The organism is Ktedonobacteraceae bacterium, assembly GCA_035653615.1.
Lineage (GTDB): Bacteria > Chloroflexota > Ktedonobacteria > Ktedonobacterales > Ktedonobacteraceae > DASRBN01.
In genome coordinates this window covers 57,672-173,014 of the sequence record DASRBN010000004.1, presented here as the reverse complement: position 1 = coordinate 173,014, position 115,343 = coordinate 57,672, and the positions used below count along the sequence as shown (strand labels likewise).

98 protein-coding genes, 1 tRNA gene and 1 other RNA gene (2 of these 100 cut by a window edge) are annotated in these 115,343 nt (G+C 54.1%); 59 read left to right on the top strand and 41 right to left on the bottom strand.

The features are described 5' to 3' along the window. The 11 genes from VFA09_03100 to VFA09_03050 all read left to right on the top strand — a co-directional run. Positions 1 to 540 carry the 3' portion of a sigma-70 family RNA polymerase sigma factor gene (locus VFA09_03100; GenBank protein HZU66242.1) on the top strand. It extends 294 nt beyond the left edge of the window, so the window shows 540 of its 834 coding nt (coding positions 295-834); its start codon lies beyond the left edge, outside the window; the stop codon is at positions 538 to 540. A 110-nt stretch (positions 541 to 650) separates the two neighbouring features. Then, the gene (locus VFA09_03095) at positions 651 to 956 is read left to right on the top strand and encodes a hypothetical protein (GenBank protein ID HZU66241.1); all 306 of its coding nucleotides are present in this window, start codon (positions 651 to 653) and stop codon (positions 954 to 956) included. A 191-nt stretch (positions 957 to 1,147) separates the two neighbouring features. Then, positions 1,148 to 2,227 carry a hypothetical protein gene (locus VFA09_03090; GenBank protein ID HZU66240.1) on the top strand — a complete coding sequence of 360 codons (1,080 nt, stop codon included), beginning with the start codon at positions 1,148 to 1,150 and terminating at the stop codon, positions 2,225 to 2,227. A 3-nt stretch (positions 2,228 to 2,230) separates the two neighbouring features. Next, a complete protein-coding gene (locus tag VFA09_03085; protein ID HZU66239.1) occupies positions 2,231 to 2,932 on the top strand; it encodes a hypothetical protein in 702 nt (233 codons plus the stop codon). A 98-nt stretch (positions 2,933 to 3,030) separates the two neighbouring features. Next, a complete protein-coding gene (locus tag VFA09_03080) occupies positions 3,031 to 3,540 on the top strand; it encodes a hypothetical protein (GenBank protein ID HZU66238.1) in 510 nt (169 codons plus the stop codon). Positions 3,541 to 3,560: 20 nt separating this feature from the next. Continuing rightward, a complete protein-coding gene (locus VFA09_03075; protein ID HZU66237.1) occupies positions 3,561 to 3,779 on the top strand; it encodes a helix-turn-helix domain-containing protein in 219 nt (72 codons plus the stop codon). Next, on the top strand, positions 3,769 to 6,750 hold the full coding sequence (locus VFA09_03070) for a phage/plasmid primase, P4 family (protein ID HZU66236.1): 2,982 nt from the start codon (positions 3,769 to 3,771) through the stop codon (positions 6,748 to 6,750). The genes VFA09_03075 and VFA09_03070 overlap by 11 nt, the downstream gene beginning before the upstream one ends. Next, complete coding sequence (locus VFA09_03065) at positions 6,747 to 7,610, top strand: DNA adenine methylase (GenBank protein ID HZU66235.1); 864 nt, start codon at positions 6,747 to 6,749, stop codon at positions 7,608 to 7,610. The genes VFA09_03070 and VFA09_03065 overlap by 4 nt, the downstream gene beginning before the upstream one ends. 492 nt (positions 7,611 to 8,102) lie before the next feature. After that, on the top strand, positions 8,103 to 8,234 hold the full coding sequence (locus VFA09_03060; protein ID HZU66234.1) for a hypothetical protein: 132 nt from the start codon (positions 8,103 to 8,105) through the stop codon (positions 8,232 to 8,234). 120 nt (positions 8,235 to 8,354) lie between these two features. Then, complete coding sequence (locus tag VFA09_03055) at positions 8,355 to 9,572, top strand: site-specific integrase (GenBank protein ID HZU66233.1); 1,218 nt, start codon at positions 8,355 to 8,357, stop codon at positions 9,570 to 9,572. A gap of 276 nt (positions 9,573 to 9,848) precedes the next feature. Beyond that, positions 9,849 to 10,427, top strand: coding sequence for a DNA alkylation repair protein (locus tag VFA09_03050; protein HZU66232.1), 579 nt, complete (start codon positions 9,849 to 9,851; stop codon positions 10,425 to 10,427). 18 nt (positions 10,428 to 10,445) lie between these two features. On the opposite strand, the gene VFA09_03045 is transcribed toward VFA09_03050, so the two are convergent. The 9 genes from VFA09_03045 to VFA09_03005 all read right to left on the bottom strand — a co-directional run bounded on the left by VFA09_03045 (position 10,446) and on the right by VFA09_03005 (position 19,480). After that, on the bottom strand, positions 10,446 to 10,877 hold the full coding sequence (locus tag VFA09_03045; GenBank protein ID HZU66231.1) for a PPOX class F420-dependent oxidoreductase: 432 nt from the start codon (positions 10,875 to 10,877) through the stop codon (positions 10,446 to 10,448). A gap of 504 nt (positions 10,878 to 11,381) precedes the next feature. Next, the gene (locus VFA09_03040) at positions 11,382 to 13,022 is read right to left on the bottom strand and encodes a right-handed parallel beta-helix repeat-containing protein (GenBank protein ID HZU66230.1); all 1,641 of its coding nucleotides are present in this window, start codon (positions 13,020 to 13,022) and stop codon (positions 11,382 to 11,384) included. Positions 13,023 to 13,160: 138 nt separating this feature from the next. After that, entirely contained in the window at positions 13,161 to 13,991 is an 831-nt protein-coding gene (locus VFA09_03035) for a shikimate dehydrogenase (GenBank protein ID HZU66229.1), read from the bottom strand. After that, positions 13,978 to 14,523 (bottom strand): shikimate kinase, encoded by a 546-nt coding sequence (locus VFA09_03030; protein HZU66228.1) that lies wholly within the window; start codon positions 14,521 to 14,523, stop codon positions 13,978 to 13,980. Before VFA09_03030 ends, VFA09_03035 begins: the two co-directional genes overlap by 14 nt. Next, positions 14,520 to 15,848 (bottom strand): 3-phosphoshikimate 1-carboxyvinyltransferase, encoded by a 1,329-nt coding sequence (gene aroA, locus VFA09_03025; GenBank protein ID HZU66227.1) that lies wholly within the window; start codon positions 15,846 to 15,848, stop codon positions 14,520 to 14,522. The genes VFA09_03030 and aroA overlap by 4 nt, the downstream gene beginning before the upstream one ends. Position 15,849: 1 nt before the next feature. Beyond that, a complete protein-coding gene (locus VFA09_03020; protein ID HZU66226.1) occupies positions 15,850 to 16,293 on the bottom strand; it encodes a type II 3-dehydroquinate dehydratase in 444 nt (147 codons plus the stop codon). A gap of 298 nt (positions 16,294 to 16,591) precedes the next feature. Beyond that, on the bottom strand, positions 16,592 to 17,509 hold the full coding sequence (locus VFA09_03015) for an intradiol ring-cleavage dioxygenase (protein ID HZU66225.1): 918 nt from the start codon (positions 17,507 to 17,509) through the stop codon (positions 16,592 to 16,594). A 113-nt stretch (positions 17,510 to 17,622) separates the two neighbouring features. Next, the gene (gene hisS / locus VFA09_03010) at positions 17,623 to 18,951 is read right to left on the bottom strand and encodes a histidine--tRNA ligase (protein HZU66224.1); all 1,329 of its coding nucleotides are present in this window, start codon (positions 18,949 to 18,951) and stop codon (positions 17,623 to 17,625) included. Positions 18,952 to 19,225: 274 nt separating this feature from the next. Next, a complete protein-coding gene (locus VFA09_03005) occupies positions 19,226 to 19,480 on the bottom strand; it encodes a hypothetical protein (protein ID HZU66223.1) in 255 nt (84 codons plus the stop codon). Positions 19,481 to 19,740: 260 nt separating this feature from the next. On the opposite strand from VFA09_03005, the gene VFA09_03000 reads away from it, so the two are divergent. The 5 genes from VFA09_03000 to VFA09_02980 all read left to right on the top strand — a co-directional run bounded on the left by VFA09_03000 (position 19,741) and on the right by VFA09_02980 (position 23,395). After that, a complete protein-coding gene (locus tag VFA09_03000; protein HZU66222.1) occupies positions 19,741 to 20,313 on the top strand; it encodes an ATP-binding protein in 573 nt (190 codons plus the stop codon). A 156-nt stretch (positions 20,314 to 20,469) separates the two neighbouring features. Then, a complete protein-coding gene (locus VFA09_02995; GenBank protein ID HZU66221.1) occupies positions 20,470 to 20,649 on the top strand; it encodes a hypothetical protein in 180 nt (59 codons plus the stop codon). A 190-nt stretch (positions 20,650 to 20,839) separates the two neighbouring features. Beyond that, positions 20,840 to 21,691, top strand: coding sequence for an LLM class flavin-dependent oxidoreductase (locus tag VFA09_02990; GenBank protein ID HZU66220.1), 852 nt, complete (start codon positions 20,840 to 20,842; stop codon positions 21,689 to 21,691). A gap of 205 nt (positions 21,692 to 21,896) precedes the next feature. Beyond that, a complete protein-coding gene (locus VFA09_02985; GenBank protein ID HZU66219.1) occupies positions 21,897 to 22,343 on the top strand; it encodes a hypothetical protein in 447 nt (148 codons plus the stop codon). Positions 22,344 to 22,531: 188 nt separating this feature from the next. Further along, positions 22,532 to 23,395, top strand: coding sequence for a GNAT family N-acetyltransferase (locus VFA09_02980; protein ID HZU66218.1), 864 nt, complete (start codon positions 22,532 to 22,534; stop codon positions 23,393 to 23,395). Here the strand turns inward: VFA09_02980 and VFA09_02975 are convergent. Then, positions 23,368 to 23,499: a hypothetical protein gene (locus tag VFA09_02975; protein HZU66217.1), complete on the bottom strand. Its 132-nt coding sequence runs from the start codon at positions 23,497 to 23,499 to the stop codon at positions 23,368 to 23,370. The genes VFA09_02980 and VFA09_02975 overlap by 28 nt on opposite strands. A gap of 204 nt (positions 23,500 to 23,703) precedes the next feature. Here VFA09_02975 and VFA09_02970 point away from each other — a divergent pair, with 204 nt between their 5' ends. Next, entirely contained in the window at positions 23,704 to 23,901 is a 198-nt protein-coding gene (locus tag VFA09_02970; protein HZU66216.1) for a hypothetical protein, read from the top strand. A gap of 56 nt (positions 23,902 to 23,957) precedes the next feature. Here the strand turns inward: VFA09_02970 and VFA09_02965 are convergent, their stop codons facing one another. Next, positions 23,958 to 24,176 carry an SDR family oxidoreductase gene (locus VFA09_02965; GenBank protein HZU66215.1) on the bottom strand — a complete coding sequence of 73 codons (219 nt, stop codon included), beginning with the start codon at positions 24,174 to 24,176 and terminating at the stop codon, positions 23,958 to 23,960. Positions 24,177 to 24,368: 192 nt separating this feature from the next. Here VFA09_02965 and VFA09_02960 point away from each other — a divergent pair, with 192 nt between their 5' ends. The 5 genes from VFA09_02960 (at position 24,369) to VFA09_02940 (ending at position 30,673) form a co-directional block, all read left to right on the top strand. Continuing rightward, positions 24,369 to 27,398, top strand: coding sequence for a tetratricopeptide repeat protein (locus VFA09_02960; protein ID HZU66214.1), 3,030 nt, complete (start codon positions 24,369 to 24,371; stop codon positions 27,396 to 27,398). Between the two features lie 287 nt (positions 27,399 to 27,685). Beyond that, positions 27,686 to 28,114 (top strand): hypothetical protein, encoded by a 429-nt coding sequence (locus tag VFA09_02955; GenBank protein HZU66213.1) that lies wholly within the window; start codon positions 27,686 to 27,688, stop codon positions 28,112 to 28,114. Positions 28,115 to 28,214: 100 nt separating this feature from the next. Then, a complete protein-coding gene (locus tag VFA09_02950; protein HZU66212.1) occupies positions 28,215 to 28,787 on the top strand; it encodes a redoxin domain-containing protein in 573 nt (190 codons plus the stop codon). A gap of 131 nt (positions 28,788 to 28,918) precedes the next feature. Then, complete coding sequence (locus VFA09_02945; GenBank protein HZU66211.1) at positions 28,919 to 30,064, top strand: zinc ribbon domain-containing protein; 1,146 nt, start codon at positions 28,919 to 28,921, stop codon at positions 30,062 to 30,064. A gap of 84 nt (positions 30,065 to 30,148) precedes the next feature. Continuing rightward, entirely contained in the window at positions 30,149 to 30,673 is a 525-nt protein-coding gene (locus tag VFA09_02940) for a DUF4870 domain-containing protein (protein ID HZU66210.1), read from the top strand. A 23-nt stretch (positions 30,674 to 30,696) separates the two neighbouring features. Here the strand turns inward: VFA09_02940 and VFA09_02935 are convergent, their stop codons facing one another. Then, on the bottom strand, positions 30,697 to 31,458 hold the full coding sequence (locus tag VFA09_02935; GenBank protein HZU66209.1) for a glucose 1-dehydrogenase: 762 nt from the start codon (positions 31,456 to 31,458) through the stop codon (positions 30,697 to 30,699). Between the two features lie 208 nt (positions 31,459 to 31,666). On the opposite strand from VFA09_02935, the gene VFA09_02930 reads away from it, so the two are divergent. From VFA09_02930 to VFA09_02920, 3 genes are all read left to right on the top strand, one after another. Next, a complete protein-coding gene (locus VFA09_02930) occupies positions 31,667 to 33,196 on the top strand; it encodes an ATP-binding protein (GenBank protein HZU66208.1) in 1,530 nt (509 codons plus the stop codon). 121 nt (positions 33,197 to 33,317) lie between these two features. Next, positions 33,318 to 34,778: a DUF4032 domain-containing protein gene (locus VFA09_02925; GenBank protein HZU66207.1), complete on the top strand. Its 1,461-nt coding sequence runs from the start codon at positions 33,318 to 33,320 to the stop codon at positions 34,776 to 34,778. A 529-nt stretch (positions 34,779 to 35,307) separates the two neighbouring features. Next, positions 35,308 to 35,997: an acetate uptake transporter gene (locus VFA09_02920; GenBank protein ID HZU66206.1), complete on the top strand. Its 690-nt coding sequence runs from the start codon at positions 35,308 to 35,310 to the stop codon at positions 35,995 to 35,997. Positions 35,998 to 36,177: 180 nt separating this feature from the next. On the opposite strand, the gene recA is transcribed toward VFA09_02920, so the two are convergent. From recA to tyrS, 7 genes are all read right to left on the bottom strand, one after another. Further along, positions 36,178 to 37,257 carry a recombinase RecA gene (gene recA / locus VFA09_02915; protein HZU66205.1) on the bottom strand — a complete coding sequence of 360 codons (1,080 nt, stop codon included), beginning with the start codon at positions 37,255 to 37,257 and terminating at the stop codon, positions 36,178 to 36,180. Between the two features lie 462 nt (positions 37,258 to 37,719). Further along, positions 37,720 to 38,319 carry a recombination mediator RecR gene (gene recR, locus VFA09_02910; protein ID HZU66204.1) on the bottom strand — a complete coding sequence of 200 codons (600 nt, stop codon included), beginning with the start codon at positions 38,317 to 38,319 and terminating at the stop codon, positions 37,720 to 37,722. Positions 38,320 to 38,322: 3 nt separating this feature from the next. Continuing rightward, positions 38,323 to 38,619 carry a YbaB/EbfC family nucleoid-associated protein gene (locus tag VFA09_02905; GenBank protein ID HZU66203.1) on the bottom strand — a complete coding sequence of 99 codons (297 nt, stop codon included), beginning with the start codon at positions 38,617 to 38,619 and terminating at the stop codon, positions 38,323 to 38,325. Between the two features lie 15 nt (positions 38,620 to 38,634). Further along, entirely contained in the window at positions 38,635 to 40,608 is a 1,974-nt protein-coding gene (gene dnaX, locus VFA09_02900) for a DNA polymerase III subunit gamma/tau (protein HZU66202.1), read from the bottom strand. 81 nt (positions 40,609 to 40,689) lie between these two features. Continuing rightward, an RNA gene (gene ffs, locus VFA09_02895) (signal recognition particle sRNA large type) lies at positions 40,690 to 40,880 on the bottom strand. A gap of 37 nt (positions 40,881 to 40,917) precedes the next feature. Further along, the gene (gene mtnP / locus VFA09_02890; protein HZU66201.1) at positions 40,918 to 41,793 is read right to left on the bottom strand and encodes an S-methyl-5'-thioadenosine phosphorylase; all 876 of its coding nucleotides are present in this window, start codon (positions 41,791 to 41,793) and stop codon (positions 40,918 to 40,920) included. A gap of 14 nt (positions 41,794 to 41,807) precedes the next feature. Beyond that, positions 41,808 to 43,043 (bottom strand): tyrosine--tRNA ligase, encoded by a 1,236-nt coding sequence (gene tyrS / locus VFA09_02885; protein ID HZU66200.1) that lies wholly within the window; start codon positions 43,041 to 43,043, stop codon positions 41,808 to 41,810. 296 nt (positions 43,044 to 43,339) lie between these two features. Here tyrS and VFA09_02880 point away from each other — a divergent pair, with 296 nt between their 5' ends. Beyond that, entirely contained in the window at positions 43,340 to 43,777 is a 438-nt protein-coding gene (locus VFA09_02880) for an Hsp20/alpha crystallin family protein (protein ID HZU66199.1), read from the top strand. 149 nt (positions 43,778 to 43,926) lie between these two features. Here VFA09_02880 and VFA09_02875 read toward each other — a convergent pair whose 3' ends face one another. From VFA09_02875 to VFA09_02865, 3 genes are all read right to left on the bottom strand, one after another. Then, positions 43,927 to 44,217, bottom strand: coding sequence for a nucleotidyltransferase family protein (locus VFA09_02875; protein ID HZU66198.1), 291 nt, complete (start codon positions 44,215 to 44,217; stop codon positions 43,927 to 43,929). Between the two features lie 165 nt (positions 44,218 to 44,382). Then, entirely contained in the window at positions 44,383 to 45,285 is a 903-nt protein-coding gene (locus VFA09_02870; protein ID HZU66197.1) for an NAD(P)-dependent oxidoreductase, read from the bottom strand. 18 nt (positions 45,286 to 45,303) lie between these two features. After that, positions 45,304 to 47,319: an acetyl-CoA carboxylase biotin carboxylase subunit gene (locus VFA09_02865; GenBank protein HZU66196.1), complete on the bottom strand. Its 2,016-nt coding sequence runs from the start codon at positions 47,317 to 47,319 to the stop codon at positions 45,304 to 45,306. 490 nt (positions 47,320 to 47,809) lie between these two features. On the opposite strand from VFA09_02865, the gene VFA09_02860 reads away from it, so the two are divergent. After that, complete coding sequence (locus VFA09_02860) at positions 47,810 to 48,751, top strand: HAMP domain-containing sensor histidine kinase (GenBank protein ID HZU66195.1); 942 nt, start codon at positions 47,810 to 47,812, stop codon at positions 48,749 to 48,751. Between the two features lie 247 nt (positions 48,752 to 48,998). Here VFA09_02860 and VFA09_02855 read toward each other — a convergent pair whose 3' ends face one another. Further along, positions 48,999 to 49,826 carry a 3-keto-5-aminohexanoate cleavage protein gene (locus VFA09_02855; protein ID HZU66194.1) on the bottom strand — a complete coding sequence of 276 codons (828 nt, stop codon included), beginning with the start codon at positions 49,824 to 49,826 and terminating at the stop codon, positions 48,999 to 49,001. A gap of 293 nt (positions 49,827 to 50,119) precedes the next feature. Between VFA09_02855 and VFA09_02850 the strand changes: the two genes are divergently transcribed. Together VFA09_02850 and VFA09_02845 are read left to right on the top strand one after the other, a co-directional pair. Beyond that, positions 50,120 to 53,170: an ATP-binding protein gene (locus VFA09_02850; protein HZU66193.1), complete on the top strand. Its 3,051-nt coding sequence runs from the start codon at positions 50,120 to 50,122 to the stop codon at positions 53,168 to 53,170. A gap of 478 nt (positions 53,171 to 53,648) precedes the next feature. Then, entirely contained in the window at positions 53,649 to 55,646 is a 1,998-nt protein-coding gene (locus VFA09_02845; GenBank protein HZU66192.1) for a hypothetical protein, read from the top strand. Between the two features lie 97 nt (positions 55,647 to 55,743). On the opposite strand, the gene VFA09_02840 is transcribed toward VFA09_02845, so the two are convergent. The 3 genes from VFA09_02840 to VFA09_02830 all read right to left on the bottom strand — a co-directional run bounded on the left by VFA09_02840 (position 55,744) and on the right by VFA09_02830 (position 60,927). Next, positions 55,744 to 55,914: a hypothetical protein gene (locus VFA09_02840; protein HZU66191.1), complete on the bottom strand. Its 171-nt coding sequence runs from the start codon at positions 55,912 to 55,914 to the stop codon at positions 55,744 to 55,746. 681 nt (positions 55,915 to 56,595) lie between these two features. Then, positions 56,596 to 57,252: a hypothetical protein gene (locus VFA09_02835; GenBank protein ID HZU66190.1), complete on the bottom strand. Its 657-nt coding sequence runs from the start codon at positions 57,250 to 57,252 to the stop codon at positions 56,596 to 56,598. Between the two features lie 93 nt (positions 57,253 to 57,345). Further along, on the bottom strand, positions 57,346 to 60,927 hold the full coding sequence (locus VFA09_02830) for an AAA family ATPase (GenBank protein ID HZU66189.1): 3,582 nt from the start codon (positions 60,925 to 60,927) through the stop codon (positions 57,346 to 57,348). A gap of 336 nt (positions 60,928 to 61,263) precedes the next feature. Here VFA09_02830 and VFA09_02825 point away from each other — a divergent pair, with 336 nt between their 5' ends. The 7 genes from VFA09_02825 (at position 61,264) to VFA09_02795 (ending at position 71,332) form a co-directional block, all read left to right on the top strand. Further along, the gene (locus tag VFA09_02825; GenBank protein HZU66188.1) at positions 61,264 to 63,090 is read left to right on the top strand and encodes a phosphatidylglycerol lysyltransferase domain-containing protein; all 1,827 of its coding nucleotides are present in this window, start codon (positions 61,264 to 61,266) and stop codon (positions 63,088 to 63,090) included. A 314-nt stretch (positions 63,091 to 63,404) separates the two neighbouring features. Further along, a complete protein-coding gene (locus VFA09_02820; GenBank protein HZU66187.1) occupies positions 63,405 to 64,883 on the top strand; it encodes an alpha/beta hydrolase-fold protein in 1,479 nt (492 codons plus the stop codon). 223 nt (positions 64,884 to 65,106) lie between these two features. Continuing rightward, on the top strand, positions 65,107 to 65,295 hold the full coding sequence (locus VFA09_02815; GenBank protein ID HZU66186.1) for a hypothetical protein: 189 nt from the start codon (positions 65,107 to 65,109) through the stop codon (positions 65,293 to 65,295). Positions 65,296 to 65,585: 290 nt separating this feature from the next. Continuing rightward, positions 65,586 to 67,058 (top strand): sialidase family protein, encoded by a 1,473-nt coding sequence (locus VFA09_02810; GenBank protein HZU66185.1) that lies wholly within the window; start codon positions 65,586 to 65,588, stop codon positions 67,056 to 67,058. Between the two features lie 252 nt (positions 67,059 to 67,310). After that, entirely contained in the window at positions 67,311 to 68,768 is a 1,458-nt protein-coding gene (locus VFA09_02805) for a sialidase family protein (protein HZU66184.1), read from the top strand. Positions 68,769 to 68,784: 16 nt separating this feature from the next. Next, positions 68,785 to 70,242: a sialidase family protein gene (locus VFA09_02800; protein ID HZU66183.1), complete on the top strand. Its 1,458-nt coding sequence runs from the start codon at positions 68,785 to 68,787 to the stop codon at positions 70,240 to 70,242. Between the two features lie 172 nt (positions 70,243 to 70,414). Beyond that, positions 70,415 to 71,332, top strand: coding sequence for an LLM class flavin-dependent oxidoreductase (locus VFA09_02795; GenBank protein HZU66182.1), 918 nt, complete (start codon positions 70,415 to 70,417; stop codon positions 71,330 to 71,332). A gap of 85 nt (positions 71,333 to 71,417) precedes the next feature. Here the strand turns inward: VFA09_02795 and VFA09_02790 are convergent, their stop codons facing one another. Continuing rightward, complete coding sequence (locus VFA09_02790; GenBank protein HZU66181.1) at positions 71,418 to 72,455, bottom strand: P-loop NTPase; 1,038 nt, start codon at positions 72,453 to 72,455, stop codon at positions 71,418 to 71,420. Between the two features lie 430 nt (positions 72,456 to 72,885). Here VFA09_02790 and VFA09_02785 point away from each other — a divergent pair, with 430 nt between their 5' ends. The 4 genes from VFA09_02785 to VFA09_02770 all read left to right on the top strand — a co-directional run bounded on the left by VFA09_02785 (position 72,886) and on the right by VFA09_02770 (position 76,791). After that, positions 72,886 to 73,575: a Crp/Fnr family transcriptional regulator gene (locus VFA09_02785; GenBank protein HZU66180.1), complete on the top strand. Its 690-nt coding sequence runs from the start codon at positions 72,886 to 72,888 to the stop codon at positions 73,573 to 73,575. A gap of 173 nt (positions 73,576 to 73,748) precedes the next feature. Further along, positions 73,749 to 74,783: a decaprenyl-phosphate phosphoribosyltransferase gene (locus VFA09_02780; protein ID HZU66179.1), complete on the top strand. Its 1,035-nt coding sequence runs from the start codon at positions 73,749 to 73,751 to the stop codon at positions 74,781 to 74,783. 14 nt (positions 74,784 to 74,797) lie between these two features. Then, the gene (locus VFA09_02775; GenBank protein ID HZU66178.1) at positions 74,798 to 75,940 is read left to right on the top strand and encodes a lysylphosphatidylglycerol synthase transmembrane domain-containing protein; all 1,143 of its coding nucleotides are present in this window, start codon (positions 74,798 to 74,800) and stop codon (positions 75,938 to 75,940) included. After that, positions 75,937 to 76,791: a polyprenol monophosphomannose synthase gene (locus VFA09_02770; GenBank protein ID HZU66177.1), complete on the top strand. Its 855-nt coding sequence runs from the start codon at positions 75,937 to 75,939 to the stop codon at positions 76,789 to 76,791. The genes VFA09_02775 and VFA09_02770 overlap by 4 nt, the downstream gene beginning before the upstream one ends. A 130-nt stretch (positions 76,792 to 76,921) precedes the next feature. On the opposite strand, the gene VFA09_02765 is transcribed toward VFA09_02770, so the two are convergent. After that, entirely contained in the window at positions 76,922 to 77,461 is a 540-nt protein-coding gene (locus VFA09_02765) for an NYN domain-containing protein (GenBank protein ID HZU66176.1), read from the bottom strand. 235 nt (positions 77,462 to 77,696) lie between these two features. On the opposite strand from VFA09_02765, the gene VFA09_02760 reads away from it, so the two are divergent. The 13 genes from VFA09_02760 to VFA09_02700 all read left to right on the top strand — a co-directional run bounded on the left by VFA09_02760 (position 77,697) and on the right by VFA09_02700 (position 91,701). After that, positions 77,697 to 77,770: transfer RNA gene (locus tag VFA09_02760), tRNA-Asp, on the top strand. A gap of 570 nt (positions 77,771 to 78,340) precedes the next feature. After that, positions 78,341 to 78,658 carry a hypothetical protein gene (locus tag VFA09_02755; protein ID HZU66175.1) on the top strand — a complete coding sequence of 106 codons (318 nt, stop codon included), beginning with the start codon at positions 78,341 to 78,343 and terminating at the stop codon, positions 78,656 to 78,658. Continuing rightward, positions 78,658 to 79,122, top strand: coding sequence for a type II toxin-antitoxin system VapC family toxin (locus VFA09_02750; protein HZU66174.1), 465 nt, complete (start codon positions 78,658 to 78,660; stop codon positions 79,120 to 79,122). Before VFA09_02755 ends, VFA09_02750 begins: the two co-directional genes overlap by 1 nt. Before the next feature lie 464 nt (positions 79,123 to 79,586). Further along, on the top strand, positions 79,587 to 79,784 hold the full coding sequence (locus VFA09_02745) for a hypothetical protein (protein HZU66173.1): 198 nt from the start codon (positions 79,587 to 79,589) through the stop codon (positions 79,782 to 79,784). Next, a complete protein-coding gene (locus tag VFA09_02740; protein HZU66172.1) occupies positions 79,739 to 79,999 on the top strand; it encodes a hypothetical protein in 261 nt (86 codons plus the stop codon). The genes VFA09_02745 and VFA09_02740 overlap by 46 nt, the downstream gene beginning before the upstream one ends. Positions 80,000 to 80,367: 368 nt before the next feature. Next, positions 80,368 to 83,169 (top strand): LuxR C-terminal-related transcriptional regulator, encoded by a 2,802-nt coding sequence (locus tag VFA09_02735; GenBank protein ID HZU66171.1) that lies wholly within the window; start codon positions 80,368 to 80,370, stop codon positions 83,167 to 83,169. 147 nt (positions 83,170 to 83,316) lie between these two features. Further along, on the top strand, positions 83,317 to 84,150 hold the full coding sequence (locus tag VFA09_02730) for a response regulator (protein HZU66170.1): 834 nt from the start codon (positions 83,317 to 83,319) through the stop codon (positions 84,148 to 84,150). 225 nt (positions 84,151 to 84,375) lie between these two features. Beyond that, a complete protein-coding gene (locus tag VFA09_02725; protein ID HZU66169.1) occupies positions 84,376 to 87,153 on the top strand; it encodes a LuxR C-terminal-related transcriptional regulator in 2,778 nt (925 codons plus the stop codon). Between the two features lie 359 nt (positions 87,154 to 87,512). Next, on the top strand, positions 87,513 to 88,046 hold the full coding sequence (locus VFA09_02720) for a hypothetical protein (GenBank protein ID HZU66168.1): 534 nt from the start codon (positions 87,513 to 87,515) through the stop codon (positions 88,044 to 88,046). Between the two features lie 226 nt (positions 88,047 to 88,272). Next, positions 88,273 to 89,388, top strand: a complete 1,116-nt coding sequence (locus VFA09_02715) for a monodechloroaminopyrrolnitrin synthase PrnB family protein (protein ID HZU66167.1) — start codon at positions 88,273 to 88,275, stop codon at positions 89,386 to 89,388. Positions 89,389 to 89,639: 251 nt separating this feature from the next. Continuing rightward, positions 89,640 to 89,852 (top strand): hypothetical protein, encoded by a 213-nt coding sequence (locus tag VFA09_02710; GenBank protein HZU66166.1) that lies wholly within the window; start codon positions 89,640 to 89,642, stop codon positions 89,850 to 89,852. Between the two features lie 96 nt (positions 89,853 to 89,948). After that, positions 89,949 to 90,416 (top strand): S-adenosylmethionine decarboxylase, encoded by a 468-nt coding sequence (locus tag VFA09_02705; protein ID HZU66165.1) that lies wholly within the window; start codon positions 89,949 to 89,951, stop codon positions 90,414 to 90,416. Positions 90,417 to 90,711: 295 nt separating this feature from the next. Continuing rightward, positions 90,712 to 91,701: an EamA family transporter gene (locus tag VFA09_02700; protein HZU66164.1), complete on the top strand. Its 990-nt coding sequence runs from the start codon at positions 90,712 to 90,714 to the stop codon at positions 91,699 to 91,701. Between the two features lie 81 nt (positions 91,702 to 91,782). On the opposite strand, the gene VFA09_02695 is transcribed toward VFA09_02700, so the two are convergent. Continuing rightward, the gene (locus VFA09_02695; protein ID HZU66163.1) at positions 91,783 to 93,147 is read right to left on the bottom strand and encodes a cytochrome P450; all 1,365 of its coding nucleotides are present in this window, start codon (positions 93,145 to 93,147) and stop codon (positions 91,783 to 91,785) included. Between the two features lie 122 nt (positions 93,148 to 93,269). Then, positions 93,270 to 94,148 (bottom strand): hypothetical protein, encoded by an 879-nt coding sequence (locus VFA09_02690; protein HZU66162.1) that lies wholly within the window; start codon positions 94,146 to 94,148, stop codon positions 93,270 to 93,272. A 373-nt stretch (positions 94,149 to 94,521) separates the two neighbouring features. On the opposite strand from VFA09_02690, the gene VFA09_02685 reads away from it, so the two are divergent. Then, positions 94,522 to 94,692, top strand: a complete 171-nt coding sequence (locus tag VFA09_02685; GenBank protein ID HZU66161.1) for a type II toxin-antitoxin system HicA family toxin — start codon at positions 94,522 to 94,524, stop codon at positions 94,690 to 94,692. A 25-nt stretch (positions 94,693 to 94,717) separates the two neighbouring features. Continuing rightward, positions 94,718 to 94,939 carry a type II toxin-antitoxin system HicB family antitoxin gene (locus tag VFA09_02680; protein ID HZU66160.1) on the top strand — a complete coding sequence of 74 codons (222 nt, stop codon included), beginning with the start codon at positions 94,718 to 94,720 and terminating at the stop codon, positions 94,937 to 94,939. 19 nt (positions 94,940 to 94,958) lie between these two features. Here VFA09_02680 and VFA09_02675 read toward each other — a convergent pair whose 3' ends face one another. Beyond that, positions 94,959 to 95,156: a hypothetical protein gene (locus VFA09_02675; protein ID HZU66159.1), complete on the bottom strand. Its 198-nt coding sequence runs from the start codon at positions 95,154 to 95,156 to the stop codon at positions 94,959 to 94,961. A gap of 463 nt (positions 95,157 to 95,619) precedes the next feature. On the opposite strand from VFA09_02675, the gene VFA09_02670 reads away from it, so the two are divergent. Further along, entirely contained in the window at positions 95,620 to 95,823 is a 204-nt protein-coding gene (locus VFA09_02670) for a hypothetical protein (GenBank protein HZU66158.1), read from the top strand. 80 nt (positions 95,824 to 95,903) lie between these two features. Here the strand turns inward: VFA09_02670 and VFA09_02665 are convergent, their stop codons facing one another. Then, the gene (locus VFA09_02665) at positions 95,904 to 98,453 is read right to left on the bottom strand and encodes a tetratricopeptide repeat protein (protein HZU66157.1); all 2,550 of its coding nucleotides are present in this window, start codon (positions 98,451 to 98,453) and stop codon (positions 95,904 to 95,906) included. Between the two features lie 178 nt (positions 98,454 to 98,631). Here VFA09_02665 and VFA09_02660 point away from each other — a divergent pair, with 178 nt between their 5' ends. Both VFA09_02660 and VFA09_02655 read left to right on the top strand, forming a co-directional pair. Further along, complete coding sequence (locus VFA09_02660) at positions 98,632 to 99,135, top strand: hypothetical protein (protein ID HZU66156.1); 504 nt, start codon at positions 98,632 to 98,634, stop codon at positions 99,133 to 99,135. Positions 99,136 to 99,611: 476 nt separating this feature from the next. Further along, positions 99,612 to 100,115, top strand: a complete 504-nt coding sequence (locus tag VFA09_02655) for a hypothetical protein (protein ID HZU66155.1) — start codon at positions 99,612 to 99,614, stop codon at positions 100,113 to 100,115. On the opposite strand, the gene VFA09_02650 is transcribed toward VFA09_02655, so the two are convergent. After that, the gene (locus tag VFA09_02650; GenBank protein ID HZU66154.1) at positions 100,070 to 101,677 is read right to left on the bottom strand and encodes a helix-turn-helix domain-containing protein; all 1,608 of its coding nucleotides are present in this window, start codon (positions 101,675 to 101,677) and stop codon (positions 100,070 to 100,072) included. The genes VFA09_02655 and VFA09_02650 overlap by 46 nt on opposite strands. 708 nt (positions 101,678 to 102,385) lie before the next feature. On the opposite strand from VFA09_02650, the gene VFA09_02645 reads away from it, so the two are divergent. Continuing rightward, positions 102,386 to 104,119 carry a hypothetical protein gene (locus tag VFA09_02645; GenBank protein HZU66153.1) on the top strand — a complete coding sequence of 578 codons (1,734 nt, stop codon included), beginning with the start codon at positions 102,386 to 102,388 and terminating at the stop codon, positions 104,117 to 104,119. On the opposite strand, the gene VFA09_02640 is transcribed toward VFA09_02645, so the two are convergent. The 8 genes from VFA09_02640 to VFA09_02605 form a co-directional block, all read right to left on the bottom strand. Beyond that, positions 104,060 to 105,592 carry a protein phosphatase 2C domain-containing protein gene (locus VFA09_02640; GenBank protein HZU66152.1) on the bottom strand — a complete coding sequence of 511 codons (1,533 nt, stop codon included), beginning with the start codon at positions 105,590 to 105,592 and terminating at the stop codon, positions 104,060 to 104,062. The two genes, VFA09_02645 and VFA09_02640, sit on opposite strands and share 60 nt — an antisense overlap. 55 nt (positions 105,593 to 105,647) lie before the next feature. Next, the gene (locus VFA09_02635) at positions 105,648 to 106,439 is read right to left on the bottom strand and encodes a hypothetical protein (protein HZU66151.1); all 792 of its coding nucleotides are present in this window, start codon (positions 106,437 to 106,439) and stop codon (positions 105,648 to 105,650) included. Further along, a complete protein-coding gene (locus tag VFA09_02630; protein ID HZU66150.1) occupies positions 106,436 to 108,349 on the bottom strand; it encodes a hypothetical protein in 1,914 nt (637 codons plus the stop codon). The genes VFA09_02635 and VFA09_02630 overlap by 4 nt, the downstream gene beginning before the upstream one ends. Next, positions 108,339 to 109,574 (bottom strand): DMT family transporter, encoded by a 1,236-nt coding sequence (locus VFA09_02625; protein ID HZU66149.1) that lies wholly within the window; start codon positions 109,572 to 109,574, stop codon positions 108,339 to 108,341. Before VFA09_02625 ends, VFA09_02630 begins: the two co-directional genes overlap by 11 nt. A 95-nt stretch (positions 109,575 to 109,669) precedes the next feature. Further along, positions 109,670 to 110,080, bottom strand: coding sequence for an S-adenosylmethionine decarboxylase (locus VFA09_02620; protein ID HZU66148.1), 411 nt, complete (start codon positions 110,078 to 110,080; stop codon positions 109,670 to 109,672). Between the two features lie 293 nt (positions 110,081 to 110,373). Then, a complete protein-coding gene (locus VFA09_02615) occupies positions 110,374 to 113,853 on the bottom strand; it encodes an AAA family ATPase (GenBank protein ID HZU66147.1) in 3,480 nt (1,159 codons plus the stop codon). Between the two features lie 387 nt (positions 113,854 to 114,240). Continuing rightward, positions 114,241 to 114,396: a hypothetical protein gene (locus VFA09_02610; GenBank protein ID HZU66146.1), complete on the bottom strand. Its 156-nt coding sequence runs from the start codon at positions 114,394 to 114,396 to the stop codon at positions 114,241 to 114,243. Between the two features lie 291 nt (positions 114,397 to 114,687). Next, a protein-coding gene (locus tag VFA09_02605; GenBank protein ID HZU66145.1) for a DUF6788 family protein crosses the window boundary here: on the bottom strand, positions 114,688 to 115,343 show its 3' end. The gene runs 3,565 nt beyond the window's last position; the window shows 656 of its 4,221 coding nt (coding positions 3,566-4,221); its start codon lies beyond the right edge, outside the window; its stop codon occupies positions 114,688 to 114,690.

Below are 115,343 nucleotides of genomic sequence, written 5' to 3'. Positions count from 1 at the left end.
TGGTGGATTCGCCAGGCCATCACTCGCGCCCTTGCCGACCAGGGGCGGACGATCCGTCTTCCGATGCATCTGCGCGAAACGATCCGCCGGCTGCATCGGAGCCGACTTCGCTTGCAGCAAGACCTGGGGCGTGAACCAACCGAAGAGGAACTTGCTGTGGACATGGACCTCAGCCCACAGCGCGTCGCCCAACTCTTGCAGGTGAGTCAGGAACCCATGAGCCTGGACCTCGCTGTTGGCGAAGAAGATCACCCCTGGAGCGACTTCGTTGAGGCTCCCAGCACACCGTCCCCATCTGATGCCGCCGATCATCTCTTGCTCAAAGAGCAGATCGCTTCCTGGCTGACCTGTCTGAGCGAACGGGAGCGGGTCGTGGTCACGCTGCGCTTTGGCCTGGCCGATAGTTGCAACCGCACGCTTGAGGAGGTGGGCAAGACGCTCCACGTCACACGGGAACGCGTTCGCCAAATTGAAGCCAAGGCACTGCACAAACTGCGCGTTCACTATGCGAGCGACGAACTGCAGGAGTATCTGAAATGAGCGTGCAAAGATGCTAACCGGCACCTCTATGCTTGAAGGACTTGACAGTCATGGTATACAGGGGGGAGCCTTTTTCTAGCTCGACCATTGTAAGAAAGGAGCAAACCGCTATGGCATTCAAACCCGAAGAAATCACCCGCTTGCAACAACTCTCTGACGAGATGGCCAGACTCATCGAGGATGTGGAGACGACTTCCAGCGAGGCCTCGGTGGTCTATGGCAAAATCGGACGTACCTGCATCCGCGCTCTGGCCAATGTCGCTGCCGCCGCTGCTCGGCAAGCCGAACGCGACAAACACGTGCAGAAGTTCCAGACGGCCCGCGAAGCGCGCCGGCAAAAGAAGAGCGGCAGCCAGCCCCAGCAGGTACAGGCAGCGCGCAGTACCGCCCGTCCGGGAGCGTCTGCAACGGCTTGACACGCGGCCCATTTGGAGTGGAAAAGCGAGCAGGATTTCAGACAAAAAACGGTGGCCAAGGTCTGGGTATCGCGTGGCCTCTTCCCTTGTCTGAAGCTCGCTTTTTTACAGGAGTATTCCCCCCAAATTAGCCGAGTAAACCGCCGGTGCCAGAGCACCTTTTGACATCGATTTTGAGGAGAAAAACAGATATGGGATTCCGCAACCCCTTTAGGGGACGCCAACCCGGGAACATCACCCCAGCGGCGAATCCGCCAACACCACCGCAGCCACCAGGACCAACTACCGGCCCGCTCATCGGAGGCAACAGTCCAGCCGCTCCAAGCGTGCAAAGCGAGTTGCTTAACCTGGTGAACTACACACCTGAGCAGTTGGTCCAGCATGTTGACCAGCGCGTTGCCCGCATCCAGTTCGGCTGGTCCTTTTCCACCCAATTGATGGAAGGGTACAGCGAGGTCTGGGCATGGATAGGACCCATCATCCTGGTGATTGGAACCATCGGCGAGGTCTTCCTGGTTCTGTGGCTCCGACAGAAGGCCCAGGAGGTCATCGCCGGCCTTTCCATCGTTGCCGTCGCGCTGGTCCTTGAGGGGACCTTCCTGGCTGTCTCCTACAAAGCGGCCACGATCCGCAATCGCTCTGAGCGGCGACCGGACGGACCAGGTGTTCTTGACAAGCGCAAGCTCCGCCGTCAGTTCTACTTCTGGTTTGCCCTCGCCACCGGTGTCTGTGCCACACAGGTCATCTTCATCGCGGCCCAGACCAAAGCTACTGACATCGGTGCCTGGGGCGTCTGGACGTTCGCGGTCCTGCGCGCCGTTTTCACCCTGGTCGCCGATGGCTATACCGCCTTCGCTCACGAAGAGAAACCCACCACGGCAGAACAGGCCCTGGAGGAAGAGGAGCAACGGACCAAAGCATCGGAACAGTTGCTCCAGCAGAAAAGGCGAGAAGTCTCCATCATCAACGACGGCATCCTTGCCGTGCGCCAAGCATCGGTCGAAGCGCAGATCAAAGACGACAAGCTGACTACCCAGCTCAGCATCGAGAAGATGCAGAATCAGGCCCAGATAGATGCTCTGCGCACGCAGCAGGAAACTGCTCAGATGACCATTCAGATGCTGACCAGGCTGCAACGCGCTATCCTCGACCCGGCCATGCCCATTGATCAGCGGCAAATGGCCATTAACCTCATGGTCGCTATGGGTCAAGGATACAACCAACTCGGACCGGTTCAGGGCAGTACCACCGTGACTGAGGAGGATGCGTAATCCATGACCGAGCGTCCGTACAGTCGCTACACGCGCGAAAAGACTTGGGCCGCGCTTTATAGCCAGCACGTCAACGCGTGCTATGCCCTGGTTCCGCTCAGTGCCACCAATAACAGCATTGCCGTGATTCGCTGTAAGGATGCCAAAGAGACCCAGGCCACGATGCGTGCTCTGTTAGCTCATGTCAGCGAGTGCGAAGCCTTCTATGCCTCCAAACAGACCCCGGAGCAGGTCCCGGCTATCCTGCAACGAGCGCGCCACGCGGTGGTGCTGGCCAAAAGCAGCGATTACTACCGCTACCACCTGGCTGATCATCCTGAGTTCAGCCTGGTCATCTGCGGGCTGCATGATAGCTACCTGCATCTGCCGGTCTGGGAGATGCGCACGAACCGCCGTTACGAGCCACGCGAGACGGCGGTCGCCATCACCTCCCCGGACTTTGCGCAGCTTCGCCGTACTTCGTTTGGACACCATATGCTGCTAGGGGCGCTCATCAACGGCGATGCCACAGCACAAGCGTTGCTGGCCAGCCTGCCACCTAGAACACAGCGACGCATTAAACGAGAGGTAGAGGACGCACAAAAAACGCGCTATCGTGGTCGTCCTCTGTCCTTTTTGACGGAGGCTGAGCGCCGGGCTATCGGTAGCAAGATCAGTACAGGCCTCCGGCGCTATCACCAACAAAGGCGATTACGCGTGAAATAACAGGCCAGACCGGATAGTCAACGAGATAAGTTTTATATACCCATGCCAGGACATCTGTCTTGGCCTTTTCTTTTGCCATCAGATAAAGGAGAACATGCATGACGCAACAAACAACCTCTACAGGAGCACTTCCGACAGGGATGGCGCTGATTGAAACTGCCGAGGGGCGCTGGTTCCCAGCGTTCGCTTCTCTGACCGATACACCCCATTGGGTCACCTTTCTCGATATCGAGACGAGTGCTATTCCGCCAGCTCTCCCAGTACAGTCCTGTGCTGATCAAGAGCAGGGTTACCCTTCCCGACAACAAGCCCTGGACGCCTGTTGTGCCTGGGATGAGGCGATTAGGTTATCGGTAGAATGGGAAAGGCTCGCCGCCTCTACCGAAGTCTACCCAGAACGCAATGCCTGGTACCGGGAAGAAATCGCACAGATGCTTGGGGGGAGTCACGTGCTGGTACTGACCACTCTCGAAGCCATGGCCGCGGTGGTGATCAAGCATCCCGGCATCCAGGTCATCTCAGCGCGAGGGATTACCCCTGATGAGGCGCTTGAATGTCTCTACGAGCAGGTCTATGCCTGCGCACTCCTCCAGGAGCAGGCCAGTTAGGATCAACGGAAAGGAAATCTATGCGTACCAACATGAAATCAACCACCACGATCAAAATACTGCCGGCAGACCCCCTGCAAAAGCTGCTGACCGTAAGTGAGGTTGCTGCTATTCTTGGCTTGAGCAAAGTCAAAGTCTATGCCCTGCTCAAAAGCGGACTGCCCTCCATCAAGATCGATGGGGCCAGGCGTGTCCAACCGGGGAAACTACAGGCCTGGATTGAGCAACATGGTGAGTAATCAGGCAACCCTTTCGTGTGGACGAAACCTGCCCGCGTTGGAAGAACTGCGCACCCGTCCACAATGGGTGTGCTGGCGCAAAGAGCGGCGGGGGGGCAAGTGGACCAAAGTGCCCTATCATCCCTTGACAGGGAAAAAGGCAGCTTCCGATAACCCACACACCTGGGCCAGTTATGCCCAGGCAGTACAAGGGCAATGCACTGGCAGGTATGATGGCATTGGCTACATGTTCCAGGGAGACTATACCGGGGTGGACCTGGATCACTGCGTCCATCTAGATGGGAGCCTTGACCCGTGGGCGCAGGGCTATCTTGACCAACTCCCAAGCTATGCGGAATATTCGCCGAGTCATACCGGTCTTCATATCCTGGTGCGTGGTATTGTTCCGCGTGGGCTCCGGCGGCACGTGCCTGGCGCTCCACAGCCGGAAGCCGCTATTGAAATGTACAGTGAGCGGCGCTACTTCACCGTGACAGGTGCGCATGTCGCAGGCACCCCTACCAGTATCGAAGCCTGCCCCGCTTTGGTTCCACTTTATATGGCGCTGGCGACAGCCAGGCAGCAGCCACAAGGCGCTCTCCCTGCTGAAGATAGTTCCTTGAGCGACGAAGCCTTACTGGAGAAAGCCTTGCACGCGCAGAATGGCGCGAACTTTCAGGCCTTATGGCACGGGAACATTACTGGCTATCCCTCGCAGTCGGAAGCAGAGCTCGCCCTGTGCCACCTGCTGGCTTTCTGGACGGGCAACGATGCTACTCGCATGGATCGGCTCTTTCGCCGCTCGGGATTATATCGCCCAGAGAAGTGGGACCGTCCAGCCAGAACCGGGGAAAGCTATGGGCATGGCACCATTGCACGGGCTATTGCCGGATGCCGTGAGACCTACCACAGGTCTCTACCAGGCAAGATCATTCGATTCCGGGGCAGGCTGGAGGGTGTCTCCCAGAAAGAAGGGGTCTCGCTGCCGGAAACGGAACTGGATTTCGTCATGGGGTGCCTGCGTGATGAAGAAGAGGGTGATGCCCGGCTCTATGCCCATTTATTCCGTGGGAAGTGTGTGTATGATCATACTGAGGGCATGTGGTACGAGTGGCAGGGGCATCATTGGGAACGCGATGAATGCAAACACGCGCTGTTGCTGGCCAGCGGACCGCTGGCCTCCGTCTATCTAGAGACCAGCGCCCAGCTGGCAGAAGAGGCAGCCTGGGCAGAAAAGCGCCTGGACGCCGACCTGTTGCAGCGCGGCAAGGGGGATGACCCGGACGCACAGCAGTATCAATGGCTCAAGGAGATGACCGGCGCACTCATCGGGCGGGCGAAGGCACTCAAAAAGCTGAAACGTGCGCAGGCCGTGTTGACCTACGCGCAGGCCTATCTGCGCATCACCTCGCGGGAATGGGACACCTCTCCCTGGTTGCTGGCATGTGCCAATGGCGTGCTGGATTTGCAAACAGGTGAACTCCACGTTGGCAAGCCAGAAGACTATCTCAGAACCGCGATTCCGACGGCGTGGACGGGATTGGACACGCCAGCCCCACGCTTTGAGCAATTCCTCCAGGAGGTTTTCCAGGATAAGCCAGAGAGCGAACGAACCGTTCTAATTGCGTTCGTGCAACGCCTGCTCGGATACAGTATTACCGGTGAGCTTTCCCACCACATCTTTACCATCTTCTATGGAGCAGAAGGACGCAATGGTAAGGATACCCTACTGGATACGCTCAAGGATGTGCTGGGATCGCTCGTGGGCGCGGTGAGTAATGACCTGTTCGTCGCCCAGGAGAAGTTCCGTGTCAGTGGTGCGCCGACTCCGCATTTGTGTGATTTGCAGGGGAAACGCCTGGTCTGGGGTAGCGAAACGCGGCAAGGAGATAAACTCAACATTGCCCAGATCAAATTGCTCACTGGCGGGGGAGAAATTTCAGCGCGGCAGTTGCATGGCAGGCAATTTAGCTTCGCTCCTACGCATAAGCTCCTGCTTATGACCAACTATAAACCTCATGCCGACGCGCGCGATCAAGCCTTCTGGTCGCGTGCTTGCCTGATCGAATTTGGTATCCGGTTCGTGGACCATCCCCAGACGCCGAACGAGCGCCAGGCTGATCCCACACTTAAGGCGAAGCTCAAAGAGGAACGCAGCGGCATTTTGGCCTGGCTTGTCCGGGGATGTCTGGCCTGGCAGCACCAGGGGCTGGCCATCCCCTCCTTCATTCGGCTGGCAACCGAAAAGTACCGCGATGAAGAGGATAAAATCCTACAATTCATTCGTGAGTGCTGCCTGGTACAAGCCGATGCCTATGTCAAAGCAAGCGCACTTTATGAAGCTTACAAGGAGTGGTGTAAAGATAACCAGTTTGGCTCCGGCATGAACGCGACCCTGTTTGGCAATGAGATGAGCAAGCGCTTTGAGAAGAGGCGAGGGAATGCCGGGATGATTTACCAGGGAATCGGGTTACTGGCTAGCGAAAGGAGTGTAGGGTTAGTGTATACCTCTCAAGAGGAGGAAGATAACGATAAACGACCATCAGAAGCCAATCTACAGGTATCTGAGGAGGATGAGAGTGTAGGGTGTGTAGGGTTTCCCCAAGTTTTTTCCCCAAACGCAAATCATGGCCTTCATGAAGGCCGAAATAGAGAAAAACCCTACACACCCTACACTAGCTCAACCACTGTGAAGAACCATAAGACACGCTCTGAAGCCAATCCAGGGCAAATCAACAACAATTCGCAACCCTACACGAACCCTACACATCCTCGTCAGTATGTCGAAACCGTTGATGGCCTCGGGTATCTGACGGGTAATCGCCAAGAGCAGGATGTGACCTTTTTCTCAGGGGAAAGAAAGGAGCAGCTGCGCTACAGAATAGGTGTGATCCTTCTCAAGGATGGAATTGAGCGGTTCTACTATCCACAAACCCTTTGGGAAGCTCGGCGAGAGGCAATACAAGCCTATGAGCAAGAGGGACACGCATGAATACTTCTCCCAAAATCGTCTCTCCGCTCATGTGGGTTGGGGGAAAGTTTGCCTCGGCAAAACGCATTGTGAAAGCGTTTCCCCCGCCAGAGTTATATGGAACCTATGTGGAGGTGTTCGGCGGTGCCGCGCATGTGTTGTTCCACAAAGCTCCGGGGAGCCACCTGGAGGTCTACAATGATTTGAATGACGACCTGGTACGCTTCTGGATGGCAGCGCGTGACCAACCAGAAGCTCTACAGCAGCGCATCGACTCGCTGCCCTATAGCCGCAGCCTCTACCATGCCTATCACGCCAGTTTACGAGCCAATGCGCCGATGGATGACCTGGAGCGCGCAGCACGCTGGTTTTATGTCCTGCGCTCGACCTTCGGTGGCGTGCCCGATTTCAGCAAGGGATGGGGCTACCTCATTGGGGAAGGCGCGAACCGGGTCTCCGCCCTTCGTACAGCAACAGCACTGCTAACAGTCGTAGCCCAGCGGTTCCGGTATGTGCAAATTGAGCATCGGGACTTTGCTGCGATCATCCAGACCTATCAAACACCACGGACGCTCTTCTATGTGGACCCGCCCTACATCGGCTGCGAGGACTACTATGATACCGTCGATGGGAGCCAGCTTTTTACTGAGGACGATCACCGGCGTCTTGCTACACTACTCAATGCCACCCCAGCGTACGTTGCGCTCTCGTACTACGCGCATTCCCTGGTGGACGAACTCTATCCGGCACAACGCTGGCGACTACTGACCTGGAGGCAGGCGAAGGCCGTTCAGAAAACAAGGGAGCATCGCCAGTACGGGCGAGAAGTCTTGCTCATGAACTACCCGGAGACCCTTGGATTGTGGCAGGGGTTGGCGTGAACCTTTAAACGGCTATTCGGCATATCGCGTGGGATTTCTCCTTTTCCCACCTGGCCAGCGAGGGAGAGCATGGAGGGCCGAATCAGCGGGACAGCAAGGGCCACCCAACGTTAACCGTCCTAGTTCGTCGCTTGCATCGCCTGTACTGGCCCACGCTCAACACCGGGGACGCGAACGGGGGCTGCTCAACGCATACCAACCAGGTGCAACTGTGTTATCTGGTAGCGCCGGAGCCGGGCGAGAACCTCAGCCCGGAATGGACCGAATGCTTCATGGGATTTCCGCCCGGTTGGACCGCGCCCGCTGGCCAGCCCCACCAGGACCACAATTCGAGTGGGAGCCGCGGCGAGTGGCGGGAAGCGTCTCAGGACGAAGAGAGCGTATAGAAGCGCTCGGTAACGCAGTTATCCCCTATCAGATTTACCCGTTGTTCGCGGGGATCGTGGAATGGGAACGAACGATGGAGGCTGTGTCGAGAGGAGAATCCGCGTCATGAGAGGCGACATCAGCAGCCAGGTAGAGTACCAGGCGCTTCGTCATAGCGTGGATTTCATTGCGGGCGATGGCAGGCTAAAGCCGTTGAGCGCACGCGAGAACGCCAGTATGGACGCGAGATGCTGCTGATGAACTATCCCCAGGCCCTCAGTCTATGGGCAGCAGTGTAGTAAACCAGTTTTATACACACGAAAGTACCCTCCCCGTCTTGCTCAGGCAGGCGGGGAATGTTCTTGTTTAGAGGTTATCATGCCACGACGAATTTCAAGTGACGATACAAACAAAAGGCAGCCAAAGGGTGTAGGTTCTGTTTTCCAACGCTCGGATGGTAGCTGGATTGCTCAAATCACGCTAGAAAACGGGAAACAGAAGCAATACCGTGCGAAGACTGAAAAAGATGCGAACGTAAAATTGAGGAAGGCCCTCGATGAGTTAGAACGCGGCTCACTTCTCACAGAGAAGGACCAAACGCTTAGGGAGTACCTGGAGCATTGGCTAGAAAATGTGAAACGCCCTTCACTCAAAGTTGGCAGCTACCTGAGATACCGTGATCTTGTTGACAAGCAAATTCTCCCAGCATTGGGACACTACCCACTACGAAAACTCAAACCAGAGCATCTGGAAGCCTTCTATGCCAGACTTCAGGTGAATGGAAGATCAGATGGGCAGAGAGGACTTGCTGCAAAAACCGTCCGGCTTGTTCACGGAGTACTCTATCAGAGCCTGGAGGCGGCTGTAAGAAGAAGGCGTATTCCCTATAACGTTTGCCGGGATGTAACTCTCCCGCGAGTGGAAAGGCAAGAGATGCTTACCCTCAGTGCTGATGAAGCGCAACGCCTCTTAGCCACAGCCAAAGGGCATCGACTGGAGGCATTGTTGACACTGGCTCTCACAACAGGAATGCGTCGGGGTGAACTTCTTGCGCTGCAATGGAAGGACATCGATTGGAAAAATGGAAGCCTTCAAGTACGTCGCTCTGTCAATCGCTACGCTGGGCAAGGGTTTAAGGTTTCGGAGCCGAAAACCAAACAGAGTCGCCGGAAGATCACTCTGCCTTCATTCGTACTGGAGGTTCTCAAAGAACATCGGACACGCCAACTTGAGGAACGCTTGCAAGTAGGGTCTCGTTGGAAAGATCTGGGACTTGTGTTCAGTAATGCCTATGGCAGCTACCTCAATCCCAGCCACCTCGGCACAGACTTTCACAAATTGCTGAAAAAGGCCAAACTCCCAATGGTGCGCTTCCACGATCTACGACACACCGCCGCGAGTCTTCTTCTCAAAATGAACGTCAGCCCCAAGATGGTACAAGAAATCCTGGGCCACAGCGATATTGAGATGACTCTCGGTATCTATTCTCATGTGTTACCAGGAATGCATGAGGAGGCGATGGAAAAGATGGACCAGCTATTCAAAAATCCTGACGATCAAAACCCGGAAGATGAGGAGGAAAGGGAAGCAAAATGACCCATTTTTGGCGTTTTTTTTGGGGGATAAACTGACAAATAAACTGCACATTCCTGCTTTCTATGTGTTAGAATACGTCATCAAGCAACGTGAGAAGCCAATGTAGAGGCGTTCGTAACTCATGGATGAGCAGGAGTCCCCCCTTCGGCACTAATGGCGTCTCAGGCCAGTCTACAAGCGGTCTGAGGCGTTTCTTTATGTTCCTGTACAGCAACAGTACAGCAACGGAATTTTTCACTCCTGAAAGGCGTCGCTCATCTTGTCCATCGCTTCCTTTTGCATCGACAGACGCCAGGGATTTCGATCCCAACGCTGCGACTCATTGCTAAAGACATTGGCAAAGATCAATCTCTGGCCCTGGAGTTGTGGCGTTCTGGCATCCATGAGGCACGCATCCTTGCCTCCATGATCGCCGACCCGCGCCTGGTTTCTCCTGAGCAGATGGAGGAGTGGGTCAACGATCTCGATTCGTGGGACGTCTGCGACCAGGTCTGTGGGAATCTCTTCGATAAGACCCCCTACGCCTATCACAAGGCGATGGAATGGCCTCACTGGGAGCAGGAGTTTGTACGGCGGGCGGGTTTTGTGCTGATGGCCCAACTGGCGGTTCACGACAAACAAGCCTCTGACGAGGCGTTTTTGCCCTTTTTCCCACTAATCAAGCAGTATGCCACAGATGAGCGCAACTTTGTGAAAAAAGCCGTCAACTGGGCCCTGCGGCAGATCGGGAAACGCAACCGCCATCTTCGCGCCGTGGCAGTGGAGTGGGCGCTGGCGATCAAACAGCTGGATGCTCGCGCCGCCAGGTGGATAGCCAGCGATGCGCTCAAAGAGTTACAGGCAGATCAGCGATGAAGTGCGCTGGAAGAGTACTCACGTTTGCTCTCCTTTCAGGTGATGAGGTGCGCTCACTACCTCGATGAAGGTTTCTTCGTCCTCACCATCCGCTTCTGAGGAATCCATCTCGTACTGCTCCCCGTATTTCTGGGCTAAGACAGCGTTGGCATGATCGTGCTCAGCCACGGGTAGTTCGCGCGCGTAGCCTTCAATCTCCGGACCAAGCACGTTGCCCATCCAATCGCAAGGAGCCAGCAGGACACGAGCGGTCGTGCGAATACGCTTGAGCTTGCCTGTCGAGCGACCGGTGACCATGTAGAGCTTCCCTTGCTCGTAGGCGAACCACATGGGGCTAGGAACGCCTACGCCACTTTTGCGAAAGGTCGTGAGAAGGACAAACTCGTAGGGAGACAGGAAGGCTAACGAATCGCCCATCTCCTCTTGTTGCTGCTGACCCCTGATAGTCATTCGTTCTTCCTTTCCTCATGCAATCTCCACTTTGTCAACTTCTGGAGCCGCTTGCGCCGGTGGCTCTTGTTCGCCGAACCTACTCTTGCTCATTGCTGAGAAACCAGGATGAGTTTGGAACAGGCTGATCTTCCCGCTGTACTCTTGTTGTTCGGCGCATGAACTCCATATCTATATTATCCTATCTTGCCCTCTTTCGGCTGGTTTCTCATAATCGACCTGTCCTGCACCGGGCAACGACCTGATCCATGTACTCCCGTTATCTATGGGAGCTCCTGGCCGTCACCCGCGTACCCGGGACGACCAGGGTCTGGGCTTTTGGATCGCATTTTGACCCTGGGACTGGTCAAGGAGGAAGCCTGGCCCTGTTTCGTTGTTAACACCTGCCGTTCTCAAGCAGACAAAAAGCAGAACGGCGGCCCATAAGCGAGTCGCCGTTCTGCTTCACTAGACTGGCATGAAAACGCGGGTAGCTTTTTAACGCGCGTTTGCTGTCCCCTGCTGCTATGGTACAAGCAGGAGCAACACGGCGGCAATAATGACATAGGCCAGTGGCGCGCCCAGAGCCAGAAACCAGCGCGTGCTGCGCTGGATCTCAGACTTGCCAAAAAGGAAGTAGGCGAGTGGGCCAAGCACCGGGACCAGGTAGATCACAGCCAGCCAGCCGATGCGCCCGCCACCCTTGAGATCGGCGCGACGAATCAGATCCCAGGTACTCACACCAAACCAGGCCGCGTACAGCGCGATGGGCAGCAGGTAGAAGTAGAAACCAAGAATGAGTTCGCCAACAGGTGCGACCAGGCTAAGACCACCCAGCATCAAGCCAGGGTGGACAGAGGTGGAACTGACCGCCATATTGAGGCTATATCCCCCCAAATTCGCGAAAATGCCCTGGGGAGCGCTGGTGGGATCAGGCATACCCGGCTGTTGCAGTGTGGGATTGGGGAATGTCTGCCAGCTGCGTGGATGGAAGTGCCCTGACTGGGCGCGCAGGTAGTGGTCCAGCAGGTAGAAAGCTGCGCTGGGATCACCACCACCCGCGCGGTCCAGCAGCGATCCACAGGCGTGCGTATATTGCAGAAACGGTGGAGCAGTGTGTGAGGCGGTATTGCCTGAGAAACAGTTGTTCCCGGCAGAGGGGGCAGCAAGGGCCAGGTCAGCCACCCCAGAATCGGTCACGACATTCGCCTTGACGATATTGCCGTGCGGCTCCCAGACGTTTTGATCAACATTGGTCACGACCAGAATACCATAGTACTGGTGCCCGCTCACACGATTATCCTCGATCACGTCGTCGCTGCCACCGGCAATCAGAATCCCGGTTCCCATTGTTGCCAGTTGCTCGCTTACGGCCGGGGCATTGGTATTATTATTGTTCTCGACCAGGTTGCGCTTGATGGTCACGCCGTCCTGGGGAGCCAGCGGCTCTGAGTCTTCGGTGTTTGGGGCGATGCCAACAAGGTTATCGCGCCAGATCGAGTTCTCGATGACCAGGTTCCCCCCGGCGTTGGTGCCGGAAAAGCCCAGACCGTTATTCTCCGCGAGTACTCCGGTAATCACCGCATTGCAGGGGTGGCACGCGCCAATATAGAAGCCATTCGGCTGCCCGGCGGCATAGTCATGATCGAACTGCCCGTCAACTGATAAATACGCGTAGATGCCATAACTGCCATTGGCATATGCAGTGAGATAGCTGCCCCGGTAGCCATGGACGCCATACCAGTAGAACCCATTCCCAACATAGTGGCGCGCGGTCATGTTCTCCAGCACCACGTCGTTAGCGGTCACCAGGATACCGTTGGGCATGCTGAAATTGCCATCCAGGATCACCGTGTTGCGATTGCGCCCGCGGATAGTCAGGTCCGGTGTAGGCACAATCACCGTTTCATGGTAAATTCCTGGGGCAATAGATATCAGATCGCCGGGCTTCGCTGCTTTGACAGCCGCGCTAATCGTCGGGTAATCCTCTGGCACGCGCAAAATTGCCGCCAGGTGCGAACCATTTCCCCGGGGTACAGGCCCCACCGGAGCATATGAAACGCTCGGCCAGGGGGTAGTGACTACGGTACTTCCGCCGCAACCTGCCAGAAAAAAAAGGGGAAGCAGGCAGATCAACAGCGACAAGCAGAGAGGGAACAAGGACATCTTTTTCCCATGGAAGAGTCCGTGAGATCCTGGCGTAAGCATCATTCCCCCTCTTCGCCGAAGTGTCGTTGAGTTTTGCTCATTATATCACTTTTCTCAGGACACCCGGCTGAGCAATAAGAAGGTTGCCTTGAGTGTTCATCCCTCTTGTTCCACCCCATTATTGAGCGCCATTTCCATCACTTCAACAGGCGGCTCAATTCCAGTATAGAGCTTAAACTTCAGCACGCCCTGCCAGAAAAGCATGCGCTCGCCATAGACGGCTGTGCAGCCTCTTGCTCTTGCTTCCTGGAGCAAGCGCGTTTCCTTTGGATGCGAGACGAGATCCATCACTGTTGCCCGCGATGGTAAAAAAGTTGCCTGTACCAGGGATTCGTTCACTCCAGGCAGCATGCCAACGGGTGTGGCATGAATCACTATTCCGGCATCTTGTATTGCCTGTTCAAGCTCGTTCAGCACGGCGTATTTTCCATGTACCGCCGCTGCCAATGCTGCTGCCATCTCCTCTGTCCGATTTACAATCACGACATCTCCCCCCTCATCAGCTATCGCAAAAGCAACGGCCCTGGCAGCCCCACCGGCGCCAAGCACTACCACCTTCTTACCAGCAATGGTGGTCACTTCCTGCAACGCTTTGGCCGCCCCTTTTCCATCGGTATTTGCCCCAAGCAAGCTGCCATCCTGATTGATAATAGCGTTGACAGCGCCAATTCTCCTCGCGTCTTCATCCAGTTCATCGAGATAAGGGATGACATCGATCTTATAGGGAATGGTCACGCCAACAGCTTTAATGCCTAAATGACGCACCCCATCAACTGCTTTCGCCAGGTCTTTCACAACGAGGGGAACATAGACATAATTGAGCTTTAACGCTTCAAACGCGGCGTTATACATGGCATACATTCTGCTGGTTCTATAGGTTGAGCCAAAAAAGCCGATCAGTTGCGTTTCGCCATTAATGCTGCTCATAGGCCCTCAATTCCGAGAGAATAGTATGCACAACTTCATCGGCGCTTTCCTCGCCAATAGTGATGGTTAGATTGGCTAATGCTTTGTAGATAGGCGCTCTTCGCGTTAATAGCTCATCCAACGAGCGTTCTGGATCACCTGGATAGGGGAAAAACGCAGGAATGCCTTGGGTGAGGATGCGTTTGAGAAGAACATCCCTGTCAACATGCAAAAAGAGGATGATACCCATGCGAGCCAATAGTTCCTGGTTTTCACGTCGTAATGGAGTTCGTCCCCCGCAGGCAAAGACGAAATCCCGCTGCTTGTATGCGCGCGCGATGTTTTGTAACGTTCTGGTATCCAGGGCTTGAAAATAAGCTTCTCCATACTGCTGAAACACCTGGCGAAATGAAAGGCTCTCGCCTGTTTCCCTGTAATGCATGCGCTCGATTTCCGTATCGGCGTCAAGAAATGGTACTCGCAGTGTTTCCGCCAGTAGCGCTCCCACGGTTGTCTTGCCGCAGCCTTTCATCCCTATCAGAACGATGCTCATGCCTGCTCTTCTTCCACCAGTTCCAGATTTGCCCCCACGTTTCTCATATCAGGAATGAAATGCTCGAACGACTTTTCCACCATCTGGGCGTCGGAAATGCGCGTTTCCCCTTCTACCTGCATGCCCGCGAGCGCGAGCGATAAGACCATGCGGTGATCGTAATAGCCGTCGAGCTGTGCGGCGTGTAATCTCCAGCTTCCATCCTGGTCGATAACCAGCCCATCCTCTTTCTCGATTACTTGCGCGCCCATCTTCGAAAGCTCCCTGCACATGGCGGCTATACGATCACATTCTTTCCAGCGCGCAGTTAAGGCATTCCTGATCACCGTCTTGCCTTTCGCGAAGCACGCGGCGACGGCTATGGTCGGCACCTGGTCGGGTAGATCGTTCATGTCTACCTCGATGCCGTGCAGCTCGCCGGTGCTGGCGGTCAAAGCATCTCCATCGACGCGAATATTGGCGCCCATCTCGCGCAGGATAGCGATAACCTGCTTATCTCCATAAGGGTCTTCCCAATTCATACCCCGCACGGTTATCTCTGAATTCGGCGTCAGGATGGCCGCGAGCAATGGATAGGCCGGGGCAGACCATTCAAAAGGGATTTCCGCGTCAAAAGCCCGCGGCGGTCGATTGCCGGGAAAGCGATAATGCTCATAGTTGTTCCCAATATTTTCATAATTCAGGCCCACTTTACGGAACCAGTAGAGCAAAAGGTCGATGTAGGCGCGCTCCCCAGGATTCGTGACAAATACATCCACCGGTCTTTCCGAAAATGCCGAGGCAATGAGGACGCTGAAAACGGGCTGGCAGCCAACGCCGTCCATATGCGCAACGCCGCCGTTCACTTTCCCCCTGATGACCAGGGGGGCCATGCCATCATTTTTTGTCGAGATGATCTGCACGCCCAATGCCTCAAACGGCTCAAATAGATTGCGCGAGATTTTTCGCAGCGTGCGTATCGATTCATCGCCGGTAATCACCGACCAGCCGGGACAGGCCGCCGCTACGCCCGCCACGAAGAAAAGCATGGTGCCCGAATTATTGACGTTAATGATATCGTCCGGCGTTTGTAACCTGCCGCCCACTCCTTCCACGCGAAAAACGCCCGGCTCAACTTCCTCGATGCGCGCGCCATACATGCGCATCGCCTTGACCGCCTCGTGCCAGTCTCCGCTAAGCTTGGGATTTCTTACAAACGAGACACCGTCAGCAAGCGAGGCCAGGATCAGCGCCCGGAACGAGTGCGTCTTACTGCGCGGCATACGCACCTCGCCGCGCAAGTTCCGGCTTTTAGTAACTTTTAAATAAACAGGTGTTTTTGGCATGCTATTGCTGGGTCCTCAAATATTGAATCAGTTTTTTTAGCGCGTCATAATAGCTGTGTTCTTTACGTCCAACGATTTGATCAAGTCGTACATCTTCAAGAACGTTGATCGCCGAATTGACGCCCGTTCTGGCGATATCGGACATGTGGACTTCGATGACCGGCTTTCCCAGGTCAATCAATGCCTGCCGCAGGCTATAGCCGTAGCGCACCAGCGCGCCGGGATTAATAATCACTCCACCGGCCGCGCGAGACGATTCGAGTTGCAAAAAATCAATGATTGCACCTTCGTGATTGGATTGAAAAAATGCCAGTTCGCAATCGAATTCGCCGGCGATACCCTGCAGGTGTTCATTAATCTCGGCCATGGTTAATGTGCCATATTTTGCCGGGTCTCTTTTGCCCAGCAGGTTGAGGTTTGGCCCATGAATGACGAGGATTTTCATCGATGCTCTACATCCCCTCCCGGGTATATCCTGTAGGGTGCCAGTTTACCAGTTGCTTGATTGCTTTCATTCACATGAAGCATATTTTTCTAGCGGTGCCAGCCAAATATAGCATGAGATGCCGCGGAAGGCAAGAGCAATCAGATTCCCTATGCAGGCTCTGCACCGGCACGTGCAGGTAGCGTGCGAGAAGGCGTCGAACATATTGCTGGCGAGCAATACAGTTCTCGCAGGAAACAACCGCCTATATCGATACAGGCCAGGGTTAGTACCCTGCTATCTTTCCCGTGATAGGGCTTCAGGGGTCGCGACCATCCTTCTCCCCGGCAGAGGCCAGCACGAAGTCGTAGCGCATCGTGTAATAGGGTACCTCCATCTTCACTCCACCGGGCGCCAGGCCAGGCTCGTGGCGCTCAAAAGGAGCGATCAGGGATCGCTTTACGGCGAAAACAGCATCCGTGTCAAGATATGGATCGCCCGCCTCAAAAATGTGTGTAATCAGCGTCTTGTAGCCCGGAGCCTTGATCATAAAGTGAACGTGCGCCGGGCGCATTGGACTGCGATTAGCGGCGTCTAAGAGGTCTCCCACCGGCCCATCGTCAGGGATGGGATAGGCCACCGGCTTGACTGTCCAGAAATAGTAGCGGCCTTCTTCATCAGAGTACAGGTGCCCGCGCCCACGCGCTTCAGTTAATCCCTCAATCTGTACATCATAGAAGCCATCGGAGTCGCTTTGCCAGACCTCGATCTGGGCATTAGGTATTGGCTCGCCTGTGAGGGACAGCACCCGGCCCTCTATAAAGCAGGGTTCGCCGGGAGCGCCGTTGGCGATGTTGTCGCCGTTGGCGTAACGGGGCGAGTTTTCGATAAAGAAAGGGCCGAAAACCGTTGATTCGGTCGCGCCAGAAGGCTTCCTGTGATTGATTCCGATTACCTGCATCGAAACGCCCAGGACATCTGAAAGCAAGACGAACTCCTGGCGTTTGTCGCTGGTGATGTGGCCGGTACGCGTCAGGAAGTCGATGCCTTTGAACCATTCGTCTTCGGTCAGCTGCACTTCAGTGACGAATGCGTGCAGGTGCCTGACAAGGCTTTCTACGATCTGCTGAAAACGCTCTGACTTACTGTGCGCGAAACTCGCGAGTACGACCTGCGTGAGGTTCTCGTCTGCCAGGTCATGCGTCGCATGCAGTTTCTTGTTCTCCTGTTGATCCATGGCTCCTTCTCCTCTCTGCTGCCATTATATTGCTGCCTCGCCAACCATTGCCATCCCCTGCTTTTTTAAGGACAATTCAGATGGTTTAGCCCACCCATAAATTTGCTCAAGTCTCAAATTCCAAGTCGCTGCTGGATAAAAGCGACGGCATCACCGCGATTGACCGCTTGCTGTTCTTTTTTATCAAGGTCGCGTATGGTGACCTGGTTGGCGGCCAGTTCGTCGGGACCGAGAATCACCGCGAAAGGGATGCCCTTTTTTCCTGCGTAGCGCAACTGCGTGCCGAGTGAGTCAGGATCGAAGTACATTTCGGTTCTCAATCCACCTGCGCGCAGCGTATTAGCCATTTGCAGCGATGCGTCTGCCAGGCTTGCGTCGAAAAGCGTGACCAGCACCTGCACCACCGTCCTGCCAACTTCCGCCGGGAACATGTTCAACTCTTCCATAGCATCGATGATGCGCTCGATGCCAATCGTCGTGCCGGTGGCGGGAAAGCTGGTATCCGAGAACAGGCCGATCAGTTCATCATAGCGACCGCCGCCTGTAATGCTCGGCATTCTAGGCTCTTCTATGGTGGTCTCGTAGATAGGGCCGGTATAATATTCCAGTCCTCGCACCATCGCGAACTTCACTTTATAAAACTCCGGCGGGATATTCAAGGCCTTCAAGGAGCGAATGACTTCCCCAAGCTCGTTGATACCTTCCATGGCGATAGGATAATTTCCTAACCTGTCGCGCAAGGCAGCCAGCACCTCTTCATTTTCTCCCTCGATCTGCAGGAGGTCAAGCATTTTTTCGATCACATCATCAGGAATCTCGTTCCTGCGCAGTTCGTTCCTGACACCATCCAGGCCGATCTTCTCCAGCTTGTCTATCGAGCGATACAGCCCGCCGAGCAGTTCGCCGGGAACACCGGAAAACTGGCCAATGCCCGTCAGCACCTTGCGATCATTGATATTGACGACAAATTTTTTGAAGCCCAAACGCTGCAATACTTCGTAGATGATGTTGACGTTCTCGGCATCGGCCAGCATACTGGTGCTGCCCACAGTATCGACATCGCACTGGTAAAATTCGCGATAGCGTCCCTTCTGCGGGCGCTCAGCTCGCCAGACGGGAGCAATTTGATAGCGCTTGAACGGCTTGGGCAGCTCAGAATACATGGCGACCACGCGGCTGAGTGGCACCGAAAGGTCATAGCGCAGCGCTAGCTTGTCCTTCCCTTCGCCATAGCTGGCATTATAGATGAGTCGCTCCGCATCCGGCCCGTACTTGCCCATCAACGTCTCGGCCAGCTCGATGGCAGGGGTTTGCAGCGGTTCAAAGCCAAATTCCTCGAAAATACCGCGAATCACATCGATCACGTAATTGCGTCGGATCATACGCTCCGGCAAGATGTCTCGCATCCCACGCGGCAAAGACGCCGCCACTTTCTTAGCCATAATTCCTTTTCTCCTTCTCAAAACAATAAAAAAGCGTGGACACTTTTTGTTCCACGCTCAAGGATCGTTATCCTAAAAAACCCAGCAACTCAGGGTACTCCTTGAGCGGAGCACGCGTGAGCATGATGCTGGCTGTTCAGGCGAACGATAACGCTCATTATGTTACTCAATTCTTCCAAAAATGCTGCCGGTAGAACTGATCTCAATAGAAAATAACGCCTCACATGCATCTTTCCACCATTGTAGCAGAGCAGGCCGGGAGAGTCAAGCGCATTTACCCCTCGTTACGCTCTCCCACTGTCTCCTCTTCCAGCGCCGGGAATCGCGATGAAAGGCGACTCCCGGTAATCCAACCGGCGCCGCCAAGCACGACAGTAAGACCAAGCCAGACCAGCAAATCCACATTGAGAGCGACATTGAAAGAGGCAGCTAAAATGCCACCGAGTATAATGCCAAAAGTTAAGCCCGCCGTCACCCCGATCAGGCATCCTGGATGCGCGAGGTTACGCCCACGCAACTGCTTCATCATACAACGAAGTTCCTCTATCTCCAGCTATTTATGCTTGCAACTCATTTGTATAGGGGATAATAGCGCGAGAAGTGCCCGGCGTCAAGATGAGGAAAGAGTAGTACAATCAGTTCAAAGACGCTAGACAAGCCGCAGAAATATGACTATACTGGGGACAGTTCCTTTCGGCGCAAGCCGGAGAATGGACACCGCCATCAGGTAAAAGATTCCACCTGAATTGCCTGGGCAAAACGATGGGAGACAGAAGAAAGACCGTAACAGTGCAAACTGCAAGTACATTTATCTTAATGCGCGGCTATCCAGGTACCGGCAAGAGTACGATTGCGCGACTTCTCGCGGCATCATTGCACGCTCCGTTGATTGATAGAGATATTTTACGCCAGGTGGCAGTGGATGTTTTTGGCAATCTGCCTCACGTCGGCCAATTTTCCTACAAGCTGATGTTTGCGTTGACACGCGAACAACTGGGGCTGGGTCTGAGCGTTGTGGTCGATACTCCCCTCACCTATCGCACAACATTTGAACAGGCGCAACAACTGGCGCGGGAATTCCATACCCCCTTGCTGGTTGTGCATTGCCAGTGTCCCCCGGACGTACAGAAACGACGACTCGAGGGCCGCAAGGGGATGGTTTCCGAATTCCAGATTACCTCGTGGGAAGAATGGGAACGCTGGAAACCACGCTTTGAGGAGTTTGATGATGGAGGGTGCATCATCGATACCACGAAACCACTCGATGAATCACTGGCCACCGTCATGCACGCTATCCATGAACTGCACCGGCAGCAAGTGTACCAATCGGAGCAGCAAACCTCTGATCAATCATGCATGTAGGCTATCCTGATAACACAATCATTGTGAGGCCGTCTGTATAATAAAGTTGGATGAACCTCTAGCACGTGTTGCGGGGGAAGAAATAAAGCGATGCCCAGGAGGGAAGCCTTTCGGAGTCCCAAGGGGCTATCACACAAAAAGGAAAGGTGTATTTGTATGGCAAAAACTGTAGTCGATACCGAAACGAAGACCGCAGAAGGGTTGGATGCGGCCTACGAGACCACTAAGCGGGGCAGAGGTTGGAAGTTCTGGGTGATTGCGCCGGTAGTGCTGGCATTGGTGGCCGGAGGTGCATTTTTGGGAGTGCGTCGCATACTTGGTAGTCCTGAAAAGTAACTATTTGCGATCTGCAAGTTTTCAGAAACGGGGTGCCTTTCTGGGTACCCCGTTTTTTATTGAAGATTCAGGTCTGATTCAGGAACGTGTTAGCCCCGTTTCAGTTCTGTAAGAAATATGACAGTAGATGACATGAAGTAGATTGTATACTTCATACGCTCTCTCCAAATGACGTTCAAAAGGAAAGGTTATGCAGATGAAGTACGGTTTCATCATTCCTGACGGCGATACGCACAGTATTCCCCAATTAGCGGTCGAGGCGGAAGCAGCGGGCTGGGACGGCGTTTTTATTCCCGACTGCATCGCTATTGACACAGAAAGCACAGGTCCATTGCCGGCATATGATCCCTGGATTTTGTTGGGCGTCATAGCAGCGCGCACCGAACACATCCGCTTCGGTACGATGTTGACACCGCCTTCGCGTCGCCGCCCCTGGAAGCTGGCGCGTGAGACGGTCACGCTTGATCGTCTCTCTAACGGGCGGCTCATCCTGCCGGTTGGATCAGGTGCGGCAGGAGATGATGCCGGGTTCTACAAAGTTGGGGAAGAGATGGATCTCAAAACACGAGCGCAGATACTTGACGAAAGCCTGGATATTCTCAATGGTTTATGGAGTGGAAAACCATTCAGCTACGATGGTGAACACTACCACGTGCAGCAAATGACGTTACTGCCAGCTCCCATACAATCGCCTCGCATTCCAATCTGGGTCGTTGGGGCGTGGCCGAGCATGAAATCTATGCGGCGCGTCCTGCGCTGGGATGGCCTGCTACCAACCAAAAAGGACGCGGCTAATCATCCGATGACACCTGATGATATCCGGGCCATGAAAGCTTTTATAGATGAAAATCGCTCGCTCACAACACCTTTCGATATCATCTGCGAGGGTGAAACTCCCGGAGACGACCGCGAACAGGCCGCCTCAATTGTCCGGCCATGGGCCGAGGCAGGCGCGACCTGGTGGATGGAAGCACGATGGGGAAACGTAAGCAAGGAAGATGTAGAATTACGCATCCGGCAAGGACCTCCGCGTATAGAGTAGGGGGCGTACCCTTGTGGTCGCCCTCCAGTCTCCCCAACCTTTGTGATCACCTTTCGCTCGAACACAAAAAACAACCCTGAACCATTATCACCGTATACTACATAGATAAATGTTTCTGGTAAGTGTTTTTAAAACTTAGCCAAAACACTGAAAACACACGCAGCGTGCAATATTCATAACACGCCTATGAGAAGGAGCTATTAGCATGTCAAATAGATATCCACCATATCGTACCCGCAGGGGTATACGATTTTTCCCACATATCATCCCGATAGGGTTTCCGTTGAGCTTCCCATTGGGTATTGGCTTGATTTTCTGGCTGTTGCATGGGCTGTTCACCATCATCGGCATCCTGCTCTTAGTCGCGCTGGTCGTGTTCATCTACCGGGCAATCACACTCGGAAGCACTGACGCAGCCTGGAAGTCGATGAGAGGATCGGCCAATCAGTGGCAGCAGCGGTACAACTCGCGCTCACAGCAGACGCCATACTACCAGCCACCGCAGGCGCAGCAAACGCCATACTACCAGCCACAACAGCCCTACTATCAGCCGCCGGCACAACCAGGGCAGCCACAACAGCCCTACCAGGGTTACCAGCCCAATCAGTCTCAAACAGAATATCCTGAGCAAATGCCTCCAATGGAGCAGTAAGCAAACACCAGCGGCGGCCGGGCACCTTCTATTGTCCGGCCGCTTTTGTTTTCAACGGAATTTATTCGTGCAACGCCTCTACCTCTCCCTTGCAACTATCAGAGGTCTGGCATAAGATATTTCTGCAAGAAAAGAACTGGCATTAGCTCATATAAGTAAGAAGAGCAATAGATGCGATGGAGAAAACAATGGCCGAACAAATTCTGCAAGACTTCACGCCCCCGGCGATTATTGATGCCATCGAACAGAACTTTATTGGCTATACCTCAGCTTATGTACGCGCCTCCGGCGGGCAAGTTCATGAGGAGCCAGAACTGACCTGGCTCTATACGGGGACTCTGCTTAGCTACTACAATAGCGTGATCCGCACCGCTATCACCACCTCTGATCCCGATGCGACCATCAAGGCAACCCTCGCCTTCTTTCAAGCCCGTCACCAGCGCATGAGCTGGTGGGTCATGCCATCAACTCGCCCGCGCGACCTGATTCAGCGCCTCCAGACTCTGGGACTCACGCTCGGATGGCAAGATACCGGCATGGCCATCGATCTCCACAATCTCAAAGAGCCGCCCTCGACGCCCACCGACCTCACTATCGAGCGAGTCGAAGACGAGAAAACTATGCAAGACTGGCTGCGCGCCTTTGGCCCTGGCTTTGATCTGAATGAGGAGGATCTGGCCAGCTACAGCCGGCTCGTGACGTGCGTGCCTCCCCAACAGCACCCAATCGGCCCGTTTTACCTGGCCCGCCTCCATGGAGAGCCGGTCGCCGCTTCCGCCTTATATTGCGATCCCCGTGTCGCGGGCCTCTGCGAGGTCTGTACCATCCCATCTGCCCGGCGACAGGGCATCGGTGCCGCTATCACCTACGTCCCTCTGCTTGACGCCCGCGCAATGGGATACCGCATTGCCGTCCTGCAAGCCTCGCCCATGGGCGAGCCGGTTTACCGCCGGCTCGGCTTCACCTCCTACTGCACCCTCGATGCCTACTGCTGGCAACCTGAAACTCCTCTGATGACGAAGTTTCATGACCAAAACCGGCAATCCTGGTAGCGCGTGACCGTGTCATTCTTTGCTGCGCTCAGAATGACACGGTCACGCGCTACCAGGATTGCCGGTTTTGATGGTAAAAATTCATCATCAGAGCTAGCCAGCATACAAGACATTCCTTCCTGTATAGTCTTTTTCCTGAAATTGCGTGTTTCTTATTGTTTTGGCGTGAATACCATTGACTTTGCCTGATTTTTCGTGCTATCATCATAGTAGTGCGAGATATTGCACGATAATACCTGTTATTAATGGGTACAAAAAAGTGGATTGCCTGAAAAATCAATTACATTACAAGAGAAAGGAGGGGTGTTATGGCAAAGCTAATCACCATTATCGGCAAGAATGGTGTTGAATATACTGTCTCTCTGACGGGAGAGCAGGCAGACTATTACCTGCGCCTGGCGCAGATGCGCGCTTCATCTGACAGCGAAGTCATGAAGGAATTTGTCGAGCTGCTTCTTAACAGTAGCAAGCCACACGAACGCCAGAACAAGGCGCAGTACAACTGACAACAAATGACAGGGAATGCGAATGGCCCCGTTCCCTTACTATTTTTTCTCCTTTACTACGCCGTTCTCCCTCCATCAATCGCCATCACCTGTCCCGTAATGTAACTCGCTCCCTCCGATGCCAGGAACAAAACCGCGGGCGCAACCTCCCCAGGTCTGCCAATGCGATACATGGGCGTCGTCGCATTATAAATCTCCTCGCCGCACTCGATAATCGCCTCGGTCATGCGCGTGCGGAACATGCCAGGCGCGACGGCATTCACACGAAGTTCCATTTAGCGCATCGTCCACACGCTTAGATCGCTTGCGGTTGTTGCTTACCATACACAATGTGGCATAGAGAGGAACGCACAACCAGTCTGACAACACCACAAGGTCAATCTCGACGAGTTACCCAACGTGTGGTACACTGTGATACGTTAGGTAACTCGTTTTGCGTGGTGCGTCCCCTACTCAAAGGCTACACGATGGCACGTACTCAAATTCCGTTAGTATCCGATGGCAGCTTATTCTTGCTCGATGGAGCAGAGAACAGGCTATCTCCTGTGCTCGTGGGCTCGGCTGCCTGGTATACCTGGTTGACGGATGAACAGAATCATTCCTTTTCGTTCAGGAACCATCTAGGCACGTTTACTGCTCGAAAGGAGCGACAGCGTCAGGGCTGGTACTGGTATGCCTATCGAAAGTACGAGGGGAAGCTGAGCAAAGCCTATCTCGGCAAGTCGGAGACCTTGACCATCGAGCATCTACATGCAGCCGCCGCAGTACTAACCGGCAAGGGCAACCTCGCCGACGACCCACAGAGGGATGCAGGCGCTGCTCTCAAAGGTAATAATCCTCCTCTGCTGTCCTCTGTTGCCCTCTCGCGATCAACGCAGCATGATCAAGCACCGATAGGCGCGAAAGTTTATTTCTTCAACCTCCCTGTGCAGCTTACATCTCTCGTTGGGCGGGACCGGGAGACTACCGTCGCCTGTATGCTCCTACGACGCCCAGGTGTGTGCCTGCTTACACTTACGGGTACGGGAGGCGTTGGTAAAACGCGCCTGGGTTTGCAGATGGCACATGAACTGGGTGAGAACTTTGCCAATGGCATCTGTTTCGTCTCGCTTGCTCCCCTAAGCGACCCGAATCTCGTTATGCCTGCCATTGCTCAGGCACTTGGACTGACGGAAAAAGCAGATCAATCTCCTCTCGAACAACTGAAAACATACCTGCAAGACAAACACCTGCTGCTCTTCCTCGATAACTTCGAGCAGGTGGCGGAGGCGGCTGCGCCTCTCGTTGAATTGTTGCAAACGTGCCCGCATCTGAAGGCACTCGTCACCAGTCGCGCGCTCTTGCATGTTCGTGGCGCATATGAGTTCTTCGTACCCCCACTGGCACTTCCTGACCTCAAACACCTTCCAAACAGCGAGGTCTTATCACAAAATGAGTCGGTAGCGCTCTTCGTCCAACGAGCGCAGGCCATCAAGAATGGCTTCGAGATCAACGACATCAACGCTATTTTCATTGCAGAAGTATGCGTGCAACTGGATGGACTGCCGCTGGCCATTGAGTTGGCCGCCGCACGCATTCGGCTGTTCTCCCCACAGAAGCTGCTGGAGCGATTGGAACACCGGCTTCAGGTGTTGACAGGAGGAGCAGACGACCTGCCCGAACGCCAGCAGACCTTACGCAACACTCTCCAGTGGAGCTACGACCTGCTCGATCCAGATGAACAATACCTCTTTCGCTGGCTCTCCCTCTTTGCCGGCGGATGCACGCTCGAAGCCATTGAAGCAATCGCACATACTCTTGGTGAGAGGAAAACACAAGTGTTGGATGGAGTCACATCCCTGCTCAACAACCATTTGCTGTATCAACAGGAGCAAACAGATGGCGAATCCCGCTTAATGATGCTGGAAACGATCCATGAATATGGGTTGGAGGCCCTCGCCGAAAGTGGGGAGATGGAGGAATCCCAACAGGCACACGCAGCGTATTACCTGACCCTTGCAGAGAGATCCGAGCAGGAACTACGCAGCGGACAACAGCAGGAGTGGCTGGTTCTGTTGCAACGAGAGGTTGAGAACCTGCGAGCTGCACTCAAATGGGCGCGAGACAACAGAAAGATCGCATTGGGATTGCGGTTGGCAGGAGCACTGGGGATCTTCTGGTATATGCGCGGCTATCTGAACGAGGGACGTACCTGGCTGGAAGAACTGCTATCCTGCGACAGCAGTGGCGGCAATCCTGTATCCACAGATATACGGGCAAAGGCACTCAACAGCGCGAGTATGTTGGTAACGGAGCTAGGTGACTATGGGCAAGCCGCGCTCCTGGTAGAGGAGAGTATGGGGTTGTTCCAGGAACTGGGAGACAAACGGGGGAGAGCTGCCGCACTCAATACTCGGGGCATCGTCGCCAAATTGCAGGGGAATTATGCATACTCGGCCACGCTCTATGAGGAGTCGCTCAGCTTGCAACGGGAACTGAATAATAAAAGAGGCATTGCAGCCGCGCTCAATAACCTGGCAGCCATCGCCCAGGAGCGGGGAAACTACAAGCGAGCGCTGGAGCTAGGCGAGGAAAGCCTGGCGATCAAGCGCGAGAGTGGCAACAAACATGGCATCGCGCAATCCCTCGTGAACCTGGGAGACTTAGCTCTCAAGCAAGGGGACGCTGCACGAGCGTCACAGCTTGTGGAAGAGAGTCTCCAACTCTTCCGTGAGCTGGAGGATACTCGAGGGATTGCTCTTGCTCTCAACAATCTAGGCGAGGTAGAACGTGATCGAGGCAGCTATGCCCACGCCGCTGAAGCCTTAGAAACGAGTATAGCCTTGTACCGCGAACTTGGCAATAAGTGGGGGATTGCACTTGCTCTTTGCAGCCTGGGGGATGTGATACTTCAGATTGGTGAACTCGACCGCGCGAAGGCGATTTACAAGGAGAGCCTGGCCCTGTACCAGGTTGAAAACAACACGGTAGGCGTGATTGCTTGTCTGAATGGCCTGGCAGGCGTGGCTGCCGCACAAGGAGAGCCTTTGTTGGCAGCACGGGTCTGGGGAATGGTGGAAACCCAACGTAGCGCCGTTGGTGTGCCCATCTCGCTTGTTGAGCATGCTCATTATGAACGCCTGGTCACAACTGCTCGCGTCCTCCTTGGTGAAAAGACCTTTGCTAGCGCCTGGGCTGAGGGATGTTCCATGACGCTAGAGCAAACTTTTGCTCTACTAGAGCGCATTACTATTCCTACCGGTTTGATTTCGACTGTTCCGCAATCCCCTGCTGTTATAAAATCGTCACTTTCGCCGACCTACCCCAACGACTTGACGACCCGTGAAGTTGAGGTGCTGCAATTGCTATCAGCGGGCCTGACCAGCGCTCAGATTGCGGCACAACTCGTCATCAGTCTGCTGACGGTTAATACCCATGTACGCTCCATCTATAGCAAGCTGGGTGTTACCTCGCGCAGCGCGGCAACGCGCTATGCCATCGAGCATAAGCTCGTGTGATACTGGAAGTCTTTGTAGTTCTAGCGCAATCTCTCAGTTCGTCTCCAATGGCCACCAACACTCGTGTATCTCTTCGAACCAACGATATCTCCCGTTTGAGCGAACGCTCTACCCAGTTTTAGGTACGTCCTGCTAGCATGTATTACTTCCAATCTGGCTTGAGAAATACCCAGTTCTAGGGATGCCCTTTAGCATTTATCAATGTACATTATAAGCAGACCATCGTGGTCTAGATTTAAAGTGTATGGCGATTTGATCGTCACAATTCAGAAAGAAGTGTAGAAATTATGTTTGATGAAAGTTTGGAAGCAACTTCGGCGTTTGACTATTACGCTACGGAATTATGGATACAGTGGAGCGCAACACATTTACGCATACCGCCTCGTATTCCTAATCATCCTATGAAAGATGTGGTTGAGGTGTCAGCTATCGATGCCATCCTCGCCTTGACAGACGTACTTGAAGATGCGAGTGCGCGCCAAGAAATCCGCCGCATGCTTACTCCGCTTGCTGCACTGAAGAGAGAACAGTTGAGGGAGAGATTCGAAAAAACTTCTGATACCAGTAAGCATCGAGCAGCATTTGATGCCACTCGACAAGAAGATGGTAGCCCGGAATCCTTCCCCGGATTAGAGGAATGGTGGTTTTACTATGGCATGCTGCTTATGGAGCAAAGAGCTCGCGAACAAACTCCCTCTGGTGGGAAAGTACGGTAACGTCTTCTATCAGTTTTACAGAGGCGCTATCCGCTCCTGCACGCCAGGCTACAAGCGGATGCTTATGTGAGCATATCAGAGAGAAAGAGGGGCATGAACCATGCTAGAACGGATCGGCGAAGCCTTTGCGCTCCATGAGCTTCTCACAGTGGTCGGCAAGAAACTGCTGCCAGGTGAAACAGCCCCCAACTTCTCTCTGGATTACCTTGATCTCGCGGATATGACAGTGCAGAGTGTGCGACTGGCAGATGTTGTGGGGAACATACGCCTGTTCAATGTCGTGAACTCACTCGCCAGACCAGTCTGTCACCGGGTGACGCACCACTGGGAGAGGCTCCAAGCTGATCTGCCAGCGAGTGCCTGCGTCTATACCATCAGTGTAGACTCTCCCGACGATCAGGCTCACTGGCAGTCAACCGAAGGGATCCTGCACCAGGCGCTTTCCACACATCGAAGTGAGCAGTTCGGACAGGACTACGGAGTGTGGCTAAAGGAATGGCATCTACTCCAGCGATCCGTCTTTGTGATTGGTTGCGACAATCGCATCGTCTACAGCGAATACGTGGCCGATCAGATGTGCGAGCCTGACTATGGGGCGGCAATGGAGGTGGTTTATCAAGCTGTGATGAACCAGAGAAAAGAACAAAACCGCACAACAGATGAACCTCTTTGAAAGTGCGTCAACAACAGCTTACATTTCAAGAGCGAACCAGATACTTGTAGTTCAAATAGCTATGGTAAGAAGGCATCGTGATTGGCTCCAGCTAAACCATCTTGTTGCCATTATCGAAAGGAAAAAAGACCATGAGACAAATCTCCACCCGTTCCTGCTCAAACTGCGGGACATCCGTTCCTGAAAACATGCGTTTCTGCCCAAATTGTGGGACACCGGGCGCTCAACCACCTCCCATCTATGCACAACCGCAGAAAAACGATTCCGGCAAACTGCTGGGGAAAATTGGGTGTGGTGTTGGTGTCGCCATTCTTCTCGCTGTTCTCCTTCTTGGCACTGCCGGTTACTTTGGCGTTAGATATATAGCAGGTCGGGTCTCCAGCACTGCAAATAGTACTACTGGAGGACATAGCACTGGTAGTGGTAGCACCAGCGGGAATGCGAATCCTGGTGCCACACCCACACAAGCGCCCATAAAAACGTCGCCCATAAACGCGACTACGACCTATGCAGGTATTGATCTCACCATTATTGATGTACAGCAGTCCGCGAACCGTCTAGATGATCCAAACATCGTCCCTGATGCTAACGGCTCCATACCTGGCGTAGTGCGCCTTGATTTCAAGGAGCATAATCCAGGGACGAGCGCAGTAGGCTTTGGTTTTTATTCAGACGGTTGGCGCTTGCTCCTGCCGGGAACAAGCAGTGTCGCGCCTGTTTCTATTGAGAGACAAAATGGCCTCGCTGCCGGTGTATCACAGACGGATTGGATTGACTTCCCTGTACCCATAGGGAGCGACGTGAGTCAAATCAAGCTCCAGTTGGGCAAGGACACGGATGCACAAATGGTAATCCCGTTGACGGCAAATGCCGATACCAGCGCGTACCAACCGAAGTCATTTACTCTTGCCAAGAACCAGACGCAGTATTCAGGCTTAACCTGGACGATTAGTACTGCTACAGTGAGTTGGAGCGCCCTTGCTACTCAAGCGACGAAAGGGATGCGCTATATCACACTGAGCATGAAGGTAGATAATTCTACAACAGGTGACTTTAATGGATACGGACCTGATTTTGTCCGTATCAAAACAGGTGATCTTATCAGCTCAGTGTTAGGTGGATCACTTGATGATAATCTACATGTTGCGGGTGGTTCGACGGGAACAACAGGAGACTTTGTCTTCCTCGTGCCACAGGATGTGACTTCGTACACCTTCCTCCTGCTGGATAGATCTGGTCAGAATCACAACGCTACCATAGACTTCGTACTCCAGTAATAGTACCGGGGAAAAGGCGAAGATAGAGTAATTGCGAAATTTTTTAAAGTAACATACAGTTTCAAAAGAAAGAAGAACATTCTCATGAGTTGGAATCCTAACCAGGGGCAAAATCCTAATCAACCGGGTCAGTATGGTAGCTCTGCTCCACCACTGTTAACTGACCCCTCTACTCCTCAATCAAACGGGTATCAACAACCATATAGCACGCCTGCTCCTGGCCTACGTCCTAACGTAAATGGCCCAACTTCGATGGGGATGGAGGCCAATATCGCTGCCGGTTTGAGTTACATTGTCGGATGGATCACCGGGCTGATCTTCTTCTTAATGGAGAAGCAGAACCGCTTTGTACGCTTTCACGCTATGCAGTCCATCCTTTTCTCAGCAGCGCTAACCGCGTTCTACATCCTGCTCAATATCGTCAGCTTCGCCTTAGCCATCGCTTCTATTCCCTTTTTAGGGTTGCTTCTCAGCGTCGTAGGATTTATAGTTGCGATAGGGACGCTCATCGTCTGGATTTTCTTAGTGATCAATGCCTTCCAGGGCAAGTACTTCAAGTTGCCTGTCCTTGGTAATTACGCGGAGAGGTATGCAAATCCTAAGGCATAAAGACAATACAAGAGTTCAATGTGCTACTGAGCTGATCGTCCCCCATCTATAGGGATGACCTGACCGGTGATGTAGCTAGCGCCCTCTGAGGCCAGGAAAAGCACAGAGGGCGCAACCTCTCCAGGCCGGCCAATGCGATGCATCGGTGTCGTCGCATTATAAATTGCCTCGCCACGCTCGATAATCGCCTCGGTCATGCGCGTGCGGAACATACCAGGCGCGATAGCATTCACGCGGACACCGCGACCCGACCATTCAACCGCCAGCGCTCGCGTCAGATTAATCACCGCGGCTTTACTGGCATTGTAGCCAACAGTGTTCAGTTGTCCCCCACCGAGACCCGCGATAGAGGCAACATTGATAATACTTCCTTTACCACGTTCCAGCATATGCCGCCCTACCGCCTGCGACATGAGGAATGTACCGGTGATGTTGGCATCGATCACCTGTTGCCAGCGTTCCAGGGGCATCGATTCGGCGGGAGCGCCCCAGGTCAGGCCGGCGTTATTGACCAGCACATCGATCTTGCCGCATTTTTCCAGCGCCTGCTGCACGAGTTGCGTGACAGAAGCGGGATTGGCTACATCACAGATCATAGCCTGGACGGAGATAGCCGCGTCCTTCAATGTTCGTTCGGCCTCAGTAAGCCATTGTTCGCGGCGCGCGGTGATGACGACCGTGGCCCCGGCATAACCAAACGCCTGCGCAATCTCTAAACCCAGGCCGCGCGAGCCTCCCGTGACGATGACTACTTCACCCTTGAAATCGAAGCTAACAGTACCCATGGATGCCTCCTCAAATATGTTATTTCGTCGATATCCTATCTTATATCACAGTTCAGGCTGGCTTGATACGCCGCCCTGATCAGTCTAACCCATACTCAACAATCATGCTCGAGTATCTTCCACATTATGGTATACTAAACACAGCTATGCGGGAAAACGTACAGTCGGATGGAGATTTGCAGTGCCTGTGGCTCGAAGGGTCGATGCAATGAATAAAAACTTACCGCACGTGGAAGAGGCTGGGGGAAACGTGGAGTTTTCAAGCTCCCAACAGCCATTCATGCAAACATACATACTTCAAACCTCCAATGTTGAGCATATCACACAGGCATTTCTTGCTCTGAATAAACAGTGGCAAATCGTCTATCTGAGCCAGCAGGCGATACAGGTGCTGGGAAAAACGAGAGAAGTAGTGATCGGCAAAAGTATCTGGGAAGTCTTCCCGGAAATGGTTGGTTCTCCTCTCCATCATCACTGCCTGCAAGCAATTGCCAACGGTAACGTTGTCCAATTTGAAGTCGAGTCTCCGCGCTACGCGAAATGGTTCCATATCCATATCTTTCCCTCACCCGGTGAAATTGGCATATTCCTCACCGATATTACGGAACACAAACGCCTGGAAGCAGAGGTACGGCAGGCCAGGCACCAGCTGGAGACGATTCTCCATAATATTGCCGATGGCATTCTTGTACAGGATACAACGGGTACTATTATCTATGCCAATCATAAGGCAGCAATGCTCGCTGGCTATACTTCAGCGGAAGACATCCTTCAAATGCCTTCACCAGCATACTGGGAACAATTTGAGATTACGGATGAGGAGGGACATCGCTTGCCCCTGTCTCAACTTCCAGCCGGCAGGGTTATCGAAAAGGAAACGTCTTCTCAAATTAACGCGCGCTTAGTGTTACGGCGCACGCGTCAAGTACGCTGGGTATCGATCAAATCGACGGCTGTCTTAGCCGGTGAACAGGTGCCACCCCTCGTGATCAGCGTATTGGAAGATATCACGCAATTCAAAGAGCTTGAGCAGCACAAGGACGAGTTCATTATGCATGTCAGCCACGAACTACGCACACCTCTCGCGGCCGTGAGCGGCTATTTAGAATTGCTCCAGGATCATGGCGAGCGTCTAGATGCTTCCTCAAAAGCTCAGTTCTTGAACCAGGCCCTCGAAAACTGCCAGGTTCTCGCGGACCTCGTCAATACGGTGATTAACGTCTTGAAAATCAAACAGGATGCGAAGCCTATTAAAAGCGAACAACTCGCCGTCGCCTCCCTCGTGCGTGAAGTGATCGAGCAGTTTGACCCTCGCAAGTGGCAAGAATACCACTGCCGGCTAGACATTCCGGAGGATTTGTTTGTCTATGCCGACAAGCAATATTTGTGCCAGGTGTTGCGGAATTTGATCTCGAACGTCTTTAAATACGCGCCTGAACAGACACCACTACTCATCAGCGCAACTCCCATTGCCCAGGAAGCAGGCACCACCCCCCAGGTTTGTATCAGTGTGCAGGATGCCGGTCCCGGCATTCCCCCAGCTGAACAGCAATTCTTATTCCAGAAATTCATCCGTCTCAAACGCGATCTGAGCAGCACTGTCCGGGGAACAGGCCTGGGCCTCTATATATGTAAAGAACTGCTAGCGAAAATGGATGGCCGCATCTGGGTAGAGAGTTCGGGAAAGGAAGGAGAGGGCAGTCGCTTCTCGTTTACACTTCCCGCAGGACACCCATAGGGAGCCAGGCAGTCCTGCCTGTTCAAGCCGCTACGACAAAATTGCGCCCCTTCGCAATTTGTCATATGATTCAGGCAATTGGATAGCCCTTTTATATCACAGAGGTAAACAAAGTTCAACCGTGAAAGCTGATCAATTTCGTACCCAACATGCGCCGCACTTCCATATGGAGGCCAGGGATAAACAACGACTTGAAGGTTTGCCCTGGCAGTTTCCTCTAGCTGAATGGCCGGAACATGGCGTTACCCCGCTTTCCATCCGGCGAGGGGAATCGCGCCACCCGGTGATTTTCGTCGAGCGCGATGAAGTTCGCTACGCCATCAAAGAGACGACTCCTCATATGGCCGAGCGCGAGATACGCAACCTGCGCGAGATCGAATCGCGCGGCATTCCCGTGCTGACCGCGGTTGGCAGTGTCACTATTACCGGCCAACGTATCTTATTGGATGCGCAAGGGCCGGGAGGAGTTCCGTTGTATACAAGCGGGGATCGAGGATACACTGTAACGCGGCTGGCTCCACGTGTCATACCAAACTCCCTGCTCTTTCGCCTGCCCTTTTCGAAGCGCACAAAACGACATCTTTTAGGAGCGGTAGCTTTGTTGATGGTCGAACTTCACGAACATGGCGTGTACTGGGGCGATCCTTCGCTGGCAAATGTGCTGATGCGTATCGATGGGCGCAGCGTGCTGGCAATCATGGCCGATGCTGAGACGGCAGAACTCTTTCCTGGCCCCATCAGCGAGGGGTTGCGCGAGCAGGACCTGGAACTATTCGGCGAGTCGCTGACCTGGCAGGCAGAAGATTTACGCATCGCGCGCGGATTGCCGGAGGAAGAAGAACTGGTGGGAGAGAAGGATTTTCTCTATTTTCGCCGGCGCTATCGCTGGCTCCGTCGCGAGCACGCGCAATTAGCGGCTTCTCCCTCTACCACCACGCTTTATCAAATACAGCTGTTGTTAGAAGGTCTGAATCGCTGGGGCTATTCAGTGCTGGGTACGACCGGAAAGGCATTGTATGGACTTACTACTGTCTTACCCGGCTGGTACCAGCGTCGCATTCATGAATTGCTGCACATTTCTGTTCCTCGCATCTATGCCCGTCGTTTTTACAATATGATCCTTGGCCATCAAAGGATTATGAGCGAGCAGGAGGGGCGCGATGTGAACCTGGAAGAGGCAGCGCAAGACTGGTATACGCGCTATCATCTGCCGGCCATTCTACTGCTGCGCAACCACCTGACAAGCGAACAGGACCCCTTGAAAGCCTACTTCTCCATCATGGATCACAAGTGGAAACTCAGCGAAAAAGCAGGGTATGAGATTCCGCTCGATGAAGCGGTCGTAGACTGGGCCATGGAGCAGGCCGCGAGAGCTGGAAAACTGGGGGCAGTCGATCCCGCGGCTCTCGCGACCTGGTGGCGAGAGCGCGAACCGGCGGCAAAAGCATTAGAACCCCCCCTGATCGAAAGCGAGAAGCTGCAACCCCTGCTCTCAGAGCAGGAACAGCCGCTCGTAAATCTGCCACCTTCCCTCCTACAAGACCAGTTAGATCAGATACTGCCACCGCCACCAGAAGAATGAGCCATCCGTTGTCATGAAAAAGACCGTCTCGGATGTCATTCTGAGTGAAGCGAAGAATCTCAGGTGAGCCAGATCGATCAAGTGCGCGCTACGGATTCTTCGCCTCACTCAGAATGACATGTCCCGGCCCACTTTTTCATGGCTTGCTATTCCGGCAAGCTCTATTTCTGGTAGAACTTTCTAATCTTGTCTAATCTGCTTTTAATAGCTTTTTCATCATACTTTTACTCGCGTCTAACCCTCCTGATTCATACTATATAGCAGGAACACATGAAATACAGGCATTGCTCAGGAGGAGATGTAGTGCGGAGATGCCAGAGTGATGCTGCTGGCAATAACCTTTGTTGTTGCCAGGAGTGTTCCCTCCTCTGCGCGGGGCGTCAACGTTGCCGCTCCGTGTAGCAGCGAGACGATCACGGACAAGGGAGCGCGAAAAGTTCTCAGGCATCGTATCCAGCAAGCAGGCAAGGACAAACATTCATCTCCCTTACATCGGATAACGATGCCCTTTCGAAGAAAGGAAGGAATTATGATGAAAGATTACAACACAACACCTGCAACATCTACAACACCCGTAACGCAGGAAACAACGACACGTGTTGACACCATTGTCACCAATGTTGCCAGTCCTGCGCCGCTTGGCCTGAACGTACTCGCATTCGCAACAGCGATTGTCGGTTGTTTTTATACCGGCTTTATCATTCCCTATGAAAATGCGGGCATGCGCCCGGCAGTGGGAGTCGTACTCTTCATCCTGGGCGTCATCCTGGTGCTCGCCGGAATGTGGGAATATCGCAAGAATTCCATGCTCATGGCGACCCTCTTCACCTCCTATGGCGGCTTCCTTGGCGCCATTGGTCTGATCTTTATTCCGAACTTTGGCATCCTGGCAGCTCTCAACAGCACCGGCGATATGCATTTTGCGCTTGGCCTGTTCTTCCTGTGCTGGACGATTTTCTCAGGGATAGTACTCATCGGAACACTGCGGTCAAATGCCGCATTAATCGCATCGGTCGCACTGCTCTTCGTCTCCTACCTCCTGCTCACAATCGGACAATTGGCTTCGAACAGCTACGGTGTTGTACACGCCGGAGGTTGGGTAGCGATTGCTTGCGCGGTGGTTGCCTGGCTTGCTGGCCTGACCAGCATCCTCGCCGCCAGAGCTCCCTATGGGATCTTCAGACTGCCAATCGATCGCCGTGTAGCACCCATTGAGTAAGGAGGGAAAGAAAGAGGCAAAGAAATTTTCACCTCCCTTGTTCGTGAAGCATTGGCCTCGATAGATTGGTTGTTTCTTGCCTGCTAACAGACACTGCCTGGCTTTCCTTTCTGGGAGCCAGGCAGTGTCTGTTCTGTTCGTTTAGATCGGTTAGAGTGTAAGGGGATACAAAGCCAACGCTTACACTTCTTCCAGAGTCTCTTCTTCCTCTTCTTCCTCCCCGTCGACTTCACCCACTCTGAACGAATTCATGTTGCCGCGAATCTGCTCTTCGAGGGCGGAGGCAACATCACTGTTCTGGCGCAGGAATTCCTTCGCGTTTTCTCGCCCCTGGCCGAGACGGATGTCACCGACATTGAACCACGCGCCACTCTTCTTCACAAGGCCCATCTCCAGGCCGAGGTCAATCAGCCCACCCTCGCGAGAAATACCTTCGCTGTACATGATGTCGAATTCGGCCACGCGGAATGGGGGCGCGACTTTGTTTTTGACGACGCGCACGCGGGTGCGGCTTCCCATCACATCCTGGCCCTGCTTGATGGTATCGGTACGGCGAATATCGAGGCGTACCGAAGCGTAAAATTTCAGGGCTTTACCGCCGGAAGTGGTCTCAGGATTGCCGAACATCACTCCGACCTTCTCACGCAGCTGGTTCGTGAAAACGACGGCCGTATTGGAGCTGCTAATAGCCGAGGTGAGCTTGCGCATGGCCTGACTCATCAACCTGGCCTGCAAACCAACGTGAGAATCGCCCATCTCACCCTCGATCTCGGCACGAGGAGTAAGCGCCGCGACAGAGTCGATAACGACCACGTCAATCGCGTTGCTACGCACAAGAGCATCCACGATTTCCAATGCTTGCTCACCGGTATCGGGCTGCGAGATCAACAGGTTATTGGTATCGACGCCACAACGGGCGGCATAGGTGCGATCAAGCGCGTGTTCCGCGTCGACAAAGGCAGCATATCCACCGGCGCGCTGGGCGTTGGCGATAATATGCTGGCAAAGCGTTGTCTTACCGGATGACTCAGGCCCATAAATTTCTGTAATGCGCCCGCGTGGGATACCACCGACGCCGAGGGCGAGGTCGAGCGCGATAGACCCGGTAGGAATGACCTCAACGTGAATCTTTGATACTTCGCCTAGCTTCATGATGGCGCCCTTACCAAAGCGGCGTTCGATCTGACTCAAGGCTTGCTCTATAGCCTTTTCTCGCTCGGTAGTGGCAGTAGAAACGACAGTACTGCCTCGGTCGGCCATGGATTTCTCCTTTTTACTCATTGGCATGCCTGTTTTTTTACAGGGTGTAAATGACGGCACAGTTCTAGACAGGTTCGTTGCCATCCCGCTTTATCGCCCTGCATTCCTCCTTTTATAATCTTGCTGGTTCCCTTTATGGGAGGGGAACGCCCCTGTCGCCTATGCGATGACAAAAATAACGAATCCGTGTGCTGGTATGATACGACTCGTTTTTTTCGTTCCCTTTAAGATATTCTCTAACAGGGTCGAAAAAGCGGAAATGGGCTGCTCTCTCCATACCCACTCCTCTAAAGTAGAACAAGAGTACCATAGAGGCGCGAGTATGTCAAGAGTTTTTTCCCCGGTGATTCCCATGAGCCGGTGAGGGATTCTTCGCTGCGCTCAGAATGACATGTCCTGGCATGTCCTGGCACATGTCCTGGCACATGTCATTCTGAGCGCAGCGAAGAATCCCTTGCCCGCCTACATGTCACGCCTGCCCTCCAGCGCGCGGCTCAGCGTGCCTTCATCGGCATATTCCAGGTCGCCGCCAATCGGTAGGCCACGTGCAAGCCCTGTAACCCGCACGTTGAAAGGCTTCAACTCTTTCTGCAAGTAATTGGCAGTATATTCTCCCTCGAAATTGGGGTTGGTCGCCAGAATTACCTCGCGCACCGTGCCTCCACGCACGCGTTGCAGCAGTTCGTCAATGCGCAAATCTTTCGGCCCGATGCCCTCGACAGGCGAGAGCGCCCCGTGAAGCACATGATACAGTCCCTTATAGACGCCAGTTTTCTCTAAGGCAAGCACATCGAGCGGCTCTTCCACCACACAGATGATTTCCTGGTCGCGGTTGGGATTGCTGCACGTGATACAGGGATCGGTTTCGGTAATATTAAAGCAGCGCGAGCAGTAGATAATGCTCTCTTTGACGCGCATAATGGCTTCGGCCAGGCGGCGCGCCTGGTCGGTAGGACTACGTAAGATGAAAAAGGTGAGGCGCTGCGCGGTCTTGACACCAACACCGGGCAGTTTGGAAAACTCTTCGATCAGTGCCGCTACAGGCGGCGCGAGATTGCTCATGTTTTAGAATAATCCTGGAATTTTCATGCCGCCGGTTACGCTGCTGGCCAGTTTCTGCTGCGCATTGTTCACCTTGTCGTGGGCATCTTTGGCAGCGGCCAGCACCATTACTTCCAGCTCGGCGATATCATCTGCGCTAAAGGCTTCCGGGTCAATTTTGACGGCGGAGATTTCAAATTTTCCGTTCATAGTAATGGTTACAGCGCCGCCACCGGCGGTACCTGTAAACTGGGAGGCCTCCAATTCCTCCTGCATTTTGATCAGCCTCTGCTGCATCTTCTGGATTTCACGCATGTTCATGGAAAAGCTCGCTCCTTACTTTGGGAACACATCTACGATTCTTGCCGAAAAAGTTTTTATCACTTCCTGCACCACAGGGTCACGCTCCGCCTGCTGTTGAATGCTCTCTCTCGATGAGAACACACTAGTATTCTCTCTCACAACGCTGTTTTTGGCAACTGGCCCATCGCCATTATTTGTATGAACTGTATCAACCGCCGAAAGGCCCACGTCCGGCGTTTCTATTCCGTTCGCCGCCTGCTCAATCTGGGCAGGTGGTGAAGAAACCGGCGGTTCACGATATGCGGACTGCGGTGGAGCAGAGGTTAGCATTGTATTGGCAGATGGTGGATCAGGCTCATAAACCGGAACTGCGGTGAACGTGTGACCAGGTGGCAGAAGCCGTACCTGGCAGGGCAGACCAAACTCCATCGTCAACGCCCATTCCAGGTCTTTATAACGGTCGTTCTCCTTCACGAATGTATAATGCACCTGCTTTGCCGCCTGAATGATAACTATTGGTTGCTGAGCCGTCCCCTCTATACCAACAACTTTAAAATGTTCCAGATATGCTGCCATCAACCCGCTTTTGCTCTTCTGCTTCGTCCGTTTCCTTACCCTCTCCCATGCATCACTCACCTGCTCAACGGTCAGGGGCGGCTTCGAGCCATTAGATGACAAAGATACGGGTTGCACTTCTTTTTGCTCTGTCACAGGCGGGCGAGCGCTACCGCCAGGCGATACATCGAAATCCTCTTCTTTTTTCTGTGGAGTCGAGGGTTTCCGGGCATGCGGGGTTTGCGACAAACGAGCCGGCGCTTCCGGCTGTGTTGCTGTATGTGAAACAGGGGGGCGATACTGTGCTGCTGGAGTTGGGATCGAAGCAGCAGGAGCAACGTGCAGTTGACCCGCTTGCGCGCGGCGATGCACCTCGATGCACTCCAACGAGGCCAGTTCAAGTCCAAGCTGCGGGGTGCCCTGATTCTTTTGCATGAGATCATTTTGCGCGAAGATGCGCGCGCACTCGGTCAGCTCTTCGAGGCTGAAAAGCTGCGAAAGCGGCCTGATCTCGCTCATTTCGTCTTCAGTCAGGTCAAGAATGGAAGCAGTGTTGGCTCCAGCATGGGTCAGCATGAGCGCGCGCCAGTATTCGACCACCTGAGCATTGATCTGGTGCAGGTCTGCGCCAGATTCCGCGAGTTCGTGGATCAGGTGCAGAACGGCCGGGCTATCCTGTTGAGCGATATGATTGATGAGCTTAGAGATGGCCCGCGTGTCTGCAACACCCAGCATGGCCTGCACTTGCGCCAGGGATATTTCCTCGCCTGCATAGGCAATGGCCTGATCCAGCAGGCTCAAGGCATCACGCATACCGCCGGCTGCGGCCCTGGCAAGAAGTTCGGCTGCGGAGCGTTCGAGTTTGATATGTTCTTGCTCAGCAACGAAATGCAGGTGTTCGACGATCTGGCGCGTGGTGATGCGCTTGAAGTAGAATGGCTGGCAGCGCGAGATCACAGTTGGCAGCATCTTATGCACTTCCGTGGTCGCCAGGATGAAAATGGCGTAAGGTGGTGGTTCCTCAAGTGTCTTGAGCAGGGCATTAAACGCCTCGGTCGTCAGCATGTGCGCTTCGTCGAGGACGTAGACCTTATACTTGCCGGTCGAGGGCGGCATCATGACCTTTTCGCGCAGGTCACGGATACTGTCAATGCCACGATTGGAAGCGGCGTCGATCTCGATGACATTGAATGAGTTACCGGCAGTAATCTCGCGGCACTGCTGGCATTCGTTGCACGGCTCACCGTCACGCGGATTGAGACAATTCACAGTTTTGGCAAGCAGGCGGGCGGTACTGGTTTTACCGGTACCTCTAGGCCCCGTAAAGAGATAGGCATGGGCCAGGCTGCCACTCTTGAGGGCATTTTTCAGCGTCGTTACGATTTCTTCCTGGCCGACAAGCTCATCGAATGTTTGTGAACGCCACTTGCGGTAGAGCGATTGTGAGGTCATGATATTAGGACTCCGCCTGCAAACCCACGAGACACGGGCCTCGAACCCAATCCAGGTCGGATGAAGGCACAAGCAAACATAGAGAAAACCGATTTTCGCCCGGTCCTGCCGATCAGCGCAATCAGGCTACCCTACGGCACCCAGAGAGGTCCACTTACCGTTGCTTCCTCACGGACCTAGCGGGGTTCACAGACATCTGCCGCGTAGGACCCGATTACGCCGATCGGCAGGACCGGAAGAAAACCGGCCTGTTCCGTTTGATATCATCTCCCTGGAACACAGTCATTGTACTACTCTAGCAGGGAAATGTCAAGAAAAGTACTTGCTGATGAGCAGCTCGTACTTCTGCTTAACTTGCTCAGGAATCCTGGACCGGTCGGTGAGAATGGCGGTGGCAAGGGCGCTCGGACACTCGCAGGTGTTCGCGCTGCGGTCGGCAGGAATCTTCCTGGCCACACTTCTAAGAATGCGCTGGGCGTTGGCAACATTGGCGCTCAGATTACTGACGACCATTTCGACGGTGACCGATTCCTCGGATTCGTGCCAGCTATCGTAATCGGTGGCGCAGGCGATACAGGCATAGCATAATTCGGCCTCACGTGCCAGCTTTGCCTCCGGCAGGGCAGTCATGCCGATAATATCCATACCCCAGCTGCGGTAGACATGCGATTCGGCGCGCGTGGAGAAGAGCGGGCCTTCCATACAGACATAGGTGCCGCCCACGTGAACCTTCACATCGCCCAGTTCTTGCGCGGACTCGATCAGGAGTTTGCTGAGTGTGGAACAAAATGGATCGGCAAACGTGACATGCACGACAATGCCGCCCTCGAAAAAGGAGTTGACGCGGCTCTTTGTACGATCAAATAATTGATCGGGGATGATCAGGTCGCGAGGAGCGATATGCTCGCGCAGGCTGCCGACGGCGCTGACGGAGACGACCCACTCGACGCCCAGGCTCTTGAGCGCCCAGATATTGGCACGCACGGGTATTTCCGTTGGCGAAATACGATGGCCGCGCCCGTGACGGGGCAGAAAGGCCATCGAAACTCCTTCAACCTTGCCCACGGTTATCATATCGCTGGGACTGCCAAAAGGCGTTTCCACTGTGACCTCTTCGACCTCGGTCATTCCCTCCATACGATAGAGTCCGCTGCCGCCGATGACTCCTATAGTTGCGTGTGGCATATATTGCCTCCTCCTTATGCTCTGATCCTGACGTACTGCAACTTTCCCACCTTGAGAATAGCGCCATCAATCACAGGCACCACAAAATCAATCTCGCCGATACGCTGAGCCTCGTCGGATGGGCCCTGCGGGAAAAACGAGACGCCTCCCTGCTGGATGAGACGACGTGCCTCACCCTTGCTCTTCGCCAGCTTTGCATCGACGATGAAGGTGAGAATATCAACCGGCTGGCTCAAGGGGTAGTCAGGAATATCTGCCGGCAGTTGGCGCTCAGAGAACTGGCGCGTAAAGGCTTCTTCGGCCTGCTGAGCAGCCGCTGCATCATGGAAGTTGGTGACAATCTCTCGCGCCATGCGCAATTTGACATCCCGCGGATTGAGCGAACCCTCCGCCATCTCGCGGCTCAATTCGTCCAGTTCGGCCCCTGGCACGTCAGTTAACGTCTCAAAGTAGCTCATCATGGCATGATCCGGCAGTGACATCAGCTTGCCGAACATATCGTTGGCGGGAGCGGTCATGGCAATGTAGTTGCTCAGCGATTTACCCATCTTTTTGAAGCCATCAAGGCCCACAATGAGCTGCAAGGTCAGGATTTGCTGCGCGGGCTGTCCAAAAATGGGCTGCAGCTCGCGCCCGACCAGCAGATTGAACGTCTGGTCGGTGCCGCCGATCTCGACATCGGAATGCAAAGCGACCGAATCGTACCCTTGCAGGAGAGGATAGACGAACTCGGAGAGGTAGATTTCGGTGCCGCTTCTGTAGCGTTTGGAGAAATCGTCGCGTTCCAGCATCTGGGCCACGGTTTTATGACCGAGCAGCTTGAGGGCATCAGCCAGACCGAATGCATCGTACCATTCGCTCTGCCAGCGCACCTCGGTCAGATTGGGATCGACTATTCTGAAGAATTGATCCAGGTAGGTGCGGGCATTCTCCGCGACCTGTTCAGCGCTGAGTGGCTTGCGAGCATCCTCGCGCCCGCTCGGATCACCCAGGCGAGCCGTCCAGTCGCCAATGACAACGACGGCTTTATGGCCGAGTTGCTGGAACTGGCGCAGTTTGCGGAAAACGACGGCATGACCTATCGTGAGATCATAGTGACTGGGGTCCACACCCAGCTTTACGCGCAGCGGCTGGCCGTGGTTGCCTTCTAAGAGCAGGCGGCGCAACTCGTCTTCCTTCTCGATCTGTACCACGCCTCGTTTGAGGACGTGTTCTATCGCTTCCTGTGTGAAATGTTGTGCTACTGTCATGATGGTTCCCTTCCCTGCATACGTTCGCTTGTTTTACAGCATTGTAGCAGAATCGCGGTATGGCGTCGAGAGGACACCAATGGGGGTTATGGTTTGATACTCTTCCTATCAAGCTTTCTAACAAAATTCTTACACTTCGTATACGCGATTCTAATAGTGGTTGCGCTATTCTTACAGCAGAGAAACGAAATAAGAACCTGCTCAAAAGTAGGGGCGGGAGTGGGGATGTGGTAGAGCGGGTTCAAAAGATAAGTTCAGGAGTACTAGAGAATTCTCGGAAAGGAAGGAGTAAAACAATGGCAAATAACCTGACTCGTTACAATCCATTCAATGAAGTTGTTTCGTTGCGCGACGCGATGGACCGCCTCTTCGAGGACAGCTTCATCTCCCGCAATATGCTCAATCGCGGTGGAATTACCGCCAACCTGTTCGAGACGCCGGATGGCTTCATTCTCCAGATTCCGATGCCGGGCGCCAATGCTGACACAGTAGAGATCACCGCGCAGCAGGATACGCTGACGCTGAAGTGGCAGACCAATGTACAGATTCCGCAGGGCGCGACGGTCCACTGGAATGGTTTCCAGTCCGGCCAGTACCAGCAGTCTTTCACGCTGCCGGCTCCCATTAACGCCGACCGCGCCGAGGCTACCTACGAGAATGGTATCCTGATGCTCAATCTGCCCAAGGCCGAGCATGTCAAGGCCCGCACCGTGAAAGTGACCGCTAAGAAATAATTGGGGGTAGGGTGGCATTTGAACCCGAGTGACGATCTGGTCACTCGGGTTTATCCTAAAGAAAGGTACGACATAATGTTATCAAGAGAGGAGCCGACCATCATCGCAGATATCCGTTCTCTTGTACTATCAAACAATGCTTCGATCTCTCATATAGAAACGGCTTCTCTTAGAACGCGGTCTTTAATGCGCTCCCGCAGACCATCCTCTGTTACTACATCCACATCATGCCCTAGCAAATCCTGAAGGTCCATCAGCAGTCCGCCAAGGTCGAACAGGCTGCGGCCTTTTTCCATATCCACCAGGAAATCGATATCGCTTCTCTCGTCATCTTCTCCTCGCGCGACCGACCCGAAGATACGTACATTGTAGGCGCCGTACTCAGAGGCGATGCGCAGGATGTCTTCGCGCTTTTCCTTCACAAGTGTTTGCAGTGACATATTTATAGTCCTCCTCGCGGATATACATGCCCTGTTTTGCCTTCTGCCGCTATTGTACCAAACTTATCAATAAAGAGACAAGCTACGAGGACAGGCACCAGGCGCAGTCCCTACAGGATTCTACTGTAGAGACTGCGCCTGGTGCCTGTCCTGGCATTCATCACGTTACTCGCTTCTCACCTCCACAGCTGCCATCTTTTCCAGCACCTTAATCACCGATGTATAATCCTCGCGCCCGAAACCTTCGGCGCGGGCCATCTCGAACAGCTGACGCGTGAGGGCCGTCATAGCTGCCGGCGTCATATTCTCCGCTGCAAGATCGAGCGCCAATCCCAGGTCCTTATGCAACAGGTCGGTCATGAAGCCGGGCTGAAAATTGCCCTGAAACGCCCGTAGTGGGAATTGATTGGAAAGCTGCCAGCTCGCGCCTGTACTGACTCCGATGATCTTTGCCATTGTATTCACATCGGCTCCGGCCTTGACTCCCAGCGTAAATGCCTCGGCGATAGATGCCGCTATAGCGCCACATAAGATGTTATTAACAATCTTGACCACCTCGCCCGTACCGTTCGGCCCAACGTGAAAAATATTTTCTTTCTTGCCCATCGCCTCCAGAACCGGCAGTGCCTGCTCGAATATCTCTCGCTCGCCCCCGACCATGATCGTCAAGGTGCCGTTCACCGCGCCCTGCGACCCGCCGCTTACGGGCGCATCGAGAAAATGAGCGCCATACTTGCCGGCATCCTGCGCCAGCTTGCGACTGACGGATGGCGCGATTGTACTCATATCGATAATGATCAACCCCTTACGCGCGCCCTCGAATATACCCTGTGGGCCTGCCACAACCTCTTCCACCTGCATCGAATTGGGCACCATCGTAATCACGACTTCTGATGCCATGGCTACCGCGCGCGACGAAGGGGCTAATTTGGCGCCCGCGTTAATGACTTCCTGCACCTCCGGCTTCTCAGGATGGCGAGCAAAAATAGTGACATGATGTCCCGCCTTCAGTAAATTGAGCGTCATCGGGCGTCCCATGACGCCAATGCCAATAAAACCTACTTGCATCTAAATAATCCTTTCACCTTATTCCATTTCCACAATAACGGCCCCACCCTGAACCACGTCGCCTTCCGTGTAATGTATGCGACTAACTTTGCCCTTATAGGGAGCCACGATTGTATGCTCCATCTTCATAGCGCTCAGGATCACCAGCACCTGGCGCTGTTCAACTGTATCCCCTTCCTTTACCTGCACCTTGACGATTGTGCCTGCCATGGGCGCGGTAAGCGCTTCCTGCGCGTGCCCGGCTCCGCCGCCATGTCCTGCTGTATTTACATCCGGCGGACGACGGCGACCAAGACGATATATATACCCTCCAAGGGCAACCTGCATCTCACGTTCATTGCGCTGCACATAGGCATGCGTTTGCGCGTTACCCTGTCGCAACAGCACAAAGCCCTCATTGTCAAAAGCGCAGGTGATCTTCTCCGCCGGCCCGTCATCTACTTGCACGTTCCAGGCTCCATTATCCTCTCTATCTTGCCATAAAGCCAGCCTGCGCGCCTCTCCCTGGTATTCATAGACAACATGCCTGATCTCCCCAAACATGCGCCATGGTCCAAGCGCCAGCCAGGGATTCGCGTGATGGTTATACGCATCGCTTTCTTTTACCGCGCCCGCGACTTCATATAATGCCGCCGCTTGCAGCACCCGCTTCAACAGGTCTAACCGCGCCTCCTGCTGGAAAATACCCTCCTTCATCAACCCGGATGCTTCCAGAAAGTTCGTATAGGTCTGGCCTTCTTGAAAGTCCTTATTTTTAGCAATGGCGAGCAGCAATTGGGCATTCGTCTTGACGCCGAAAACGGTCGTCTGCTCCAATGCATCTTGCAAACGCGCGATGGCCGCCGCACGGTCTTCGCCGTAGACGATCAACTTGGCGATCATGGGATCGTAAAACTGCGTGATCTCATCTCCGCTGCGGATGCCGCTATCGACGCGAATACCAGGTCCCCGCGGCTGTATAAATCGCGTCACTGTGCCGGTCGAAGGGATAAAGTTATGGTCGGGGTCTTCGGCGTACAGGCGGGTTTCTATCGCATGGCCGCGCGGATGAACCTCTTGCTGCCGGATGGCTAATGGCTCGCCCGCGGCAATCAGCAACTGGTGCCGCACAAGGTCGAAGCCTGTAACCAGCTCGGTCACCGGATGTTCAACCTGCAGGCGTGTATTCATTTCAAGAAAATAGTACTGCTTTTCGGTATCGAGCATGAACTCAAGCGTGCCCGCGTTCACATACCCCGCGGCTTTGGCAAGACGGACGGCAGTCTCTCCCATTTCCTCGCGCAGTGCCGCCGTCAACGCAACCGATGGACTCTCCTCGATAATCTTCTGGTGACGGCGCTGGATCGAGCATTCGCGCTCACCCAGGTGAATGAGATTGCCAAAAGTATCACCAAGCACCTGTATTTCGATATGCCGTGGCTGTAATACCAGGCGTTCGAGAAAGACGGTGGCGTCGCCAAACGATGCCAGAGCCTCTCGTCTCGCCCCCGCCAGTTGATCCATGAAATCCGAGGCCTCATATACCTCGCGCATCCCCTTGCCCCCTCCACCCGCTGCCGCCTTGATGAGCAGGGGAAAACCAATGCGCCGCGCCTCGCGCATCAATATCTCATCATCCTGGCTTTCACCGTTATAACCGGGAACAGTAGGCACACCAACCGATTGCGCCAGCTGCCGGGCCGAAATCTTTGATCCCATCAAACGCATCGCAGCCGCGGGCGGACCAACAAAAATGATGCCGGCCCGCTCGCATGCTTCGGCGAAATCGGCATTTTCGGAAAGGAACCCGTAGCCGGGATGAATAGCTTCAGCGCCACTTTTTTTCGCAACATCGATCATCGTATCTATGCGCAGGTAACTTTGCGTGGCCGGCGCCGGGCCGATGTAATACGCCTCATCCGCCAGCTCTACATGGCGCATATGACGGTCGGCGTCTGAATAAACCGCGACGGTCTGTACCCCCATTTCACGGCACGTCGCCATGATGCGAACAGCTATTTCGCCCCGGTTCGCAACCAATAGTTTCTTGAACATCGTAGCATTCCTCATCTTTTTCGTAGGGACAGCACCTGGCGCCTGCCCTCCTCCGGAGGCTCTCATTACCCCTACCCCTGGCTCAAAAATCCCGCGAAGAGCATCTACAGGCAAACCATGCTTCTCTACTAAACATCTTATACTATGGACACGTTTACTGACAACGCCAGATAGCTGGTGATTGCCCAAAAGCGGAACAGGGTTGGGAAGCCATTCAATTGAAAATATTTTTCGTCCTCCACCAAATTAGCTTGTCAGGCTCATTCACGCCGAAAATATGAAACCATGCTTTTCGGCATTTCGTGTCCCTTTGTAGGATAAGGAAATCCATTCAGAATAGCTTCTCCATTCTAGCTATTCTATATGCAGCCAATCAGAGCATGAGCATTTTTCGTAGAGGACTATTCGGAGACACAAGAGTATGATCCAGGTTGAGAATAGGCGCCCAACAACTTCTATGAGACTCGAATCGTCTCAACGGGGAACAGAGATGAATCAACATCATTCAATTGTGAAATCCCAGAAGCAGCGCTCAGCACTCGGATACTTGATCGGAGTGCCGCTTACCTTTGCATTCCGGTTCATACAGCGTGTACTCAACCTGCTGCTCTCAGGATTTATCATCTCCATCTACCGCTTGTGGGGAAAAGTATCTCCTTCTCACACGAACAAGCAGCCGCCTCAAAACTATACTATTGAACCCGTTAAGGAAGATTTGGAGCTCCGGCAGGCGACCGAACTGGAAGATCAGTTCATCACGGTCGCGTCGCACGAGTTGAGAACGCCTATGACCACCATCAGCGGGCATACCCAGTTGCTCTTGCGGCGTTTAGCGCGTCATAAAGAACTCTCGCCCGAAATGGCAGTAATTCGCACTGCGCTAGAGAGTATCGATGGTCAGACCCGCCGCCTGAACGCTGTAGTGAATGAATTGCTCGAACTGAGTAATATTCGTGCTGGAAACATCGGACTACACAGGGAGACGTGTAACCTTTCAGATATCTGCCACCAGGTCGTTGAACAAGAGATGCTCCTTTCAAACCGCAAAATCACCTTGATTGCCCCAACGACGCCCATTCTGCTGCAGGCCGATTCTAATAGGATGCACAACCTGATCATCAATTTAGTGAACAACGCCCTGAAATACTCTTCGCCTGCAAGCCCGGTCGAAGTCTACCTATCCCGACTTGAGAATACCGTACTCGTCAAAGTTCGCGATTTTGGAACAGGCATTCCAGAGGACCAGCAAGCGCGAGTCTTCGAGCCTTTTTATCGCGGTCCAGACCTGCAGGCATCACCGCATGGCGGCCTTGGGCTGGGCCTTACCATTTGCAAAGAGATCGTGGATCGTCACGGCGGCCAAATCTGGTGTGAATCGCAGGAAGGCAGCGGCAGTACGTTTTTCGTTGAGCTTCCATTGCTTTCAACATAAGATGGGGACGTACCCTTGTGGTCGCCCACCTCCGGTAACCGGCGCCGTCAGGGCCAGGTCAGGCCATCGCAAGTGCTCAGCGGGAGAACCCTGTTCGCATAAGGCTCTCCTGAAGAGAGTGCGGGGGAAAGCGTTTTACGTGGTAATGGGATGCGGTGGCCTGTCCTGGCCCTGGTAGGTCTATAGGCTGATGAATTTTGACAACCGAATCGAGTCGTCCTGTAGGGATAGGGACAGGCCGCTGTCGCTACAGGACTTTGTAGCGCTCCAATTGCAAGATTTCTCTGGCCTGAGCAGGAGTGGCAACCGCACGCTCCAGCTCGCCGGCTATACGAGCAATGCGTGCCACCAGTTCCGCATTACTGCGCGCCAGTACGCCTTTGCGGTAGTAAATATTATCCTCGAAGCCCACACGCACATTTCCTCCCATCGCCAGGGCAATCACGCCCAGGATCAACTGATGCCGCCCTATTCCCGCTACACTCCAGGTACTGCTGGCAGGAAGACTGCGCGCCATATGCACGAGGTGTGCCGGGTCAGCGCCAATACCACCCGGCACACCCATCACGAAATCAAAATGCACCGGGTCAGTTATCAGGCCCATAGCGCGTAACCGCAGCGCTGTATCGATCATCCCCACGTCAAAAATCTCGATCTCAGGCACAATCCCATCATCGCGCAAGCGCCGCGCGAAGGTCTCTACTAACGAGAGGTCATTCATGAAAACGCCTTCTCCAAAGTTCACCGTACCCGTCGTCAGCGTCGCCATATCCGGCCTGCATTCAACACTTTGCAGGCGCTCCTGTGCGCTCATTCCTATCGCTCCGCCTGTCGATACCTGGGTTATCACATCACACCGCGCGCGAATGCCCTCCACCACTTCCTTAAATAAGGCGGCATCCTGGCTGGCGTTCCCTTTTTCATCTCGCACGTGAATATGAATGATCGCTGCCCCCGCCTGGTAACACTCTACCGCCGCCTCAATAATTTCCAGGGGCGTGATAGGGAGATGGGGTTGTTGCTCTCTGGTAACTTCTGCGCCGACGATGGCCGCGGTTATGATTACAGGTTGCATCTAGCATTTTCCTTTCTGCTGTTTCGCCCTTCATCTAATTATACTTCCATCGTCCCAATATTTTCAGAAATCACGCCTCGATAGACTATGAAACGACCTCATCTTCAGTACGAAAATACGAATGCTTGTGTATCTGAGTGACAAAATAGAGGCTGTCAGGTATACTATGGTCAGCTAGCTAGGAGTATGCCATCAGGTAAAATCTTTCAGTATCGTCCCCTGCATACCGTCCCCCAGGGGCAGAGCGACGACTGACCGACCCTGACATTTTCGATAAATGGCAGAGGAATGCTATGTCAGGACAGACCTTCGAGTTACAAATGAAGATCGTAGCAACAGAGAAGTTGACGCGCGCCTATCTTCAGAAATTGGGTCGCCAAAACTATCTCGCAGCTGCGAGTAGCATAGGTATCATCACCATCAGTTTTATCTGGCTGCTGTTCCGCCTGGGTGGGGATACCGCCGTCACGTTCGTGGGCGACTCGATGTATGGAGTGGCATCGTGGATTGGCGCCTGGTGGGCATTCACTACAGCCTGGCGCGCGCGTTATGGGCCTGTACGCCTGCAGCCGCGGCTTCAATTAGCCTGGCTTTTAATTGGCGCTGGCCTGATTACGAATGGCATCGGCGGCTTCTATTATACATACCTGGAGATGGGCGGCACATTAACCCCCGTTCCATCGCCAGCCGATATCGGCTTTACCATGTATTATCTCTTTGCCCTGGCAGGTTTGCTTCTCATTCCCACACAGCCTCATGCCGGGCGCTTCCGCCTGCGGATTGGCCTCGATGCACTCATTACAACCCTCTGCTTGCTAGGCATAAGCTGGTATTTCGTCATCTATCCTATCTTCCTGAATGAAACAGACACGTATAAACTGATCGTCGCCGTCTCCTATCCTTTTTGGGATATCCTGCTCATACTCGCCCTGCTCCTACTCTTCTACCAGCGCACCGAGCGTATATTGCGTGCCTCCCTTATACTTTTCGGGCTGGGCATTGTTTCCCAGATCTGTGCCGATACAGGCTATGCCATCGGAGTGCCTGCCGGTACCTACACGACGGGCACCTTCTATGTTGACACATTCTGGTTTATAGGCTATCTCTTAATGGGCCTCGCCGCTCTTTACCAGTACAATATGATCGTGCGCAAGGTCTACAACGAACGCCAGAACACGGACCAGGCGCCTCTAAGAGAGGATATACCGCCCAATCTCAGCGGAAAATCAGACCGTAGTTATACGCTGTTTCGTAACCTGCTCCTTTACATTCCACTTGCCATCCTCTTGATCCTCATGCTCTATAGCGAAACGACAGAAGATAACACCATTCTTTCCTTCTTCCTTGTTGTGCTGACCGCCATCCTGGGCGTCCTTGTCTCCGTGCGCTACGTGCTGACCAGTAATGAAAATGAAATGCTGCTGCGAGAACGAGAGCAGCGCAGCATACAAGCTGACCACCTGCGCATGCTGGCTGCTCAGCTGGCCCCTATCCTCGAACTTGATCCCCTGCTGACCCGCATTATCACCATTGCGGCAAATCAGTTGGGCTTCGATGCCGCAATACTTGTATTGTTAGGAGACTATGACTCTCCGCTCAGCAGGCAGTCAAGCTTACAGGTGCTGGCGGCCACTTCCGGCGCAGCAGAAATCAATACCTGGGAGATACATGCGGAACACCTGGTAGAACAGGTGGGATTTTTAGGCAAAGAGATGGCGGTTCAATCAACAGCACCGACATCAGGCCTTCCAATAGAAATACGACAGTGGCAACAGGACCACGGGATACCTGTCACACTTTTTGTTCCCCTGCGCTATCAGAACAAAATAATAGGGAGTCTCGGCCTCTCTCGCTCAACTTCAGAATATTTCGGCCCGCACGATAGTTATTTAGCCAATGCATTTGCAGAACTGGCAGCCAGCGCCATTGAGCATGCTCACCTGTACCAGTCGGCGCGCGAGCATGAAGGATTCGCCAGAGCGCTGGCAAATATCGCTGCTCGCCTGAATTCCGCCGTCGCGGAACCAGCCGAAATCCACCAGTTTATTTGCATAGAGGCAGCAAACGCGCTACAAGCCGATTATGCGCTGCTCTATAGCGGCGATACGAATAGGCAATTGCTGCCCCTCGCTTACTATGTCGATCCGCAGGAGCCTCCTGCCACGTTCAATGATTGGCCGCCGATCTACCAGCGCGACTTTGAGATGCAGGCCCTCGGTTCCCTGCAACCAATATTAATGGCAATTGAACAGCGGGAATCGACCGGCAAACTGCCCGCCATTAGCGGACAATTTCCGGCGATCCTTACTTCACGCTCAAATCCCTCCTTGCCTGCCATTAGTGGCCGGGCAGTGCCAGAAGGATTTCGCGGACGAGGTGCGCGAGTATCTTCATTACGCGAGGCATTACAACGGCGCTACGTGCGCACAGCCATTCTCGCGCCCTTGATCGCAAAGGACACGCCTGTTGCCTTGCTCGTACTGGCGCGCTCATTGCGAACGAGCGCGCAAAAAAAGAAATCATTTGTCATTGCAGACTTAGCGCAGGCCCAGGATTTCGCGGAACAGGCGGCCATTGCTTTCACCAATGCACAACTTTATTTCCAGCTACACACCGCGCATAAACGCCTGCAGGAGCTTGACCAGCTTAAAGACCAGTTTATGATCACAGCTTCTCACGAGCTACGCACACCTCTTACCGCTGTACAAGGATATCTTGAACTACTCGTCCAGTATGGAGACGCCTTGCCGGCTGAGCAACGCCAGGAATTCCTGCAAAAGGCTCAGCGCGGCTGCGAAGAGCTGGTCATCCTGCTCAGTAATGTGATGGACGCAAGCCGCCTGGAAGTAGAGGCCGGGATTCGTCCCGCTCATATCGAACGAGTTTCTGTTCAAGAGGTGATACGCAACATTCTCGATTTGATCGAGCCACAGGCCAAAAAGGAAAATCGGGCCCTGTACGTCCATATCCCGGCAAAATTATTCGTGCAAGCCGATCCAGGCCGCCTGCGCCAGGTCTTCCTTAACCTCAGCGTCAACGCCCTCAAGTACTCACCTGAAGGTACTCCTGTGACGTTCTATGCTCGTATTGTCCAGGACCCGCAGCCCGCTGCGATCATTAGCGTGGCCGATAAAGGCAAGGGTATCAAACCACAGGATCAGGCAAAACTGTTCCAACGCTTCGTCCGCCTCGAAGACGACCTCAATAGCACTGTACGCGGTTCGGGCCTGGGCTTATACATCTCACGCCGCCTGATTGAAGCCATGGGAGGGCAAATCTGGATTGAGAGCAGCGGCATTCCAGGTACAGGAACCATCTTTCACGTTCGACTGCCGTTAGCCTGATCGAGTGATACCCGATTGTACTATTTCATCTCCATCCCTACCGTATAATTTTGTTTTTCCCGTTCATATAGGTATGATTACAACAGATCACATCGCTCAGGCAAGATATCTGTGTAGGGGTCAGTTGATCGCGCCCAGCGCCGGTGATGGACTTTTCCAACCAAAAACGGGAAGTATTCTCTCGCCATGTCATGCTGAGGGAAGCGAAGAATCTCAGTACGACGGGGCGCAGATTCTTCGCTTCCCTCAGCATGACATGGATGGGGCACAGATTCTTCGCGGAGTTTCCCTTCGAGCGAAGCGAAAGGCTCAGCATGACACGACAGAGGCCGCTCGGACGAGTGTGTTTGGTTGGTTACATTCAGTATCGGCTCCTGCGAGGTTACCGAATGATATTACCTGGTCTCTTTTTCGTCCCTGGTATCGGTCTAAAGATTTCGTTATGCCTGCTTTGGAAAACTGGTGGAGGTGGTAGAGGATGAGTATTAAGGATTACTTAACCGAAGTCAAGATCGCAAAACCCTGGAATGATTCTCCAGCACTCGAAGACATGCCGGGAGAAGAATATACATCGCAAGGAGCAGCGAACCGCATCCGTCGCTCTATTCCACTCCTGTTCTGCCTGGCAGCAGCGCTCATCATACGTGCCTGGCTCGTTATTCATACTCAAGGTTTCATCAATGGCGACGAGGCGCTTGTGGGCATCCAGGCTGAGCACATTTTGCATGGTGAGTTTCCGATCTACTTCTACGGCCAGCCATACATGGGCAGCCTGGAAGCCTACCTGGTAGCCATTATCTTTGCCATCGTAGGGCCTTCGCCATGGGCGCTACGGGCCGAACCCATTCTTCTCTCGCTCGCAGTCGTCTGGCTGACCTGGAAGCTGGCAGCGGAGTTAGCTGACGCTGCCCGGCTACCCCGGCGCCCTAAGCGCTGGTTCATGACCATATCCACATTGTTCGCGGCCATTCCCCCACTGTATGATACCGTGCTAGAACTCACTACCCTGGGTGGCTACATCGAATCATTCGCGCTTATGCTGCTGCTGCTTATCTCGTCCTTGAAGCTCACGCGCCGCCGGCAGGCAGGAGCATCTGCGCGGGAACAGGCCTGGCGCTGGGCAGGTATTGGCTTTATTGTTGGTTTAGGCCTCTGGATCAACCCGATCATCGTCTACGGCATCGCAGCGGCAGGCCTCTGGATCGCATGGGATTACATACAACTGGTGAGGCAAAAACTTGCGAGGAAACGTTTTATACGTTCTGTTGTCCTGCCATTTTTAGCCGCGTTCCCCGCCTGTATCATTGGCCTTAGCCCTGCTCTCATCTGGGGTATCAGCAATTCATGGCAGAATATCACGTACATGCTGTACCTTTCGGGGAACACCGTATTGCGTCCTGAGATACGCGCCCACTATCCTACGCGCGTGGATATCTTTTTCGGCCTGGCTCACCTTTATACCTTTTGCGTCACGCCGCGCGTCATCAGCGGAGCATTACCCGACGAATCCACCCTGCTCGCACTTTTACACGGGTTCATGCTCTACTTCGGTCTGTTTTGCATTCTTGCCAGTGTCGTACTCTTCGCTGCTTCCTTCGTTCACCCCGCACCGCTATTGCTACGCATCCGCTCCCTGACGGGTCTGTCGCTGCTCTTTGCGGCCTGCGCGACCACTATTTTCTGTGTAACGAAAGCGGCTGCAATTGGCCTCTGGGCATGCGAATATGATCTCGCCGGTCGTTATGCCACTCCACTGACGCTGGTTCTCCCTTTCCTCTTCGCCATCCCTTTCACTGTCCTGGTAATCAGCCAGGGCGAACTGCTGAGCAGAGCGAGAACAAAAGAACGTAGGGGCCGATTCATCGCGCCCACCGCCGATTCATCGGCCCCTACGGGATCATCCGGTGATCCCGTCAAAGTCGCTCACCCGCTTCGCAGGCTTCTCTCATTGCAAGCCGCCCTTGGTTTCCTTGTCGGAATACTCCTTTTAGCAATGTTTATGCAGGTCTTCTCTTATGGGCTAACCGATGCCGGAAGCACTTTTCAATCGCCTTATTGCACATTAGCCCCGCTCAATAACGACGCCATCATCGCTTATATGGAGCGCGAACACATCCAGTACGGCTGGGCAGCGGGTTGGATTGCTTATCCGATTGTGTTTAAAACACAGGGTAAGATCATCCTGGCCGACCCCGTGCCATTACTAACCAATAAACCGCAGCTTAATCGTATTCCGGCAAATACCAGCGCTGTACTCTACGCTAATCGTCCCAGCATTCTTGTCTTTGTGCCGCATACCGATCTTCATCCCGGATTCCTGGGGATACTCCATAGTGAACACGTGACTTATCGTTTCGCGCGCTTTCCCGCTCAAAAAGATCGAGATGTCATCGTCGTAACTCCCCTGAATAGCACCATCTCGCTTCAAAAGTTAAATGCCTTCTACAACATATTTGTATGTAGTAGCGACAGCTAGGTTTCAATCGCCAAAAAATTTTCAGGCAAGCGCGTGTCTCTGGTCAGATGGCCGGCCATCTGACCAGAGACACGCGCTTGCCTGAAAATTCTATTACCTACTTCTTTTCTTTTGTGGTAGATGCAGCTGCCTCGGCCTGTTTTTTTACCAACAAAGGTACATGCTGCTCGCAAAAGCGGAACGTTCGCCCGCCTGGCAATAGTTGAGCATATGCAGCCGGTTCACCACAGCTATCGCAACGTCCCACGTGTGTCTTTACTGCCTTCATAAAAGCACCTCCTCAAATCCTTGTACTTTATCTTATCACAAATGGCTGTCTTATGTAAGACTTATGCAAATTCTTCTCTATACTACCAGAAGACGATAGAAGCAATCGCTACTGTTCCGCCTGACAGAACATATCAGGCATGGCTCATAGTGAAAGAAAAATGCAACGGTGAAAAAAGGCTAAAGCAAGTTGCTCTGTGTACACTTAAGAACAGTGGTGGTGATGATCGCTGGGTGCCAATTTGATCTGTTGAGCGCTGCTCCGGAAAGCAATACCTGTCGCAGCGACCCTATCTGGGTATTGACTCCGGGAATGCATCCGTCGAAGCTCCGCTCCAGACAAACTACGAGCATCACCACCTCAGAACACACCTATGCCTTCTGTTTCTATGACGATTATTTCGTCCTGGGTCTCCTTGCCAAATATGCACCGGTGATAATGGGGGATTATCGCCGGTGCATATGTTTTTGGCTCCAATTGCTTTGCGGCGACCGGCAGCGTGCGGATTCACGTAGAGTGCAGATGTTGAACTTTCTCCACCAAAATCGGAAAGCAGCAGTAGGTCGTGTCATTCTGAGCGCAGCGAAGAATCTGCGCCACCGTCGTACTGAGATTCTTCGCACTCAGCTCAGAATGACACGGCTGGGCGCAGATTCTTCGCACTCGTCAGGTAGCGCATCCCTACAGGCCCAGGTGACGTGCAAACCATTGCCCCGCTATTTGCGCGACCTGCTCCTGGGTATTGGAGTCCTCGAAGATGCCCGTTGCTCCCTTAATGACCTCCAGGTTTTTCGTGCCGTGCAGTTGCTCCAGGGCTTGCCGGTTCGCCTCGCTTCGCTGCGTATCCTTCTCAGCGGCCAGCAGCAGAACCGGTGTCTCGACTTGAGAGAGGTAGTTGCCGGCCAATTCCAGGCGTCCTTCAGCGCAGGCTATGGCAACAACAAGGTCAGGGCGCTCAACGGCGGCTATTAAAACGGCGGCGCCCGTGACATCGCTGCCAAAATAGCAAATCCCAAGATTCTGTGTCCGCTCGTCTTCAGCAAGCCAGTTGGCGATGCCTATAATGCGCTGCTGCATGATATCAACATTTTCACGGAAAAAGCCGGTTACCGCATCCTGGTTTTTTTCCTCGGAGGTGAACAAATTGACGAGCAGCGTTGCCAATCCAGATTGCTGCAACAGTTCTGCCAGGCGTGTGATGTACGAAGAGCGCTCTAGACTATCTATACCGGACGGAAACAATACAATTCCCCGCGCCTCTGCGGGTATGCTCAGAGTGCCTTCGACGAAAAGCGCGCCTGCCGGAATGAATTCGAGGTGTTCGTGAATAGTATCCATTGCTGTCCTATCCCTTTATGTAAGCTCCATTACCGCATGAGATATCATATGGCATAGCATAGTGCAGGAAAAATCAGGTAGACAAGTCAACAATTATAACGCATCCACTTTCATATCTTCCCCAACCTCTTCACGTTCACGCTGCGGTTCGCGAATGTCGATCTCCAACTTGCCATCTACCGCGCTGACATGCACCTCTCCGTGTTCGGGTATGTTTGCCAGCAGAATGCGCAAACTCAGTGGCACCGTCAGGAGCCGCTCGATGGCTCGTCGCAATGGGCGCGCCCCTTGAGTCTGGCTGAACCCCTCCTTGCACAGCAGCTCTATGGCGCTATCATCGGCACGCAGCGTCAACCCTTGCTCTAAAAGTCGCGCCGCCAGTTCATTCATCTGCAAGCGTGTAATTGCCCTGGCCTGCTCCTGGCCCAGCGGCTGGAAAATGACCACCTCATCTACGCGATTAAGAAATTCTGGCCGGAATGTTGAACGCAGCCGTTCCATCAAGCGCTCGCGCTGCATTTCCTCGGCCGTCCCCTTGACACTGGCGCGGAAACCGCTGGGCATGGAGCGACCAAGCATATCGGTCCCCACATTAGAAGTCATAATCCAGATCGCGTGCTGAGCATCAACCGTGTGGCCCTGGGCATCGGTGAGCCGCCCGGCATCAAAGACCTGCAAGAAGAGATCAAAGACCTCTGGATGAGCTTTCTCCACTTCGTCGAGCAGCACGACACAATGCGGGCGCCGCCGCAGCTTGCCTGTCAGCTGGCCCTCCTGGTCATACCCAATGTAACCCGGAGGCGCGCCGATCATACGCGAGACGGCATGCTTTTCCATGTACTCGGACATATCAACGCGAATCAAATGCTCATCGGAGCCAAATACCTCGGCGGCCAGCGCGCGCGCGAGCTCCGTTTTGCCAACTCCGGTCGGACCCAGAAACAGGAAGACGCCTGCTGGCCGATTGCGTGGCTTCAAACCGGCCCGCGCTACCTGGATCGCCTGCGTCACGCGCGCGATTGCTTCATCCTGGCCGATTACGCGCCTCTTTAACAGGACTTCAAGATTCAGCAGGCGGTCGCGTTCCTCGCGTCCCGGCGCTCGCACGGGAATGCCGGTACGATGAGAGATCACCTCGGCAATCAATGGAGCGGTAATTACCGGCGGCTCCACATCCTCATCTTCATCTTGCGCCTCATCCTCGGCCAGAAAGACGCGAGCCTGCGAACATGCTTCGTCAAGCACACTGCACGCCTTATCGGGCAGGCGCAGGTTGGGCAGGTATTGCACCGAAAGCTGTACTGCCGCCTGTAACGCCTCGCTCGTAATATGCACATGATGATGGTCTTCATAGAGGTCGCGCATGCCAGTTAAGATGGCGAGGGCCTCATCCGTGGAGGGTTCATCGATGTTGATGGGTCGCAGGCGCCGTTCCATGGCCGCGTCCTTCTCAATCGTGCGATACTCCTGGGGAGTCGTGGCGCCAATGCAGCGCAATCTGCCACCGGCCAGGGCGGGTTTGAGGATGCCCGCGGCATCAATACTGCCATCAGCGGCGCGTCCTGTGCCGATCAACAGGTGCATCTCGTCGATAAAGAGGATGATGTTGCCGCTACCTTCCGCCTCTTCCAATACCTTTAGCAGCCGCTCCTCAAATTCGCCGCGATACTTCGTTCCCGCGACCAGCGAGCTGGCTGAGAGTTCGATCAGGCGTTTACCGCGCAATTCGGGCGGGACTTTTCCGTCTACGATGCGTTGGGCGAGTCCGGCGACGATGGTCGTTTTGCCTACGCCCGAATCGCCGATGAGAATGGGATTGTTGCGGTCTTTGAGCATCAAGGTCTGGATGAGGAGTCGCATCTCTTTTTCGCGCCCGATCAGCGGCGGAAGCTGCCTCATACTGGCCTCTCTGGTCAGGTCGCGCCCTAACCGCTCCAGCACGGAGTTTCCTCCCTTAGCTACGATACCTTCGGGACCGATGCCGACGGGCAATTCGACGGGGGCTACGGCCGGATTGATGCCCGATGGCACAAGTTCCAGCAGGCAACGGGCATTGCTAGCCAGGATCAGGTCGATGAGCTGCGATGGGTTGATGCCCATCTTGGTAAGCAGTTCGTAGGTGACACCATCCTTTTCGCTCAAGACGGCCTGCGCTATGGCGCGCTCGTCGATCATAGTCGAGCCGGCGTTCAAGGCGTTACGCTCGGCGGTCTGCAAAATCTCCTTGCAGCGGCGCGTGGGCAAGATGGGGGTGTCACCGCTGGCCTTACCCGAGCCGAGAGCGAGGCGAATCACTTCGCGCACCTGTTTAGGAGAAAAACTTCCGGGCAGATTGCGCAGCGCGTCCTGCGTGCAGCCGCCATCCAGCTTGGTGAGGGCGATGAACAGGTGAGGAGTGCCAAGATAATCCTTGCGCATCTCGCGCGCTTCCATCAGCGCAATGCCCAATACTTCCTGTAAGAAGCGCCGATCCAGGGCATTCGAGGAGGGGAAGAGCGGTTGCGCTATAGCACTGTCGTCAAGCGCATGCATGGGAGGTTCGATGGCCCGATCGCGACCAGGCGTACTGGCTACCAGTGCTATAGCGGGCTCGCCGTAGAGTACATAGCCAGCCCAGGAGGGATCGTCCGGATAGCGCTGGGCGAGGGTTGAACGTGTACGACGCACGGCTTCCCCGATTGAGATGCCATCGGCAATTTCCTGGTAGAATTGCAAGGTAAATTCACGCGCGCGCTGTACATTGACGGGCCAGCGCATCGTTAGAACGCAGCTGGCACCGGCGGCGATTAAATTGCTGGCAAGAAGCTCCATGTCATCAGGAGCCAATGTACTTGTTTGTAAACCATCATAGCAATTCAGAAAAACAAGCGGGCGTTTCAAGAATGATGAAAATAGCTGAGAGGCGGCGTTTGCGTCCAGGCGCGAACTACCGGCCAGCGCCAGCAGAGGCTCACCGGACGACGATATGACAGGTAATGGACCGGCATAGTGTACGACCTGTGGGAAATCGGCGCTGATACGCATGCGCATCTCTAACTGGTTGGCCTGCTGGCGATAGAGGATGATGCGCGAGATCGATTCTGGCAGCGTGGTGCAGAGCGAAGCAACCTCTTCTTCGGCAAGGGAACAGCTATTGGTAGGATTGACGAGGAATAAGACGTTCAGTCCCTGCGCCTCCCTGCGGCCAATTTTGCGCGTTTTATGCAGCGAGACGTCGGTGTTGTTGTTCCATTCACGCAGCGAGGAGCGCGCGTTAGCGGCGCGGCTGCTCATCTGGCGACTGATGTTGATGCGCTGGCAGAGGAAATGGCCGGGCGATGACTTATTATCATAGAGGAGTTCCCAGGGAATATCGGGTGTATTGGTCGTGAGGATCAAGGGCGTATCGAGGCGATGCAGGGCCTCTTGCAAGGGAGAAGGCAAAAGCGTTTCAAAAAGGAAACGTCCCAGCGTAAGCAAGCTATCATGAGGGCCACGCCGGACTTGAGGTTTTGCGTCTCCTACCTGCATCTGCTGGGTAATCACTTGCAGTGTGCGGCGCAAGCGCTCGTGTAAATCGCTGGTAATCTCTGTTAGATATTCCTGCGTGCCAGAACTCGGACCATCGGATAGATTCAGGCGAAACCGGTAGTGTGTATCTGTACGAGTAATGGATAATAGGGCTAACTGTTCCATGAACGTCCTGCTTCTTTCATACGCTCTCCCACGATCTTCAACCCTCCAATCACATAATGCATATAGGTCAGAAAATGCTAAGATAGAGTTGCTAGCATCAGCAGTATACGTTTGATAGCATGTGGGTGTCAATAGTTGCGATTTGGGATATGACTCTCTTCCTTACCCCAATTACTCCGGATTGCTAAATCCTGGCACTTAGAGAAAGCACATTCATCCGGGCAATATTCACGAATTATGAAAGAACTCTTGACATTTTATGTTAAATGATATATCATCTTCAATGAAGACGCAGAGGGTGATGTAATGTTGTGTGGCATAAGGAGGAAGGCATGTATGCTAGAAATGCGATTTCCTCGATGGGGCTACATAGCACAACACTTGAGAGTGAAGCGTGAGGTGCTGGCCCTCGCTGTCGCCGTTATGGGCATTATTAACGAATTAACGGTGCTGCTGCCAGCACGACCGGGGCGCTTTAGTCTTTTTATCAATCTCCTCAACCTGCTTGCTCCCTTTTCCCTTTCGATCTGGCCATTTGTGAATACGGGACGTACTATTGCCCTCGTTCTCGGCTTTTTCCTGCTCTTGCTGGCATGGGGGCTGGTTCGCGGGAAACGCCGGGCCTGGGAAATTACTATTGTCCTGTTACCACTTTCAGCAATTGCTCATCTCCTTAAGGGGCTTGATTTTGAAGAAGCTTTTCTGACCATCATCCTATGGTTCGCGCTGATCGCGAACAAACGGCTCTTCCGTGTTGCAAGCGATCCCTGGCATATGAGACAGGGAATTATCTTGCTCATTGCAGGCTTCACCCTGTTATTCATCTATAGCATGAGCGGTTTTTATCTCTTGCAGAAACAAATCATCCTGCCAGGAACTTTTGGAGGGGTTGTCCACTCATGGCTCCAGCGCCTGGTGAATTTGCCCTCCACAGAATTGACGCCTCTTACAAGACGAGCGGCCTGGTTCCTGCAGTCGATCCCCTGGCTGTCGGCGACGGTGCTTTTAACAGGGATATTCTTCTTACTACGCCCGGTGAGCGAGCGCTGGTGGATAGCCTACCAGAAAGATCGCCTGGCGCAGGCGCGGCAAAAGATGATGGAACTGGTGTACCGTTATGGTAGCCACACGCTCTCATTCTTCGCGCTGGCCCCGCAGAATCTTTACTACCTGGCTCCTCATGCTGAGGGCGTCGTGAGCTACCGGCTTGCAAATACTGTTGCAGTGGTTTTGGGTGATCCCATCTGCGTGCCAGGGTCTTTTGAGTATGTGACGCGCCAATTTCTTGAACTCTGCCGGTTACAGGGCTGGCAAGTCGCATTCTACCAGGCCCATCCAGAATATCTCCCGGTCTATCGCGCGCTGGGTCTGAGCACCTTCAAGATAGGTGAAGAGGCGATGCTACACCCGCAGCACTTTACGCTCTCCGGCTCCGCTATGGCGAATGTACGTACCAGCTCTCGACGCGCCGAACGAGATGGTGTGACGATTCATTGGTACGAGGGAGCGCCACCACGGGAGGTCTTAGAGCGATTGCGCGGAGTTTCGAATGCCTGGCTGGAACATAAGGGGGAAAGGCGGGGGACGGAAATGGGGTTCAGCATGGGCCGGCTGGATGAACTGGCGGATACCGCGGCCCGGGCCGATGCTGTGGCGGAAATCCGTTCGAAGCAGGGCGATACATATGCGGCAGCTTTCCCGCGCTTCGTTACCGGTATTGCCCTCGACCGGGCGGGCGAACCATGCGCGTTTGTCACATTTACACCCATTTATGGTTCTTATCCAGCAGGAACAGGCGAAGGCGATGGAGCGAGAGAAGGCTGGGGCTGGGCGCTCGATTTAATGAGAAGGTTGCCCAACGCGCCTCCCGGAACGATAGAGTTATTGATTGTGCAGGGCATTGAGCGATTCAAGCAGCGGGGAGCGCAGGTGGTAAGCCTCGGCATGGTCGCTATGGCCGATACGAGGGGAGAAACTACCGCGAGCCAGCGCCAGCTCGCCAGTTTCGTTTCGGAACACCTGCGACTGCTAGAAACACATCGCACCCTGTTTCGTTTCAAACAAAAGTTTCAGCCACGCTGGGAGAGCCGTTACGTGGTCGCGAGTACACCGCTAGCGTTGCCCAGAATCGCTCTCGCGTTGCTACGCGTCCACAATTCGTGACCGCTCCAGAAAACTGAAAACAGAGACCTTGAACTATAATTGGAGCATATTTATGCAGGAACATACGTTACAAAATAGTTGCGATTTCGTTTTATTAGATGAGAGAGAGATAACCTCTCTCACCAGCACATTGCTTGTGCGAACAGGTCTTGTTTTTCTTGTAGTGCGGCAAGTAGTGCATGTTTGTAGTGCGGTATTTGTAGCGAATTTTTGTACAATCTGTATCATTTGAGGGAGCCAGGAACACCTGGCTCCCTTTTTACTTTGCAGCGAACGCATGGTCGGTGACGAAGATATACTGGTGGAGGACAGGTATGAAAAGGTTCATACATGCTTCTCGCAAGTATTTGAAAGGAGGGCGCGCTTTATCCTCCGCCCCGTTCTTGCTCTCTTTATGCATTGGCTTGCTGAGTGGCCTGATGCTCTTTGGCGGCGTTTTGAGCAACCTGGTTTCATTCATTATCCAGACAGGTTTTGATCCATTACGAGCGCAACTGATTGCGGCGCTGCTTTTGACGGCAGGTGGTTCCTTGATAGGAGCATTTGTAGGACAACGCAAGCTGGGCGCGTTGCTGGGAGCCACAATTATCTTCTGCTCCGGCTATCTCCTGGGTTTTATAGAACTTGAAACGCGGCCCACCTATGATGCCGGTGGACATCTTGAGCCATTGAATACAGCGGCCCTGGTGCATACGTCTTTCGTAATGCTTGCGCTCGGACTGCTTTGCGCGTTCAGCGGCGCGGCGATTGGGGTTGCGTTCGCGGAGGTTTTGCTGCACCCCGTTTACCAGCTCGGTCGCTCTCTCTGGAACAATTACCGGCACAAAAATGCGAGTTTGAAGCAACCGTTTCAGAAAAGTGGCCAGGCCGGGGGATTCTTCGCTTCGCTCAGAATGACATGGCTGGGAGTTCTCTCGCTGCTGGTAGTGCTGGTGCTGGCAACGGGAGGAGGGGATCTGTTCCTGTATTCGCCAGATACGGGTCTACACCTGGCGCCTGAAATTGCCAGCAGGCAAAGCTTGCCTGCGCACGGTACGATTGTGCGGGACAGCCTGATCAGTCCAGCACTGGGAGGACAGCGGCGAACATTTCTGATCTATTTGCCGCCTTCATATAATACCCCGCAAGGGCGGACAAGACGCTATCCGACGCTGTATTTGCTGCATGGTTCGCCAGGAGGAGAAAGGGACTGGTTTTCCGCGGGCAAGGCAAATGAATCGGCGGACACGTTAATCGCGCTGGGCAAGATTCCGGAACTGATCATTGTCTCGCCCGATGGTAACGGATTTGAAAAGGGGCCTAGCGAGTGGGGCAATAGCGCCGATCAACGTCAATTGATGGAAACCTTCGTGGCCAGGGACCTGGTCAACTACGTGGATGCGAAGTACCGCACGATTCCTGAAGCGGCCTACAGGGGCATTGGAGGGCTTTCGATGGGTGGATTCGGCGCGGCCAATATTGGGATACATCACCCGGATGTATTTGGGTTTGTGATCTCACTTGGCGGCTATTTCCACGCTCAGGGCCTGATCTGGGGCAATAATCCGGCCTACATACGGGAAAATAGTCCTGCCACGGTTCTCCTCACTGATAAAGCGGCATGGTCACTACAGTTTTATCTCGCCGACGGCATACAGGATCACCCATACTACGAAGATACGCTGCAGTTCGTGAAAGAACTGGCGGCGCTGCACATCTCATACCATTTCGACCGACAAAACGGTTATCACTCGTGGACGCTGTGGCAGGCATTTCTCTACAAAGCCCTTCTCTGGCTGCATTGGGGCACGTAGCGAGGAGGGCAGGCACGAGGGGAATAACTACTCCCCACAAAACGTTCTCTCTATTGGACAGCTTCTCCGCTCTATGGTATACTACAACGCGAAAAGTGATAGGGACAACGCCTTGTGCGTGTCCCGGCGTTCCGGTGCGGACAGGCACAAGGCACTGTCCCTACGGAAGTCCAGGTAAACGGAGAAATAGACAGCTAGAAACCAGGCGAAAGGGGTACAGATAATGCCTAAAAAGGGTGAACTTTCAAAGACGGCACGTGCTTCGCTGGCAAACCGCGAAGAGGTCAACCATATGACGAGCCGTATTTGCGCGAAGTGCGGCGAGCCAATCATGCTCAAAGACCTTCAACCGGTAAAGGTTATCGGCAAGGGCATGGTTTTCTATCATAAGAATCACTATAACTTGCAGTAATTTCGAACTCACCGGCGTAGAAATTTTCACACCAGGCCTCCGAGCTACTTCGGAGGCCTTTTTTTATGTAAAGGGCAAGCTCAGGCGGTTGACATCGCAAGCAATCTATGTTATCACTACAGTATAGGGGGAAATGCCAAGCTCACCTATCACTATCCCCAAAAACGTATGTTGCCCTATCTTAAATAAGGCACTTATCCGCCTTACCAACGTCAGGGGCGCGATCAATATGGCCCCTACACGGCTAGCGCTCGCGCGCTCAGGCAAGGCGAGAAAAGGAGAAATCAGGCATGCATGCTATTTCTCGCTCTGGTTGGCGCGCCCGCGCTGCCATAGCCGTGAGTGTCGCCCTGCTGCTAACACTCACAACCACTGCCCTGGCTTTTGCTGCGGGAGGTAGTCCTACGCTCCTGCGGCTCAGTAAAGACCCTTTCACCAACAAGTCAAGCCAGCACAAGACCCAGGTGGAACCGGATACACTTTCGTATGGCTCCACTATCGTCATGGTTGTACAATCAGGACGTTTCTTTAGTGGAGGGGCCTCAGATATTGGTTGGGCCACTTCAACCGACAATGGCAAGACCTGGAAGCATGGATTTCTGCCCGGCACTACACCTTATGCGACCCCGCCTGGCCCTTTTGCCGCAGTGAGCGATCCCTCCATTGCTTATGACGCAAAGCATGGAGTATGGATTGTTAGCTATCTGGGGATCACGAATGGAAACGCGGTCGATATAGAGGTAAGCCGCTCGACCGATGGCGGGCTCACGTGGGGAAACCCGATTGCCGTAGATAACTCAGGTCCTTTCTTCGACAAAAACTGGAGCGTCTGCGACGATACTTCCACCAGCCCATCGTATGGGAACTGCTACACCGAGTTCGACAACGCCGATGCCGGCGACCAGGAAATGATGAGTACCTCTACCGATGGCGGAAATACCTGGGCCGCTCCGCTAAGCCCATCCGGGACGCCTCATGGACTGGGCGGCCAGCCCCTGGTGCAGCCGGGTGGCACCGTGATTGTGCCATTCCAGGACGAGGACACCAATAGCATCTCTGCTTTCAGTTCCACAAATGGCGGCAAAAGCTGGAGCGCTCCCGTCACCGTAGCAACCCTCCAGACGTATATCGAGAAAGCAAGTATTCGTACCAGCCCGCTGCCCTCTGCCGAAATCGATGGCTCCGGTACGGTGTATGTGGCCTGGCAGGACTGCCGCTTCGAGAAGAGCTGTAGCGCCAATGATATCGTCTACAGCACCTCCAGCGACGGCACGCACTGGTCAGCAGTGCAGCGCGTTCCGACCGACCCGGTTGGTAGTGGCGTCGATCACTTCATCCCCGGCATCGCGGTGGACAAATCGACTTCGGGCAGCAGCGCTCACATCGCGGTCACCTACTACTACTTCACCAATGCCAACTGCAATGACTCCACCTGCCAGCTTGATATTGGCTACATCTCCTCGACCAATGGCGGTGCTTCCTGGTCAACAAGCCAGCAACTGGCCGGGCCAATGATGCTTGCCTGGTTAGCCAATACCAGCCAGGGTAGGATGGTCGGCGACTACATCTCGACCTCCATTGCATCCAACGGCATTGCCTTCCCAGGCATTGTTGTCGCCAAAGCAAACAAGGGAACAAAGTTCAACGAGGAACTGTATACCGTCAAGGGCGGCTTGCCTGTTACCGGTGGAACAAACGTATCGCATGCCAGTGTACTCTACACCGGCCCGTCGCACGCGATAGTGCATCCTACAGCTTACTAGGACGCCTGTTACAAGCACAAAATGGGCTATTGCTCCTGTAAAGAACAGTGGCCCATTTTCCAATCGCAACGGGGATAGGCGCCAGGCGCTGCCCTCATAGAGTTCGCTTCCTGGAATCTGCGAGGACAGGCACCAGGCGCTGTCCCTGCAGAATGTTCTTGTTAGGATTCCATTCACCATGAAAGGAGGATTTGCCCTCTCCCTCACCATCAACCGTAACATTGTCCCTTATTTTTCAGAGGAGAAAGATCATTGAATACCACTTCGCGCCGCAGGTGGCGGCGACAGGCCGTCCTGGCCCTTACCGTAGCCCTCTTATTGCTACTTTCAACAGCAGCCCTGGCTTCTGCCAAGAAAAACAGCGGCCTGCTTAAATTAAGTTCTGACCCCTTTACTAACCAATCAAGCCAGCACAAGACCCAGGTTGAGCCGGATACCTATTCCAATGGCTCGACCATCATTTCCGTCTTCCAATCAGGACGTTTTTTCGATGGTGGCAGTTCGGATAATGGCTGGGCGACATCGACCGATAATGGGGCGACCTGGCATAACGGCTTCTTCCCAGGCACCACGGTCTACGCTAACCCTCCCGGCAAATATGACCGTATCAGCGACCCCTCCGTTACGTACGATGCCAGGCACAACACCTGGCTTGCCTCTGGCCTTGCCCTGATTGGCACGCAAGGAGCCGCAGTCCTGGTTAACCAGTCTACCGACGGCGGTCTGACCTGGCAAAACGCGGTTACTGTAGCAACCACCAATGGCTTCTACGATAAGGACTGGATCGTTTGCGACGATACGACCAGCAGCAAGTTTTATGGCAACTGCTATGTTGAATGGGACGACGCAGCCAATGGCGACAGCGTGCTGATGAGCACCTCTTCCGATGGTGGCACTACCTGGGGCGCTCCCTCCCATCCCGCGAACGCCCTTGGTCTGGGTGGTCAGCCCCTGGTCCAGCCCAACGGCACTGTGATTGTTCCATTCTGGGGCAACGGCATCCAGTCTTTCACTTCTACCAACGGCGGTAAAAGCTGGGGCAACCTGGTGACCGTATCGAATATCACCGAACATTCCATCGGCGGCAACATGCGCGCGAACGATCCACTACCAAGCGCCGAAATCGATGGCTCCGGCACGGTGTATGTGGCCTGGCACGACTGTCGTTTCGAGAATGGCTGCAGCGCCAATGATATCGTCTACAGCACATCCAGTGATGGCACGCACTGGTCAGCAGTACAGCGCGTTCCGGCAGACCCGGTTGGCAGTGGCGTTGATCACTTCATTCCTGGCATAGCCGTAGATAAATCGACTTCGGGCAGCAGCGCTCATATCGCAGTGACGTACTACTTCTTCCCGAATGCCAACTGTTCCAGCAACTGCCAGCTCGAAGTAGGCTACATCTCGTCTACCAATGGTGGATCAACCTGGTCCTCAAGCGTAAAGCTGGCCGGGCCAATGAATCCTACATGGCTGGCGAACACCAACCAGGGGAGAATGGTCGGCGACTATATCTCGACCTCCATCGTAGGAAATGGTAACGCGTTCCCCGCATTTGCCGTTGCCAAGAAAAATAAGGGTCAGAAGTTCAACGAGGCGATGTTCACTGCTAAGGGAGGGCTACCGGTAACCGGTGGAACACTTAGTTCGAGCAGCCCCGTCCTTTATACCGGCCCGGCACTCGCGCCAGCTCGCCTGACCGCTTATTAAGAAGGAGAAACCATATATGATGGCTACTTCTGGCCGGGGACGGTGTACTCGCATCGTTTTAGCCCTGGCGCTCGCCGTGCTGTTTTCGCTTTCAGCAACGGCTCTGGCTTTTGCATCAGGAGGGGTTAAGCTACTGCGTGTGAGCCAGGACCCCTATACCAACCAATCCAGCGAACACAAAACGCAGGTCGAGCCGGATACCTATTCCTTTGGCTCGACCATCGTTTCCGCGTTCCAGACGGCGCGCTTTTCCAATGGCGGCGCTGACAACATCGGCTGGGCCACCTCCACCAACAACGGCAAAACCTGGCAGAATGGCTTTCTGCCGGGTACAACCGTCTATGCGACCCCTCCTGGTACCTATGATCGCATCAGTGATCCCGCCGTTGCTTACGATGCCAAGCACAAGACCTGGCTCATTTCGTCCCTTCCTATCAAGGGATTGAATGGCGCCGGTGTGCTTGTCAGCCAATCTACCGACGGTCTGACCTGGAATAACCCGGTCACCGTTACAAGTACCAGCGGTTTCGATGACAAGGACTGGATTGCCTGTGACGATACCAGCAGCAGCAAGTTTTATGGTAACTGCTATGTCGAGTGGGACGACGCGAATAATGGCGACTCCGTCATGATGAGTGTTTCGTCCGACGGTGGCACTACCTGGAGCGCGGGGCAGCATCCGGCCAACGCCAACGGTCTGGGCGGCCAGCCCGTGGTTCAGCCCAATGGCAACGTGATTGTTCCTTATGCCGCGGACGCCGGAACAGTTTCGTCGTTCACCTCGACCAATGGCGGCAAAAGCTGGAATCCCTCAGTCACCGTTGCTACCGAAGAGGTGTTCATCGAAAACGCCAGTATTCGCAACCCCGACCTGCCCTCGGCTGAAATCGATGGCGCAGGCAATGTCTACGTCGCCTGGTTCGACTGCCGTTTCGAGAAGAACTGCAGCGCCAACGATATCGTGTTCAGCACCTCGTCGGATGGCAACAAATGGTCGGCTCCGCAACTCATCCCGGCCGATCCGGTCGGCAGCGGTATCGATCACTTCCTGCCGGGTATCGGCGTCGATAAGTCAACTTCGGGCAGCAGCGCGCACGTGACAGTCCTTTACTACTACTTCACGAACGCCAGCTGCAACAACTCGACCTGCCAGCTTGAAGTCGGCACCTCCTCTTCGACCGATGGAGGCGCAACCTGGACAAAAGGCGTGCAACTGGCCGGACCTATGAAGCTGACCTGGTTGGCAAACGCCGGAGGATACTTCGTCGGAGACTACAACTCGGTCTCGTTCCTGGCGAATGGTAAGGCCTATTCCGTCTTCGCGGTAGCCACTGCTCCCAAACATGGTAAGCTCAACGAGTCGATGCATACCGTTAAGGGCGGACTACCCAATTCGGGTGGAAAGTATGCCTCGACGAGCATTCCGGCATTCACCGGACAGGCGCCGGCGCCTGCCATTCATTCCGCTTTCTAAAGCGCTTTCAGCATGCGTGGATGCCTGTTCGGTAGGGCAGGCATCCATTTTTTCATGTTTAGAAAACGCTCCAGGCTGATTGAAAAAGTTTAAAGCAGGCTCATTCGCAAAGAGAACAGAAAAAGTGGTATTTCTTATACTGGAGCCATAATAACAGCGAAAGGGAAAATCTTTGAATCAGCACATTTCACATCAAGGCATGAAGATTGGCATTGTACTGGACATCAGCGAAGGATCTCTTGAGGGACGAACGCCGACCTTCAGCGATCTACAGCAGCAGGCGCAGATAGCCGAAGAGGTTGGTCTCGACTCCATCTGGCTGGCGGACCATTTACTCTACCGCTTTCCAGGACGGGACGAAAGCGCGCCCTGGGAGGCGCTCACGATGCTCAGCGCGCTGGCAGCAGTCACTACTCGCATCACGCTCGGTACGCTCGTTATCTGCACCTCGTTCCGTCCGCCGGCGCTGCTGGCGAAGATGGCCGATACGCTGGATGAAATCAGTGGAGGGCGCTTCATCCTTGGGCTTGGCGCGGGCTGGCACCAGCCGGAATACGAGGCATTCGGCTATCCGTTCGATCATTTGGCCGGCCGCTTCGATGAAACCCTGCAAATCATCGTTCCCCTTTTGCGGGAAGGCCACGTCGATTTCCAGGGGAAATACCACCAGGTGCATAACTGCGTCCTACGCCCGCGTGGTCCCTCGCCACACGGTCCGCGCATTTTGATTGCCGGGCGCCGCCCGCGCATGCTGCAACTCACCGCTCAATATGCTGATGCGTGGAATACCGCCTGGCACACCGACCCTGCCGTCGTCAGAGAGCGCTACGAACCGCTTGCGCAGGACTGCGCGGCCATAGGACGCGACCCGGCTACGCTGGAGATCACGGTCGGGACTCTGGTTCGACTCCAACCGCTCAAAGAAGGTAAAGCGCCGGGTAGAGAAATCGCGGGATCAGCGGAGGAAATCGCTCACCGCTTGCAAGCATTCAGCAGCGTAGGCACCTCACAGTTGTTCGTCGAACTCGACCTGGTCACGAACGATAGTATCCGGCAGCTTGGTCACATCGCCGAACTGGCGCGTCAATGATACTTCCAAAGTGACCACAAGAATAGACCCCTACACGTGCTAGGCGGGCACGTGTAGGGGTCTATTCTTGTGATCATCCTATTTTCTACGTCCGCTTGATTTTCAGCGTATTGACGAAATTCGCCGCCAGCAATTCATAGGCGGGTGCATGATACTCTTCAATTCGACCGGCATCGCATAGGGTTGTCAAAGTTGGGTCAATGGGCAATTGAGCCAGCAGGGGCGCGCCGGTCATATCGACCAGTTCGGGGCCATTGCTAGGGCCGAAGATCTCGTAGCGCTCGCCGTTGGGGGTCTCGAAGTAGGCCATATTCTCGACCACGCCGACGATGATGCCTTTGAGCTGGCGCACCATGTTGATGCACTTCTTCACGACCATCGTTGCCAGCAACTGCGGCGATGAGACGATAATGATGCCATCAACGGGCAGCGATTGCAGAACCGTCATGGGGGCATCAGAAGTCCCCGGCGGCAGGTCTACCAGCAGGTAGTCAAGATTGCCCCAATCGACATCGCTATAAAACTGCTTGAGAGCGCTGGAGACCATCGGGCCACGCCATACGACGGGATCGCTTTCATTCTCCAGGAACATATTCATTGACATCACCTTGATGCCGCCACGGCTCGTAAGCGGTTCGATGCCGCCGTTAGGCGACTTGTTGGGTTGCCCTTTCGTACCGAACATGCGGGCGATACTGGGGCCGGTGATATCACCATCCAGAATGCCAACTTTCAGACCCTGGCGACGTAAAGAAACCGCCAGCAGCCCTGTGACCAGCGATTTACCGACACCGCCCTTACCGCTCATAATAGCGATCACCTGCTTGATAGGACGATCCGCGCCCGCGGGAGCCATCATCAATGGGACGCCACGCCCGACTGGCGCTTTCTTGGGAGCAACTGAGATCGGCTCACCATTGATGACCGCATTGAGGTCTTTGAGCAAAAGCGCCTGCTTTTCCGGTGTAAAACGATGTGTGCGCGAGCCACCCGCGATGCTCTCGCGCGAGCCAACAGCGCAAGCGGTGCAGGGAAGACCATGCCCATGAAAGACCTTCACCGTCTCCGGGTGCCGGGTTACCACATCATGAATAATCATATCGGCAGTAATAGTATCCGCCATATTCCTTATCCTCGTCTGAGGCGCGAAGTAATGAATGCGCCTTTCTCTTAAGTTTCTAGTGCTTGAGATAGATGTAAACTGAAGTCGTATCGCTATTCAGCCAGGAACATTTGATAAATCCGACCTTCACGCTCTGATATTATAGCATACAACGTAGCTCGACTACAACAAACTACTACGCCTGGTTTTTTCCAGAATTTTACGGCTGGTTGCCGGTACCGGCATATTTGCCCCCACAAGCACTTGCGTTACGCCTGAAAGTGCGCTAGTATGGTTATTCATTAAGATGCAGGCAAGCAACACTGATGGTCAGACCTGCAACCTCCTTTTGAATACAAAAGTGTTATGTTGATGATACCTGACCATCCTGAACACGGATAGTCACCTGTTGATAGGGCAACATGACCATAAGTAAGAAGGAATAAAGCACATGGAAGCAGACAAAGAAACAACCTACCTTAAACAGGTCTCGCTTTTTGCCGGCCTCGCGGATGAAGATATTCGCGAACTGACAGCGGTGGTGAAGCGGCGCACATTTCGCTCCGGCGAAGTCATCTTTCATCGTGACGATCCGGGGCAGGTGTTGTACATGATTAAAGAGGGTAAAGTCAAAATTTCGCTGATCAGCCCCGACGGTCAGGAGATTTCGCTAGTCGTATTTGGCAAGGGAGAATATTTCGGCGACCTTGCCCTGCTGGACGGCCTGCCGCGTTCCGCCGATGCGATTGCGCTAGAAAAAGTGGAGTGCTACACCTTACAGCGCAGCGATTTCCAGAAGGCGATCATAAAGAACCCAAAAATCGCCATTCAGGTATTAGAAGTACTCTCCAAACGCATTCGCGCAACCGACCAGATGATAGAAGACCTGATATTTCTCGATGTCTATGGGCGCGTGGCGAAAAAATTGCTGGAACTGTCCGACGCGCACGGCGTGAAGGTCGACGATGGCACACGCATCGATGTGCGCCTGACGCAACAAGAACTCGCATCCATGGTCGGCGCATCGCGTGAAAGCGTCAATAAGGTGATGGGATATTTCACGGACAAGGGCTATATCAGTACTGACAAGCATAAGATCACGCTGCACCGCATGACAGAACTGAAGCGCCGCATCTATTAAGATGGTGGCATATCCATGCAGTTCGTTGCGCAGAGCTGGCCGCGACGGGACGGGCGACCACAAAGCACTCCTGGATGAAGCCGGACAATAGAGTACCCTTGTTACTCCCTCTGATTTCTATCCGTCTAAGGGTAATGATTCATTGGTTTTAGCGTATAAGGGACAACATTTTCGTGGAAAAGTCGGCAATAACACAAGTAAAGCAAGGTGAAGCACAGGAACAGCAGATTGCTACAACGGCGAATAAAACGCTGACCACAGCGCCTCAAACAGGCATAGCAAGCCGTATGCTGGCAATAGCCCTGGCGATGCGGCCCAAACAATGGACCAAGAACCTGGCAGTTTTCGTAGGCATCGTCTTTGCGCAGCGGCTCTTTTCTCCCGCGTCTTTTGAGCGAGTCTGTCTCGCCTTTATCGTCTTTTGCCTGGCATCCAGCTTTATCTACCTGTTCAATGACCTGCTTGACCTGGAAAATGACCGGCAGCACCCGGTCAAACGGCACCGCCCATTAGCATCGGGCGCATTGCCGGTCTCCTGGGCGATTGCCGCGATGGGTATATTGCTGCTGCTTTGTGCCGGGTTGACGGCTATCATTTTCACCATTCCCGGCGGAACCCCGGATATCTTTGCCTTGCTGGGAGGAAGCAATATCCTCTTCACAGTCACCATCGCATCCTACCTGGTACTGATGATACTCTACTCTCTGCGACTGAAGCATGTGGTATTGCTTGATGTCTTCATCATCGCGAGCGGCTTCGTATTACGAATATTGGCAGGTACCGTGGTCATCCCGGTCGATATTTCACCATGGCTGTACCTGGTAACGATCCTGTTGTCGCTATTTCTGGCTTTGAATAAGCGCCGCCACGAACTGGTACTCCTGCAAGGGCAGGCCAGCAATCACCGGCAGATATTAAAAGAATATAGCCTGCCCCTGCTCGACCAGATGATTACGATTGTAACGGCAGCAACACTGATGGCATATAGCCTCTACACCTTCCAGGGGCCCACCGGTGATCACCGTTTGATGATCACTATACCGCTGGTCTTATATGGGATGTTTCGCTATCTCTACCTGGTTTATATGCGTATGGAGGGCGGAAGTCCCGAAGAGGTACTGTTGCGTGACCGGCATATGCTGGGAACCGTTGTGCTTTGTACAGCAGTGATTATTATCGTGCTGTATCTATTACCTGGTCAGCGATAGATAGGGAGTTCCGGTTGATTAATCGCAAACAGCTACGCAGAGGATTGGTCTTTTCCCTGGCACTGGCAATCGTCGTCATGACGGCCATTGCGTTATACGCCGACCTGCCGCGCCTGTTTAGCGTGCTGGCGCACTTTCGCTGGGAATTTCTGCCGCTGATCCTGGGCCTGACGCTCTATAACTACTTCTGGCGCTTCATAAAATGGCAGTATTACCTGCGGCGTCTCAGCATCGGCATTGCCTGGCGCAAAAGCCTGTTGATCTTTATTTCCGGCCTGTCTATGGCGATTACTCCGGGTAAGGTTGGCGAATTACTGAAATGTTATCTCTTAAAGCGCTCAACAGGTGAAGCCATTAGCCGAACATCACCGGTGGTGATGTGCGAACGCATGACCGATGGCATCGCCATGCTGGGGCTATCTGCCACGGGACTGATACTGTATCACTACGGGATCGAGCTGCTGGTGGCATTTCTCGTCATCGTATTTACGGGCATAGCGATTATTCAGAACCGCCGCATCGCGCTCGCACTCATCAATTTTGGTGAACGATTACCATTTTTGTACCGTATCGCTCACCTTATTCGTAATTTCTATGAAAGCGCTTATATCCTGTTGCAATGGCGCCCATTGCTGCTGGCTATAACCATCGGTCTGATCTCCTGGTCGGGAGAATGCGGTGCGCTGTACTTTGTATTTGCCGGATTGGGACTTGGATTTAGCTTTGATCTTTTTCTCAAGGCCACCTTCATCCTGGCATTCTCGTCAATTGTTGGCTCAGCAACCGGTCTACCGGGCGGACTGGGAACAGCCGATGGAAGTATGTTAGGACTGATACGTTTGCTGGTTACAACCTCCACGGCAATTGGAGGAGCCGCAACACTGTTGATCCGTCTCTGCACGCTCTGGTTCGGGCTTGGGCTGGGAGTTGTAGCCCTGATTATCTATCGCGCTATGGAAAGAGAAATTCCAGCCCAGGACGCGATACACCTGGCCCCTACGGTTCCTCCAGTAGGCCGGGCAGACTTGCAAGAACAAGCGCAGGAAGGACTTGAAGGACAGAGCGCAAACGGCTCTGGCATATTACCTGTAAGCGGACGCGCTCCCGATGTGCCGGCGGCCTCTGCATCAATGAGTACTGGAGATAAAGTTGTATGAAGACGTTACTTATTATCCCAACGTATAACGAAGTTGAAAACCTTCCCCCCCTGCTCAAGGAGATTTTCGAGTACGCGCCTGAAACTGACATCCTCATTGTCGATGACAATTCGCCCGATGGCACCGGGGAGCTGGCGGATAAGATTTCCGCAGAAAATGCGCGCGTACATGTGATGCATCGCGCCGGTAAACTTGGTCTCGGCACCGCTTATATCGCTGGCTTCAAATATGCTGTTGCGCATGGCTACGACGCGGCTTTCGAGATGGATGCCGATTTCTCGCACGATCCATGTTATCTGCCCGATTTTCTACGCGCCATCAAGGGCGCCGACCTCGTGATCGGCTCGCGCTATGTCGCGGGTGGTGGCACGCCCAACTGGTCGCCGGTACGGCGTTTTATCAGCGGCGGCGGCAATATCTTCGCCCGTTTCATGTTGGGAATACCTGTCCATGACTGCACGGCGGGATATCGTTGCTATCGCCGGCAGGTATTAGAAAGCATTGACCTGGATACTATCCAGTCGCAGGGTTACGCATTCCAGATCGAAATGGCTTACCGCACCTGGAAGCAGGACTTCAAAATCGCGGAGACCCCGATTATCTTCAAGGATCGACGCGTCGGGAAGTCCAAGATGTCACGCAAGATTGTCATCGAGGGATTCTTATACGTTTTACGCACACGACTTGGCAGCGGCAAAAAGGCCGGAAGTGAGCCCACGAACCAGGGAAATGAGTCCACAACTACCTCTACAATTCAGGAACAGGCGGATGATACAAAGCCGCCCGCTGAATCGCAGGGGCCCGGCATGCTGGATAACCTGAGCGAAGAATCGCCCTCAATTCGGCATTAGTGGCAAAGGCGGAGGGCGACCACAAGGGCGTACCCTTGTGATCGCCCTCCGATACTCTCCATCAGCCCTCCTATGCTCTCCATCAGTTCCCCTTTCACTCTTTATCTCCGGCACAAATAAGGAGTATGTTCTATCTTTTACGGTGAGAGCTTTTCTTCTTTTTGCCGGAGTGACGAACCGGCTCAATCTCATCATCTTTACTACCATAGTACATAGGATCGAGGCCATACTTCTTGCGCATAGCGATACGATGACGCGCACGGCGCGTCTCATCGCGCGGCGCGGCATAGAACTGGCCGGTCAACTGGACGCTGGTACGCACCTCGCTGCCCTGTTGCGCGGTTGCCTGTTGCACTTCCCTATCATCGCTATACATTTCCACCTGGCGCCCCTCAGCGCGGGCAGCCACCGCCAGGCGCGCAATGACACTATCGGCAGTCTCTCCATAGCGAGAGTAAATAATGCGAATGCGCCGCTCATGCAGTACCTGCTCGCGCGCATCGCTACCATCGAAGACGACAGTCACCTCGTGAGGTGTATGGCGATAGTAATTGGCAAGCTGGTGAATAAGCTGCTGGCGGGCAGCTTCCAGATTCCTCGCTCTGAGCGCGTGAAACGAGGGGGAGCGTTTGATGATATTGTAGCCATCGACCAGAATCACCCGTCCCACAACAGTATCTCTCTACTTCCTCACTTTCTGACGATGTATTGTCATTGTTTGCAAAGATATGTCATATTGACGTGAATGTCAATAGAGGTAGGAAAGCATGCCAACGAGAACGCGCACCAATATTGCGCGAAACAGAAATTGGTGCCACAGAGGGCTTGACAGGAGCCGACTAGTCTGGTATCATCCTATTCGCAGCGGATGAATATAGCGAAAGCTATCCGATGCATCTGAATATGGAGCCGTGGTGTAGTGGCCTAACATGTCTGCCTGTCACGCAGAAGATCGCGGGTTCGAATCCCGTCGGTTCCGTAAATTTATAGTGTAATTACCATTAATAGTAATTACACTATTTTTATTTTAGTTTGCTCTCCATAGTCGTTACAAAGGTCGGTAATGGAGATGGGAAAAGAATGCTATCTTCTTTTGCCTCTTCTCTGGTATCCATCTTCCATGAGCCTGGGAAGCACTTTGAGATCTTGAGTATTATAGAGGATGTATTTCGTGTTTGCTTCGCAAAAAACACATCTTCCTTATTGAGAAGCATAAGTGGCCTGACTTGTCTGCCTGTCACGCAGGCTATCTCAAAGAATTCGCTATTTATAAATAGTAGGATACAAAATATTAGATTACCCGATGTGCAAGTAATTCTTGCCAAAGAAAACGAAAAAAACAAGAAAAGAAGGAAGAGGTAAAATTGGAGAAAAGAGAGATGTGACAAAGCAGAACTATTACTTCGTCTGCTAGCTCCCCTGAAATGAGGACTTGTAGCCTCTATTGCTGTATTGTCTTGACCTTTATATAATAGCAACTGAGTGACGGGAGAGAAGTTCTGGATGATCAGCAGTGCATGAAATCTTCCTAAATGAAGGAGGTAATCGTATGGCCTATCAAATGACTGTCACCTTGACGGACCAGGAATACCAGGTGTTGGCTGCAGAGGCGGCCAGAAGAGGAGAGCCACCAGAAACGCTTCTACGCGACCTGATACGAGATTTACAATCGGCTTCTCCAGAAAAACGCCCCATGACGGGGAGAGAGCTTGCCGAGAAGTTATATCGCGAGGGAAAGCTTGCCAGCCTGGCGACAAAACGCCCTTTGAGTCAGGAAGAACAGGAGGAGCGGGAACGTCTTGCTCGATTGTTCGCTAGTGACAAGCCTGCATCTGAGATGGTGATTGAAGACCGAGGTCCCTACTAATGGCGACCTACTTTCTGGACACCTCAGCTATCATCAAACGCTACATCTTTGAACCCGGGCAAGCCTGGGTTCTTTCGCTCTGCAATCCAGCACATGGTCATGACCTCTACATTTCACAAGCAGCGCTTGTAGAAGTCGTTGCGGCGATTTGTCGGAGAGCACGCGAGAAAAGTATCAGTATGGCTGAACGTGATCGGCTCATTAGCGTGTTTCGACAGGATAGCAAAGAGAGCTACGATATCTGGCCTGTGACTACTGAGCTCTATACCTCAGCAGGAGACCTTTGCCGTTCCCATCGTTTGCGTGCTTATGATGCTGTACAACTTGCCTGTGTACTTGCTCTACGTCAGTTTGCGTTAGCTAATCATGCACCTGAACCCATTTTTGTCTGCGCTGACATTGTCCTCCTCGACATCGCTAGTGTCGAGGGATTGCAGGTAGAAAATCCCAACGCCTATACATAGGTTCAGAAGCGAAATTCTCTCCAGGAAAAGTATCTATGGTCTTATTTGTCTTCCTGTCACGCAGGAGTCCTGGGGATAATCGGACGCCCGTCGGTTCCGCCTGAACAACTCAGCGTGACACCCTGGACACTCACAAACATCTAGGGTGTCTTTCTTTTACTCTTGCTCGTTCTCAATACCCTTTATAAGCCCGCGTACCGTCTCATACGTAGATCGCGGCTTCGATCTCTTCAATTCCGCCTGAACAAGTAAGGGGTGAGCCCAAATGATCCGGGCTTCCACACAGGGAGTGAATCTCCATATCATTTATGGTATCATAAAGCAGCAAAACTGATTGTGAAAATGAGAAGGGGTCGCGCATGCTGGCTGATGCACACCGAAAAGCGGCGGAAGATATTGAAAGCACCATTTTGTCACTCCAGGCCCAACCTCGCGCAGCTCGTGTTATAAAGGAGGAAAAACCAATGCCACTCGACCTTCAAGGTATACCTCCCTGGTTAGACGAAGAGACGAGTGCGCTTGTTAGAGATACAGTTGAGTTACTAGCTCAGCGGCATCCAGATGTGTTAGCGATTATCCTCTATGGGGGTCAGTTGCCCGGCATGAAGAGCGGTCGTTGGACGAGCCTGATCCGAGCGATGTCGATCTGCTCGTCGTTGTAAATGGGAATCGTGATGCCGTCCGTTCGCAGATTCTGGCCCTCATTCACACTGCTGGTCTGGCAGAAGATCGTCATTTAGGAGCCCCACGTGAGGTCAAAGTGCTGTTTTCTTCGCGCACCTCCCAGGAATGGGACCCAGACTTCATCGCCAATGTGAAGCGTGATGGCAGAATTCTCTATCGGCGTGGAGGACTTCCTACTCCTTTCGCCGCCTGAGGCGTCTTCCTGTCACTCCCACTGCGAATCCCACTCCAATGCTGGGCACAACTGGATGAAAGGGATATCGACCGCTCACACGCTGACCTACTTGAAGATAACCCGACTCCCGTCAGTTCTGCTGAGATTATTTGTTCAATTCTCTAGAATTAATAGGGCAAACGCTCTTGCGCTTCGGTACCTCTTCCCTGTGTGGGGTTCTCCCCCGCTTTTTCGTGAGTCAATTCGGTAAGTTGACACGGGTATTGATATCTGGTACTCTAGAGGAGTAAACTTGCAGGATTGCATCGAGTGAAACGTTCATCGATCGCTCAGGTCTCTCTTCCTATCTCTTGCTGCCCAGCCAATTGAACGAGGTTGAGGAAGGAATGCAAAGCGCTGATAGCAGGCATCAAGCCGGACACAGTGGCACAGGGGCGTCAACACCGTCCTACCTCTATACCCTCCCATCAAGTGCAGCCCCTGGCGCTGGCCGGTTCCCGTCGCAGCCGGCCTTACCGCTGCCGCTGCTGCCGCTGCTGGGGCGCGAGCAAGAGTTGCACACGATTACTGCTCTGCTCCGCCGACCTGAAGTGCGCTTGCTCACGTTGACCGGTCCAGGTGGCGTCGGCAAAACGCGCCTGGGGATCGCAGTCGCGCACGAGTTGCTGCATGAGTTCGCAGACGGGGTGCATTTCTTCCCCCTGGCGGCGATCAGCAATCCCGACTTCGTGCTGCCGACCATTGCTCAGACGCTTGGTCTGCGTGAAACAGGGGCGCATACTGCGCTTGAGCGGCTTCAAGCCACGCTGGGAGAACAATCTGTGCTGCTGCTGCTCGACAACTTCGAGCAGGTCTTGTCGGCAGCACCGGCACTTTCCGAGCTACTGACCGCCTGTCCGCGCCTGCATCTGCTGGTAACCAGCCGTGCCGCGCTGCGTCTGCAAGGCGAACACGAGTTTGCTGTCTCTCCCCTGCCTCTTCCCAATCTGAAGCAACTGCCAATAGCGCAAACCCTTACGCAGAATGCCGCTATCACGCTCTTTGTGCAGCGAGCGCAGGCCATCAAGCCAGAGTTCCAGGTGACTGAAGCCAATGCGCGCACCATCGCAGACGTGTGTATTCGCCTGGATGGGCTGCCCCTGGCACTCGAGCTGGCTGCCGCTCGTACCCGGCTCCTCTCTCCGCAGGCGCTGCTGGCACGCCTCTCGCGCCGCCTGGAGGTGCTGACCGGCGGCGCACGTGACCTGCCTGCTCGCCAGCGGACCCTGCGCGCCACTATCGCGTGGAGCTACCACCTGCTCACACCCCAGCAGCAGCGGCTCTTTCGCTACCTCGCCATCTTTGCCGGTGGCTGCACGCTTCAGGCTGCCGAAGCTATGGCCCAGGCGGCAGGTCTGGCTGCGGATGCTGTCCTGGACGGGGTGAGCGCGCTGCTGGAGAACCACCTGCTGCGCCAGGAAGAGCAGCCCGATGAGGAGCCGCGCCTCTTCATGCTGGAAACGATCCGTGAGTATGGGCTGGAATGCCTGGAGAACAGTGGGGAACTGGAGATCGCCCGCCTCACGCATGTCGCCTACTTCCTGGCGCTCGTCGAGGAGGCAGAACCGCACCTCAAAGGAGCCCAGCAACGCACGTGGCAATCATGCCTGGAGCGTGAGCAGGAGAACCTGCGGACGGCGCTCCAATGGCTCATCGAACGCGACGAAGCGGAACTGGCCCTGCGCTATTTTGGATCTCTTGCGCATTACTGGGTCGTTCACGGGTACCTGGGCGAAGGGCGTCGCTGGCTCGAAGCGATTTCAGGGATGTTACAGACCGCGCCTCGTTGCGAGGCGCGAGCCAGGGCACTCGTTGCTGCGGCGGAACTGGTTTCGACGCTGGGCGATTACGCAAGGGCGCAAGCGCTGGCAGAGGAAAGCGCCACGCTTGCACGTGCGCTGGGCCTGAAAAGATGCCTGGCCTACGCGCTGCACCGGGAGGCGATCGCCCGGTGGTTTCAAGGCGACCTGGTAGCGGGGCGGGCGCTGATCGAGGAAGGCTTGCTGCTGGCTCGGGAAGTCGGAGATGCCTGGCTGCTGGCCTCGCTCACCAGTCTGTCGGGGACGATCCTCTATCATCAAAATACTATTGCGGAGGCGCACGCGCAATTTGAACAGGCCGTTGCCCGGTTTCGCGCGCTGGGGGACAGACATGCCCTTGCCAGGTCGCTCGATTGGCTGGCCTACTGCGCAGCCTCCCTGGGAAATCTGGATCAGGCCAAACTCCTCTGGCACGAGGTGCTCACCCTGGCTCGCGAGGGGAATGACCTGATGCGCCTGTACAGCGTGCTGCATCAACTGGGATTCATCGCCATTGTCCAGGATGAGTGGACGCTGGCGGATGCGCTTTTGCAAGAGTGCCTGACGCTATCGCAAGAGATGCAGCAAGAAGAGATGAGGAGTAATATCTTGTGCCACCAGGCATCTCTCGCTCGACTGCGAGGCAACCAGGCGCAGGCAGCAGAGCTGGCGCACGAAAGCCTGGTGCTTGCCCGCACAGCCGGCCACCGGTGGGATACGCTGGGTGCGCTGCTGCTGTTGGGTGGAATTGAAGTCGCGCAAGGCCATCTGCCGCGCGGCAGAGAACTGCTAGAGGAGGGACTATCCCTCGCACAGCAGAGCGGGGACAAAGCAACCATCGGCAAGTGCCTCCTCGTGTTTGGGAGCCTGGCTGTGGCAGAGCAGCGGCCTCAGCAGGCCGTGCGCTTGTTTGGAGCGGCTGAGGGCCTGCTTGACACACGCAGCCTCCTGATCGATTTCGATCCTACTCTGCGCCGCGCGTATGAACGCGACGCCGCATGGCTGCGCGTCCAACTGGGCGAGGCGGCCTACGCGGCCCTGCAAGCAGAGGGACGCGCCATGCCCCTGCAAGATCTGCTGGCCCGGCACGAAGAGGCGGATTCACCAGCCGCTTCGTCTCCCCAGGCTTCATCGCAACAGCCATCATCGCCCACGGCTTTCGGGCTGACCAGGCGAGAACTGGAGGTGCTGTGCCTGCTGGCCGAGGGCCTGACCAATAACCAGATCGCCGAGCGCCTCGTGATTAGCCCGCGTACTGTTGAAAACCACCTGGTCTCGCTCTATAGCAAACTCCAGGTCTCCTCACGCACGGCTGCTATTCGCTTTGCACACGAGCAACACCTGCTGTGACCAGCGAAAGACGCGTTAAATAAGTAATTCCCCCTAGACCACCTGTTCTCTTGCTGACTGCCTCTCTTCCCACCCCCTGAGAAAAACAGGAGATTCCCCTCATGTGTTTTTGGCTGGGATTGCTTATACTCGAAGCAGAAATGCTCCGTGGGGAAAGACCAACACACGCATCTGGTAGAAGAGGCGAACTGGTCCCGCGGTCACGCTCAGGTGGAAGACTTGTGCCTGGGTGTGAAGCCATCACTCAAATACTTTCTTGAGACAGGTCTGTTCGATGGAGGAGACATGAGCCACATCAGCGGGAAAGCAAGCGGCCATCCGCTGCACCCCATCACGAGCAGTTCGCTGCTGGTGGTAGATGATCAGGGCATGAACCGCATCCTGCTCGCACGCTACCTGGGCAAGCTCGGCTACCAGGTCACGCTGGTCGAGAACGGGCGACAGGCATTGGAGCGCCTGCAAAGCGAGCTATATGACCTGCTGCTGCTGGACATGGAGATGCCCGATATGGATGGCTGCCAGGTGCTGGAACAGCTCAAGGCCAGCCCCCGCCTGCGCGACCTCCCGGTGATCATGATTTCCGCCGCGGAGGAGCTGGAAGGCGTAGTACGCTGTCTTGAGCTGGGCGCGCAGGATTACCTGCCCAGGCCCTTCCACCCTGTGCTGCTGCATGTCAGGATCAGCGCCTGCCTGGAACGCAAGTGGCTGCGCGACCAGCAGATCGACTCCTGCCAGCAGGTAAGGCGCGTCACGACGGCAACGGCAGCCATCCAGTCCAATAGCTTTGAGCAGGAGAGCCTGGACGAAATGGCCAGGCGTCCCGATGAACTGGGGCAGCTCGCCCTGGCCTTTCAGGTGATGGCGCGCCAGGTCGCTGCTCGTGAGCAACAATTCCGGCAACAGGTGCAGCAACTGCGCCTCGAAATCGACCAGGCCCGCAAAGCCTGCGCGGTCGCCTCCTCTGATCGGGGGGTGAAATGAAGGGGCTACCAGGCAGCAGAAAGAAGCCCATTGGCGAGGAGAGACCTCCGATCACAGGAGCAACCGCTCTCCGGTCTCCTAAAGGCTTCAGTGGAAAGCAGTGTTTCTCTCAGATCTCCCTGGAACCTTCAGGGCAAGCTCACGCTCACGTCTTAGCGTCGCGCATTTCGTCGACGGGCCTGATAGGTCATACAGTGAGCGAGACGTAGAAGGGAAGGATCGGCTATGCAAGACAACATCGACATTCTGCCCGCACGAGAGCCAGGCAAGCCTTGGAAGACTCCGAGCCATCGCCTGCCTACCCAACTGACTCCGCTCATCGGGCGGCAGCAGGAAGTGGCAAACGTCTGTCGCCTCCTGCGCAGCCCTCAGGTGCGCTTGCTCACCCTGACAGGCACCGGCGGTGTCGGCAAAACCCGCCTGGCCCTCCAGGTGGTCGCCGCTCTCATCGAAGACTTTGCTGATGGCGTCTATTCCATCCCGCTTGCTCCCATCAGCGACCCTGACCTGATTCTCCCCACCATTGCACAGGCGCTTGGCCTGAGGGAGAGCGCGGCAGGATCATTCCACGCCCTGCTGCAAGCCGCTCTGCAGGACAAACAGATGCTGCTCTCGCTCGACAACTTCGAGCAAGTCCTCCCAGCAGCTTCCCAGTTGACGGAGCTGTTGGCGGCTTGCCCGGGCTTGAAGCTGTTGGTCACGAGCCGTGCGGTGCTACGCGTTCAGGGCGAACAGGAGTTTCCGGTCTCGCCACTGGCGCTGCCCAACCTCAAGCACCTTCCTGAACCGGAGGCGCTCGCGGACTACGCCGCCGTCGCCCTCTTCCTACAACGCGCCCAGGCTGTCATGCCCACGTTCCAGCTGACTACAGCCAACGCCAGCGCTGTTGCCGAGATCTGTGTGCATCTGGACGGCTTGCCGCTGGCCATTGAGCTAGCAGCGGCCCGCATCAAACTGCTGCCCCCGCAGGCGCTGCTGGCACGACTTGGGCGTCGGCTTGAGATCTTGACGAGCAGGGCGCAAGATGTGCCAAAGCGACAACAGACGCTGCGCAACACTATCGCATGGAGTTGCCAGTTGTTAGACCCTGCTGAGCAGCGCCTCTTCCGGCGGCTGTCTGTGTTCGTTGGAGGCTGCACCTTAGAAGCGATTGAGGCGGTATCCAGGGAGTGCGAAGCACGACTCTCTACCGGGAGCAGTGAGCGTGACGGTGGAGCAGGAGGGGTGTTGGATGGAGTCGCCTCACTCCTGGACAACAGTTTACTACGACAGGGAGAGCAAGAAGGGGAGGACGGGGAGGAAGCCCGCTTCATGCTACTGGAGACGATCCAGGAGTATGGGTTGGAGTGCCTGCAGAGCTGTGGGGAACTGGAGGCCATCCGAGCCGCGCATGCCTGGTATTACCTGGCGCTCGCTGAAGAGGCTGCCCCCCACTTGCGGGGAGATGTTTGGCCGTCTCACTTCCATGCAGTGATGCCCCACCTCGTCGAGGAAGCTGCCTCTCGATGCCATGGGGGCGAGCAGATCCGCTGGGTTAAACTGCTGCAACGCGAACAGGAAAACCTGCGAGCGGCGCTCAGCTTTCTCCTGGAGCAGGCACATGCTCAGGCAGGCACACAGGAGGGAGAGAGACAGGTCGAGTTGGCCCTGCGTTTGTGTGTCGCCCTGTCCTGGTTCTGGCATGTCAGTGGCTCCGGGCGAGAAGGACTGAGTGCGCTTTCGCAGGCGCTCGCAGAGCATGCAGGCGTTGAGGCAGCGCTGCGGGCCAGAGCGCTATATGAGGCAGCAGAACTGGGGTTCATCTATGAGCGCCACCTACCGCTTGAACGGCTGGCTGAGGAGAGTCTGGCGCTCTACCAGGAGCTAGGCGATCCCGTGGGCATTGCCCATAGCCTCTCTCGACTGGGTGGAACCGCCCGCATCAGGAGCCAGTTTGCCCTGGCCCACGCCCAGTTGCAGGAGGCAGCAACCCGCTTCCAGGCACTGGGCAACCGCTGGCGGCAAGGCCAGTGCTTGACCGAATGGGCACGCGCCGCCATCGAAGCGGGACAGTACGAACAGGCCCAGGCGCTCCTCTCAGAGAGCCTTCTGCTCTACCGGGAGTTGGGCGATACGCAGCGCCTGAACTGGGTAGGCTACCTGCTGGCGTACCTGCTCTTTGTCTCGCAGCAGGACCAGACACTCGCTCAACAGTTGGCCGAGCAGAGCATGGCACACTTTCGGGAACGGGGTGACATCCCCTTCAGCGTCTATCCGCTCGGTCTGCTGGGACTCATCCGCCTGGAGCAGGGCGAGCTGGAGGCGGCACGTCCTCTGCTCGAAGAGAGCCTGGCGATCGGCAAGCAGACGGGGGTGGAGACGGATGCCGTACATCTGGCGCTCGGCCTGGCGCGGCTTTTGAACTTGCAGGGCGAGGTGGTCTCAGCGCGTCACCTATACCAGGTGAGTCTGACCCTGCTGTTCGAGTGCAACGTCTACAAAGAGAGCGTTGCCGCAAGCCTGGAGGGTTTGGCAAGCCTGGAAGCAGGGCAGGAAGAGCCCCGGCAAGCGGTACGGCTCTGGGGAGCAGCCGAGGCGCTGCGCAAGGCCATTGGTGCGTCCATGCACCCACTCCACCGCCCCAGCTATGAGCAGGCCCTGGCTCGGACGCGCAGAGAGCTTGGGGAGCAGGCGTTTGCTGCTGCATGGGCAGAGGGACAGCGTATGACGCCCCAACAGGTCCTGGCCTCGCCAGCAATAGCAAGCCCTCCTGCCCCGCTCGCGCCGCGATCACCGGTGAGCCTGCCTCCGAACAGGTCGGTCGCTTCTCCCTCTGGCTTGACCGCACGGGAGACGGAGATCCTGCGCCTGCTCGCCCGGGGCTGGACTGACGCGCAGATCGCCGAGCACCTGGTGATCAGTCCGCGTACTGTCAACCACCATACCACCTCTGTGTATAGCAAACTTGGCGTCTCCTCTCGAACCGCCGCCACCTACTATGCGAACATGCACCACTTGCTCTAAGCGTGCTGCTTCCCAAATGGCCGCTCGTCATTCGTACAAGAAGGCAGAGCGGTCATTCCTCGTCTAAGGCTCCTCTTCATCCCTCTGGATAATTCTACTCATCCCTCTCTAAAGACGACCTCGTGTAAGCGATTCTCTCCCCGTGCGAATGGGTAGTGAAAATGTGTAATTCTACAGATGTGCTAAGGCCCTCCTCCAGGTAGACTCTACCTATCGGAAAATAAATGACGAGCGAAAACTCGTACCGGAAAAGGTACTGGGGCAAATGACGAAGAAGAGGCGGTTTGTAGTAGCTTCGCTCATTGAGGACCGCCCTGGTGGACAGGAATCTGTCCACCGGGCGAAAAAGGAGGCACAAGATGTATTATCGTGTGGCGATCCAGCTGGATACAACGGCTCCCTGGCAGTGGAAATCCACGGTGCTCAGCTCGTTGCAGTATCTGTTTCACTTCCTGCGGCTCTTTCGCGGACTGCCGCTCGATCAGCTACGCGTCTTCTCCTGCTCGACCCGAGAAGGCTTACAGGAGCAGCTGGAGCAGGAGAACCAGGGAGGCGGTTCCCCTTCGGTCACGGCCGCCCACTTTCTTCAAGCAAGACTCATCGAGTTCCCACACGAAAGCGGGGCAATGCCACAACGTGAGGCAAGAGCATGGCAGCAGATGGCAGCCATCGCGGTTGCTGCGCATCCAGATGTGAGCGAGAGCCGCAGGTACGTCAATGACCTGGTTGCAAGAAGCATGAGTTCCCTGGAAAGGAGGCGACTCGAGCTCGAACTTGGTCCAGGCGGCGATCATGATGTTCCTTACCGCCTGGTTCTGCCTGCTTCGATGCTGCAAGCTCTGGCATGGATGCGATTGCTTGCCAGGTTCCAGCGAGGGGATTTGCAAGCATAGTCAGCGGCTGCACCCAGAGCCAATAAGCTTGCTCACAGGTCATGTTGTATAGGTGGTCGATCATGCAGCGAATGACTTGCTGTGGGTCCTTGAAGAGGTAGGGGCCATGGGCAGTGGTGACAAAGGAGCCGCTCTTGTGTGGAAGATCTTTTGCTTCTCTCGTCTCTGGCCGAGGTCAGGTCGGCCAGGCGGGGCAGATTGGAATATCAAGGAGGATAAGGAGCACATGATGGAAGAGATGCTGCAGTTACAAGGAAAGATCCAGTCTCTCGACCCTCTGGGAGCGGATGCCATTTTTGCTCAACTCCCAACCTGGAATACGATGAGGAATGTTCAAGGCCTGATAGACGTCACGCACTCTGTCCTTCCCAGCCTGGAAACGGTTGCGCATTTTGATCAGGAGGAAGCGCATGCCGCGATGAGGGATCTCGGGATGCTTATGTCAGCGATCAAAAGACATGGATGCGAACCCTGTCAGGCGATTCCAGCACTGAAGCCTGTCATGATGCTCCTGGGCGAAAAGCTCAAGACGGTTCCAAGAGACACGATTGTTGATTATAGTCTCTGGAATCCAGATGAACCAAGACGACGAAGATATACGTCAACAGCTGATGAAACAGCGCTCATCGAAAGCGTTCAACTGGCGCTCTCTCACCTCTATCTTGCTATTGATACGATGGAGAAGGTATTGATGGTGGAGCCCCTCTCGCCTGAGTTTGTAACCTATTGCAACGAGCTGAACAGCCAGTTAGAGTTTATGGTGCTGGCAATCGTACGTACGATCAAACAGGTCTCGCCCCAGACCTTCGCCCACCAGCTTCGTGTCTTCTGGGAGCCTATAGAAATAGGAGGAGTCAAGTACGACGGAGCCGGAGCGGCGCAGTTGCCGATTTGCATCATCGATCATTTTTTCTGGGCCTCTGACAGAGGAGATAGCTCCTACACAAGCTACTATGCCCACACGCTCCAGTACGTGGCTTGCGAACTACGCCAGTTGTATGAAGCCAATGCTACTCGTCCTTCGTTCACAACCCAGCTAGGGGCGGCACTCGCACAATGTGTTTCCTTCACCCCTTTACAAAAAGAAGCACTGCTTGCCGTTTCCCGCATCCTTGCTACCCTCATCAAATTCCGTCAACCGCATAAAAAGCTGGCCTACGTCACCTACGAAGAAAGATATAAAATTGATCCCACTGTTATGGGGAGCAGCGGACATAGACCAGAGATCCTCCCACATATCGCAGATCTCACAAGAAATGCTAGAGCCTACTTGATGGAGCAATATAAAGCCTGTGAGGAACAACGAAACCAAAAAACACGAGAAGAAAGCAAAGCAGCTTGAGATGGGGATCGAAGAGCAGGGTTGACGAGTTCTGATGCTTGCGTTCACCCTTCTGAGTAATGCTACCCATTCCTCTGTGCAGAGGCACTCGTGTGAACCGTTTTGACCACTGTGCAAAGGGGTAGGGAGAATGTGTAGTTCTACAGATGTGCCAGGCCCTTCCACAGGGTAGACTTTAAGCAGTGAGACGGCAGTTCTCAGAAAGCAAAGAGGAATCAGTCCTGGTCAGGCCAGGAGGGAAGGGAAAAGACATGGAACCATCGGTGAACGCGAACAACAGGGAAGGGGACAGCCTGGTTGGAATGGGCATGCGTAGTCTGGAGAACAGACGACTCGAGCTAGAAAGCGGAGCAGGTGGCGATCACGATGTTGCCTACCGCTTCGTCCTGCCTCCTTCGATACCGCAAGTCCTCGTTTGGATGAGGCGGCTGGCCAGCAGAGCGCGTGGGGAATTGCCCTCCTAGGTCGCTTCGGTTGGCAACACCACCAGTCATGCGATCTGAGGTAGCATGGTGGCAAACGCAGTAACGTGTAGAATTGGAACTACGGAGGTTTGTTGAATGCTTGTGCATTTGATGCTCGAACTTTACGGTTGCGATCGGGAACTCCTGAGCAACGAACCACTGGTGAGACGTGTGCTGGATGAATACCCTTCTCGTGTGGATATGGAGAAGGTGAGTCCTGTACACCTGTATCAAATTGAGACATCCAACCCGCTGGATGCCGGACTTTCGGGTTTTGTAGTGATTGCGCAGAGCCATATCAGCGTCCATGCGTGGCCAGAGTACGGTGAAGTCGATATCGACATCTGCTCGTGCAAGGAGTTCAGCCAGGAAGACGCTATCGCTTTTGCCAAAGAAATGTTTCAGACCGACGATGTAGAGTCGCATTTTGTTGTTCGTGGAACGCGCTCTCTGCGACCGGAAACGCCCGATCCAGAACGCTATGAAGCTGCCATGGCGAGCCGCATGGCGAAAGTTGCTACATCTCACCTGGGCCGGGCTTGCTCTAACATCATTATTGAGTAGGAAAATTCATCGTTAAAATGGGACTGCATCTGACACTCCCCTGGATCATGTTGTTTAACAAAATAATCAGGTATTGACGCGGAGATCGATTGATCGGCCCCTACGTCCATTACCAAAGTATTTCGTTAAAGTGCATAATCCAGGGGGGTTCTTCCTTCAACGAGAGGACTTGCCCTATGAAGATCACTCCTCACAGCAAAGAACGGCGCTCTCATCCCCCGCACAAATCACGAGGGCTTTCCCGCGCTGGATACTGTAAGAAATAGCTGCCAGAGCAGAAAGATATGGAAAGCTTATGGAAATTCTTGGAATAGAACTGGGTGTGATGGTTGCACTCCTGTTGGGATCAGCCGATATTCTCGTCACACTCTTGGCACGGCGTTGGAGAACCTTCAAGACCACGTTTGTTTCTCAGTCGATCGGTCTGCTCGCGCTGCTCGCCTTTGGTGTAATCGCTTTCTGGTGCTGGCATCTTCCTTTCACGTTGACAGCCTTTGCCATCAGCGCCCTTATCGGTACTTTTAGCGGTCTGTGTGCCGCTGTGGGCTATTTCGCATTTTATCGCGCCTTGGAGATAGACCCTATAGCCATCGTCAGTCCCATCACGGCCACCAGTTCTACTTTCACCCTCCTGCTCTCCGTCCTCATCTTGCAAGAACAATTGACACCAGGACGTATGGGATTCGTGAGTATCGTTCTACTTGGTATCATCCTGGCTTCTACCAGCCTGGCAGAACGGCGCACATTTCTGAGGAAGCCCAGGCATTCATTGTGGAGTCAAGGCATACGCTGGGCAATAGTGGCGACGCTGGCCTTTGGGGCGATGGATTTTGGGATCGGAGCTTCCTCATCCATTACGGGCTGGTTTCTGCCGGTGCTGTGGACGCGTTGCTTCAGTATCCTCTTTCTAGCCTGTATCTCCTACTGGAAACGCCATCAGAGGTTGTCTCATATTCATATGACAGCAGTCTCTACCTCAAATGGGAAAACTTTGAGTATGTCGCTCCCAAGCCTGGAAGAGATTGCCCATGTAAAGTACCCTTTATCAAAGCCTGGTTTAGGCATTCTCCTTGCTCTGCTGGCAGGCCTCCTCGAGAATGCAGCCGTACTCATGTTTAGCCTTGATACACGGATCGCTACAACGGGAATCGCTTCAGCCATTGCTTCCGGTTATGCTCTTGTCGCCATGGTGTTTAGCATGATGGTGTATCGTGAACGGCTCGCTAAGAATCAACTCTTCGGTATCACCTTATTCATGATTGGCCTGGTCTTGCTTGCTCTGTAGGTGTAAATTTTGCGAACGGATGTACCAGGTAGCCAGTACAGGCATTAAGCAGGTGAAATCTTTACAGTGCCCAGACTCTAGCTACCTTCTTGTCACGGTTACTTTGACCTCCCCTTTCGGGCGCAAGGTCAGGTGACGGACGGGATCGGCTACAATGTGCTGGCCGGGAAGCAGGTGAAATGTCACCCGCTGGGCAATTGTCGCAAGTAGCAGTGGACCCATCATGAGCGCAAAATGCTTGCCAATGCAGGTTCGCGAACCTGCCCCAAAGGGCAAAAACGCATTGGGCGGAAGCAGTTTCTCGCGTTCGGGGGTGAAACGTTCGGGGTCGAATTTCTCCGCCTCTGGAAAGTAATCCGGGCGCCGGTGCAAGGTGTAGGGGACGATAAAGGCCAATCGACCTTTAGGAACAAGATAGCCGTCAATCTCCACATCCTGTAACGCCTGTCTGAAAAAGGCAAAAGCAGGCGGGAAGATACGCAAGCTCTCCTTAAAAACTTGCAGGCAAGAGGGCAGATGCACCATGTCGGCATACGTGGGAGTACGGCCCTGCAGGACACCATCAACTTCCTGCTGGAGCTTTGTGTAGATCTGCGGGTGCTGGCAGAGCAGGTACCAGCTCCAGCTCAGGGCGGTGACCATAGCTTCGTACCCTGCTGCAAACAGGCTCTGGCATTCGGTCATCAACTGCTCATTACTCATCGGCTGGCCCCTCTTATCACGCGCTTGCATCAGTAGTGAGAGCAGGTCGGTGCGCTCTCCGGGTTTCGCTCTCCGCTCGTCGATAAAACGCTGAGTGTCTCTGCGTATGCGCGCGACAGCTTTATAGGTGCGCCGGTGGAGCGGGACGGGCCAATTATAAGGGATGGGGAGAAAACGCGAAATGGCTCGTGCGGCATACTCGAGCATCATAGTGATCGCCGCACCCAGTTCGTCCGTTTCGCTCAATGCATCAGCATCGAAGAGGACTTTCCCGAGAAGACTCATGGACAGGCCAGCCATCTGCCGCTGGATATCGATGATCGCGCCCTCGGCCCAGGCCTGCTGGAATTGCTCCCCGTAAAACCCCGCGCTTTCAGCGTAGCTGGCGATTGTATGGGGCTGCAAGGACGGATCCATTAGCTCGCGCTGCCGGCGATGGAAATCCCCTTCGCTACTGAAAATGCTATCACCGATAAGGGGACGAAAAACATGGTGAATCAGATCACCTTTATCAAAGTCACCGGCGTGCTCAACTAAAATGCTCTGGATATCCTCCGGGCGGTTGAACAGAATAGCAGGAACTCGTCCAAAACGCATGCCCACCACATCGCCTTGATCTGCCATGCGCTGTAGCAAGCTCAGGCGATCTCTGACAAATTCCAGCAAGTTCCCGGCGACCGGGTCCCCTTTGATAAAAGGGACAGGTTTGTACTTTTTTGTTGGAGATACAATAGTATTTGTCATCCTGACTGGCTCCTGGCGCTCAGCGCGTTCACTTGATAAAAAATAGACGTTCTCATTTGCAGACGCTTGCTAATGGGACTACCTCACCACAGGTGGTCAGAGCGTTTTCTCTCTCGCATTTGTTATCTGCCGGTACTGCTGGCCGCCAATAGACGCCGGTTTCTCTCCATCCAGAGATAGAACAGGGGACTGGCTAGCAGAAGGAAAAGCATCCCCGCGACAAAGACCCAGGTGAGCGGATTCGCCTGGTGAAAGTCGGCCCATGAGAAGACGATAGCAAGTACCACCAGCACTAGCGCGATCATCTGGCTTTGGAAGGCAATACGCACGGCGCTCCAGCGAGCATCGAGCGCGATACAGATTGCGCCGGCTCCCGCGAGCGCAAACATCGTTCCCATCACTCGTGCTGTAAGGAGCGTGAGCTTCCACGGCCAGACCCCGATCATGAAATCGGGTAGCACGAAGAACAGGAGGCCGATGAGAACTGTCACCACGCCCAGGACGCCGATGATCGAGCGTATCCAGGCTGGAACCAGCACATCCCCGGCTTCAGGTGTGCCAGGGTCCGTTTTCCTGTTGCGCCACCATGCTGCCGGGACAAGAAAGGGCGTGGTGAAGTAGAGGACCACCCAGGTCCAGAAGGCAAAACTACCATGATTGAAGCGGTCCCAGTGTAGGATGGTTGTAATCCCCATCAACGTGGCAAAGGTGGTAACGGGGAGAAAGCCTACCGCAACCCAATGCCAGCGAGGTGAGAGAACGGCTCGAAGAAAGAAATAGGCGCCTGCAAGGTACGCTTCTCCCAGCATCATGGATGTCATGCGGGGCTGGATATTCCACGCAAACAACTGTCCTGTATGCTCAGGCAACAGGTAGAGCACTCCAAATGCGGCCAGTAAAAAGGGGATAATGATGGCCGAGAGCCATCGCGTTTCCGGGAAGATACGATCGGTGCGCGCTTCAGCTCTTTGATCGCTTTGCATGTTTCCAATACTTTCCATGATGCCCACTCCTTTTGTGACTATGCCGGTGCTTTTAACAAGTAAGCCTTTTACGCGCTCCGGTTGTACCTCATATCGTTTTCATCTATAAACGAAACCGAAAGCCACATGAAAGCTTCTTTAGCTGGCACCTTCATTGTAGCAGGAATGGGTTTGCCTGGCATCGGGGTAAACACGGAGATCATAAATGTGACACACGTAGATTCGTAAACGGGTTGGCATCGAAAGAAGAGGCATGGATAATACATAGGGCTCACCGGAAGAGGCGGCTGCTTGCTGACTCATCTGATTGGTGCTGATAAAACTCCTCCAGCACATTCTCGGGAGATGCGGTATACTTTTTCTGAAAGGACGGAAGAAAGAGGCAGTTTGTGTGAAGGTACGTGATGTCATCAAACGTCTAGAAACGGATGGATGGTATCTTGCGCGGGTACGTGGAGATCATCGCCATTATAAGCATCCAACAAAGAAGGGAATAGTAACGGTCTCTGGTCATCCTGGAAAGGACATGCCTGTTGGAACCATGCTCAGTGTCTTTAAATAAGCTCAGATAGGGAAAGAGGATTGAGATGGCGCGAATCTTGGTCATTATCGAAAAAGGCGAAAACTCGTATGGCGCGTATTCTCCTGATGTGCCAGGGTGCGTTGCTGTAGCAGACACGAGAGAAGAAGTCGAGCAACTGATGAAAGAAGCCCTACAAGAACATCTTCAGATGATGTGTGAAGAACATCTGCCACTCCCCCAGTCTCGGACCGAGGCGGAATATATGGACATTCCGTTTTCAGCATAAGCAGGACTCTTCCGCGCAATCAGCCCTTCTTCTTTTTGTCGTGCCTGGCCTCCTCGCCCTCGTCGTCAGAAAAGGTATGATGCCTTTCTAAACAGTAGTACTGCTTGTGGCCTTTCTTATCCGTTTTAGGGATCATCTCGGTTTCAATATCTACCAGCAGAATGGCATCTCCCTCATCCTCAGGACACGTTTTGCGCTTGATGTCTTTGTAACCCATATGCTCCTCTCTCCTTTCCGCCTGTCCCTCGTCGTGCAGGACAATAACATGCCGCGCACAATAAGGGACAGGCAACAACTACTTGTGAAGCATGGCTCTCTCATTTCCCGCTTCCGTTGAGGGAATATAGTGATGCACGCGGTTTTTTCAATTTTGCGCCCTTGAGTAGGTATGAAGTACCGGGCGGAAGAAGATTCTTCGCTGCGCTCAGAATGACATGCCCGACCTGAGCAACTCGCTAGTACTTTTTTGCCGGTACAAGACAAAAACCTGAAAGATTGAAAATTATCTTCTACTATCTTTTCTGGTCACCGGAACCGGTCTGTACATCGCGATGTGTATTGAAATCTAGGGAGGGCAACCACCAGGATTTTAAATTGGAGGGCGACCACCAGGGTACGCCCTTACGAAAGATGGCTGCGGGGTAATCGAGACGATTGCTCAGCCTTAAAGAGAGGGGAATATGATGTTCAGAAGATTGTTGCGCTGGATTTTACCACTGATGGTACTGATGCTGATCGCAGCATACCTTGTATTTACACCAGTGCTGGCGAGCCATGCCGCATCGCCCACAAGTAATGCTCAGAATTCTATTCAGGTGATACAACAGCACAGTTTTGATGAGGTAACGCGAGAGATCAATCCCTACAGGCGTTTTCGTCCCTGATGATGTTTGACAAAAGACTCCAGCAATGGACACGGGGCCGATCAATCGATGGTGGGCGCGATCAATCGGCCCCTACGGCTTTAAGGAATGAGGGTTTCTAACCAGCTCCTGACTTCTTTAACAGTGCGATGCCCCATGGCTTCGAGGACTTTCAGACTGGCTTCTCCCCTTTTCCGCGCTTCAAAGATATTACCGGAGGCGGCGGCGGCGATGGCTAAGCCATATTGCGCCTGTGCCGCGAGTTCCTGGTCTCCTTCAGGAATGGTTGTGAGCATCTCATGAAACCTGGCCTCAGCTTTTTCTCTCTTTTGCCAATGGAGGTAGAGCATGCCTGACTCATAAAGGGCGTTTGCTATCAGTAAAGGATTGCCAATTTGATGTGCCAGTTCCAGGCTTTCTTGTAGATATGCCTCTGCCTGTACGTAGTTTCCTTGCTTCCAGGTGATGGAGCCAAGATTACTAAGGAGGGCACTGATACGCTCTCGATGCTCAATCTCGCGTGCCAGGGCCAGTCCTTCTCGAAAGTACTCTTCTGCCTGCGAGTAGTTCTGTTGCTCTCCTGCCAGATCTCCCAAGTTGATGAGCAGGAGGCTGATCCACTCGCGATGTCCAATCTCGCGAGCAAGGGAGAGGCCTTCCTGATAACAGATTTCTTCGCGATGGTGATCTCCCTGTTCGCCCGCTGTTGCGCCCAGGTTGATAAGTATGCTGCAAATACGTTCGCGGTCTCCAATATCCTTTGCGAGCAGCAGGGCTTCTTGCAGGTACTTTTCCGACTGCGTGTAATTTCCTTCGCTGGCTGTTACAGAACCCAGTATTTCGAGCAGGTCGCTAATACGCTCACTATTTCCGACCTCTCGTGCCAGGACCAATCCTTCCTGTAAATAGGCCTCTGCCTGTGCATAGTCTCCCTGTTTCCAGGTTACCCATCCAAGGTCATTAAGTAAGGCGCTGGTCCGTTCATGGTCTCCAATCTGGCGTGCCAGGGTCAATCCTTGCCGGAGATAGGTTGTTGCCAGCGGGTAACTGCCTCGTTTCATCATGATCTGCCCAAGATAGAGCAACGCGCTGGTAATGCCATAATTATCGTCCAATTTGCTGGCCGCCTCGTATGCATACCCCGCGTATTGTTCTGCTAGCGTGTATTGCCCTCGTAGTAGGAGAAAAGGAGTGAAGTTGATGACCGCGCTTACCAGCATTGCCTTCCATCCCATTTCATATGCTTTATCCAGCGCTACGAGGATGATCCCGCTCTCAAGTTCAAGCAATTCATAGTCCGTTTTGTGCTTTTCTACATAGTGGGTGATGTATGCCATTAAGCGTTCAAATGCCGCGTTTTCTCGCAAGTGGGCTCGCGCGTAGTCGGCAATGATCTGGTGCAGCGTGTAACGCCCTGATCCGCTGCTCTCCAGAAGCCCTCTATCCATCAAGACATCCAGCACCTCTACAGAACTGTTGGTGACGGCTAGAGCGGCTTCTTCGGAGAAGCTACCCGACCTGGCAGGAAAGACCGACAAAGCGTAGAGCGCTTCGCGCTCCTGTTTACTTAACAGCTGGTCCGAGATAGCGATGACTGATTGCAAAGATAAAGGGACGCTCGCGGGCAGGCTGCTATGGCTTTCTACCGGGCTGCGCGGTTCGCTCAGTTGCAATCGCTCCTCGGCTATACTTAACCTTCTCAGCGCCGCATGGACACGCCGTGCCTGTCCGCTATACGCCTGTTTGCGCAGGTAATTTCCCATGATGGTGAGCGCGAGAGGGAGACCGCCGACTGCGTGTATGAGATCGTGAATCTTCTTCTCTTCACGCTTGACTACTTCGGGGGCCAGCAATCTCAAAAGCTGCAGGCTATGTTCTTCATCCAATTCCTGAATTGCAGTAGCCCCGTCCACTGCAATGTAAGCGGCGATGCCAGGAAATCGGGTAGTAACCAGGTAGGCACAGTTAGTACCTCCCACTTTGCATGCCAGCGCGTCTTCAACCTGCCACACGTCGTCAAGTACCAGCAGCATACGACGAGAGCCGATGGCATTGTGGAGCGCCCTGGCCCATGCCTCATTGCCGTTTAATGTCGCCATCTCGGCCAATGATATGCCCAGCAGGGTTCCCCAGTGGCTCAAAGTCCCCGGCAAATTTGGATGTGGTCCCAGCCCTGCCCACAAGATGCCATCAGAAAAATGGGCCTGTATTTCTGGGTCATGTGCCAGCGCTATCGCCAATGTTGTTTTTCCTACACCGGGTAAGCCATTGAGCGCCGTAAGCGTAACACTGTTACCCTCGCGCAGGCGCCGCTTGATCTGAACGAGTTCATGATCACGCCCTACCAGGCCTGTGGGAGGTGGAGGAGGGATAGCGGGATCGTATAAAGCTTCATCGGATACGAGGAGAGATGTTGCGGCAACTCCATCGAGACCTGGCCCAAGATCAAGTTCCTCTTCGCTCTTGCCATATAGCTCACTGAGCTTGCGGCGAAAATAGGGACCTGGCTTCGTGATTCCGCGCTCCCAACGGCTGATATTGACGTGCGTTGTGCCAATGCGATTGGCTACATCTTGTTGCGACCAACCGTGAAGGGTCCGCGCTTCCGCGAGTCGCAGGCGAGGCTGAGGGAAATCCTTTGATGCACTCATCATCATCCCCTTCGTTGGTCAGAAAAAAATGATAAATCTGTTAAGAGAAATGATAACATAAGTTCTTCCTTATGTACACGTTTCTTGACATAATTTCTTTTAGAAAGTGTATTGCCTCTATCCTGCTTGATTTGCTGCCGCGAAACAGCAGCGGGACGCACAAGGAAGGAGAAACAATGTGCAACCAGTAGCTCTTTCTAAAGAAAGAAATACTGCCTCTTCTATAAAACAGAACGATGGCCGGTTCCGGTATTTTTCTATGCAAGGTGCTCTACCGCCGGGACATGTGCTGGTTTTAAATACCCTCTCCGGCACGCTCTCCTACCTTGGTCGCCGGGATGGCGAGCGGGCGCGTTTGATAGCGCAGCAACAATTCACCTTTAGCGAGATGAGCCTGCTGCTTCCACTGCTGGAAGCATATCCTCACTATTGTCCCCACGAAGTCATTTACGCTCGCTTCTATAACAGTAACGTTACCGAAGAGATAATCACGCAATATCGAGAGCGTTTACAAAACGCGCTGGAGAGCGGCACCTGGGAGCGGGAAATGCGACCGATGCGCAATGTACTCTCCCGCGTTCGGCTCAAGGTGCGACCCTTTGGCATGAGTATTACATCCATTTTAGAGACGGGCTATATGCTCATGACCGCCTCAACGAGGAAAAACGCGAGAACTGCATAGCCTTCGTAGAATCGAGCCGCTCCCCTCAGCACCCCAGAGGGAGCGGCTCGATTCCATATGCTTCCCTCTACAAAACAACTGTTTTGTATTATCAGAATAATGGATCATTTTTCATTATTTGATGCGAAGAACCTCCTTAAACTCTTGCCTTTTCGCAAAAACTAGTGTAATGTTTATCATATACATGTTTTCATTTAAAAACATGTGTAGTGGCACCAGTATTCTTATCGAGGGCGAGGACAGGCCATCGCCCCTACGGAAGTAAATCCGAAGAGAAGGTATAAAAATAAACGTAACGGATGCAAATTGTAGCGTATAGGCGGTTATTGGGTGGCAAACAAATAAGTAGGAAGGAGGTGTAATGAAAACATATTGGAACAGGGGCGAGGTAGAGAGGTGAAGCTCAGGAAATTATAGCTTGATTTTCGGAACCTGCCCAACAGGACACATGCACGTGCGAGACAAGGAGTAGCGTTATGCAAAAAGTATCCCTTCGTAAAATAAACCCCCCTGTCTACCAGGTGCAAACAGGCGATGAAGAGATTCTGCACTTCTCCTTAGAAGGGCTGCTGCCCGCAGAATGGACGTTGGCTTTGAATGTTTCCCTGGGTACGCTCTCATTGATTGCCGATGATCCTGGTAAACCTCATCCCTACATGTTAGCACAGCAACAGTTCACCAGCAGTGAATTGAGTGTGCTTATGCCACTATTGAAGTCGTATCCGCATTACTGCCCTTATGAAGTCATGCTGGCGAGTTTTAATCACGGGCATATCTCTGATTCAACGGTTGAGCGCAGTCGCCAAAAGTTGTACGAGGCGCAACTTGCGGGTGTATGGGATCAAGAGATGCGGCCCGTCCGCAATGTCCTTTCCCGTACTCGCTTGAAGATGCGTAGCTTTGGCATTGAGATCTCTTCCATTCTTGAAACCGGCTATGTGCTGATGGTCTTGTCAGAGCGCAAGCAGAGAGAAGCGTGATGCTTACGCAATTTATGGACCATGAGGGAAACTTGTAGCCACAACCGCTGCTGCGGGTGATCCAGGCTGATTGCGGAGAGGTCCTGGATGCGCTTTAAGCGCTGAATGATTGTGTTGCGGTGCAGGTGAAGCCGCTCGGAAGTATCTTTGATGTTGCATCCAGTTTCGAGGAAGATTTCGAGGGTATCCAGAAGTTCAGACCTTTTGCGCTGCTGGTCATAGGAGGTAATGGCGGCGATCTTTTCCAGGTAGATATCATCCAATGTGTTGGAGCAAGCGAACTCATAGATATACCGGTAGACACCCAGTTCGTTAAAATGAGTAATATTGGATCCAGGTGTAAGGCATGGTCCTATACGCAGGGCCGCCTCAGCTTCCGCAAAGCCTTTCTTGTAATCGTACACATCTGCATAGGGATTGCCAATACCGGCAAACATCTGGATGCGCTGCTCGACTTGTACCTGCTGGATAAGAGCTGGTAGCCAGGTGAGTACATCTCCAGAACTATTGAGAGGTAGAAGACAGTACAGCAGGTTCTCGCGTTCATCCACAAGCGAACCGGGAGAGTGTTCTTGCACCTGATGCTTTATTAGCCGGGCGGCATAGTTGTTTACAATATGTTCTGCTTCCGCGGGCGACTCCTCTTCATCTGGTGGAGCAAGCTCCCCCACCCTACATCCACCACCGCCCCCACACTTACTACTCTGCTTCCCTGTTTGTCGCTTTGAAACAGGAACCTGTGATGCCTTATGATTGTGGTTGTGGAATCCTGTCACGGCGGACCAGGAGAGGTATCCCATTGCTATCATCAGCATGACATGAGGCTGCGCAAGATCACAACCAAGGGCAATTGCTCGCCCACGCAACGATTCTTCTTTGCCAGCTTCAGGGGAGAGCAGATCATCAAAAAAAGCTTTCAGAAGGTTACGAGATGTTGGTGTACGCGCGAGCTGGCGATTCTGAATGGCGAGGGAAGCCTGGCTTATGATGGATCGTAGTAAAACCAGCTCCTCTCTGCCATAATCGCGATTTTTACTGGCATAGCAAAGCAGCAATCCCAGGTTCTGGTCACCGATACTAAGCGGGATAGCACGTAGCATCTCATACTGTACCTGTTTAAGCGGGTTCAATTGCTCCTGCTCCTGAACAGTAAGGGCTGGTAATTGACCTTCTGTGTTGAACACTCGCAGCTTTTGCCAGGGAACGTGACCGGACTCAAAAGGGGTAAAATGTAGCTCGTAGTTGCTCAAATCAGGTGAGGTTGCCTGTGTGGAAAGGATGCTATTGGCTTCATCGACGAGCATAACGAGACAAAGGTCTATGCCCAGCACTTCCTGTACAAGCGCGGCGAGGGAGTGAAGCAGGGCGGCGAGGGAATGATGCGGCGAAAGGGCCTGAGTTAAACGCTCGATGACAGCATATGGGTTTTTGACGATAACGGCCTGAGCTACGCTTCCATTCGAGGGGGGATAAAGCTGAGAACCAGGATCTTCCCTCATAGTCATGACAGAAGAATCCTGAGATAACTGTTCGAGCGTGATCGCCCGCGTTTTTGAACTCATACGCCAGCTCTCTCACAGGTGAATAACCATGAACATTCAGAGATTCTTCCCCATTCGCTCCGCTCAGGGCTTCGGCTTCTTTCGTTCAGAATGATATGCCCCGGACATGCCCTGGAACATGTCATTCTGAGTGAAGCGAAGAATCTCAATCGCCAAAAATGTGCTCTCAGATACTTGTAGCTAACATGAAACTGTAGGGACAAAACAAAGTTTAGCATATTCTGTACGCAATGTCTAGCGCAAAATGTGCCAATTTGCATCACAATGTTTACTACTTGTACTATATGCACAAACAAAATCGATAGAAAAAGCAATCATAAGACGGTATAAGATTTGCTTTACAATATTTTGTCTTATACGAAGATGTCCGGCGTTCATGAGCCTTGCAGTCACGCCCTGCCTTTTCGCTTGCAGCAGGCATGGTAAGCACTTTTGTCCGCTATGACTTTCTCCTCTTACTACTCATGACGTTGTTCACCTGCATTTTTAAAATACCAGGACAGGCACCAGGCGCTGTCCCTACAGTCGAATCTTGTAGGGACAGCGCCTGGTGCCTGTTCGCTTACTCTTACTACAAACGGAAGAAAAATAGGAGAGAACGTAAAGTTTTCCAATGTAGACTTATGTATGGTGCGGCAAATTGTATTGTTGCCGTCCCAGCCAGCTCACAGCGAAAGGCTCTGTACGTTTTTTGAATGGGAGGAGTATATGCAAGTATCATGGCGAACAATCGTCAAGGGGGTGATGTGTGTAGCGGCGGCTATGATTACCATTGTCGTTTTTCATCTCGGGGGCTCTTTTGCGCACACCGTTGGTCAGTTTTCTCCGCTGACGGGCGCATTCATAGGTGGCTCCCTGGCATTCATCAGTGTATGCGCCGTGACGCGTAGGGAGGAGCATGTCGAACCATGGATCGGGTACGAGTGGGTGGGCTGGATATTGATCAGTCTGGGCGTAATTATGTGGGGAGTTGGTGAGACCTTCTGGCGTTACTACATGTCTATGGGCGAGACGCCTTTTCCCTCGATTGCAGATGTTGGGTACTCCAGTTTTCCTGTGCTGGTTTTCGTTGGCCTGCTCTTGCAGCCATCCCCTGAGCCGGGAGGCAAACGTTTGTTGCTACTGGTGGATAGCCTGATCTCTATGGGTTCTATCCTGGCTATTGCCTGGTATTTGTTGCTTGGCTCCCTTGCACAGGCGCCAGGAGAAGCCAGCCTCGCCAAATTTTTAGGGCTGTACTATCCTATCAGCGATACGGCTCTACTGAGCTGTGTTGTATTCCTACTCTTGCGAGGTCAGGGGCGGGCCTATCAAGCTACTGCCCGGCGTACTGCTCTATTTCTGGTCGGATTGGGGCTGTGCTTTTTCGTGACTTCGGATTTTGTGTTCAATATTCAGCAGAATGCCGGGACATATGTGGAGGCGACCTGGATTGACCTGGGGTGGCCGCTGGGATTGATGACGATTGGAGTCGCAGCTTGCATACGCCGTTTCTTCCCGGCGACTCCGGCATCCGTTGTTGAACAACGCATGCAGTATGCGGCGGAACGCGAAGGTTTTGGCCCGGTAAACTTTATCCCCTACCTGCTGCTGACGTTCCTCTTCTTAGCTTTAAGCGCTAACGTTTTTTCCAACGACGCCGGTCAGCAAGCCATACGTCCTGTGCTGGTCTTCTCGACGATAGCAGTGGTAGCATTGGTGATAACGCGGCAGATGTATACGCTGTGGGAGAATGTTCGCTTAGCGCGCAAACAGGCAGAGGCGCTTGAGGACCTGGAAAGAGCGAATCAACGGATAGAGGAACAGGCGAGGCAGATAACGGCGCACAATATCTTGCTAGAAGAGGGTATTGAGCATCTCAAGAATATACAGGCTCAACTGGCCAACGGCAACCTGCGGGCGCGAGCGACCTTGAAGAGCGGCCCTTTGATGCCGCTGGCGGGTAGTTTGAACCTGATGGCTGATCGCCTTACGCGCCTGGGGCAAATGACCGCTTACGCGCAACAGCTGGCGCGCGGCCTGAATGATTTGAGCGCGGCGTTTGAGCGCAGCGCCGTGGGAGCGCCTTTGATACTGCCATCATCCTGTTCTGATCTGTTGGAGATCAACCGCCTGGTGCTGGCCCTGCGCATCCAGGGGACGCCCGCTGCCGGCAGACTCCAAACAATGATGCCCCCGGCACCATTGCCACATAACGAAAGATCATCTCTGATGCCCGATCCCGCAATGCCACCTGGCCAAGCAGGACGGTCAGCGATGGCTTATCCAGCTGCCTCACCATATGTCCCGGACCAGCACAGGCCGCCAGAAGCTGTGCCGGAAACGAGGCAGGTGGAACCAGGAAAGGCGCTGGGAGTAAGGCGATTCCCGATATCAGGACCGCTACAACTCTCCGCAATTCGTCCTCAAAATACAGGGCCGCTTGAAGATGGAAGCCGTTGAATCGGGGGCGGCTTTCCCTGGCGCGGCGCAGGAGGCGTTGATGTAAACGACGACGAGGCTGATATTGTCTTTCCCGCCGCGATTGAGCGCTGCCTGTACGAGCATGGCGCTGATTTGCGACGGATAGGGATAACAGGCGCGAATGATGGTTTCGATATCCGGGTCATGTACCATTTCCCATAAGCCATCGGAGCACAGTACCAGGATATCGCCGCTCTGCAGTTGTACTGTAAAGGTGTCGACCGTCTCAGTGACTTTCCCGCCGAGGCTGCGATAGATGACGTTGCGCATGGGATGGGTATACACTTCGTCGCGTGTGATCGCTCCGGCTTCTACCAGCCGGGCAACCGTCGAATGGTCCCGCGTAATTTGAGTAAGTCCCTGCTCACAGCGGTAGAGATAGGTGCGACTATCACCTACATTGGCTATATAAGCAGTGTCGCCGATGATCATTGCCGCGGTGACTGTTGTTCCCATATCGCTCTGCTGCCGCCTGTTTTGCTGGTACAACGCCAGATTTGCGCGATGTATGCCTTCGATGAGAAGCTCAGGAAAATTTTCGTCCTCTGGAGCAGCTTGCAGGGCCGGCAGCACTGTCTCACGCAAGACGCGGGTTGCCAGGCGGCTGGCTGCCTGCCCGTTTTCGTGACCGCCCATACCGTCTGCTACCGCGAAAAAGCCAATGGGTACCGTCCCGGTTTTGAGGGTCCGTATGTGCTCAAAAGCGAGCAGGTTGTCTTCGTTCGGTTTGCCTTTGCGCTTAATGCCAGTGTCCAGGCCGGTCGCGACAACCAGTTGCGATGATGTTTGATAGGCAACGTTGTGAATAGGAGCCGCGCCCGCCGGGGCAGGTGAGGCTCTGACATGGGTTAGTGGCATGGTTACCTGCTCTACCAGTTCATTTGAGATGAGAGCAGAGTCCGGCACCAGGGAGGGCAGATGAATCATAGTCGGGTCAGGGTCAGTGATGATATGGGGAGGACTATCTTGCAACTGCCGGCTATCTTGCAATTGCTGGCTATCTTGCAATTGCCGGTTGCGAGGAGCACATGCCATGTCATTCTGAGCGCAGCGAAGAATCCCGCTCGCCACAGGAGGATTCTTCGCTGCGTTCAGAATGACATGTTGCATCGTGTTTGTCAGCTCCCGTGCCCCCTGTACATCCTGATCGAAGTGTTGAAGTTCCCGACGCTCTTGCAGCCAGTGAGAGGCTATTCGTATGGCCATTATTATAAGCCCACCCCAGGCAATAAGTAGCGCGATTGACTGTAATAGCAGGCCGGCAAATGGCAACAGGATGGCGAGGCCGCGCTGTTGCCACAACTCAGGCAGTCGTGGCATTACCTGCGCCAGGAAGCGCCAGGCCCAGGGTGGGAAGCCACCGGATAGCCACCACAACAGGACGCAAGTCATTCCTAGCGCAACGCACAGCACGAGCCTGGTCCACTTATGAGAGATGTACGCGTCTCTCAAGTATGCTGCTAACATTTTGCTATATTCAGTCATCGTATTATTCAGGCGCTTTCTTTTAGATGGTATCCGCGACGCTCGTTTCGAGGAATGACGTTACTTTGACGACTGTGCCGGCCTCGACTGCGGCGCGCAGCCCGGCAGACCCGGAGAGGAGGAGCCTGTTCGTGTCGGTCACGGTAAGCATCCAACTCGCCGGCTCAGGCGTATTGGCGGGCCACGCTTTGGCAAAGAGGGTCGCTCCTATGGCACGGAAGCGTAGTGTATATGATAAGGCATCGACGGCGCTGAACGGGACGCTGCCGAGCCTTGTTGTGGTACCGGCGATACGCTTGAGTATGACCAGTTCTGTGCCGTTGATGAATGCCTTGTACCAGTTGTTGCCGTCCTTCCAACGCAATACTGCTCCAATATTGACAGTGGCGGGATTGAAATGGTTGACGGAGGCGGTGAAGAGAACTTCGGCATTGGTGGAGGCAGGCCCAAGGATGGCGTTATAGACTCCCGGCTGGCCATTGACCTGGCCTGCGTTTCGCACAATTGAGAACGTGTCACTGCCGTTGGCATCACCGGTCCAGAGCTGCCCATCCGAAGCCTTTCCCCAAAACAGCTGGTCGGGGCGCTGGAAGGTATCCCTGGCCAACGTGTTGGGAGCATTCGCTGCTGGAGATGGCGCGATAGGCGTCGTAGGGATAGCGCCTGGGGCCTGTGTTGCTGCGGGCGTTGGCAATGCGGCGTTCATCTGGGGCAGCGTTAAGGCGGCCTCAATGGGATGGGAGAAGATGCCAGCGATGAGGCCGCAGAGCAGGCAGAGGGCCAGCAGGGTGTAGGCAATGTTGCGTGTGGTCATCTGTTGCCCTCGCTTCTAGAAGGATGTTCCGCGACCGGCCTGCTACCTGGCGCTATTTCGGGGATGGAACTACCGGCGCTGTAGGTTGTGACTGCGAGCGTGGCGAGGGCCTGTAAAGCGTCGTGAATCCAGGTCGCTCCTTCTTTTACTCTGCCGGTTGCCAGGGCATCCGCCTGACCTGAATAGGCATAGCCGGCCTGGTCAACCATGTCGTTGAGGATGGTGAGCGATGCTGGCTGGCCCAGCTGATCATTCGTCATGGTGATGATGTGCCTGGCTTCATCATGCAATGCTTGAAGCCAGGCACGCACATCGCTGATTGCTTTAAGGATAGTGGCTATATTGACGCGCAGTGCTGGCGGAGAGCCGGGGGCATTGACCAGGCCGTTGAGGTGATAGACAATGGAGGAGAGATAACTATCGGGACTCTGGTCAGGCCGGTTCATATCTAGCAGGCCGACGGCAGCGAGCGGTGAAAGTGCTGGCATAGGAGTAGTAGCGGGCATATCTTGTTGCAAGAATGAGAGTCCATCCAGGTAGGAGAGGATAGTGATGGCCTGATTGCGCACAGCGTTGATGTCCTTGCTTTCTTCCCAGGTATTCCTGGCGCTGATCGCCAATGCCAGGAGCTGGCTGGTGTTGCGATAAAACCAGTTGTTGAGACCGCCTGGTAACTGCATGTCATTCAACAAGGGGTCTGAGGCCAGCAGGTAGCGCAGGTGGTCGAGGAAACTGGCATGATCTTTGTCATGCGGGTCCGGTGTCTGGGGAAATGCGCCATAATAGCGCCAGGCGCTATAGTCAGGAGATGGTGTTATGGGCATGGGCCAGTCGTCTTCTTCGGTGATCAGAAAACGGCTGCAAATGGCGAGCAGGTTGGTGTGTTGGGCATCGCCTTTATAGAACAGGTGAGCGCTGCCCGCGTCTACGACCAGTTTTCCCAGCAGGATGGATTGCAAATCACTGCGGTTTTCGTCGCCCAGTAACCAGGCATAATAGCTTTTACCTGGAGCAGGCTGGGGAAGATGATGCAGGTCAAGCTGGACCTGGTCATCGATTCCCTGGCTGCTATCCGCGGCTAACTGGCCGCTGCTTATAAAGTTCAGGTACCCAACAACCTGTAGCGTTGGTGGATCAGTTGTAGGGAGAGTATGGAAGAAGACCATGAAAGAACCCGCGCCTGCTCCGGCCAGAACCAGCAAGAGTAAAATAGTGAGGGTCACTGGCGTTCTTCTACGGCGTACCTTGATGTTCGCCGGCGGTAGGGGCTGCGCCTGGCGCCTCTCCTGGGTAGGCCAGGAGGGGAATGTGCCAGGAGGGGAAGAAAGGTTGAAAGCGCTATCTGCCACCGGCGAGAGTGGCACTGTTTTCCGCGATGTAACCTGTGAGGGATGGGATGGTGATGCGCGGTTGTGGGAAGGCGTAGGGGCCGATTCATCGCGCCCAGCGCCGATTGATCGGCCCCATGACTGGGAGCCTTGCAAGGGCGTAGGGGCCGATTCATCGCGCCCAGCGCCGATTGATCGGCCCTGAGTAGAGGGAACAGGAGGGCTGAGCGGACCCGTTTTAGCCAGCGTGCGCTGATGAGAGAGCGATACCTGCCCCAGGGCTACTGCTCGTGAAAGCGCCTCGATTGAGAGATAGGCCGGGAAACCATGGCGTGTCGCCAGCTGCCGAAGATGTTCATTTCCCGCGGTCACAAAGATGATCGCGATATTGAATTTGCGCTTCAGGTGCTTGAGATCGGCATAATCCTCTGGACGCTGGAATATCCGGGTTTTAAGTTGACCAGGTAACATGAGTACTACCGGCTTCTGCTGGCCTCGAATTGCCTCAAACAGGGCCGCTTTATCGTCCAGAGGCTCTATATAGAGCATACAGAAATCACCAGCAGTGTCGTTACGTTTCATGGTGTTCCCATTTCTCCCGTGCTGTAGAGACAGCGGACAGGGACCAGCTGCTGTGCCTGCGGGCCTGTTCCCATTCCCCCAGCTGATCGTCAAAATTCATCAGCGGGCGACCATTGTAGAGTACAGATGTATCTGGCACGTGGTACACCCCCACAGCTGGTAGAGATTCAAGTTGTCCTAAACGCTGTAGTCGCTGCCGGCGGCGGCGGCGTACCAGTATCTTTTCTCCTTTTCTCGCCAGTCCATAGGGTATGGTTCCCACCTGCCTGTGAGAGCGTATCTCCCAGATGACCGGTTCTGGAAGCGGCAGAGGGGAGAGCGCCTGAACGAGTAATTTCTGCGCGGAAGGCTCGTTGGCGGGGCGAATGATTGATCCCCATGTGTGAATTACTGCTCCCACAACCACCAGCGCTCCGCCCGCATATCCGGGGAGAGGAAGCGTTTCGTGCAGGTAGATATTGGCAATCACCGCCCCCAGGATCGGTTCAAGGATGTAGATAAATGAGATGGTGACGGCAGAGATGTGCTTCTGCATCAGCACAGTAATGAGTACCGGCAGAAATGTACACGCCCCGGCGATATACAACACGACCCAGATATCTTTCGGCAATTGAGGATGAACCGCCTGCCAGTTACCGAATAATAAAACGATCAGATTAGCCCATACTGCCATGGTGAGTAATTCTATGCCAAAGAGAGGCCAGTGGGCGGCTGTATCCTTGTGCTGGTGATCACCAAGAAACACATAACAGGTAAAAAAGAGACCGCCGAGAAAGGCAATCAACGACCCTCGAACATCTCCCATGGGAGTGTTCGTGATTAAGAGGAGCGCTCCGGCGATGGAGAGTATACCTGCGAACCACGTTAGCCTGCTAATAGGCTGGCGGAAAAAGAGCCACGCGATCAGGGCTGCGAAGAAGCCATTCAACGAAGGGAAAAAAGCAGTACTGGTAGCAGTAGTATACTTGAGGGCAATCCCTATTGTGAAGAGCGACAGGCAGAGACAACTGCCGAGTATGAAACCACGATTCACAACTGCCCTGCTTATCTCGCGCCATGACAGGAGAATGATACAGATGGCAGCCGGGACAAGCGCCATCATCTCAAAGTACGAAAAAATGATGGGGTCAAAGCGGCCAAGGGCCTCCCTGGCCACCGAGTAGTAGGTTGCAAAGAGGATGACGTTGAGGAAAAATGCCAGACCTGCTATGATTTTGATTCTCATCCTCAAATCCTTTAAAGTAGTGATTCCCCCAGGGCGCGATGATGTTGTTTAACAAAATAGTATGGAAATTGGCACGCGGGCCGATCAATCGGCCCCTACCACCCCGGAGCGGGGCTGGCAAGACCGATGGACGCCGGGCGCAGCGGGATACGAGGAGAGCGAGTTGCGCGTTGTACCACATGCACTTCTAGATCATTTGTTTGAAACATGCTCTTCGCAAAGGTGGCTACATCATCTACATCGAAATGTTCGCAGGAAAAGATGTCGATGTTGACCATGCCATAAGGGGGCCAGGCGTGCAGGCTGACATGGCTGGTGGCAATAATGACAAATCCCGAATAACCGGCATCGAGTGGGTTAGTTGTCTCAATATAGCGCAATTCCACCAGACTTACTTTTTCCATAGCGATACGTGCAGGATATTCGTCAAGTACCCGTCGTAAAAAAAGCTGATCTGCCAACAAATCACGACGGCAGTGATAAAGATCGAGCATGACATGTAGCATAGGATGCTCCTTCTAGCGGATTGAAGATGGCGTATATGACCTGTCGAATCCGGTGCCCTACCGATCAGAAACATAGGTCGCGGCGGGCGACCAGGACAGGTAAGGACTATATTCGCATTACTGGAAGTATACTTGACGATAGCGGGCGGTATTGTGCTTTTTTATGGCATTCTTGAAGAGGGAGGATAAAAATTCTGTAGGAGGAAGAACGCTGCCTGTTGAAGAGGCGCGTACCAGATTTTTTGGAAGATTCTTCGTTGCACTCAGAATGACAGGCCTGCGCGCAGGCCCTGTCATTCTGAGTGCAACGAAGAATCCCTGGCCAGGGCGCGCACGAGTTGTTGACTACGGGCGAGCAAAGCCATCAATTCGTGATGATTTGCTTCCTCGATGGCCTGTGTCGCGTGTTGGCGGGCAGCTTCTCGATCTTGCAGGAGCAGGGCGAGATGGGCGAGGGCTAATTGCGCCCTGGTTCGCGTTTCGGCCTCTAATCCAGGCAGGGCGAGGGCGTGGCGCAGGGTGGCCCTGGCACGGGCAAGCAATACGACCGGGGGAATGCCTGTGGTTGGCCTTTTGTTGCGTTGCTTTGTCACGGCGGTAGCGCTGGCCTGGTCGGGGGGAGTGCGCGCCGGAGATGCAACTGTGGCTTGCGCGATACGCAGTTCGCCCAATACGACGAGCGCCAGGCCAATGCATGGAGCATTGCGTATGGCGCGAGCGGTTGATAATGCCTGCCCTACGCACGTGGTGGCTTCGGCAAGGTGACCTTGCTCTCGCAGCACGGTTGCAAGGTCGGCATTCCACAGGCTGAGGTATTCGCGGTCGTTGAACTGTTGGGCCAGTTCCAGGCTTCGTTTGTAAAGAGCCGTCGCTTCCAGTAGTTTGCCGGCGGAGGCGGCCAACTCTCCTAAATTGTGGAAGACGACGGCGATGAGGGGTGTATCGCCGCTACGTTCTGCCAGGTCGAGAGAGCGCCGCAAGTAGGCTTCCGCGCGCTGGTATTCCGCTTTTTTGAGATGGATGTGGCCTATATTGCAGCAGACATGGGCAATCTCGCGCTGCCGGTTGTTCTGCTGGTAAATGGCGAGGGCCCTGTCCATAGAGGCGAGGGCTTCTGTGCGCTGCCCTGTGGCGTTGAGGATAGCTCCCAGCAGGGCATAGGCGCGCCCAAGGTCAACGGGGTCGCCCAACAATGTTCGCCTTGTACGGGTCAGTGATGCAAGGTCTGCATCTTTTGCTGTGGCGAGTGGCGGTGTGGATTCAAACAGGTGTAAAGCCTGCTCGATGGCATGGCGCGCTTCCTCATACTGGCCCTGCTGCCAGGAGAGGCTTGCCTGCTGAAAGCGGAGCCTTGCCCAGGCGGGTCCAGCGCTTATGCCGGCATCCCGTAATAGCTGCTCACCACGTTCGCAACATGCCCTTGCTTGAGCGGTATCACCCGTGTATCGCCATGTCCAACCAATTTCACCCCATAATAGGGCCTGGATTTGCGCTTCCATCGCCGGGTCAAGGGGCGATGGCACAGGGCCTGGAGGAGCCGGAGAGATGGATTGGCTCTCTTGCAAGGAGGCGCGGGTCTCGAGGACACGTTCAAACAGGGAGCGAGCTTGCTTGAAATCTCCCTGGATGCGCGTGCATTCGGCTTGCCGTTCCAGGAGGAATGCCAGGCGAGATCGCGCCTCGAAGCTGGTAGCAGCGTCGCTTGCCAGGTGGTCTTTTTCGATGTACTCAACCGCCAGGCGATAGTATCGTTCGGCCTCGGCATAGGCGGAGAGGTTATAGGCATAGTTCGCGGCCATCTCCGCATAGTGCGCAATCCGCGCTGGCTCTGCTCCACCGTTCACGAGGTGCCGCACGATGGTGGCCGCCAGTTCGTGTTCGCGCCCGGCATAGATTTGTTGGAGCGCTTCTGCTGCTCGCCGGTGTAGCCGCGCGCGCTTTGTGGAGGAAAGGCGGTTATACAGATGGGTGGCGAAGAGTGGGTGCCAGAAAGAATAACTGATACGGGTTCCGGTGCCTTCCTCGGCCAGTATGCCGGATTGTAGCGCCTCTTCCAGTAGATCGAGCACGGCATCTTCGTCGTAGCCGGTGTTTTTTGCTTCAATCGTGGCTATGAGAGGGAACCCGAAAGACCTGCCCAATACGGCTGCTGTACTCAGGAGTTGGTAACATGCCGCACTGAGGCGATTGAGCCGTTGGTCGAGAGCAGCGATAATCGTTGCCGGTAAGCTGGTTTCAGCGGATTTCGTCTGAGGTTGATGCTCGCCAATTGCTGCTCCTGTATGAAAGAAGGATGCTAACTCTTCGGCGAAGAAAGGATTTCCACCGGCCTGGATTTGAATATGCTGCACGGTTTTTTGTGGCAAATTGGAGACGAGGATGCCAATTTGCGCGTCGGTGAGTGGCTGGACGTGGAGCATCTCAACGGTATGTTCGCGTTGCATATGGGCAAACAGGGAACGCAAGGAATGCGAGCTTGAAAGCTCCTGGTCGCGGCATGTGGCCAGTACGGCGATGGCATGGCCTTGCAAGCGGCGAGCAAGGTAGCCAAGCAGTTCGCAACTGCTTCTATCTGCCCATTGTATATCATCCAGCACGATCATGAGAGGCTTATGAGCGCTGATGGTGGTGAACAGGTCATAAACAGCTTCGCGCAGTTGTAGTTGCTCTTGTTCGGGTGATGAAGCGCTGTAAGCGCTTGACGAGCGCTGGCTGGCGGACTGTGGCAATAGCTCCTGTAATTCTGGTAGGAGCGCTTTGAGTGGTTGGTAGAGTTGTTTTTGCGCAGATACCCCGGCTTCTTGCCAGAGTTCCTGAGTTATCAGCTTGCGTAATGCTTCAGTCCATACACGATAAGGAATGCCGCTCTCCTGGGCGTAGGCATTGCTCCAAATCACAGCCCATTCGCGTTGTAAGGCTTCGCGGGCGACCTCTTCCGCCAGGCGTGTCTTACCAATGCCGGCTTCTCCCATCAGCACCATAAACCGCGCGGAAGAAACGGACGCGCTGGCATTCATCCTCGTCAGGTTTTCTGCCAAAACCTGTCTATTCGATTTTGAGAGGACAGAAACCGCTTCGGGAATCAGGAGGAGCTGGCGGCATACCGCCAGTTCTCTGTCGCGTCCCACCAGCTGGCTCTGGTTGATACGCCCAATGTGGAAAGCAGGGGGAAATTTCTGGGAGAGGAAGTCCTTGCGCTTCGTTGTTCCAGGTTCTTTTGACGAGGGCTGGGGAAGCGACGGTGATGATCCTGGTAGGGGGCGTTGTATGTGATGAGGATGATGGTCGCCCTTCGTGCTGGCAGGGGGTAGCGTTATTTCGTCTCCCTGGAGCACGGCCCTGTACACATCCTGTGTCTCTGGCGAGGGAACTGCATTGTGACTTTTTTGTAATATGGACGCGAGCCGTTGGTAGGCCTGCAATGCCTCTCCGCGCCGTTTTAACCTTGCCAGGGCCAGCACCAGCCGTTGTACTGCCTTCTCGTTGGCAGGATCAATAGCCAGCAGGCGATCCAGGATGTCGATGGCTTCAGGCAATGCCCCATGCGCAATATGCAGGTCTACCTGTTGTAGGGAATCAAGCTCGACGAGGGGATTTTCGCTCATCTTTGCCTCTGCCGGGAGATGCTTCCCTATATATCTGCGAACGGTATGCCCATCTATGACCTGGTAGGCGTACCAGTAGGGGCCGTGACCAATCCCATCGCGGCATTTGCGGCATTTCGGTTTACCACAAAAGCTCACATGCTGGCGATAGGTGACCTTACCGTTCATCGATGCGTCTCCTGTAGGGACGGCCCTTGCGCCTGTCCTGCTCTGTACCTGACGAGAAGATACACATGCTGGCCAGGATGGTAGTGATGAGCTAGCTGATGTCATTATATCGCACCTGTCAACGTCAAATCGAACAATCTATGAAAAATAAAAACAGGAGTCATCCCGAATCTTGACGAGTTGGGGAGGGGAGAAAAGTCGCCCTCCATCTATCTGTTCCTCAATCTGGGATGGCTCCTGTTTTTGCCAATGCATTCTAATCGTAATGGGACATATAGCCGTCCTTTCTATGGATGAACAAAAGGTGATTCTACCGGTAGATATCGGCCCTCTGTACGAGTGATTAATAGGTCTCGCCACCGCGGAGCACGAACATTCGCAGTCGTTTTAACCGTAGCGATTAATTATTTGTGGTTTAGCATGTAAAATCGGCTGCCATAAGCTGGGGAAGGCTCCATGAACGACAATAATGGCCGCCACGAGCAATGATAGGAAGACAAGGACGATTACCAGGAGTTGCCTTTTGTTGAGTGCCAGACCCATGCGATGTAGCTCCTTTCCTCTTTGAGGAGAGTAGGGCGGTCAGTTCTACCAACCGTCCTGTTTATATTTCTTGTTTCATTTATACATGTTTTTTGATAAAAAGATGGTCTCTGAAGACATATATTTCGTGTGTTCCTGTCCATATGTTGGTGCCGGTGTACCTTACCAGGCGCGGGTGTCCCTCTTTTGAAAAAGAGGAGGGACATCGCAAATTTTTGATATGGCAATGAAAATAGGCTCTGGCGTGCCATTCGGATGTTGATGATTAAGCCCAACTGGTCAGATTACATCCTATCGAGGACGTTTTCTGGTCTTCCTTCGAGGATATGTGGAAGTGGATGAAGTATATTCAGAGAAAGCAGAATTGACGGCTCTGAGATCGCTAGCTGCGTTGCATTCCTCAAATATGCGTTGTGCCTCTTGCAGACAACTCAGGCCCTGTTGATGGTTTTCTTCACGGGCAGGATGGTTCAGTAGAGCCCTGGCATGACTCATCAGGGTACGCCCCCGCTCAAGACGCATCCCGCTATCATGAAAAACCTGAAAGGCCTGTGAGAAATATTCCATTGCCTGATCCAGCTGGCCTCTGGTCACCAGAATCTCGCCAAGAAGTCGCTGCGAGCGCGCAACCAGCCACAGGAGTTCGTAATGGCGCGCCTCTCGCAGAACTGTTCTGGCCTGTTGCCAGGCGATCTCGACTTCGCCCAATAATAAGCAAACTTGTGCCAGTAGCAGTTGTCCCTCTGTTCTTGTCTCTGCCTCTACTCCCTCAATGGCAAGCGCGTGATGCAGGGATGTTCTGGCGCGCATAAGATAATGCAAGCGTCTATCATCCCGCTGCTTTTCTGTACGGGATGTAGGGTGATCTTCCTTGATGGAGTCGCCCTGCGCAAGGCGCAAATTTCCTAGCATGACGAGGGCAAAGCCGCTACATGGGGGAATCTGCT

Bases quoted from the DNA above. Each gene is read 5' to 3' on its own strand.
- VFA09_02905 (HZU66203.1), bottom strand. From the start codon at position 38,619: ATGAACATGCGTGAAATCCAGAAGATGCAGCAGAGGCTGATCAAAATG.
- VFA09_02920 (HZU66206.1), top strand. From the start codon at position 35,308: ATGATGAAAGATTACAACACAACACCTGCAACATCTACAACACCCGTA.
- mtnP (HZU66201.1), bottom strand. From the start codon at position 41,793: ATGCCACACGCAACTATAGGAGTCATCGGCGGCAGCGGACTCTATCGT.
- VFA09_02815 (HZU66186.1), top strand. From the start codon at position 65,107: ATGCCTAAAAAGGGTGAACTTTCAAAGACGGCACGTGCTTCGCTGGCA.
- VFA09_03035 (HZU66229.1), bottom strand. From the start codon at position 13,991: ATGAGCAGCATTAATGGCGAAACGCAACTGATCGGCTTTTTTGGCTCA.
- VFA09_02750 (HZU66174.1), top strand. From the start codon at position 78,658: ATGGCGACCTACTTTCTGGACACCTCAGCTATCATCAAACGCTACATC.
- VFA09_02715 (HZU66167.1), top strand. From the start codon at position 88,273: ATGATGGAAGAGATGCTGCAGTTACAAGGAAAGATCCAGTCTCTCGAC.
- VFA09_02705 (HZU66165.1), top strand. From the start codon at position 89,949: ATGCTTGTGCATTTGATGCTCGAACTTTACGGTTGCGATCGGGAACTC.
- VFA09_02695 (HZU66163.1), bottom strand. From the start codon at position 93,147: ATGACAAATACTATTGTATCTCCAACAAAAAAGTACAAACCTGTCCCT.
- VFA09_03080 (HZU66238.1), top strand. From the start codon at position 3,031: ATGACGCAACAAACAACCTCTACAGGAGCACTTCCGACAGGGATGGCG.
- VFA09_02650 (HZU66154.1), bottom strand. From the start codon at position 101,677: ATGAGTTCAAAAACGCGGGCGATCACGCTCGAACAGTTATCTCAGGAT.
- VFA09_02840 (HZU66191.1), bottom strand. From the start codon at position 55,914: ATGAAGGCAGTAAAGACACACGTGGGACGTTGCGATAGCTGTGGTGAA.
- VFA09_02745 (HZU66173.1), top strand. From the start codon at position 79,587: ATGCCACTCGACCTTCAAGGTATACCTCCCTGGTTAGACGAAGAGACG.
- VFA09_03005 (HZU66223.1), bottom strand. From the start codon at position 19,480: ATGATGAAGCAGTTGCGTGGGCGTAACCTCGCGCATCCAGGATGCCTG.
- VFA09_02980 (HZU66218.1), top strand. From the start codon at position 22,532: ATGGCCGAACAAATTCTGCAAGACTTCACGCCCCCGGCGATTATTGAT.
- VFA09_02710 (HZU66166.1), top strand. From the start codon at position 89,640: ATGGAACCATCGGTGAACGCGAACAACAGGGAAGGGGACAGCCTGGTT.
- aroA (HZU66227.1), bottom strand. From the start codon at position 15,848: ATGCCAAAAACACCTGTTTATTTAAAAGTTACTAAAAGCCGGAACTTG.
- VFA09_02845 (HZU66192.1), top strand. From the start codon at position 53,649: ATGAGTATTAAGGATTACTTAACCGAAGTCAAGATCGCAAAACCCTGG.
- VFA09_02960 (HZU66214.1), top strand. From the start codon at position 24,369: ATGGCACGTACTCAAATTCCGTTAGTATCCGATGGCAGCTTATTCTTG.
- VFA09_02720 (HZU66168.1), top strand. From the start codon at position 87,513: ATGTATTATCGTGTGGCGATCCAGCTGGATACAACGGCTCCCTGGCAG.
- VFA09_02985 (HZU66219.1), top strand. From the start codon at position 21,897: ATGTCAAATAGATATCCACCATATCGTACCCGCAGGGGTATACGATTT.
- VFA09_02860 (HZU66195.1), top strand. From the start codon at position 47,810: ATGAATCAACATCATTCAATTGTGAAATCCCAGAAGCAGCGCTCAGCA.
- VFA09_02870 (HZU66197.1), bottom strand. From the start codon at position 45,285: ATGCAAGTAGGTTTTATTGGCATTGGCGTCATGGGACGCCCGATGACG.
- VFA09_02625 (HZU66149.1), bottom strand. From the start codon at position 109,574: ATGAGAATCAAAATCATAGCAGGTCTGGCATTTTTCCTCAACGTCATC.
- VFA09_02790 (HZU66181.1), bottom strand. From the start codon at position 72,455: ATGGCGGATACTATTACTGCCGATATGATTATTCATGATGTGGTAACC.
- VFA09_02655 (HZU66155.1), top strand. From the start codon at position 99,612: ATGCAAAAAGTATCCCTTCGTAAAATAAACCCCCCTGTCTACCAGGTG.
- VFA09_02810 (HZU66185.1), top strand. From the start codon at position 65,586: ATGCATGCTATTTCTCGCTCTGGTTGGCGCGCCCGCGCTGCCATAGCC.
- VFA09_03055 (HZU66233.1), top strand. From the start codon at position 8,355: ATGCCACGACGAATTTCAAGTGACGATACAAACAAAAGGCAGCCAAAG.
- VFA09_02825 (HZU66188.1), top strand. From the start codon at position 61,264: ATGCTAGAAATGCGATTTCCTCGATGGGGCTACATAGCACAACACTTG.
- VFA09_03075 (HZU66237.1), top strand. From the start codon at position 3,561: ATGCGTACCAACATGAAATCAACCACCACGATCAAAATACTGCCGGCA.
- VFA09_02645 (HZU66153.1), top strand. From the start codon at position 102,386: ATGCAAGTATCATGGCGAACAATCGTCAAGGGGGTGATGTGTGTAGCG.
- VFA09_02955 (HZU66213.1), top strand. From the start codon at position 27,686: ATGTTTGATGAAAGTTTGGAAGCAACTTCGGCGTTTGACTATTACGCT.
- VFA09_03030 (HZU66228.1), bottom strand. From the start codon at position 14,523: ATGAGCATCGTTCTGATAGGGATGAAAGGCTGCGGCAAGACAACCGTG.
- VFA09_02835 (HZU66190.1), bottom strand. From the start codon at position 57,252: ATGGATACTATTCACGAACACCTCGAATTCATTCCGGCAGGCGCGCTT.
- VFA09_02620 (HZU66148.1), bottom strand. From the start codon at position 110,080: ATGCTACATGTCATGCTCGATCTTTATCACTGCCGTCGTGATTTGTTG.
- VFA09_03045 (HZU66231.1), bottom strand. From the start codon at position 10,877: ATGACTATCAGGGGTCAGCAGCAACAAGAGGAGATGGGCGATTCGTTA.
- recR (HZU66204.1), bottom strand. From the start codon at position 38,319: ATGAGCAATCTCGCGCCGCCTGTAGCGGCACTGATCGAAGAGTTTTCC.
- VFA09_02930 (HZU66208.1), top strand. From the start codon at position 31,667: ATGAATAAAAACTTACCGCACGTGGAAGAGGCTGGGGGAAACGTGGAG.
- VFA09_03065 (HZU66235.1), top strand. From the start codon at position 6,747: ATGAATACTTCTCCCAAAATCGTCTCTCCGCTCATGTGGGTTGGGGGA.
- VFA09_02735 (HZU66171.1), top strand. From the start codon at position 80,368: ATGCAAAGCGCTGATAGCAGGCATCAAGCCGGACACAGTGGCACAGGG.
- recA (HZU66205.1), bottom strand. From the start codon at position 37,257: ATGGCCGACCGAGGCAGTACTGTCGTTTCTACTGCCACTACCGAGCGA.
- VFA09_02945 (HZU66211.1), top strand. From the start codon at position 28,919: ATGAGACAAATCTCCACCCGTTCCTGCTCAAACTGCGGGACATCCGTT.
- VFA09_02880 (HZU66199.1), top strand. From the start codon at position 43,340: ATGGCAAATAACCTGACTCGTTACAATCCATTCAATGAAGTTGTTTCG.
- VFA09_02755 (HZU66175.1), top strand. From the start codon at position 78,341: ATGGCCTATCAAATGACTGTCACCTTGACGGACCAGGAATACCAGGTG.
- VFA09_02690 (HZU66162.1), bottom strand. From the start codon at position 94,148: ATGGAAAGTATTGGAAACATGCAAAGCGATCAAAGAGCTGAAGCGCGC.
- VFA09_02820 (HZU66187.1), top strand. From the start codon at position 63,405: ATGAAAAGGTTCATACATGCTTCTCGCAAGTATTTGAAAGGAGGGCGC.
- VFA09_03095 (HZU66241.1), top strand. From the start codon at position 651: ATGGCATTCAAACCCGAAGAAATCACCCGCTTGCAACAACTCTCTGAC.
- VFA09_02610 (HZU66146.1), bottom strand. From the start codon at position 114,396: ATGGGTCTGGCACTCAACAAAAGGCAACTCCTGGTAATCGTCCTTGTC.
- VFA09_03085 (HZU66239.1), top strand. From the start codon at position 2,231: ATGACCGAGCGTCCGTACAGTCGCTACACGCGCGAAAAGACTTGGGCC.
- VFA09_03015 (HZU66225.1), bottom strand. From the start codon at position 17,509: ATGGATCAACAGGAGAACAAGAAACTGCATGCGACGCATGACCTGGCA.
- hisS (HZU66224.1), bottom strand. From the start codon at position 18,951: ATGGCTAAGAAAGTGGCGGCGTCTTTGCCGCGTGGGATGCGAGACATC.
- VFA09_03070 (HZU66236.1), top strand. From the start codon at position 3,769: ATGGTGAGTAATCAGGCAACCCTTTCGTGTGGACGAAACCTGCCCGCG.
- VFA09_02935 (HZU66209.1), bottom strand. From the start codon at position 31,458: ATGGGTACTGTTAGCTTCGATTTCAAGGGTGAAGTAGTCATCGTCACG.
- VFA09_02615 (HZU66147.1), bottom strand. From the start codon at position 113,853: ATGAACGGTAAGGTCACCTATCGCCAGCATGTGAGCTTTTGTGGTAAA.
- VFA09_02850 (HZU66193.1), top strand. From the start codon at position 50,120: ATGTCAGGACAGACCTTCGAGTTACAAATGAAGATCGTAGCAACAGAG.
- VFA09_02875 (HZU66198.1), bottom strand. From the start codon at position 44,217: ATGTCACTGCAAACACTTGTGAAGGAAAAGCGCGAAGACATCCTGCGC.
- VFA09_02675 (HZU66159.1), bottom strand. From the start codon at position 95,156: ATGGGTTACAAAGACATCAAGCGCAAAACGTGTCCTGAGGATGAGGGA.
- VFA09_02800 (HZU66183.1), top strand. From the start codon at position 68,785: ATGATGGCTACTTCTGGCCGGGGACGGTGTACTCGCATCGTTTTAGCC.
- VFA09_02855 (HZU66194.1), bottom strand. From the start codon at position 49,826: ATGCAACCTGTAATCATAACCGCGGCCATCGTCGGCGCAGAAGTTACC.
- VFA09_02630 (HZU66150.1), bottom strand. From the start codon at position 108,349: ATGAAACGTAACGACACTGCTGGTGATTTCTGTATGCTCTATATAGAG.
- tyrS (HZU66200.1), bottom strand. From the start codon at position 43,043: ATGACAGTAGCACAACATTTCACACAGGAAGCGATAGAACACGTCCTC.
- VFA09_02950 (HZU66212.1), top strand. From the start codon at position 28,215: ATGCTAGAACGGATCGGCGAAGCCTTTGCGCTCCATGAGCTTCTCACA.
- dnaX (HZU66202.1), bottom strand. From the start codon at position 40,608: ATGACCTCACAATCGCTCTACCGCAAGTGGCGTTCACAAACATTCGAT.
- VFA09_02865 (HZU66196.1), bottom strand. From the start codon at position 47,319: ATGTTCAAGAAACTATTGGTTGCGAACCGGGGCGAAATAGCTGTTCGC.
- VFA09_02940 (HZU66210.1), top strand. From the start codon at position 30,149: ATGAGTTGGAATCCTAACCAGGGGCAAAATCCTAATCAACCGGGTCAG.
- VFA09_03040 (HZU66230.1), bottom strand. From the start codon at position 13,022: ATGTCCTTGTTCCCTCTCTGCTTGTCGCTGTTGATCTGCCTGCTTCCC.
- VFA09_03060 (HZU66234.1), top strand. From the start codon at position 8,103: ATGAGAGGCGACATCAGCAGCCAGGTAGAGTACCAGGCGCTTCGTCAT.
- VFA09_02965 (HZU66215.1), bottom strand. From the start codon at position 24,176: ATGGAACTTCGTGTGAATGCCGTCGCGCCTGGCATGTTCCGCACGCGC.
- VFA09_03090 (HZU66240.1), top strand. From the start codon at position 1,148: ATGGGATTCCGCAACCCCTTTAGGGGACGCCAACCCGGGAACATCACC.
- VFA09_02700 (HZU66164.1), top strand. From the start codon at position 90,712: ATGGAAATTCTTGGAATAGAACTGGGTGTGATGGTTGCACTCCTGTTG.
- VFA09_02680 (HZU66160.1), top strand. From the start codon at position 94,718: ATGGCGCGAATCTTGGTCATTATCGAAAAAGGCGAAAACTCGTATGGC.
- VFA09_02995 (HZU66221.1), top strand. From the start codon at position 20,470: ATGGCAAAAACTGTAGTCGATACCGAAACGAAGACCGCAGAAGGGTTG.
- VFA09_02785 (HZU66180.1), top strand. From the start codon at position 72,886: ATGGAAGCAGACAAAGAAACAACCTACCTTAAACAGGTCTCGCTTTTT.
- VFA09_03020 (HZU66226.1), bottom strand. From the start codon at position 16,293: ATGAAAATCCTCGTCATTCATGGGCCAAACCTCAACCTGCTGGGCAAA.
- VFA09_02670 (HZU66158.1), top strand. From the start codon at position 95,620: ATGATGTTCAGAAGATTGTTGCGCTGGATTTTACCACTGATGGTACTG.
- VFA09_02665 (HZU66157.1), bottom strand. From the start codon at position 98,453: ATGAGTGCATCAAAGGATTTCCCTCAGCCTCGCCTGCGACTCGCGGAA.
- VFA09_02970 (HZU66216.1), top strand. From the start codon at position 23,704: ATGGCAAAGCTAATCACCATTATCGGCAAGAATGGTGTTGAATATACT.
- VFA09_02770 (HZU66177.1), top strand. From the start codon at position 75,937: ATGAAGACGTTACTTATTATCCCAACGTATAACGAAGTTGAAAACCTT.
- VFA09_02725 (HZU66169.1), top strand. From the start codon at position 84,376: ATGCAAGACAACATCGACATTCTGCCCGCACGAGAGCCAGGCAAGCCT.
- VFA09_02635 (HZU66151.1), bottom strand. From the start codon at position 106,439: ATGACCACACGCAACATTGCCTACACCCTGCTGGCCCTCTGCCTGCTC.
- VFA09_02975 (HZU66217.1), bottom strand. From the start codon at position 23,499: ATGCTGGCTAGCTCTGATGATGAATTTTTACCATCAAAACCGGCAATC.
- VFA09_02990 (HZU66220.1), top strand. From the start codon at position 20,840: ATGCAGATGAAGTACGGTTTCATCATTCCTGACGGCGATACGCACAGT.
- VFA09_02830 (HZU66189.1), bottom strand. From the start codon at position 60,927: ATGGAACAGTTAGCCCTATTATCCATTACTCGTACAGATACACACTAC.